We start from the raw sequence: 115,343 nt of genomic DNA on the forward strand, positions 1-115,343 counted from the left end.
ATTGCTCTCTTTGAGTATGCTCTATGACCCAGAGACGTCAATCGCGACGCTTGCAGAACAAGGCATTGAAGGCCTTGAACAGTTTGAAGAAATATTCAACGCGATTCCAACTATGCTGTGCGGCCTAGCAATGCGCGGTTCCATGTTGGCGGAAGCGGAGTAAAAATAAAGCCGGCTCTGAGCCGGCTTTTTAATTACTTACGAATCGCCTCACCAATCGGGTTATTGACCGAGATCCGCTTACCTTTTTCGAATTGGCAAGTTGTAGGAATACTCGCCACTTTTACTACTAAGCCTGATGTCCTGAGTTCGGCATACTTTGCCAATCAATGCGGTCTACGCGCTCATCGGCAATGTAAAAAAGCTTCGCCCCTGCAGGAATCGCTGTGTCTAAATCTGGGTTAAGCTCTATGCCGCTTCCTGTATCAATGGCGATCAATGTGGCTTGATAAGCGCGTTTAATATAGACAAAAATAGACTGCACATCCGTAGGCGTTGCACTCTCTGGATAAATGGTGGAATACTGAGTCATCCCTCGCGTTGATGCGAGTAGCTCCTGATGGAGTGCACTAGATCCTGGGTCTACTGCGGCTTTGGCCAACATTTCTGCACCAACAGCAGGAATACATTCTGCGTTCGGGCAATGTTGATTTAACAATCGGCTCAACGCTTCATCTTTGAAATAAGCTAGTAAGTGCGCATTTGGGTTGACGTTGGCTGAGTAAAGCGCCGCTGACAAGGTAATATCATCTTCCAAGTTATCCACCACAATACAACTTGCCTGTGTGATCGATGCCTTTTCCATCTCCTGCTCGTCAGTATAACTGGTGACTTTGACAAAACCGATTTCTCCGGGCAAAGGGTTCTCAATGTCTGAACGACTACACAATACGATAGGCCGTTTACCCTCTTCCTCGTGCTGAAGCATGCGAATGAGATGCATGGTTCGCTGACCATTCCAACCTAAAAGCAGAATATGATTTTCCACACCAACTCTCCGTTTTCCTAATATTCCTGCGCGCCAGTAATCCACTGACGCTGACGCTAATCGGCCAATTAAAGCGGCAAATAAGGTTAAGCCACCCGGTATGACAAACAAAATCACTACCCATTTTCCAACTTGGGTCACGGGGGAATAGTCGCCATAACCGACGGTCGAAGCTGTCACCATGAGGTAGTAAATAAAGGTCGATACATCTTGAGTCAGCTCGCTTTCACCACTGGCTGCCAACGCTAGCCAAGACAAGGCAATGTATACGAAAAGCAATACGATCAAGTTTCGATTGCTTAGCTGGAACAAACGCACACCCAGCCACTTTTTGAAAACCAACCAAATTGACATATTTCTACTTACTCGACTGATTACTATCAATATTCTTCCAAGACTAACTCACTCAGGACCGATGAGCCAACTCTGTCACTCAAAGTAATGCTCGGCCTGAATGACTTATCGCCATAATGTTCATAAAATCAGAATCATAGAACAAAACCTAAGCCCATCAGATTTTAAAGTATGTCTTATTGCAATCTTAGGTTTTGCGTTTATCTATCGAATCTAACCGCACTCAGGTCTATCTTAACGATAGACGAGTACTAAACTCGCCATAATCAAGATAAGAAAGTAAGGGTTTTCACATGATGTCTTTCATTTTTTTGGTGCTTTTTGCCGCGATGCTGTTGGCATTCTGCGGCAAAAAATCACTTGGCTATATCCTGTTTGCCACTTCGGTAATACTCGGTTTGTATTGGTTTAACCACCATGCGAACGATGCTCTTTCAATATTGTTGTAAGGAGGCAGCACGATGAACCAAAATCAAATCATTAGACTCAATATTCTCGGCCTTTTTGGTATGACATTAGTCTTGCTGATCGGCTTTGTTCTTCAGTTTGCTCTCAATGAACTCCCCTGCCCACTTTGCTTGCTCCAGCGCATTGGCTTTGCCATGGTCATGTTTGGCTTTATGCTCAACATTAAGTACGGTGTTCAACAGCGCCACTATGGTGTGGTTCTGATAGGTGCTTTGTTTGGGGCTGCAACCGCGTTGCGACAAGTCTCACTACATGTCATTCCCGGTACTCCAGGATATGGCAGTGCGATTTTCGGCATGCACTATTACACTTGGGCGTTTGTTTTGTTCGCTGCAACGATTCTGGCGGTGGCGGTCTTGATGATGCTTTGGAATCAAGCATGGAACAACGAGTCATATGAAATGAGCAAGCTGGGGCGTCTGGTTTGCCTACTGGCCTTGTCAGTGGTCGCCCTGAACGTGATTTCTACGTTTTTCGAATGCGGACCTTACCAATGTCCAGATGATCCAGTGAGTTACTGGCTATTCAGTTAAGACAATGCAAAGACAAAAAAGCCAGCTTAGTTAAGCTGGCTCTTTGGGAAAAGCGTTAAGCGTTGCCTTTCACTTTGATGTTGAGCTGTTCAGCAAAATCTAGCATGCGGTTGAGGGGGATTAAAGACTTAACACGAAGCGCTTCATCAACAAAAATCTCATGCTGCTCACCACCATCTCGCAGTGCGCTCTCGATAGCTTTAAGCCCATTCATCGCCATCCACGGACAATGAGCACAGCTTCGACAAGTTGCACCGGCACCAGCCGTGGGCGCTTCAATTAGCTCTTTCTCTGGCACTAATTGCTGCATCTTGAAAAAGATGCCTTTGTCGGTCGCAACAATCATTTTTTTCTGCGGCAGTTCTTTGGCTGCTTTGATCAGTTGGCTGGTGGAACCCACAGCATCTGCCAATTCGACAACACTGGCTGGTGATTCAGGGTGGACCAAAATCGCGGCTTCAGGATAGAGACCTTTCATCTTACGAAGTGCATCAGCTGAGAACTCGTCATGAACAACACACTCTCCCTGCCACAGCAACATATCTGCGCCTGTTTGGTTAGCAATGTACGAGCCTAGATGGCGGTCAGGTCCCCAAATAATCGGTTTGTCTTCTGCATCTAAATGCTCGACGATGTCCAATGCGATACTTGAAGTCACGACCCAATCTGCACGTGCTTTAACTGCTGCCGAAGTATTGGCGTAAACTACCACGGTATGATCAGGATGCGCATCGCAGAATTCTGTGAATTTGTCCGCGGGACAACCCAAATCTAGCGAGCACTCAGCTTCAAGTGTGGGCATCAGAATGCGTTTTTCAGGCGTTAAAATCTTGGCAGACTCACCCATAAAACGTACACCACCTATGATGAGTGTACTCGCAGGGTGTCGGTTACCAAACTTAGCCATTTCAAGTGAATCACCAACAAATCCCCCCGTTTCTTCAGCTAGGGCCTGAATTTCAGGGTCAGTGTAGTAATGGGCGATCAATACCGCGTCTTTCTCTTTTAACAGCGCTTTAATATTTTTAATGTGCGCTTGTTTTTGTTCGTCTGTCAGCGGTGTTGGTTTTGGAGGGAATGGGTAAACGGTTTCGATTGTATCTAAAATGTGGCTCATTGCTCTTGCTCTACGCAACTTCCAGTAATCCGGGTATTGTAACCTCAACCTAGTTCAAGATGCCAGTTTCCGTCACAATTACTTATCGCTTATGCACTGAAAGCAAGAGTGATAAAAAAAGGAGTGGCAATGCACTCCCTTAACTATTATTTGAGACGTTCTGCTGCCAGTTTTGCAGAAGCACTATCAGGATAGTCATCAATGACCTGCTGATAGTATTTCTTAGCCTGTGCTGCATTGTTGTTACGTTGCGAAATGTCACCAAGTTTCACTAACGCGTCAGCACGTTTGTTGGAATCTTGGTAAGACACGACAGCGGCAAAACTTTTCACAGCCTCTTTGTCTTGCTTGTCAGCAAAATAGAGTTGCCCCAACCAATAGTGGGCGTTTGGCGCAAATATTGAATCAGGAAAATCTTTCTGGAACTGCTGGAAAGCGGCGATTGCCCCCGCGTAATCTCTCTTTTTAAGGATCAGATCTACGGCGTCCTGATAAGCGGTTTGTTCATCAGCGTTGGTACTGAACTTGCCTGCTGACTTGGCCTTATCATCCGTTGGCGTCGCAGTCACGACTGGCGTGCTGTTGACTTGGCTGCGAAGTTTATCAAGTTCGATAAACAATTCGCGCTGACGCTGCAGCATCTGCTGCATGTCGTAATTATTCTTTTCTAGCTGACCACGAAGATCACTAATTTCCAACGCCATTTCGTCGAGCTGTTGCTGCATCTGCAACTGAACACGATTGCGATTTTGTAGCAAACGCTCAAGACGTTGAACTTCGGTTTCATTAGCCGGAGCGGAGGAGGAGGACGGCACAGGGTTGCTGCCACTGATATCAGATACTGGAGCTGGTGCAGCGAACACAAAGTTCGCTGCACTTGCCAGTAACGTAAGCGTAACTACGCGCTTAAGGTTACTGAACATAAGGTTTTCCTTGATTAGTATACTAGAACCGCACGACGGTTCTTAGCGTATACTTCTTCAGATTGACCTAACAGTAGAGGTTTTTCTTCACCGTAGCTCACGATTGAGATTTGATCCGCTTGAACACCTAGTGCTTGCAGGTACTTAGCAACTGCAGCTGCACGACGCTCGCCAAGCGCGATGTTGTACTCTGGAGTACCACGCTCATCAGCGTGACCTTCAATCGTCACTTTAAGTGCTGGGTTCTTGCTTAGGTAAGCCGCGTGTGCAGCAAGTATTTTTTCGTAGTCACTAGCGATGGTTGCGTTGTCAAACGCGAAGTAAATTGTTTGAGACTCACGAAGTGCCTGCTCTTTAAGCTCTTGCTCAGAAAGTTGGCCGTTCTCACCGATTGGTGAAACTACAGTGGTATCAACGCCGTTAGCAGAACCAGACGTTGATTGGTTAGTTTCAGAACCAGAAGCGTTCGCTGCATCATCGCTTGAACTACATGCTGTAACTGCTAGAACTGGTAGCGCAATCAATAGCCCTTTAAGAACTTTGTTTAGTTGCATTGTTATATTTTCCTTACTTTTTGATACTTATTACTTGCTACAAAAACGGGGACCATGCCGGAGCACGAACTCGTCCATTTGTTGCCGGTAATCGAGCTTTAAAGCGTCCATCTATTGAAACCATTGATAATACATTGGCTTTGTTATAGATCGAGCTATAAATAACCATACCGCCATTTGGCGCGATACTCGGTGACTCATCTAACAAAGTTTTTGTAAGAACCTGAACGGCACCCGTTTCAAGATCTTGCTTCGCCAGATTGAAACCCGAGTTAGTACGATTGACCATTACTAGGAATCGTCCATCAGGCGTGATCTGCCCACCTAAGTTCTGACGACCCTGCCAGGTCAGGCGGTTGGTAGAACCACTTGCCAAATCTACTTGATAAATTTGAGGTTTACCACCCCGATCCGAGGTAAAGATTAATGATTTACCATCAGGATGCCAGAATGGTTCCGTATTATTTGATCTACCGCGTGTTATTTGCGTCAACTTACGGGTTTTGAGATCTAATGTATAAACTTGTAGGCTACCTGTTTTCGATAACACTAAGGCAAGTTTATTACCATCAGGAGAGAATCGTGGCGCACCATTATGACGAGGGTATGACGTTAGTTTTTCACGCTCACCCGTGTAGATGTTCATAATGTAGATTTCGGCTTGCCCATTTTGGAAACTCACATACGCCAACTTCTTACCGTCTGGTGACCAAGCAGGAGACATCAGGGGCTGTTTAGATCGCAAGACCAAACGTTCATTGTAACCATCGTAATCGGCTACACGCAGCTGATATGGATAACTGTCTTCGTCATTCACCACAACGTAAGCAATACGAGTCAAAAAGGCACCACGCTCGCCAGTAAGCTCTTTGTATACTAAATCTGAAATTCGGTGAGCATATTCACGCATACGCTCCCCAGGAACGGTTGCACGTTTACTAAAAAGTACGTGGTCTTTAGACAACACAAGTTGGCCATCAGTACTTAATGCTTTGCTTTGTCCTTGAGTCAGCTGACCTCGAATCACATCCACCAACTGGTAGTTGATGACATAATTCCCTTCCGCATTTTGCGAAATGGTCCCTGTAAGTAGCGCATCAACACCTAACCCCGTCCAAGCATCAAAGTCGATTTCACTTTCACTGTAAGGCGTTTGCGGCATTTTACTGGTCGCAACTGGGCTGAATTTACCACTACGCTGTAAGTCCGAGGCGATAATGGCTGACACATCATGAGGTAACTGGGTTGAACCTTCCCATTTAAATGGGACGATAGCGATTGGACGTGCAGAGTCAATGCCGTCTGTAATCACAAGCTCCAGCGCCGCATTGGCTACCTGAAACGTGCTCATCACTGTGAGCAAACATCCTAATACTAGTCGCTTTAACACAAGCTTTTCCTTATGGCTTAGGTTCTACGGTTAAATTGATATTCTTTAACTGATTGATGACGTCTTGTTCTTTAGGTAAAGGGAAGCTTCCTACCTGTGCGACCGCTCGTCGCGTCGCCGAACATAGTCGATTATCACCATCAAGCACGCTTAGGTTACCAACAATGGCGCCAGCACCTGTGGGAATCAGGCGCAGGTTAACCCGGCATGACTTTCCCCTGAAACTGTCCTCCAGTAGCAGGTTCTGCTGGATCAATTGGATATAAATAGCGCCGAATCGATCAGCTTCACTATTCACATGTTGCTGTCTCGCAGAGCTATTTTGCGCCGCTTCTGTTTCCAATCCAGAGAAAATATTATCCAAAGCGGCTTCTTGCTCTTTACGTTCGCGCTTTAAGCGCTCTAAACGCTCTTTTTCTTTGCGGGCTTTTTCAGCCGCTTCTTTCGCGGCTTTCTCTTTCGCTATACGTTGCTTCTCGGCTTTTTCAGCCGCCTCACGTTGACGACGAGCCTTTTCTTCCGCTTCTTTTGCTGCTTTTTCACGTGCAACACGTTCTTGCTCTGCTTTAGCGATGGCCGCTTCTTTCGCTTTACGCTCTGCTTCCAGTTTAGCCGCTCGTTCGCGCTCTTTCTGAGCTTGCTCTTCGGCCGCTTGGCGTTCTTTTTCTTTCTGTTTTCTTGCTTTCTCTGCTTCGCGCGCTGCTTTCGCTTCCCGAGCCTGCTGTTCTTTCAGCTGACGAATACGCTCTTCTTCTGCTTTGCGGTTTTTCTCAAGCTGCTCACTTTCGCGACGTAGCTTATCCAAACGATCTTGCTCTTTCTTAGCAGCTTCTTCTCGTTGACTACGAATTTTCTGAGCTTGTTGGCGCACCAAATTGGGGTCAATCACAACCGCTTGAACCATCTGACCAGAAGGCTCTGGCTTTGACATAGTAAAGTCGGTTCCCCAAATAAGTGCCACCGCCAACAACGCATGCAAAGCCGCAGATATTGCAATCGGCTTGGTGTAATCACTCTTTTTCTTTGGTTTTGTCTCTTTCATAACCTGAGAGCGCTTATTCCTTTATGTCCGTAAGAAGCCCCACTTTAGGGATCCCAGCACGACTCAATTCATCCAGCACTAAAACGACGTCTGCATAAGGCGTCGCCGCGTCGCCACCAACTGCAACAGGCGACTCTGGCTTTAAAGACAGTTCTGCTTTGACACGTACAATCACGTCTTGCAACGAAATACCGCGTATAACCTCTTCATCGTTGACACTTAGGCCCAAATTGCCTTCACGGTCAATTTCAACAATGATGAAGCTTGAATCACTATCGCCGGCAAGCTCTGATGCTGGTTTCGCCGTGGCTGTTTTAGGTAACTCAACATCCACGCCCTGTGTTACAAAAGGCGACGTCACCATAAAGATGATTAACAGCACAAGCATAACGTCGATGTAAGGCACAACGTTAATCTCTGCTGTCATCTTGCGTTTTTTAGGTTGATAGCCTGCCATATCCGTTAATCTCTGTTAGCGGAATCACGTCCAGCCATCGCTTGGCGATGCAGGATGCTGTGGAATTCTTCTGAGAATGTGGCGTAGTTGTGTTCCAACTTACCCACTTTATTGCTTAATCGGTTGTAAGCCATAACCGCAGGAATCGCAGCAAACAGCCCCATCGCGGTCGCAACCAGTGCTTCAGCGATCCCTGGGGCAACCATAGCGAGGGTAGCCTGCTTGACTTCACCCAGTGCAATAAAGGCATGCATTATACCCCACACCGTACCAAATAGGCCGATATAAGGACTGATTGAACCAACGGTCGCAAGGAACGGCAGGTTAGTTTCAAGCTCATCAACCTCACGTGCAACAGCAACACGCATGGCACGACCTGTGCCTTCCATGATGAAGTCTGGTGAATCAGCGTTGGATTTTCTTAGGCGAGCAAACTCGGTGAAACCTGAATAGAAAATTTCTTCGGTTCCTGCCAGTTCGTCTTTGCGCTTTTTGGCGTTTTGATAAAGAACGGAAAGATCAGTGCCTGACCAAAACTTATCCTCGAAGGTTTCAGCGCCTTTCGCCGCTTGGGATAGCACTTTACTGCGTTTAATGATCATTGCCCATGAAACGATCGACATACCTAACAAGGTCAACATCACCATTTTTACGAGCAGGCTTGCTTGCAAAAACAGGTCAAGCATTGAAATATCAGCGGTCACTGTGAGTAAACTCCATAACTATTGATTGAGGGATCGCTTTTGGCCTCATTTTGTTATTATCGATGCATGCTACCTTAACCATTGCTTTACACAATGTTTTACCTGCAGGATTTACGATCTCCTGACAGAAAATAAGGGTGGCTTTCTTAATCTCTGCAACCGATGTCTTAACCGTTAGACGGTCTTCAAGACGCGCGCCTTGCAGAAAATCGATGTCCATATGTCGGACTACGAAACCAATGTTTTGTTCCAAAAGAGTCGATTGAGAAACGCCAATACTGGTCAGACACTCCGAACGACCACGCTCAAAATATTTAAGGTAGTTGGCGTGATAAACCACTCCTCCCACATCAGTATCTTCATAATAAACAGTGACAGGAAGCTCAAATACAGCATGTTCGTTTTGCAAAGCAAACCCTTTCTAACAATTGAGGTGCTTTACTATAACGCAACTCGTTGTCCTTTATGCAAGGGTTAATGTAGGTTTTCAAAGATTGAAACAAAAAAATAGCGCCGACTATCAAATAGTGGCGCTATTGTGACTAATTAGTGGATGATTTTCAGTCAGTTCAAATTATAAAACTCGTATTAGAGCTAAATAAATTAGAATCATTAAAGAAAAATAGGGACTGAATAATACCTGCCAATACCAATTTTTTGGTTGGAAGCTCAAGCCAAAGATCATGCTGGAACAAATAGCCCAAATCATTAGCGGTGAGATTAGGGCATTAAAACCACCAATCGATGCAGAGTATTGCTCAGGGTCCCACATCACCATAGCGACATGATAAAAACCAAGGATCAGGGATAAGGCTCGAAACAGAGCCTTATCCATTGGCGCATGTAGCTTAGCGACCTGCTCAGTGAGTTTACTCACTATCTTTATCCATCATTTCTGAATGCTCTAACCAAAGCGCGTTGATGATACCGAATGCACAAGCAAGTAGTACACCTAGAATCCATGCGAAATACCACATAGTAATTGCTCCTTAGTAAAGTGAGTTTTTGTTGTCTTCAATGAACTTATTGTCCAGACGGCCAAACATTTTATAGTAAGTCCAAATGGTGTAAGCCAAGATAATTGGCACCATAATGAAGGCGACGCCTGTCATCAGGTTCAAGGTCAGCTCAGATGACGTTGCATCCCACATGGTCAAGCTGTGATTAGGCATCAAATCAGAAGGCATGATGAATGGGAACATCGCCAGACCCGCTGTGAAAATAATACCCGCATTACCGAGGCTTGAAGCAAAGAAGGCGATGCCACCACGCTCCAGACGTGATGCCAGTACAGCCACAAGAGACATCGCAACACCCAATACTGGAGCAATCCACATCAATGGGTATTGTTCAAAGTTGTTCATCCAAGCACCCGCTTCACGAACCACTTCTTTGGCAAGCGGGTTTGACGCTCCGTTATGGTCAATCGCACTGGTAATCACATAACCGTCAATGCTCTGGATCCAGAAACCGGCAGCAACGAAAGTCGCCACGGTTAATAAGCCCATGATTTGTGCAACACTGCGTGAGCGATCGTGCACTTCGTCAGTAGTCTTCATCTGAAGCCAAGTAGCCCCTTGCATAAGAATCATGAACAAGCTGACTAGGCCACATAACAATGCGAACGGGTTTAACAAACCAAAGAATGAACCGTGATACGTTGGCATCAAAAATTCAGTCAACTGGAAGGGCACACCTTGCAGTAGGTTACCAAACGCCACACCAAAGATGATAGGTGGAACAAAGCCACTGATAGAAATACAGATATCCCAAGTTTGACGCCACTTCGTATCTTCAATCTTTGAGCGATAAGAGAGGCCTAGGGGTCTCAACCATAACGCCGCTAGCGTCAAAATCATCGCCAGATAAAACCCTGAAAAAGACGTCGCGTAAACTAAAGGCCATGCAGCAAATAGAGCACCACCCGCTGTCACCAACCAAACTTGGTTGCCTTCCCAGTGTGGGGCGATCGAGTTGATCATTACACGACGTTCCGTGTCATTTTTTCCGATGACAGGTACTAGCGCGCCAACACCCATATCAAAGCCATCAGTCACTGCGAAGCCTACCAGGAGAACACCGATTAGAACCCACCAGATAAGTCGCAAGATTTCGTATTCAAACATAAGTTTCTCCTTGCTTTACGCGTCTACTTGACGACTAACTTTGTCTTCAACAGAGTCAGCGTTTTGCTCAAAGTGGTAACGACCTGTCTTCAGGCTGCTAGGACCTTTGCGAGCAAATTTCACCATCAAGTACACTTCTGCAATCAGGAAGACGGTGTATAGCGCCAAGATTGCAAACAGTGATGTCCAAATTTCTCCCGCGGTGAGTGCCGATGCGGCCACATTGACAGGTAGAATTTCACCGACTGCCCATGGCTGGCGACCAAATTCAGCCACAAACCAACCCGCTTCGATAGCAATCCAAGGCAGTGGAATACTCAGCAACGCGGCTTTTAATACCCATGGTTTTTGTTCAATTTTCTGACGACAAGTCTGGATAAATGCAGCACCGAATACAAACAGCATGATAAAGCCACACGCCACCATGATTCGGAACGAGAAGAACAAAGGCCAAACCGTCGGGATAGAATCATCCGCCGCCGCTTGGATTTGATCTTCGGTCGCATCAACAACCTTGTTTGTGTAACGCTTCAGAAGTAGGCCGTACCCTAGGTCACCCTTCACTTCATCAAACGCCGCCATGTTTTCTTCTGACTTATCACCTGAACGAAGTTTTTCAAGCAGTTCATAGGCATACATGCCCGTGCGGATGCGTTCAACGTGCTCGTCTCGAAGATCACGTAAACCTGTTACCTGCTCATCCAGCGAACGCGTAGCAATGATACCCATAACATACGGGATCTTGATCGCGTAATCGGTATGCATGGTTTCCTGATTTGGGATACCAAATAGAGTGAACGCCGCAGGTGCTGGCTCGGTATGCCATTCGGCTTCTACTGCTGCAAGTTTTACTTTCTGCACTTCACCGAGTTCATAACCAGATTCATCACCGAGCACGATTACAGACAGAATTGCCGCCATACCAAAAGAGGCAGCGATGGCGAATGAACGACGAGCGAAAGCGATGTCACGACCTTTTAGTAGGTAGTAAGAACTGATGCCAAGAATAAACATCGCGCCTGTCGTATAACCAGAAGCTACCGTGTGTACGAATTTCACCTGAGCAACCGGGTTAAGTACTACCTCGGCAAAGCTCACCATTTCCATTCGCATGGTTTCAAAGTTGAATTCTGCGCCAACTGGATTTTGCATCCAACCATTCGCCACCAAAATCCACAGTGCCGAGAAGTTAGAACCCAAGGCAACCAACCATGTTACGACCAAGTGCTGTCGTTTAGTCAGTCGGTCCCAGCCGAAGAAGAAAAGACCAACAAAAGTGGACTCAAGGAAGAAGGCAACCAGTGCTTCGATGGCCAACGGCGCACCGAATATGTCCCCAACATAATGAGAATAGTAAGACCAGTTAGTACCAAATTGGAACTCCATGGTCAGGCCGGTGGCTACACCAAGTACGAAGTTAATACCGAAAAGCTTACCCCAGAACTTTGTCATGTCCTTGTAGATTTGCTTGTCCGTCATTACGTACAGAGATTCCATGATGGCGAGAAGGAAAGCCATACCCAGAGTCAATGGTACGAAGAGGAAGTGATACATCGCAGTGAGCGCAAACTGCAACCGCGACAGATCGACTACATCAATCATGTTTACTCCTATGTGTCGGCTGAAGACACTTTCTACATTTATGCATCGTAAATAGGCATTAAGCCAACTTAGATAATGTTGCTAAAGAACAGTATGTTGTTGCAAAAATGTACCGTAACGGTTAGTTAATTGTTAAGCATCAGCTAATATAGCTAGCGCTAATGCTACTCCTAAAAACAGTCCGTTTCAAAAAGTTTATATTTAGGCTTCGCTTTGATTTAAATCAAATTTTACGCGGCCTTTTTGGCCAAAAAAGCATCACATTGATCTCCATCAACAGTTTAAGCGAGCTTTTGTTAATTTGGCGTTATTTGCGAGGTTCAACAAGGTATTTATGCAAAACAAGCGCTTAACAACTCACGTATTTTAGTTACCTATTTGGCACTATCGAGATCTCATTATTGTGATCAAGATCACCCATAATAAAAGACCAGCTCGTTTGAGCTGGTCCTGAAAACTTATTTTTCAATTCCGAAATGAAGATAGGCCCTATCGGTCGCAATCCGGCCTCTCGGTGTCCGTTGCAGATAGCCTTGTTGTATCAGATACGGCTCAAGGACATCTTCAATGGTGTCCTTCTCCTCGCCAATGGCAGCGGCCATATTGTCCAATCCAACCGGCCCTCCTCCGAACTTCTCCATGATCGCTAACAGCAACTTACGGTCCATGTAATCGAAGCCCTGTGCGTCGACATCCAACATATTGAGGGCTTTATCTGCAATATCGGCACATATGTGACCATTGCCTTTTACTTCTGCGTAATCACGCACTCGACGCAGTAAACGGTTGGCAATACGCGGTGTGCCACGAGCACGCCTTGCAACTTCAAGTGCGCCTTCACTTTCCATCGACAAGCCAAGGCAATCAGCACTACGCTGAACAATATGTTGCAGATCAGCAATTTTGTAGTACTCGAGACGCTGAGTAATACCAAAACGATCACGAAGTGGTGAGGTCAATGAGCCCGCTCGTGTGGTAGCGCCGATTAAAGTAAAGGGGGGTAAATCAATTTTGATAGAACGCGCAGCAGGACCTTCACCAATCATAATATCGAGTTGGTAATCTTCCATCGCCGGATACAACACCTCTTCAACCATCGGGCTCAGACGGTGAATTTCATCAATGAACAATACGTCGTTTTCTTCGAGGTTGGTCAGAAGCGCGGCCAAGTCTCCCGCTTTTTCCAACACAGGACCCGATGTCGTGCGAATGTTTACGCCCATTTCATTAGCAACAATATTCGCCAATGTGGTCTTGCCCAAACCAGGAGGACCAAATATCAACAAGTGGTCCAATGCTTCTTCACGTAAGTTAGCCGCCTTGATGAAAATCTCCATCTGATCACGAACGTGATCTTGTCCTTGATAATCCGCCAGTTTTTTCGGGCGGATTGCCCTGTCGATAATGTCTTCTTCTTTATAAACCGCATTTTCTGGCGCGATTAGACGATCCGCTTCTATCATTTACCGTTCCTAGTCGTCACTTAAACCATGGACTTCAGTGCTTCGCGGATCAGCTCTTCGCTGCTCATATCCGCGGTTTTGACCTGAGACACTACTTTAGAAGCTTGCGTCGGTTTATAGCCAAGTGCAAGTAATGCGCTGATTGCTTCTTCTTCGGCGTTCGCTTGATTTGCCTGAGGCGCTGAATCGACGGGCGCCGCATCGGTATGTGGTGTGAACAAATCACCCGCTCCCCAACCTTTAAGACGGTCTTTCATCTCAACGACTAGACGTTCTGCAGTTTTCTTACCTACGCCCGGCAATTTGACCAGTGTAGAAATGTCTTCACGTTCAACACAAGAAACAAACTGACTGGCTGTCATACCTGATAATATGCCTAGACCCAGTTTCGGGCCGACACCGTTGGCTTTAATCACTTCGCGAAACAGAGCGCGTTCTTTAACGGTATTGAAGCCATACAGCAACTGAGCATCTTCGCGAACAACAAAATGCGTGTAGATGATTGCTTCTTCACCAATATTAGGCAATTCGTAAAAACAGCTCATCGGCATCTGAACTTCATAGCCAATACCATTTACTTCAATCAACAATTCAGGGGGTTGCTTTTCAAGCAGAATGCCACGCAAACGTCCAATCACACTCAATACTCTTTGGAAATGAATTTGCGACAGGATAATAAAGAACTGGATAGACATCCAGTTCTTTATAATGTGTGACTAGATTTTTGAGACCATCAGATCAAGCTGAGATGTGAGAGTAGGTACTGTTTCGACCTGTTCGTTTAACTGGCATTATTCAGTGCCAGTGGTGGGTCTGTTCCGCGACCGACGTGCGAATGAGCCTCTTTATTACTTTGCTCCTGCAATCAGCGATAACGCCCTCGCCTTGCACTGGTTGCTTTGCCAGCGAGCGCCACTAACGTTTTATTAGTGTTTGCATGACAGATTGCCACACCTAGGGCATCAGCCGCGTCCGCCTGTGGCTTGGCAGGGAGTTTGAGCATTGACTGCACCATATGCTGGACCTGCTCTTTATCTGCCCCACCTGTGCCAACCACCGCCTGTTTGATTAATCGAGCTGCGTATTCGTATACAGGGAGATCAGCATTGACCGCGGCGACAATTGCGCTGCCGCGAGCTTGACCAAGTTTTAGGGCTGAGTCTGCATTGCGCGCCATAAACACTTGCTCAATGGCAAACACATCCGGTTGAAACTGAGTAATGATTTCGGTTACACCAGCGTAGATTTGCTTCAGGCGACCGGGTAGTTCTTTTTCTGATGTTCGAATACAGCCACTGCCCAAATAGTGAAGGTGGCGTCCGGTCTGACGGATCACGCCATACCCAGTGATGCGGGAGCCTGGGTCAATACCCAAGATGATTGACATAGTGCTTCGGAAACCTATTCGTTGAGATTGCGCGTATCTTAGCTTACCCCAAAGCCTTTAGCGAGGTTTCAACGCGGTCACTACCGCTCGGCTTGACAATCCTGCGTCCAAAGTGACTTCGATCACCGCTGTACGCTCATGACTGAGCTTGTCACCGCTCCAGTAATCATACCAATACACTGGACAGTGCGACGTCAGAGTGACTTCTCGTGCTGGTTGGTGAAAGTTAAATAAGCAATGTAATTCGTTTTGTTCCGTCATAGGCAAGTAAGCATGATGCAGACTGAGTGACGTGAATTGAGCGGCATCTTGGTTATGTTTATGACGGACAAACAAGCGCGAAAGGGTACGCTGTGCAAAGGGAGTCATCTCTGGCAGCGGGTCTCCAGATAACAACATTCCTCCTATGGCCAGTAACACATCACGATGAAATTCATAGTAACGTCGTTCTGTCGCCTGATTGGGTAATGAGACTAATGTGGCACAATCCGGGTCAACCATCCACAGCCTTCGATGCTGCCAACTGCGATAAAAGCTTTCTTTTGCAATCTGCTCAAAGCGCCGCTCGTCTCGCTCCACATCGTCTGACACTCGCATGGCATCAACAAGTCCTAGCGATGGCCACATTGGCGCATTGCAACCGAGAATTAAGGCTTCACCAGCTCCTTCAGCAATTGCTTCCATACCGAGTCGATACGCTTCTACCCCGGTGATACCACTTTGAGCTCGACGTCCTTTTAGTGTCCCCCAGTAATTGGCATCGAGCTTAAATAGCTCAATGCCCCATTCTTCACGCATTGTTCTGACGACGTTTGTCAGATGCTCCTGAACATCGACGTTTGACGTATCTAAAATGTACCACGGTGTACAACGCCAGCCTGCATAAGTGACGTCTTCGGCCTTGAGTAACGATCCATCTTCGTGAGTCACGAACCAGTCTTGATGCTGCTTAAACAGGTTCGATTCTGGCTGAGCAATGAAGGGGGCTAGCCATATCGCCGGCTTTTTACCTTGAAGGGTGATTTCTTTGATCAGTGCTTTCACACCGGAAGGGAATTTGTCTGAAGGCGTCAACCAGTCTCCCATGAAAGCTTGATAGCCATCATCCAACAACACATAGTCGAGCGACTCCAGCTCACCCTTCATGTGCTTAATATTGTCGAGGACATGACTTTGCGTGACCTCAGCATAGTAAGCGTACCAAGAACACCAGCCAATTGGCGCCGTTTTATTTACGCCAGCTCTTGGTGGATGATGATGCGAAATCAATTGGGCATATTCAGAAAAGAGGTTTGATAGGTTTTCCCCCTGCAGTACCACAACAGATTCAAGCTGATTAGAGGCCCACTCTAGTGGATAGGTGTCTTCACCATCGATGCAGATCTTCAACCAATTATGGTTTTCCAGATCTACGACTTCGAAATAGCCTGCAAAACGATGGCAAGAGGTAAAACCAAATAAGGTGTAGCCCAAGGCATCCTCAACTACTAGATAGTTATAATACCGCTTTGAGCCTGTCGAAGAATAAATGCGATAACTTGCAGAGTTGTCTGGGCAACGACCAATGTCGATAGGGTTATCGACTGTGCCTGTCGTTTGGGCAAGCATCTGAAAGCCATCTCCTAATAGAACGGCACTTTCTTCGAAAGCAAATTCAGTAATTGCCAGAACATAGCGACCACGGATACGATCATTGTTCAAACCTTGATAGCTGAACGTGATCTCATTGTGCTGGAGATCAGCATGCAAATTGATGTCTCTAACCCTCAGAGTACGACCATTTTCCAGCCTGACTGAAAACGACATAAAGAACTCCCCAGATCGATGAAATTTGCTTTGCCCATGATCAAATTAGAGCACTAGGTTTTTTTATTGTCCAATCACTAACTTAGGTATTATTGGCCTGGGTCACGAATTGCTTGCGTCCCATTTAGAATAATTATATGCAATGGCGTTTGAATGCCTGCTTGTACAAAGCAGAATCAGTATGAAATCAGAGGTAGATCTTCTAAAAGCAACAACGAACGAAATAGTATTAAACGATCAGATTAAGCTTGGTCTGCCAACAATACAGCGTCTAACTTCAGAGGGAGAAAAGACCATGGACCATTGCGAGCCTCTCCTACTTTCATCCAACTTACATGAGAGCTTCATTTGAAAATGGTCAGCTAATTAACTCGCCAATCAAACTTTAACCGCTCTCTATTGATGTCTTTTCTTCATTACCAACGTAAGATTGCTGATAGAGACTACTTGCCGTCAGGAATGATAAAAAAATGACTAAACAAAAAGGGATGAAAGGCCCAGTAGAGATTGATAACTTGACCCAGCTTGCTCAGGCCTGTGACTATTCTTTGCTCGACACGCTGATTTGCGACCCAGATGCGACGAATGATGGTGAAGACCACCTCCCAAGGCAGGTGTTTTCAGGCCATTTTGTACCAGTAAAACCGACGCCCATTTCTGACCCGATTTATGTCAGCCATAGTCACCGTTTTTTTAAACAATTGGGGTTACATAACGACCTTGCACTGACCGAAGAGTTTAAACAGCTATTTTCTGGCGATGTGAGCCAGGTACCCACTCCCATGCGCAGCACGGGCTGGGCGACAGGTTACGCGTTGTCTATCTTTGGCAATGAATATACAGAGCAGTGCCCATTCAGAACGGGCAATGGCTACGGTGATGGACGTGCTATCTCTGTCTTTGAAGGCGTGCTCAACCACCAGCGTTGGGAAATGCAGTTAAAAGGCGGAGGCCCAACTCCATACTGCCGCGGTGCCGATGGCAGAGCGGTTTTGCGTTCAAGCGTCCGCGAGTTCCTTGCTCAAGAACACATGCATGCACTTGGTATTGCTTCATCACGATCATTGAGCTTGTTTGTATCACTATCTGAAACGGTTGATCGTCCATGGTATCGTGAAGGCTCTCGCTCTCAGGATCCGGATATCATGGTCTCAAACCCTGTCGCGATCTCAACTCGCGTCGCACCGTCTTTCTTACGTGTCGGTCAACTCGAACTATTTGGACGCCGTGCACGTAGTCAGGAGCATCCTAATGCTATCGCTGAGCTGGAGATGATGGCTTTACACATGATTGATCGAGAGTATGGCGATACTATCGAAGCTCATCTTCCTTTAACTGACAAAGCGCTCCGGTTAGCCATCGAGTTTCGCGAACGGCTCACAACATTAGTGACACACTGGCTACGTGTCGGTTACTGTCAGGGCAACTTTAACAGTGACAACTGTGCAGTAGGTGGATTCACCTTAGATTATGGTCCTTTCGGCTTTTGTGAACGCTTTGAACCCTATTTTCAACCTTGGACAGGTGGTGGCCGCCATTTTGCTTTCTTTAACCAACCATTGGCGGCCGAAAAGAACTTTGACTCTTTCTGCTCCGCGTTAGAAATTCTTCTGCACTCTTCGCCGGAGCTCATCAAGCAATTGGATGAGATTCGCGATGGTTTCTCTTCTCTTATGCAAGAAAAAGTTACTCAGATGTGGGCGGACAAATTGGGGCTCGATACCTTTGACGCTCCGCTGTTTAATTCGCTACTCACTTTGATGATGAAGACCCATGTCGATTACACCATGTTCTTCCGCGAGCTCTGCAACATTCCAGAGGACGTCTCTGGCATTGCCAAAAGCTTTTACGCAGAGCCTGATGAATCATTGGTAAACGAGTGGCATCAGTGGTTAACCTCATGGCGTGAGTCATTGAATGTTGCAAAAGGTATCGAGGTTATTCGTCGTGAGATGAGGCAAGTCAATCCCAAATACACTTGGCGCGAGTGGCTTGTTGTCCCGGCCTATGAACAAGCTAGACTCGGAGATTTTGGCTTGATCCATGAGTTGCAAACGATTTTAGCGGATCCATATGGCGAGCAATCCATAGAGGTCGAGGAGAAATACTACAGGCTCAGACCATTGGAGTATTTCTCTGCAGGCGGTGTTTCTCATTACAGCTGCTCTTCTTAGCGACCACTTCACCCCTTGAGCTACTCAAACCACTAAAGACTAAAAAACCAGCCCGAAGGCTGGTTTTTCTACTGTCGTTGTTTACGCTACCTCGATGGGACCACCAAATGAGGTCACAGGGGGAACCTTGCCAGTGAACTTCTCAAAATTAACGATACAGGTATTCGCAGAGGTCGCCTGGGCTAGCTCTGAAGAACCGATATCCATTGTTAAGGTATTCGGATCGCCGTAGGTACAAATCGCCCCTTCTTTTTCGTTCAGAGGACCATACCAAGCACCCTCTTCGATACGAATAACGCCACGAGCATAGCTATCCGTAAGAACGGCCCCTGCAAGTAATTGACCGCGGTCGTTGAACACGCGAACTAAGTCACCATCTTTGATGCCTTTCTCTTTCGCATCCTGAGGGTTGATGTAAACCGGTTCACGACCTTGCACCGCGTAGGTTGCACGGAACTCTTCCGACTCGCACATCTGCGAGTGCAGGCGTTTGTCAGGGTGACACGATTGTAACCAGAATGGGAACTTGTCTGAACCCGGTCCACCATGTGAACGTTCTGTCTTTTCAAACCACATCGGGTGTTCTTGACAGTGCTCATAGCCGTAACGACCAATCTTACGAGACGTAATTTCAATAAAGCCAGAAGGCGTACCCAGCGCGTTGATTTCGGGGTCTTCTCGGAAGTCAGCGTGGCGAACCCAAGGTTTACCTTCTCCGAAATCCAGAACGCTCTGTTCCCAGAAATCATCGAACGATGGCATGTCGAACTTACCTTTATTCGCGGCACGACAGTCATCATACAATGAGCGAACCCACTGCATTTCATCCATACCACGTGTGTACTCGTTGTGGCGACCAAATCGGCGGCTTAGCTCGGTAAAGATATCGAAGTCCGTCTTAGACTGGAACAATGGGTCCACTAGGCGATGCATCGCAATCAAACCTTTACCAGAATATGAGCCGTAGACGTCAATGTCATTACGTTCAAACTGGGTACAAGCTGGTAGTACAATATCAGAGAATCGACACGTTGCCGTCCAAGCGAATTCCACCGTCACTACAGTCTGAAGCTGCTTGAAGGCTTTCTTCATACGGTTACGATCTTGGTGGTGATGCCATGGGTTATTACCTGAAATCACCATCATTTTATACCCCGGTAACTTCACTTTACTGCCGTTATAACGAATTTCTTTACCCGGTTCTAACAGACAGTCAATCCAACGAGCAACAGGAATGGTTTTGCTATAACCGTTGTAGTCGTTATTGTCCCATTTTGGCTTCATTCCTTGGTCGAGGTTGCGTGGAAAACCACCCGGTGCAGCGAAGCCAGTTGAAGGTACGCCGATACCAGAATAGTGGTGACCATATGAAATACCGCCACCAGGAAGACCAATTTGACCAACCATTGCTGCAACGACGGCTGCAGCCCAGTATGGTTGTTCACCGTGTTCCTGACGTTGGATACACCAACCCATCAAGATTTGTGTGCGACCATTAACCAGCATACGAGCGAATTCACGGATCTTATCGGCTTTTACACCACAGATTTCAGCCGCCCACTCCGGTGTTTTTTCAAGTTTGTCTTTTGTTTCACCTTGAACGTACTTAATAAACTCATCGAAACCAAGACAGTAGGTATCAATGAATTTCTGATCGTGAAGCTTTTCGTTATACAACACATGCGCTACGGCCAACATGAACGCGACATCGGTCATTGGGTTGATATACAAATGCTCATTTTGCAGGAAGCGCTGCGTTTTGTTCTTCACAGGGTCGACAGAAAGTACGTTTATCTCACCTTTAGCTACTTTCTCTTTCAGTTGCTCTAAATAAGGGAACGACTGGTGAGTTTCACAGTTCCAACCTACTTGCAGGTTCTTTACTGGGTCATTAGCCCATAAGATGATGTTGTCTGAGTTTTTAAGAATCTCAGACCACGATGTACCTTGTGCGTAAACTTCCGTCGAGCCCAAAACGTAAGGCAGAATCGTTTGTCCTGCACCTGTTGAATAGTCGCCCACTTTAGTAATAAAGTTACCATGCATACCTACTGCACGTTGCATGTGGCTGGTACAGCTATGGAATTGACCTGTCTGGCGCCAACCCGTTTGGCCTGCGTGCAGTGCCCAGGGTCCATAGTCTTTCTGAACACGCTCTAATTCACGGTAGAACAAATCTAAAGCTTCATCCCAAGTGACACGAATAAAACGGTTATCACCACGAGTTTCCGCGCTGTACTTATGCTTTTTCAACCAGTCTAGGCGCACCATTGGGTAACGAACACGAGATGGATTGTAGAGAACACCCTTGATGCCGTTGATCATATCGGTCGGATTGGTATCGGTTTCTAGCGGTTTGATCTCTTGAACTTTACCCGCATAGATATGGGCGCGGAATGCGCCCCAGTGAGAACCAGAGACTTTCCAAGTTCCTGTTGTTTCAGCTGCGCTTGCAGAAGCGGACGCCAATAAGCTTGGACCGATTACTGACGCTGCACTAGTCGTTGCTACCCCTTTAAGAAAACTTCTTCGTGTAATAGCCATTTCAATTACTCCATCCGACGCTTATTAGTGGTGACCTTCAGCAAAATCTGAAGAGTGCTTCTGTAGGTACTTCAATACGAGAGCTTCACTGTCTGTGTCAAAGTTGACAAACGCTAGCATTCCATTGAACATCCCTGGCCAAGTGTTGGCATCGAAGTGCGCTTCATCAGGCTGAGTGTGACAAACTGAACAGTTGGTCTTGTACGCTTCGCTCGCTTTTTCCCAGATCGGGGTAACGTCGTTGAGCATAGCTTCTTTCTTCATCCACACTGTTGCTGCCACTTTCTCCCAAGGAAGACCCGTTAGCTCATCGACCTTTTTCTCGCCTTTTGTCACAATATCATCACTGGTTGCCGCTTCTTTAAGTAGTGAACCCACCGCGATATTCATACCGAAGTCTTCTTGAATAACCCGGCCAAAGCCTTTTGCCTTGCGCCAGCCGTCAATCTCGACTTTCATCATGTCCCCTTTGTCTTCAAGCACAGTAACCGTCGATGCTGGGTTGAGTAGACCCGCTTCCTCCGCCCCCATTTGGTCGAAGTAGACAGGTAAATGACGAACACTGACTAAAGCATTACCCACCGAGTAATCTGTGCTTGAAGTGAGTTGCTCCAGTTCACCAACAATTCCACCAATACTATCCATACCGGCTGGTAGTTTGTGGGCAATACCTTTGTGACAATCAACACAGCTCTGATCTTTTTCCGCGGCTTGCTTCATTTGGATGCGCGCTGTTGGGGACATTTGTTCGAAGTCCATTGACGCATAATTGTGGCAGTTTTTGCACTCTAACGATTTGTTAGCAGAGAAACGATCCCACTCGTGCTTAGCGAGTTCGATGCGTCGCTCTTCGAATACACCAGGTTCATCGTAGTTACCAAACACCTGAGCGAAAACTTCTTTGGACGCCTGCATTTTGCGCGCGATCTTATCTGTCCAATTGTGAGGAACATGACAATCTGGGCAGGTCGCACGTACGCCAGAATGGTTTTTCCAGTGAACGGTTTCTTGAAGTTCAACGTATACATTATCACGCATGGTGTGGCAGCTGATGCAGAACTTTTCTGTGTTAGTGGCTTCAAGGGCTGTATTGAAACCGCCCCAAAAGACCACACCCGCGATAAAGCCGCCCATTGTCAACACACCGAGACTGATGTGCACTGCTGGGCGAGTCATGGTACGCCACAGTTTTACAATCAATGATTTCATGGTTTGCTCTCTTAAAATCTTTTCAAAAATAGGGGAACGAGATCAGGGGTCTACATGCCATGCGCACCAGGAGGACCAAGAAAGAACACCTGTAGCATCCAAATAATGAATCCGTATCCACCCACGAAAGCCACACTCAGAACTGGGAAGAGCACCACTGCGATGAAAAGGAAAGACTTCCACTCCAACGAGCGTTTTTCACCACTCTCTATTTTGTTAACATCACTCATACATTTGCCTATTTTGTATTTAGTGTTATCGGATAGCTCTTGTCGCTGAGCTAACGTTTTTACAATCTCTAGTAAAAATATTAGACCATACTAATTGTAGGGTTCAATCAGATCAGCCCAAGCAGAGCGTGTTATTCGACACTTTTTTGAGCTCATCCAGAGATGTGTTTGATTAATAACTCATATGTCAACATGCATAGTTTTGTGAAAGTTTGTGAATAGAGCAGAATTGTTAACTTGTTAGCAATTCAATTACAATAAAGCAAAGTATCGCGTGTATTTTTCGCCTTGTAGCACGTCCCACCCCCACAAAAAAACGAACCTAAATGTTAAATATTTGTGCCAGAACATGACTCAAAGTAGAGCTATTAGGAGTGCTGAGAGGGACAGACTAGAATCAGCAAGTTGACAATGACATCCACTATGCAGAAAAGATTAGGTATCCAATACATATTGCGTTGTAGGGAGGACCCATGAGCGGGGTTATCGATATTTCCTGGCTTCTACTGGCTTTGTTTTTCTGTACATTGACGATCCCACTTTTGATCAGCCGCTGCTACAAGCTGCACATTGAAACAGAAGTATTGATTAGTGTAGCAAGAATGACCATCCAACTACTGCTGGTGGGGGTATACCTTGAGTACCTCCTTAACATTAACAGCTTAACTATCAACATATTGTGGCTAATAGCCATGACTCTTATTGGGGCTAGTTCTATTGTTAGTAAGGCGAAGCTTCCTAAGCAACGGTTGATGTACCCAGTCACTAGTGGCCTAATTGTTGGCTTGTGTCCTCTACTACTTATCATCTGTATTGTGATCGTGCAGCCAGAGCCACTATTCAATGCCCAGTATCTTATCCCATTGGCTGGCATGCTGCTGGGCAACTCTCTCAGTGGCAATATCGTGGCTCTACAAAATCTTTTCACTTCAATGGAAACACGTCGCAGCGAATATGAAGCCGCCATCGCTTTAGGCGCTTCACCAAACTTTGCCACTCTACCGTTCGTTCGGGAATCGATCCTCAAGTCTCTCGCCCCCACCTTAGCGTCGATGACAACCACTGGTTTGGTGACACTGCCTGGAATGATGACGGGGCAAATACTGGGAGGAGCGAGCCCAATCGTAGCGATCAAATATCAATTGATGATCATGATCGCGATCTTCGTCATGCTGTCAGTTTCGATCAGCCTAACTCTATCACTCACTATTCGACACTGCTTCACTAAAGATGGAAAAATCTTAGTCGACTTCAACCACGAGCGATCTGGACGCTAACAACGTTGAAGAGAAAAGATCTTATCCACAGAATCTGTGGATAACCGTGTCATCGCTTTCAGGATAAGTCTGCTTTTCGTAATCAGACACGGTATACAAACCAAAAACACCTAGTATTCATATGCATACAAACACGTTCTTCCTATGTCATCAAAGCGTCAAATATGAGCTTTAATCTCCAAGGTACTGCTTTTGTAAGGACACAGAAAATGCAACTTGGTACCGTTTCTCATGCTGAAGAGACTTCGCAATTGGATAAGGACGAGGAACGAAACTGGCTCGTTTCCCAACCAAAAGAACTGCTCGATCTGGATGACTTTATTCAAGAGTCATGGCGACAATGGCACTAAGACCCGTCAAGATCAAAAAGGGCTCGTTTCTAAACGAGCCCTCATAATATCATTCTAATCTCTTAAGTATATCATCCAGTACCACATTCCAACAAAGACGCCACCACCGATGATGTTACCTAGAGTCACAGGAATAAGGTTATTGGTAAGAAAACTGAGTAAATTCAGGTCCGCATAATCAGAAATATTCGCTCCCGTCATTTGCCAAAATTCTGCTGGCGCGAAAAACTTAATCGCGATAGCCATCGGAACCTGAAACATATTGGCGATACAGTGCTCAAATCCAGCGGATACGAACATCGCGACAGGCAAAATCATAACAGCGATTTTGTCAGTGAGAGTGCGCCCACTGAATGTCATCCAAACCGCTATACACACCAATACATTACACATGATACCTAGCGCCACCGCTGAGATAAAACTATGGTGAAGTTTATGCTGAGAAATCGCCATCGCATTTAAGCCAACTTGACCGCTATCGAACATATACTGCTTGGTCAGCAACATACAAACCACTAGTAGTAACGCACCGATAAGATTGCCACCATAAACCACAGCCCAGTTTTTCATCAGCATCTTCCAGGTGATTTTACCACTTGCTCTCGCCACCAGAGTCAACACCGAACTAGTAAACAACTCACCACCTGTGACAACAACCAGAATTAACCCAAGACTGAAAGCCAAACCACCAAGCAATCGAGTGACACCCCAAGGCAAGTCACCTGCACCTGTGGTAACTACTGTGTAGAAGACAAACGCAATTCCAATATGAATCCCTGCAGAAATCGCTAATAAAAACGACTTCATTGGGTCTTTAGTTACCTTACCAACACCGATTTCAGCGGCACGTTCCGCCATCTGCGGCGGTAATAAAGAGTCAAACTGGTTTAAATTCATCATGGAAAGACATTTCTGTTAATGTGGATTTTCGGCGCGGATAATTACTCTTATTGTGGTCAATTTCAAGCCTTATTTGTTAGTTTTATCTCAAGCTCCGTTTACACAAAGAAAACTGCACCGAGCAAGCCAAACTAGACTGAGAAAACAATACAAACATGGACAACGAAAACTAGAGAATCTTAATTATTATCTTATAGTTAACATTCATTACGTTAAAGAGTTAGTAACTAAGATAGCGATGAATTCATATTTGCATATCAATCTCTGTTGTTATGCAGTTTAAGCATTAAAAACTGCGCTAAACCCAGCCTATCTATCGCTCACTATCTAGTCAGTTAAAAGAGATTTTTCTTCAAATTCAGCGGTAGGTAACATTTCTATTGGCATCTAATTGCTGAATACCAATATCAGGAATATGGTTGTTCCAGTACTTGCTTTAAGGAAATCACTATGAAATATACCTCTGACAAAATCGACGAGTTAAACCTTTTATTGCAATTTGACATTAGCAGCGCTGCGACTGGCATTAAAGTTCATCATGATGCATCACAAAACATGCAATCGGCGATTCAAAGGCTGTTCGACAAAGGGCTATGTACTCAGCCTGACGGTGGTTATCTCACAGATGAAGGTATCGAAGTTGCTGAACATGCAGATAAAATTCTTAGAGTTTTGTCTAGTTAGTTTTCTTGATCACTGGCGTATTGCTCAGAACGAGCTGCTCATTGTCAGTTAGCTGCATAAGCCGACTGACAATCCGTTCGATATCAATTTTCTTTAGCCCTTGATTAAATACTTCTCGGATATCTCTGCCCTCGGGTTGATCTTTGAACGCTATATATAACTGCTTAGTTTCTAATAATTTAGCATTCATCCTGAGACGCTTTCTAAGTAGATCTTCTCTCACATCAATACTGATGAGATACTCTAGAACATTTGGGTCTATTACAGCGATATCCAATCGACCCTTTGCTACCTTGTGTATGTTTCTAGCATCATTGGTCGAGGCCTCAACTTGAAGCTCGCCCGTTTCGACCATATCATCAAACTCTGTCGTATTAACGTAGCCCTGCACCACCCCAATTTTGAAAAATGTCAAATCAGACAGTGTTTCCCATTGAATAGGGAAACGAGTGTTCTCTACAAAGCCCAAAGGCCCACTGCCTATGGAATCTGAGAAAACAAATTCGGTGGTGTCAAAATAGTACTCTGGGAAGTATCCCACATATTTCTCAGACTTGGTCGCTAGAGCGACAGCACGAACCCATGGTTGAAAGTCCACGACTAACTCGTACCCCATCACTGAAAACGCTTCGCGCGCGACAGCAACAGAATAGCCATTCTCTGGTAGATCCGCACCCGAATACGGTGGCCATTCTAATGACGTCATATACACTTTTTGATTGGCCGTTGAGATGGATGAAAACAAGACGGCCCATATCCACAGATACCATTTCATGAGCTTTCCTAAAAGTTAAGATGGCATAACACCTCACTAGTAATAATAGACTCATTTTAGAGAGATTTGAGTCTCTTCCGTATTACTCGTTCACCCACATACAAACAACAAACAAACCATTGATTAATCCTTGTTTCTTTAGGATAGTTAACGTTATCAACCTCTTCAAACAGGGACTTAGTGTGAAAACAATATTGATTATTGGCGGTGGCTGGCTTGGAAAACCACTCGCACATTACCTCGAAACTATCGGTCATAAAGTCTTTGTCAGCCGCACCACTGACGCAGGTGTAGAAGAGCTCGAAGCTCAGCATCTCACAGGGCTTAAAATCGACTTACAGAGTAATCCGGATATTGTCGCTCAAGCCATTAGTAACACTAAGGCAGACATTGTGATTGGCTGCTTCCCTCCCGGTTTTAGAAAAGGGATGGGACAACAGTACGCTCAGCACTGGAATATGCTCTGTCAGGTTTGTCTGGTTGCTAAGGTTAAGAAAATCATCATGGTCAGCTCGACCACCGTATACCCAAATCTAGCTGACGCCTTCGACGAAGATGCTGCCTCTCTCAATAGAGCGCACAACAGCAACTTATTCTCAGACAAAGCAGCTACGATGTTGCAAGCAGAGCAGTATGTAATTGATTCAGGCCTTGATTACGGCGTTGTCCGCTGTAGTGGACTCGTTGGACCTGATCGTCACCCTTCTCGCTTTGTCGATAAATTGAAACAAGTCAGTGAACTTGCTCCAGCCAATATGCTTCATCTGACCGATGCGATAGGTGCAACAAGCTTCGTGGCACTCAATTGCAAGAACGTTGTTATCAATGCGACGACACCCAATACGGTTAGCAAGGCTGAGTTTTATCAAGCAGCACTCAACAGTGTCGGCTCTGATGTCCGCCTACCACCTGTTGTACAACAAGCAGACAAACGAATTCTAGCAGATCGCTTGCAAAGATTGGGTTATCGCTTTCATTACCAGCACACTTTAGAACTGGTATAACTCTGGGAATCTGATATGAATACCAAGCTTTTCCAACACATAGAAAACCTGTGGGATTACATGCAGCTCGATCAGCCATTACATAAAGCTGACTGCCTATTTGTACTTGGTAGCAACGACGTTAGGGTTGCAGAGCATGCCGCTAAACTTTATCACGATGGTTGGGCAACAAAGGTTGTATTTTCTGGTGGTGTTGGACGATTAACAGACGGTATTTTTGATCAAACCGAGGCACATACTTTTGCTGCTATAGCTAGAGATCTCGGTGTACCCTCAGCTGATATCATCCTCGAAGATCAAGCTACCAATACCGGTGAAAATATACAGTTAACGGCCAAACTCCTCACCGAACTTTACTACGATTTTCGTTCGTTTATATTGGTTCAAAAACCCTATATGGAGAGGCGAGCTTACGCTACTTTCATGAAACAATGGCCAAATGAAGTCAACCATGTTTGCGTAACGTCCCCTAAAACTGCTTTTATTGATTACTTTAGTGAAGAAATATCTCTTGATGTTACCGTTGAAGCTTTGTTGGGTGATTTTGAGCGAATCAAAGAATACCCCAAAAAAGGATTTCAGATAAAACAGGAAATACCGCCACACATTGAGACATCCTATCTAGCATTAAGATCCGTTTTCAACTGATACAAAAAAGCCAGAGCTTCACACGCTCTGGCTTTTTCTTAAACACACGACTTAGTGTACAGCCGCCTCTTTTTCACTTAAGTACTTAAACTTAAGCTCATCTTTCTTCAGATTGACCTTCACGGTGCCGCCGTCGACCAACGTACCGAACAGCAACTCATTAGCAAGAGGTTTCTTAAGTTGCTCTTGAATGACACGTCCCATTGGGCGCGCACCCATAGCTTTATCGTAGCCTTTAAGTGCTAGCCAATGCCTAGCATCATCTGAGACCTCCAGTGATACACCACGTGCATCTAGCTGCGCCTGTAGCTCAACAATGAACTTATCAACCACTTGATGGATAACATGTTCGTCAAGGCTGTTAAACCAGATGATGTTATCCAGACGGTTACGGAATTCAGGCGTAAAGACTTTCTTGATTTCCGACATCGCATCGTGGCTGTGATCTTGCTGGATAAGACCGATGGACTTCTTGACCGTTTCCTGAACACCAGCGTTGGTCGTCATCACAAGAATGACATTGCGGAAGTCCGCTTTGCGACCATTGTTATCAGTAAGCGTTCCGTTATCCATAACTTGAAGAAGCAGGTTAAAGATATCTGGATGCGCTTTTTCTATCTCATCCAAAAGCACAACAGAGTGTGGATGTTTAATCACAGCATCCGTCAACAGACCGCCCTGATCGTATCCAACGTAACCTGGAGGTGCACCAATCAAACGGCTCACAGAGTGACGTTCACCATATTCAGACATATCAAAACGCAGTAGCTCAATACCCATCAATTTCGACAGCTGAACGGTAACTTCCGTTTTACCTACCCCAGTTGGGCCTGCAAATAAGAATGAACCGACAGGTTTATTGTCCGCGCCAAGACCAGCTCGAGTTAGCTTGATGGCTTCGCTTAGTACATCAATGGCGTCATCCTGACCAAACACCAGCATCTTCATCTTCTCATCCAAATTCTGAAGAATCTCTTTATCAGAAGAAGACACTGATTTTTCAGGAATACGAGCCATTTTAGCGACCATAGCCTCAATATCAGCTACACCGACGGTTTTCTTGCGACGGCTCGCTGGCGCTAAACGGTGACGAGCACCAGCCTCATCAATCACGTCAATAGCTTTGTCTGGCAAATGACGCTCATTGATGTATTTAGCCGAAAGCTCTACCGCAGCACGTAATGCTTTGTTGGTGTAGCGCACTTCATGGTGAGCTTCGTATTTAGGTTTGAGCCCCATCAGAATTTTAGTGGTATCATCAAGTGACGGCTCAACGATGTCTATCTTTTGGAAACGACGGGACAGCGCACGCTCTTTTTCAAAAATATTACTGTATTCCTGATAGGTGGTAGAACCGATACAACGCAATTTACCGCTGCTTAGTAGAGGCTTAATCAGATTCGCTGCGTCGACCTGGCCGCCAGATGCTGCGCCAGCACCAATAATGGTATGGATCTCGTCAATGAAAAGAATCGCGTCGTCTTCTTTCTCTAGTTGCTTAAGAATAGCCTTGAAACGTTTTTCAAAATCACCACGATACTTGGTGCCAGCGAGTAGCGACCCGATATCTAGAGAATAAATTACACTATTCTTAATAATTTCAGGAACTTGCCCTTCAACAATTCTCCACGCCAAACCTTCTGCTATCGCTGTTTTACCCACGCCCGCTTCACCCACTAGCAGTGGATTGTTTTTGCGGCGGCGACACAATACTTGGATCGTTCTTTCCAGCTCTTTATCTCGACCGATCAGTGGATCAATTTGACCTTGCTTAGCCAACTGATTCAAGTTCGAGGCAAAACTCTCTAGGCGCTCTTCCGAACCCGCTTCTTCACTACTGTCACTGCTACTGAAAGAGTCGGATGAAGAAGAGTCATCACCTGAGCTTGATGCTTTGGTAATACCGTGTGAAATAAAGTTAACGATATCCAGACGGCTAATATCGTTCTTCTTCAGAAGATAAGCCGCGTGAGATTCTTGTTCACTGAAGATAGCAACCAACACATTGGCGCCTGTTACTTCACTGCGTCCTGAAGACTGCACGTGGAAAACCGCACGCTGCAGAACACGTTGGAAACTTAATGTAGGTTGGGTTTCGCGAGTTTCATCATTTTCAGGGATAAGAGGAGTTGTCTGATCAATAAAGATATCTAACTCGCCTCTTAATGCATCGATATCTGCCTGACAGGCAAGAAGGGCTTCCCTTGCAGCATCGTTTTCTAACAATGCTAGCAGGAGGTGCTCGACAGTCATGAACTCATGTCGTTTGTCTCTAGCACGGGAGAATGCGCCGTTTAGACTCGACTCTAACTCTTTATTCAGCATAAGTACCTCCTTTGGCAGCAACTTAGGTTGCTTGATTCAGCTTTACGCTTGCTCCATTGTACAAAGCAAAGGATGCTCGTTTTCTTGAGAATACATTGTGACTTGCGCTACTTTAGTTTCGGCGACTTCGGCAGTAAATGTGCCACATATCGCTTTGCCTTCGTAATGCACTTTGAGCATCACTTGTGTTGCCTTGTCTATATCCATAGAGAAAAAACGCTCTAGGATTTCAATCACAAAGTCCATTGGTGTGTAATCGTCGTTATTCAAAACAACGTTATACATGGACGGCGGCTTTACTTTTGTTTTTTCTAGCTCCAGTAAATCAGAGTCTGGAGTGACCCATTCAAATTGCTTGCTCATGACTCATCGTGTTTAGAAAGTTGCTTAAGATAATTTTACCACTTCACTACGCGGAAGTTATCGATTTAGCTCTTATAAGTAAGAACAAATTGAGCCAAGCAAATTTGTGCCCTTACTTAGAGACTAATGCAGCAATTGTATCGCTGCAAATAAAAGATTTCTATCAAACCGCATTCTCTATCTAATTGATTAAAAAGACACCAAAAACCATTCAGAGCTTAAATACAACAGACCGGATCAAGCTGAAATTCGTTACAAAAATGTAAATCTTAAAAGTGATTTGTTTGCAAATATGTTGAGTGTGATACATTTTTCCTATTGACTGTACTCAACCATTGGCTACATTGGTCAAATAGTGACTCAAAATTTGGCAGCGGCTGAATGGATATTCACTTTTTGTTTACACACGGGATAAACGTGTAATCACACAACTTCAGTAACAATATGCATGAGGGATGTATAGCATGGCTACAGGTACAGTAAAATGGTTTAACAACGCCAAAGGATTTGGTTTTATCTGTCCGGAAGGTGAAGACGGTGATGTTTTTGCGCATTACTCCACAATCAAAATGGATGGGTATCGTACTCTGAAAGCAGGCCAACAAGTCACATTTGAAGTGGAACAAGGTCCGAAAGGGTATCACGCAAGCTCTGTCATACCAGTAGAAGCTCAAGCCATTAAATAATACGCTGCCAAAACCTATCTCGACACCTTAGGTGTCGTAACAGAAAAATAAAAAACCCGCCATTTGGCGGGTTTTTTCAATTTCAAAATGACTAATTAGTCATTAATGATAGCGTTCAATGTTGCGCTTGGGCGCATCAGAGGGGCAGCTTTGTCAAACTCAGGTGCGTAGTAACCACCTAGTTCACCTGCCACGCCCTGCGCGCCGTTAAGCTCAGCAACGATAGCGTCTTCTTTTGAAGATAGCGCTTCAGCAACAGGGGTAAACTCTGCGGCTAGGTCTGCATCAGCAGTTTGAGCTGCTAGCGCTTGCGCCCAGTAGGTTGCTAGATAGTAATGGCTACCACGGTTGTCTAACTCGCCGACTTTACGCGAAGGTGACTTGTTGTTATCCAAGAATTCACCTGTTGCTTTATCTAGTGCATCAGCCAATACCTGAGCTTTAGCATTACCAGTCACTGTGCTTAGGTGCTCTAGAGAGGCCGCTAGTGCAAGGAATTCGCCCAGAGAGTCCCAACGTAGGTGGTTCTCTTTCTCAACCTGTTGAACGTGCTTAGGTGCCGAACCACCTGCTCCAGTTTCAAACAGACCACCGCCATTCATTAGTGGTACAATTGAAAGCATTTTAGCTGACGTACCAAGCTCTAGAATCGGGAATAAATCCGTTAGGTAATCACGCAGTACGTTACCTGTTACAGAAATAGTATCCTTACCTTCTTTGATACGCTCTAGAGAGAACTTACATGCATCTAGGGGTGCTAGGATCTTGATTTCTAGACCTGATGTATCGTGGTTAGGTAGGTAAGCGTTCACCTTCTTGATCAGCTGAGCGTCGTGTGCACGATTCTCATCTAACCAGAACACTGCTGGTACACCTGTTGCGCGAGCACGTGTTACCGCCAGTTTCACCCAGTCTTGAATAGGAGCGTCTTTCACCTGGCACATACGGAAGATATCGCCTTCCTCAACCGCTTGCTCTAGTAGCACTGCACCTGCAGCGTCAACAACACGGATTGTGCCCGCTTGGTCAAGAATGAACGTTTTGTCGTGAGAACCGTACTCTTCCGCTTTCTGAGCCATTAGGCCTACGTTTGGCACGCTACCCATTGTCGTTGGGTCAAACGCACCGTTTTCTTTACAGAAATCGATAACCGCTTGATAGATGCTTGCGTAGCTACGATCAGGAATCATCGCTTTGGTGTCTTTCTGCTTACCATCTGGACCCCACATTTGGCCAGAAGAACGCAGCATTGCAGGCATAGAAGCATCAACGATGATGTCGCTTGGCACGTGAAGGTTAGTGATACCACGATCTGAATCAACCATAGCTAGCGGTGGTTGAGTTTCGTAAACCGCTTGCAGCGCAGCTTCGATTTCTTCTTTTTGAGCAGATGGTAGAGAGGCAATCTTAGCGTAAACATCGCCAATACCGTTGTTCACATCTACGCCCAGTTGATCAAATACGTCACCGTATTTCGCGAACACATCTTTGTAGTAAACTTTAACTGCGTGACCGAAGATCACTGGGTCAGACACTTTCATCATTGTCGCTTTCATGTGAAGCGATAGAAGAACATCTTGCTGTTTCGCATCAGCAATTTCTTTTTCAAAGAATTCTACTAATGCTTTTTTGTTCATTACTGAACAATCTATGATTTCTTGGTCTTGAAGAGCGAATGGTGCTTTAAGCTCTTTCACCGCACCGTCAGCCGCAGTGAATTCGATCTTAACTTCGGTCGCACTCTCTACCGTGTGAGACTTTTCGCTACCAAAGAAATCGTTACCAGACATGCTTGATACATGAGACTTAGAATCTTTTGACCACGCACCCATTGAATGAGGGTTTTTCTTCGCGTAGTTCTTAACCGATAGTGGCGCACGACGGTCTGAGTTACCTTCACGTAGTACAGGGTTTACTGCACTACCTTTGATTTTGTCGTAAGTCGCTTTAATAGCTTCTTCTTCATACGTGCTTGGCTCTTCAGGGTAGTTAGGCAGATTGTAGCCCTTGTCCTGAAGTTCTTTGATTGCTGCTTTAAGTTGTGGGATAGAAGCAGAAATGTTTGGAAGTTTGATGATGTTAGCTTCAGGTGTTTTTGCTAGCTCACCTAGCTCAGCCAGTGCGTCACCAATGCGTTGTTCTTCAGTCAAATGCTCTGGGAAGTTTGCAATAATACGCCCAGCAAGAGAGATATCACGAGTATCAACATCAATACCAGATGAAGCTGTGAACGACTGAATGATTGGTAGCAGTGAATACGTTGCTAGTGCAGGAGCTTCATCAGTGATGGTATAAATAATGGTAGGTTTTTCTGTAGGCATGAAATTTCCCTATTGTTCTAACAAAGCCCGTCGGATGAACGGCTTTGGGTTGTGTGTCCGCCAACAAGTTGAATTGTCATCCCCTCACTTGTTTGCGATTTATGTCTCTTTTGTTTTTTCCTTACGTTTGCTTAAGCGTAAGATCCGTGAGAACTGTACTTTTATAATTAAACAAAATCGGAAGAATAGTCTATTATCTTGTGCACCAATCCTGTTTTCGGGCGCGCACATCATAGCCTAAAACGGATGATTTTGAAAATTTTCGCCCACACTTCGTTTACATTTTTGCAAGGTAGTTAACATGTCACCACGCTCACACCGTGAGTCTTCTTCGCCCTCTTCACGTAGACGTCAATCTGGTTTTAAACACTCCTCAGCAGCGCATAAAACCAAACCACATTCGTCAAGAAACCGAAAAAAGCCAACGAGTAATAAGCCTAGATTAGCGCCTGAAGATCGCAAAGTTATCGTGTTCAATAAACCCTTTGATACATTGAGCCAATTCACAGATGGTGAAGGCCGAAAAACACTGGCTGATTTTATCCCAGTGAAAGATGTCTATGCGGCCGGGAGATTAGACAGAGATAGCGAAGGGCTAATGGTACTGACTAATGATGGCATATTGCAGGCTAAGTTGACTCAGCCAAAATCTAAGTCACCGAAAACGTATTGGGTGCAAGTTGACGGAGCACCGTCAGAGTCGGATCTCGATAAGTTGAGGACGGGTGTTGAGCTTAAAGATGGCATGACTCTACCCGCAAAAGTTGAAGTGATGGCAGAGCCCAGAGTATGGGAACGCAGCCCTCCTGTTCGCTTTAGAGCCAATATTCCAACCACTTGGCTGGCGATCACCATTATCGAAGGAAGAAACCGTCAGGTTCGTCGTATGACGGCTAATATTGGCTTCCCAACCCTACGTCTCATTCGATATTCAATGGGCGATATTAAGCTGGGTGAATTACAGCCAGGTGAGTGGAAAGAGATTGAGTTTTAGAAACGCTTTGAAGGGGTGGCAGTTAGTCAGCCCTTTTTATTGCTGTCATCCTCTAGAGTGAGGGACGAACGAGTTGGGGATCTCTTACAGCAAGTCGAAAATCGTTGGAGATTCCCTACTCGCTCCTACGTCACTCTATGGAATGACGAATGACGCTGTACAATGTGGACTTCCAGACACAAAAAAGCCGCTTCAATTGAAGCGGCTTTTGCTATTCAGTTGGAAAGGTAAGATTACTCTTCTTCTTTCTTCTCTGCAGCTTTAACAGCAATCGCTAATTCTTCAAGCGCAGCTGGGTTAGCAACACTTGGTGCGTCTGTTAGTAGACACGCAGCCGCTGTTGTTTTAGGGAACGCGATTACATCACGGATGTTCTCTGTACCACATAGCAGCATCACTAGGCGGTCAAGACCGAATGCTAGACCTGCGTGAGGAGGCGTACCAAACTTAAGTGCATCCAATAGGAAACCAAACTTAAGCTGCTGCTCTTCCGCATCGATACCTAAGATATCAAATACAGCTGCTTGCATCTCTGCGTTGTGGATACGAACTGAACCACCACCAACTTCATAGCCGTTTAGGACCATGTCGTATGCGTTTGAGTTAGCTGCCGCTGGGTTTGCTTTTAGCTCTTCTGCATTCACGCCTAGAGGTGATGTGAATGGGTGGTGCATTGCATGCAGGTTGCCTTCGTCATCTTCTTCGAACATTGGGAAGTCAACAACCCATAGCGGTGCCCATGCGTTTTCGTCTGTTAGCTCTAGATCTTTACCTAGTTTCAGACGTAGCGCACCCATTGCTTCTGCAACTGTGTTCGCTTTGTCTGCGCCGAACAAGATGATGTCGCCTGATTCAGCTTGAGTGCGGTCTAGAATGCCATTGATAACGTCTTCACTCAGGAATTTAGCCACTGGAGACTGGATACCTTCCATGCCAGCTGCACGGTCATTAACCTTCATCCACGCAAGGCCTTTCGCACCGTAGATGCCAACGAACTCACCGTAACCATCAATCTGCTTGCGAGTTAGAGAAGCGCCACCTGGTACGCGAATCACTGCAACACGACCTTTCTCATCGTTTGCAGGACCTGAGAAGACTTTGAACTCAACGTCTTTCACTAGATCAGCAACGTCTACTAGCTCTAGTGGATTACGTAGGTCTGGCTTATCGCTACCGAAACGACGAATCGCTTCGGAGAAAGGCATCACTGGGAATTGCCCTAGGTCTACATTGAGTAGCTCTTGCCACATATCGCGAACCATTTTCTCGGTCGTTGCGCGAACTTCATCAGCCGTCATGAAAGACGTTTCGATATCGATCTGAGTGAACTCTGGTTGACGGTCAGCACGTAAGTCTTCATCACGGAAACACTTAACGATTTGGTAGTAACGGTCAAAACCAGACATCATTAGCAGCTGTTTGAATAGCTGTGGAGACTGAGGAAGCGCGTAGAACGAACCTTTGTGAACGCGGCTTGGTACTAAGTAGTCACGTGCGCCTTCTGGCGTCGCTTTAGTGAGTACTGGCGTTTCAATGTCTAGGAAACCATTGTCATCTAAGAAACGACGAACAAAACTAGACGCCTTAGCACGTAGCTTAATGCGGTCACTCATTTCAGGGCGACGAAGATCTAGATAACGATACTTTAGACGCTGCTCCTCAGAGTTCTTCTGGTTGAAGTCGAGTGGCAGAACGTCTGCACGATTGATGATTTCAAGACCTTTGGCGATGATCTCCACTTCACCCGTTGCCATATCTTTGTTTACTTGGCTGTCTGGACGAACACGAACTTCACCCGTTAGTTTGATACAGAATTCATTACGAAGTGTGTTAGCTACTTCATACGCATCTGCCATATCTGGATCAACAACTACCTGAACGACGCCTTCACGATCTCGCATATCGATAAAAATAAGACCGCCTAAATCACGACGACGGTTAACCCAGCCGCAAAGTTCTACAGTTTGTCCTGCAAGGGACTTGTTCAGGTGACCACAGTAATGGGTACGCATAATGAATTTCCCAATCTCTCTAAATTTGTTAATTACTTGATATCAGCGTTTTCTTAGCTGATAGCGCAAAGATCCATTTATACGCTGAAAGTCATTCAAAATCGACTATTCAGAATACAATTTATTGCTGTTTATCTGGTTTTGATGCTTTTTAGCACAATAAAACAGCAAAACCACATCAATCAGAAAAAATTGGCGCTGATTATAGATCGAAAGTATCACTCTCTTCAAAACTCTCGTAAAGTATCTGGCAAGATAGGCAAAGACTGTTAGACATGAACGAATTACCTCTCCGACTTGGCCTCACCATGTGGTCTCACAACAACTGGCAACAAAGCTTTTATGGCAGTGGTACTAAACCCGCCGAAAGGTTACAAAAGTACGCGCAGGTTTTTCATACCGTCGAGGGAAATACGACATTTTACGCCACACCAAGTGTGTCAACCGTACAGAACTGGCGTTCTGCAACGCACGATGATTTCAGGTTTACTTTTAAGCTGCCCAAAGCGATAACCCATCAACAAATGTTGAGAGGCAGTCAAGGGCCACTCAATGAGTTCATGCAAATCATGGCACCTTTGCATGATCGCATAGGGCAGTGGACTATTCAGTTACCAGCCGCTTTTGGCCCTGAGCACTTAAATGATCTGCAAAGATTCTGCGACTTGTTCCCGCCCAACTTTCCTATTGGTGTTGAAGTTCGACACCAGGCTTTTTTCGCCAAAGGTGAGGAAGAGCGTCAATTGAATCAGTGGTTGCATGAGAAAGGCTACGACCGGATCATCATGGATAGCCGGCCTGTGTTTGCTGCGAAGCCAGACAATGAAGCCATCGTAGACGCACAGCAAAAAAAGCCAAAAGTGCCAGTACATGCTATCGCCACAGCGTCACACCCGATGATTCGCTTTATCGGCCATCCAACAGAGTCTGAAAACTATGCTTTTTTCACCCCTTGGCTGAAAAAACTGCCAGAGTGGATAGCAGAAGGGAAACAACCTTACGTAATGATTCATACTGCCGACAATATTATTGCGCCAGAACTTGCGAGCAATTTGTATAAAATGCTGCAAAACCGAGCTCAATTGCCTGACTTATCAGCATTTCCAGCAAACGATGGCAATTCCCAGTTACAAATGTTCTGAGTAGAGTAGCCTCAACACATGACACGGGCGCGATTTTCTCATAAAATACGCGCCTTTTTGATACCAATGCGAAACTGGTCAGAGAATCGATTATGAACCCTAAGAGCAATCCAGATACGATGTTTTCCGCTCCTATCGATAAAATAGGGGATTTCACGTTTGATGAACGTGTCGCAGAAGTTTTTCCTGATATGATTCAGCGTTCTGTTCCTGGATACAGCAATATCATCTCTGCCATCGGCATGTTGGCCGAAAGGTTCGTTAAACCACATTCAAACATTTACGATCTTGGTTGTTCGCTCGGTGCCGCAACGTTGTCCATGCGTCGTCATATTCAGCAGGAAGGCTGCAAAATCATTGCCGTCGATAACTCATCTGCCATGGTTGAGCGTTGCAAACTGCACGTTAATGCTTACCGCAGCGACACACCTGTAGAAGTCGTTGAAGCAGACATTCGTAATATTGAAATCCAAAACGCCTCTGTCGTAGTACTCAATTTCACACTGCAATTTTTGTCACCTCAAGATAGATACACTTTGCTAGAGAGAATCTATGCGGGTCTCCGTCCCGGTGGCATTTTAATCCTTTCAGAAAAATATGTGTTCGAAGATCAAGTGTCTAATGAATTGCTCATTGACCTTCATCATGACTTTAAGCGTGCCAACGGTTATAGCGAATTAGAAATCAGTCAAAAACGCAGCGCGATAGAAAATGTAATGCGCCCAGATTCAAAAAAAGAGCACAAAGAGCGCTTTGCTGAAATTGGCTTCAGTAGTTTTGACGTTTGGTTCCAATGCTTTAACTTCGGCTCGATGTTCGCAATCAAGTAAAGACCAACCAATCAGCGCTGTTCCCAACAAATGGGTTCCATTGTTTATTATTTAATTTCAGTGAAAAACTATGTTTAACTTTGCCAATTTTTATCAGTTAATTGCCACAGATACACGCCTTCAACCGTGGCTGAATGTTTTGCCTCAACAACTAACCGAGTGGCAAAATGCAGAACATGGTGATTTTGGTCGCTGGCTAAAAGCGCTGAATAAAATCCCCGAAGGTTCACCTGATCAGGTTGATCTAAAAAACTCTGTCACTATTGCGAACGATACACCATTTCATACTGGTGAGCTTAAAAAGCTAGAAAACCTGCTTCGTACATTCCATCCTTGGCGTAAAGGCCCATACCATCTACACGGTATCCATATTGATACAGAGTGGCGCAGCGATTGGAAGTGGGATCGTGTTCTACCACATATATCACCTCTGAAAAATCGCAGTGTACTAGATGTAGGTTGTGGCAACGGCTACCACATGTGGCGCATGCTGGGTGAAGGCGCGCGATTGTGTGTTGGTATAGACCCATCCCATTTGTTCCTAATTCAGTTTGAAGCAGTACGCAAACTAATGGGCGACAACCAACGCGCACATCTGTTACCTCTGGGTATTGAGCAACTGCCGAAGCTTGAAGCCTTCGATACGGTGTTTAGCATGGGCGTGCTTTACCATCGACGTTCTCCACTCGATCATCTCATTCAACTTAAAGACCAGCTTGTCGCGGGTGGCGAGCTTGTATTGGAAACATTGGTCATTGAGGGTGATGAAACCTCCGTTCTGGTTCCTGTAGATCGATACGCCCAGATGCGTAATGTGTACTTTTTTCCTTCAGCCAAAGCCCTCAAAGTGTGGCTCGAGCAAGTTGGCTTCGAGGACGTACGCATTGTTGATGAGAATATCACCTCTATCGGTGAACAGCGCACAACCGAATGGATGACTCACAATTCTCTGCCTGATTATCTCGATCCGAATGACCCAAGTAAAACGATTGAAGGGCACCCTGCCCCACGTCGTGCGGTTCTCGTCGCGAAAAAACCTAATTAAGACTAATTATTGACAGACTCTTAACTTTTTAGGTCCTTCAAATACTTAATCTGAACCTTAAAAGACTCTAAAATCTAGGATGCTCCGTGCATCCTAGATTTTGCGGTGCATCACTAATCATGACTCAATAAGTCTTAGACAGGTAATGTGTCTTGTGAGCAAAGTGAGGGATGATTTAAACTCTCAATGTATAAACAACTTAATCTAATTCAGGATTTTCAATGTTTACCAAATTGACTCCGGTCATTTCGATTGCCCTACTCTCTGGCTGCACCCTCACCAACAGTGAGCAGTATCATCAAGAAACCCTTGCAGCTATCCAATCTTCAGAAACCAACCTCACTCAAAAACTTTCCTTTTTGGAGCAAAAAGTCAGCAATCAAGCCGAACACATTGAAAGCCTACAAACTAAAGTCGATTTGTTAGACAAAGAACTGTTCAAATTTAAAACGGAAGCCATGGCAGAAGTGAAAAGAAACCGTGAGCCTATCGTCACGCCCGCTCCTGTAAAGCTTGCTTCTACACCTTCACAAGAGTTGGTATTGGGTGAAATAGAGAGAGTCAGTATTGATTCCATCAAGCAGACATTTGACAGTCGCATTGATACTGGAGCCGCCACTTCCTCACTCAATGCTGTTGACATTGAACAATTTGAACGTAACGGCAAAAACTGGGTGCGCTTCCATTTGTCCGATGGCGTCACGCCATTGGATGATACAAATTGGATTGAAGCTCCGATTATACGTTTTGTAAAAATACGCCAATCGACAAATGATGAGACGGAACGCAGAGCTGTAGTCGAATTATGGGTAAGATTAGGCACGATTCACGAAAAAACACAGTTCACTTTGGCAGATCGCTCACAGATGACCCATCCTGTGTTACTAGGTCGTGAATTTATCCGTGATATCGCAGTGGTGGATGTAAGCAAGAAGTACGTCCAAAAGGAAGTTGAACAAAAACAATAAGGTAGCTTATGACGTCTAAAGTCCCTTTTTACATATCGGTCGTCCTGCTGATTATTGCAGGCATCGCTTTAAGCCTGTTTAGACATCAGACTTACGGCGTTCCATGGACTCCAGGGGAAACCCGTCAGGTTTGGGATATTGAAGCTCGTATTGAGTTCAATGCCCAAGCCAAACCTGTTAAGGCGTCATTGGCCGCCCCTCAAACTCAAAATGGATTCACACGGATCAGTGAGTCATCATCGTCACCAGGCTACGGAGTGTCATACGTCAAGACTGACACTGGTCGTCGTGCTGAGTGGTCTGTTCGCCACGCTGTCGGTCCGCAAACCATCTACTATAAAGCCCAATTCCTCGTTGACCCACAAGCAAAAGTAGAATCGAAAGCGCCGAATAAAGACATCACACCGCCTACTTTTGACGGTCCGACAGAAGCCGCGGCAGTTTCGTTAATTGAACGCGCTAACAAACGCTCTGCTGATGACATCACATTTGCTCGCGAACTGATTAAAATCCTCAACGACTCGGACAGTCAGAACGCAGCACTCATTCTGAACAAGATGTCAAAAGTGGAGGCGGTTGATAAGATCCTCGCATATGCCGAAATACCGAGTAAAGTTGTCGGTGTTGTTGAGTTAGAGGATGGTCGTCGACGTCAGACTATCCAGCAAATGAATCAGGTCTGGGACGGCAAAGCGTGGAAACTATTCAACCCTGAGAATACGAATAAAGTGATCGCTGATAACATCCTAATTTGGGACGAGTCTAATGTATCACTGCTTGATATCATCGGCGGTCAAAACAGCCAAGTTCACTTCTCGATGATCGCTCAGGAAGTCTCACCAAAACAGGCCACACTGGACAAAGTCGAAGCAGATCGTCTGCTTAACTTCTCTATTCATAGTTTGCCACTTGAAGAGCAAGCGATGTTTAAAACCATCATGCTAATCCCAATCGGTGCACTTATCGTGGTTTTCCTGCGTGTCATCATTGGTTTGAAAACCTCAGGTACATTCATGCCAGTTTTGATTGCCGTTGCGTTTGTTCAAACTCAACTCCTAACAGGTATCGTCGGCTTCTTGCTGATTGTTGGTACAGGGCTGGTAATTCGAAGCTATCTGTCGAGGCTCAACTTACTTCTGGTTGCTAGAATTTCTGCCGTGATTATCACGGTCATTATGATCATCTCCGTTTTCACTGTTGTGGCGTTTAAGATTGGTTTGACCGAAGGTCTATCAATTACCTTCTTCCCAATGATCATCCTTTCTTGGACCATCGAACGGATGTCGATTCTATGGGAGGAAGAAGGCGCTAAAGAGGTGGTATTACAGGGTGGTGGCTCATTGGCGACTGCCGTGCTGGTTTACCTAGCAATGACCAGCACTTACATTCAACATCTGACCTTCAACTTTATTGGCCTTCAGTTGATTGTTCTCGCCGGCATACTACTCCTTGGGACTTATACCGGTTATCGCCTAACCGAATTACGTCGCTTTAAGCCACTAGCGGAGGACTAAACGATGCTCACACGTTTTACTTCGCAATTTACATCGCCAGATAAGCTTCGTCATAAAGGCATTATGGGGATGAATCAACGTAACCACAGCTACATTGGCCGTTACAATGATCGCTCTAAATATCCACTGGTGGATGACAAGCTCAAAACCAAGATTATTGCTCAGCAACATGGAGCAACTACACCGAAACTCATTGGTGTGATCAGTAGCCAGGTTGAAGTCAAAACCATTCATAAAATGGTGAAAGAGTGGCCTGGTTTCGTTATTAAACCTGCCCAAGGCAGTGGTGGTAAAGGTATTTTGGTTATCACTTCTCACAAGGATGGTACCTATACCAAGCCCTCAGGCACGACGATCAACCAAGAAGATGTCGAACGCCACATTAGTAACGCACTAGCGGGTCTTTTTTCACTCGGGGGGAAGAACGATGTCGCGGTTGTTGAAAATCTGATCAAGTTTGATAGCTGCTTCGACGGATTCAGTTATGAAGGTGTACCAGATGTACGTATTATTGTTTTCAAAGGCTACCCTGTTATGGCAATGATGCGTTGCTCCACAGCCGCCTCTGATGGTAAAGCAAATTTACACCAAGGTGCAGTCGGTGTCGGTATTGATATCGCGACAGGTCGCGCAGTAAGAGCTGTCCAATTCGACCAACCTATTACACACCACCCCGATACGGGGAAAGAACTCGCTACGTTACAAGTACCCCACTGGAAGCGATTACTCACATTGGCTTCAAGTGCATGGGAAATGACAGGTCTGGGTTATATGGGTACTGACATGGTACTCGACAAAGAAGAAGGGCCAATGGTCCTAGAGCTCAATGCTCGTCCGGGATTAGCCATCCAAATAGCGAATGGAGCAGGCTTGTTACCTAGGCTTCATCACATCGAAGGCTTGGGCTTAGGGATGGAGTACCCCAAACCTGCCGAACGTGTCGCTTATGCCGCCAAGCAGTTTGGTATATTCGCCAAAGAGGTGACAGACTGAGCTTTCGATGATTCAGAAACCACGACATGACGCAGATACTGAAAGCATGACCGGTGACGCATCAGACACTGACGCTAAACAAAAAAATACCCGCTAACTCAGCGGGTATTTTCTATCAGCTTGTCTTTATAGCTCTTCAATCAGTTCTTGAGCTTCCGACTTATCTTGATCCGCTTGTCCAAAGCCTCTTAGACCAACCACATGAACATGCTCATGGTCTTTAAATACTTTACGTACGAGCTTGTAAGTGGTGCCCTTCTCTGGGCTGATGTTTTCTGGTGCCGCAATCAACAACTGCATGTCCAGACGGTCACATAGCTCAAACAGAGTCGAAATCGACTTAGCATCCAAACGCGCAGCCTCATCTAGGAATAGCAGTCGACAAGGAACAATGTCTTTACTGCGTAGACGACGAGATTCTTCTTCCCAGCTCTGAACCACCATCAGAAGAATCGACTGACCAGTACCGATCGCTTCACCCGTAGACAACGCACCAGATTCAGCTTGGAGCCAACCATCTGAGCCACGGCAGACTTCAACACTCAGCTCTAGGTAGTTGCGGTAGTCCAGCAGCTCCTCACCCAGGACTTGAGGACTACGTTGTCCCATATCAATATGTGGGTTAACGCGCTGGAACAATTTCGCCATCGCTTCTGAGAAGGTGTAGCGAGAGGTCTCAAACAAGTCTTTGTGCTGCTCTTGCTGCGAAGCTAGACCATGAAGCAAAATGTCGTGGCTTTCACGAATCTTCACATTCAAGCGAACACCTTTTACCTGACCAAAGGCAATGTTCGACAAGCCTTGGTTGAGCATGCGGATGCGGTTTTGCTCACGCTGAATTGTTTTCTTGATGATGCTAGCAACAGATTCAGAACTGATCGCAAGACGATTTTCACGTTGCGTCAGCTCTTCGGTCAATCGCGCCAGCTCCACTTCCATCTCTTCAATGGCCTCAACTGGGTCATCAGTATGGATGATATCTTGACGAATGCGTTCACGCAGATGCTGGTACACTGCAATATAGAATAGGACTTTACGCTCAGGACGTGCATTGTCTTCTGACAAACGTAGGGCATCACGTAAGTCATCATTGTCTGCCACCGCCAGACGCAACGCTCCCAACGATTTATCCGACATCGAACGCAGTTCATCCGCTGACATATAGGCCAGTTCACGTTTATGCAAACGGCGTTCGACATCGTTTTCACGTGCTAACCGCAGTACGGAACACCAGCCAGCTTTGGCTGCAACCACAAAGGTGCGCAGTTCAATGTACTCTTTCTGAACCTTCTTAAGACGCTTTGCTAGGCCTTTCATTTCTAGCTCAGTCGAGGTGATGGTACGCTCGTATTCACTCTTACGACTGCGTGACGTATGCAGACGTTCCTGCAGTTCATCTCGACGACGCATGGCTCGCTCTTGTGCGCCTTCATCAGCCGTTACACCAAACTCTTGCAGCTCTTGCTTGAATTCTTGAACCGTTTCCTGCTTAGCCTGATGAGAACTCTTCAGCGATGCCAAGACCTGGTTGTACTGGTTCATCTGACCTTGAGATTGCTTCAGCTCGTCACGCGAACGCGTACGCTGCCTCTCTGCTTCAACAAGCTTGCCTTTAAGCTGCTCACTCAGTTCGCTACTCTTGTTGAGTAAATCAACGGAGTCAGAGTAAGCAAAGTAATGGCGACGCTCCACTAAGTCAGACAACGCAAAGATCTGTTTCTTCAGTTCTTGTAACTGAACATCCGCTGCCTGATATTCGGCTTCTAGTGCATCAAATTGCTCCGGGTCGGCTTCAAGCGCTGAGGCGATTTTTTCCAGTTCAACGACTGTTTTCCCGTGGCTGCTCAAAAATGCTTTCGCTTCAGACAGCTGAGCGATTTTCGCTTCAAGCTCTTCGAAGCGCAATGTCAATGAGTCATCTTCAATCAGCGCCATCATTGGTGCTAATTTATCCAGCGAGGACAACGCCTGCTTACTCGCTAACAATTGAGAACGTTGCTGCTGCTCTTTGGCATCCAAATCTGCCAATACTCTTGACACTTGATTACGCTTCTCGCGAGCAACTGTCAGTGATTGCTCTGGATCTGCTTCAAAGGCAACTTGTATGTGCTTCGCCACGAAGTTATTGAATGCCTGATATAAACGCTGCAGTTTTTGTGAATCAAACGCCGCTTTCGCATGCTGTTCAACGACTTCTTCACGTTCATCACGTAGCAGCTCTAAACGTTGTTCACGCGCGGCACGACCAAACAGAGGAATTTCTGGGAAACGTGAGTAACGCATCTGGCGATCGTTCATGCGAACACAAACCGCCCCTTCTAACTCTTCGGCATCAAATGAGCTGTCATCAAAGGCGTCAATATCACCTTCAATGATGTAAAGGTCTTCAGGGCAATCGTCAAGCTCAACCAGTTTTTCTTCAATACCCGTTAAGTCAGACACCACAATCGCATGACGAGATGGACCGTACATCGCACTGAAATAAGGCGCATCGCCAATGGTGATATCGTCATAAATCTCTGACAACAACACACCACCTAATGTGTCAGCTAAGCCTTTCAAACGAGGATCATTGGAGCCACCCGGTGACGCTAACCGCTCAATTTCATTCTCTAAGTGAGCACGGCGCTCAGCGAGCTTTTCTTTCGCCAGTGACTGTTGCTTTTCCTGCTCAAGTACTGCTTGCATGTGAGACATAACCGCTTGGCTGTCATACAGATCAGCACCGCTTTGCTCTTTGAGCATTTCCAGTGCGTCGTGAGCGGCAATCCAAGTTGGCGCAATGGCTTCAAGCTTTTTGATTTCGCTAGCAGAATCCTGCTCTAAGCGACGCTGTTCGCTGCGTTGCTCGCGTACCTCCTCCTGAGCTATCTCAAGCGATTCGACCAGCATAGCGTGGCGTTCACGTTCCTGCTCAAAGGTTAACTCATCAACGAGCTCAGCACGATGTTGCTTCTGATACGCGTCGACTAATTCACGAGCCTGACGCTGTTGATTGAGATTACGCTCTAGATCTCTGTGCTGTGCTCGCCATTGTTGTTCATTTTGTGCAATTTGCTCGGCATCTCGCGTTTGACGAATCGACTGCTTTGCAACTTCAGCGGCATTTTTACGCTCCACTGAATCGCCAGCAATCTTACGAACCAAAGTAAGCGCCGTCTCAAACTGCTCAACGGCGGCTGAAGACATATCCAGTTTGTGTTTCACCGACAGCAAAGCCGCCGTGCTTTCTGATTCCTGAGTTTTCAGCTCAGACACCAAATCCTGCGCACGCTCAGCAGTAAGATCTGCATCACCCAACAAGTTTTTGGCTTTCTCTAGCGCTTGAACTGCCTGTTGGTATTGAAGTGCGCGGGTTTGCTGAACGTCCAACGCTTGCTGATAATCCGCTAACTGAGTCTTTAAGCTGTCTACCTCTTCTTCCGCAACTGTCGCTTGCTCCTCCATCATCAGAACACGCTCTTGCGCTTCTTCAACGACCATCATCTGTTCTTCAAGTCGTTCACTCAGCTCTTCAAGGTCTTCTTGATAGCGCTCGATCTTTTCCTGCTGACGCAGTGCATTCTGTACAAGCTGTAAGTGGTCGGAAGCCGCTTGGTAGTCCTGTTCTAGAGCCGATTCGGATTCCACCAGCAATTCAAGCTCTTCCTGAACACGATTAAGTAAGCTATTTTGCTCAACCAGTGTTTCGCGAGAGCCAAACAATTCAGAGCGCAGAGACAGAGTCTGCTCAAGCATATTACGACGATCATTGGCATGACGCATATAGTCAGCCGCCACGTAATTGGTCGATTCAGTGATCAGATGTTTAAACAGATCTCGATCTGCTTGAGTGGTTTTAATCGCTTCAAGCGTCATGCGGTTTTCGCGCAGCGCCGACTCCATGTCCTGAAAGGCTTTCTTAACACCACCATTTTGAGGCAGTAGATAATCGCGCAATGAGCGGGTAATCGCACTCGAAATACCACCGTACAGAGACGCTTCAATTAAGCGATAGAACTTAGAACGGTCACTGGAGTTACGCAATTTCTTAGGAATCACGCCAAACTCAAACATTTGCGCGTGGTAATCGACGATGGAATTAAAAGTCTTAAGTTGCACACCTTCATGTTGCGCGACTGACTCTTTGATTTCGTTGATCTGACGAACACGCGCTTGAGTAGCAGAAACACTTTCAATCAGGATATCGGTCGGCTTCACACTGCTTGGCAGCCCTTGAATCACGAACGGTTTGATATCCACTTTCTTATCACGACCCGCGACTTGCTGCAGCTTCACCGCAAACAGTAAGCGTTGATTGCGTGAGTTCACCACATCCAGTGCCGCATAACAGGCACCTGGTTGCAATTTACCGTAAAGGCCTTTGTCACGTGAAGACTGGCTACTGCCCGCTTCAGTCGTATTTCGGAAATGCAGCAGTGTTTGGTCAGGTATCAAGGCTGTAATAAATGCCGCCATTGTTGTTGATTTACCTGCCCCATTACCTCCTGATAACGTGGTAACTAAGCCATCAATGTCAAAAGTACGCGCAAAGAAGCCGTTCCAGTTGACCATGGTCAGCGATTGATATTTACCTCTTTCAATCATGCTTCACCTTCTTCTAATTTTTCTGATTGAGATGACTCATCACCTTGTTCTGATTCTGTCAGCAAGCTGCCTTGGCTTGGTTCTTTGGTATGCACCACAGCTTCACCATCACGGATCAAGCGCAACTGCGCTTCGCGCATGTCGTCTCCGACACGAACATCAGCACCAAAGCGGAATACTGATTCACTGATACTGAATTTACCGGTTTCACCAATATTGATGATCATGCCCAGGCGGCGTAAACGGCGCAGAGAAGTGCGGACCTTTTCAAACAGTTTTTCTTTATCTAAATCTGAACCAGTCGCGCGGTTAGTCACCAGCTTCATCAGCTTTTTCTCATCGGATAAAGCCAACAGCTCTTCATACAGTTCTTGATTGGTAAAGATTCCCTCATGCGCTAAACGCTCTGGGCTTAGGTAAAGGAAACACAACACCTTGCCCACCAGCATATCGAGCTCAGACAGCACACTGCGATTAATCAAGGAAGTAGAACGAGGGCGAAGGTAAAAGAAGCCTTCTGGTGCTTTCACCAGTTCAGTGTTGTAGCGTTGGTAAAATGAAGACAGCTCAACTTCAAAGTCAGACAGTAGCGCATGATTGTCGAGGTCTTCGGTAGAAATATGGCGTCCAGCACGAAGCATACTGTCTAACGCCGGGAAAAGTGGGTTTGAAATCGCTTTTGCCAGATTCTCTGACATGTAATCATTAGTATCGGTCGATGACATTTGCTTGTACCTTTGCTCCGTATTCGTTAATTGCCTGCCAATCTGGTTGAATCGCTTGATAATCCGATTCGGAGTAACCCAGACGTACGGCTTGATCTATGACGATACGGGCTAAATCGAAATGATGTGTGCGCGGATGCTGTGATAAATAGTCGCGTAATACGGTTCCAAGATGGATAGCGGTACCCTGCTCTTTATGCACTTTGAGCATGTCACCTATGCGCTCAGAAAGCTCATCATTCACTTGTTGGAATTCTTCATACTCCACTTCCAATGGCACTTGACCAGTCACTTCATCATCTCGAAGCACCAGCGCTTCATCGCGGAGATCGACTAACCTTTCTGCATCGGCATAAGTCAGATACCAAGGTGTGTCGAAGTAATCTTTGACTGACTGACGCAAACGCGTGCTGAAGGCACGGTTCTTATCCATGTCAATGGCGGTGCGGATAAATTTATGGACGTGCCTGTCGTAACCAATCCATAAATCAATCGCTTGTTGGCCCCAGCTTGTGATGCGATCCAATTTCATCTGCAAGCCAAACAAGGCCTCCTCAATAAACTCTAGGTCATCTTGTCCGTAAACAGTTTCTTGAATATCAAGGATTTGAGTTTGTAGCTCATCACTGGCTGCTTGTAATGTATCTTGCAGCTCGCGCAAGGTGCTAGACGTTTCAGATAACAACTCTTCACAGTTGTTGATCGCTTCACGCCAATCTTTATTCAGGAGCTCGGCAATCTGCACTTTAACGGATTGTTGCTGCTCATCCATCACACGTTGGTTGAGATCAATTTGATCGAATATCTCACCAACGGAATATTTGAGCACACCATAAACGTTCTTTTTCCAGTGGCCCGGCGTCCCGCCTTGCCGAGCAGATTCAATCGCTTTCGCCATTTCATCCGCCACCATCGACAACTGGATTGAGAGGCGTAACTTAGAAAACTCACGATGGCGAACATAATAGTCCGTAATCCCAATCGCAAGCGGCGACAAACGATAAATACTTGCTCCATCGTTCACTTCACTGGTGAAGCGGCTAATCAGCCTCTGCTTCACCATCTCATTAATTGCATTGTTGGCCCGAAAAGCAGACGCTTCTCCGGTATCCTCAAATAATCGAGTGACGATAGTAAATGCGTCATGCAATTCACCTTCACCCAACTCTTCATCAAACCTCTCATTGCTAAGCACTGCAATAGCGATGAGAAATGCGAGACGTTCAGTCGGCAGGTTTAATGAGAAATCGTGCTGCTTAACCCAGCCAACCAATTCATCGATTGGTTGCTCAGCAGCGTTGAGAGTCATCTCACTCATTATTATTCCTGTTCTTCTTTCTTTTTGGCCCATACATGTATGTAACGGCCTAGCGAGAGGTAAGGCTCTTGTCGACACAACTGTCGCTCAAGCGCCACTACATCTTCTGTCTTATAGTCGCCCATGTATTCCCTGTTGCCGATGTAATCACTGAAACAGCGAATACCAGCTTTGCCACCGATCTCAAAACCAGCGTCTTCGATCCACTTGTAGACTTCTTCTGGTTTAAGCCCTTTTTGCGGCTGCAACTTAAATCGTTTTCGATGTGGCATGCCATCTAACACATGAGGAATATTGCCACAAACCACATTCTTGTATACCAGACCATGATGGTTGTAGAACATAACGGACGCAGCACCCCCTGGTTTAACCTGCTCAAGTAATGTTTCAAGAGCGGATTTGGGGTCCACCAACCATTCCATGACAGCATGAAACATCACAACATCGACGGGCTGTTCCAGATGCTCTGCAATCTTCTGTACTGGCGAATGAATCAGCCGATACTGCTCAAGCAAACCGTTTTTTTCAATATCCTGCTTGGCTAGTTGCAGCATTTCCAAAGATAGATCACATAAAGCAATGCGATGTCCGAGTTTAGCCAGCTTTTGCGACATTTGTGCTAAACCGCCACCAGCATCCAGCACGTTAAGGCTTTTCCTGCTACCATTAATCGCACCAAGTAGTTGTTCAAGTTCTTCCCAAACAATAACTTGGCGTATCTCTCCTTTGTCGGAGCCGTAGATGTTTTTTGCAAATTTGTGGGCAATATCGTCGAAATTGCGGTCTTCAGTCACGGCAGCTTAGGTTATCATGTCGAGTCGTGCTGCTATTCTGTCATAAGAAAGGCAGATATAAAGAGGGATTCTCTTAAATTAAAATCAATTGGTGTTTTTTCGGACTATTTATGTATGTTTGAGCTGAAAAAAGTAGTTTCATCCCTTTTAATGCCCTTGCCAGCATTGCTGATCATCGGTTTTTTAGGCCTGATGCTGATTATGTTTACAAGGAAGCAAAAAACAGGCTGTTTTGTTGTTCTATTCTCTTTCATTGGCATTTTTCTCATTTCGTTCCAACCCGTTTCGTCTCGTCTTCTGATGCCGCTTGAAAGGCAGTATTCAGCCTTTTTCCCAATCGATGGGAAGATCGATTACGTAATGGTGTTAGGAAGTGGCCATGTAGTAGATGATAAAATCCCACCAACCTCTGAGCTCAGCCGTACTGGCTTGATGCGCCTAGCGGAGGGCATTCGTATTATGCGCATGTACCCTGGTTCTAAACTGATTCTATCTGGATACTCTGGAGGTTCTGAAGTGAGTAACGCTCGCATGATGGCAAAAGTTGCCCTAGCGCTTGGCGTTTCAAAACCAGATATTTTGTTGCTGGAGTCAGCCAAAGATACTTGGGAGGAAGCAAGACAAGCGGTGCCAGTGGTTAAACGTGACAATCTGGTCGTCGTCACGTCCGCCAGTCATATGAAACGCGCTCTGCACGAATTTCATTCTGCTGGTCTTAAACCTTACCCAGCTCCAACCAACTATCTGGCTCACAACAAGGTAACCCAAGCTTGGGCAAAATACGCACCTAAAGCCGTGTATCTCGAGCAAACTGAACGCTATTGGCATGAGACGCTGGGACGGATCTGGCAGTCACTTCGCGACTGGGCAACAAATTACGAAGAGCCATCCGATAACGATGTATAATAAAAAAATACCGAGGATATACCTCGGTATTTTTTAGTTGTCTGTTTAACTCAGTCACCCGCAAACATATACCCTTCACCATGAACAGTCACAAAAATTTGTGGATTTTTAGGATCAAACTCCATCTTAGCGCGCATCCGGCGAATTAACACATCGATCGTGCGATCATTAGGTGCATCAACTCTATGACTGATCATATTGAGTATACGTTCTCGGCTGAGTACTTGGTTCGGATAAGAGGAAAGAGCGACTAACAGCTCATATTCGGCTTTGGTCAGTTTTACTGGTTCGCCATTTTTGCTTAGAGCGCGACGAGGAACATCAAAGGTCCATTCAGCAAAACGTATCACATTGCCTGTATTTTTTTGCTGTTCATCGACATCAATGCCACGACGAGTTGCGGCAATGCGCCACAATAGGTTCTTAACACGAACAAGCAATTCACGCAGTTCAAACGGCTTGGTGACATAATCATCTGCGCCCATTTCTAGGCCTACGATTTTATCAATGCTATCCGTGCGACCCGTTACGAGAATAATTCCAATGTCTGATTGACTGCGAAGTTCACGTGTGAGCATTAACCCATCTTCACCGGGAAGGTTGATATCCAGCATCACCAAATCAACTTCATCACTTTGTAGCGTGTCGCGCATTTGCTCGCCGCTTTCAGCTTCACTGACTTGGTAACCCTCGTTTTGAAAGTAGCCAACCAACTTGCTGCGAGTCACTGTGTCGTCTTCAACTACTAATACGTGATAGCTCATTTACACCACTTACTTACATTTGGAATTGTCTTCGTTTGTATTCTATTCATAATCAGTAACAATTCTAGTGTTTGTCGTCCTATCAAGGGGAAACCTGAGTGTTTATTGATTCAAAACAAAACTAGTCTCAGGCATTAATAACTTTGCACTTTTGCACTCAATCTGAAACAACACCCATTATCGCTATTCATTTTTATTGGTTAAACTGGAAAGCAGAATTTTCAGGAGTCTGAACTCATGCAAGAACTTAAAGCATTCAACGAAAAACGCGCTGAAATATACTGGTGGTTGTCCAGCTTATTTGCTAAAGAGCTAACAGAAGAGGATCTTCAGCAGTATCAATCTGTAGAGATCCGTTCTTTTCTAACAGGGCTGGGGGAAAACTCTCACCTGAAACCAGCCATAGATAAACTAGTCATTGCGCTCAATCGTCTTATCGATCGTGAAGATGCTCAGCTTGAACTGGCCGCAGACTTTTGCGATTTGTTTCTCAAATCAAACAAGGACTCAGCACTGCCTTACGCTTCGATATATATCGGCAACTCTGGCCTTCTCAATGACCAACCAGCCGCAGACATGGCGGAGTTGATGGCTAAACATGGCATTGAGGTAGACAAAGGGCTGAATGAGCCCGCAGACCACCTAGCGATTGAGCTCGATTTTTTGGGCAACCTGATTATCCAAGCTAACGAGCTAGATCAAGAACGCCACATGGAAGATTCATTTGCCGAACAGGAAGGATTTATTCAACAACATCTCCTGAGTTGGGTGCCACAATTTAGTAAGCATTGCGAAACATTGGACAAATTTGGCTTTTACTCTGCGGCTGCTTTGCTACTGGTTACGTTTCTTGAACTCGACTGCGCCTACTTAAGAGGTGAGTAACCTTGTTATGAATGTGTGATACAAAACTTATTACACCTTCTTTTTGTTTGCTCTTCTTTTGTTTGCGGTCTAGAATCGTGACCGCAAACGATAAAAATGAATGAACTAGAGACAAACCGCTGAATTAAGCGGTTTTTGTGTTTCTGATACTTTCTGCCAATTTATTCTACAATCTGAATATACCTCCTGGCAGTCATCGACAGGACAGAACCTTATGGCCACTATTAAAGATGTGGCACGCCTAGCTGGTGTGTCAACTACAACAGTTTCTCACGTAATTAATAAGACACGCTTTGTTGCCGAGGCGACACAAGAAAAGGTAATGGAAGCGGTCACGGAATTGAATTACGCACCAAGCGCCGTCGCACGCAGCCTGAAGTGTAATACTACTCGTACTATCGGCATGCTTGTTACTCAATCGACCAACCTATTCTTCTCTGAAGTCATTGATGGTGTAGAAAGCTATTGTTATCGTCAAGGCTACACGTTGATCTTATGTAACACTGGTGGCATCTACGAGAAACAACGCGACTATATCCGTATGCTCGCGGAAAAACGTGTCGATGGCATTCTAGTTATGTGTTCTGACCTAACAGAAGAACTCAGTGAGATGCTAGACCGTCAGAAAGACATTCCTAAAGTAATCATGGATTGGGGGCCTGAAAGCTCTCAAGCCGACAAGATCATTGATAACTCAGAAGAGGGGGGTTATCTTGCGACCAAATACCTAATAGACAACGGGCATAAAGATATTGCTTGTCTAAGCGGTCACTTCGAAAAAGCGGCCTGTCAGGAACGTATCTTAGGCTTCCGTCGTGCAATGACCGAAGCCAATCTTTCCGTCAACGAAGATTGGATTCTAGAAGGTAACTTCGAGTGCGATACAGCGGTGTTGGCAGCCGATAAAATCGTCGCCATGGACAAAAAACCATCAGCAGTGTTCTGTTTCAACGACACCATGGCACTAGGTTTAATGAGCAGACTGCAGCAAAAAGGTGTTCGTATTCCAGAAGATGTTTCTGTGATTGGCTATGACAACATCGAACTCGCCGAGTATTTCTCACCACCACTCACAACGGTCCACCAACCTAAACGACGCGTTGGTAAAAATGCGTTTGAAATTCTTCTCGAACGCATCAAAGACAAAGAGCATGAAAAGCGTGTATTTGAAATGCACCCAGAAATTGTAGTACGCGATACTGTGTGCAAATTCAACAAATAGCAGTGTGAAACGCCCGATTAATAACTCAATCTATTAGTCGGGCCTATCATTCAGGCGCAATTTAATTGAACCAAGATCACATTTGATCAATAGAGATGTGATACTTGCCTCAAATTTTATTTATCCTTAAGATGTTCGACTAATGCCACGAACAGGGCAAACCACTCGAAAGAGTGGGACGCAAAGCTTCCGGCCTGACTCAGGAAACTGAAAGGTAGCGGGGTTGCCGATGGGCAAAGATGCAAACGATTCGTATCGTTTAAAACACAACACTACAATTCTCACTTTTGAGCGAACATTGTAAATGTATGAGTTTTAATCTGGTATGACACCTTATTGACACTTTATCTGCATTATTTTGCTAATCTCTCGGACCTGAATTTGGTGGCGTATAATAATATACACCGAGATAACACAGCATGGATAAACCAATACTTAAAGACTCGATGCGACTTTTTGACCCACTTGGTCGTATAAAATCGCGTTCGATGTTCGGCGGATTCGGAATCTTCGCAGACGACACAATGTTCGCATTGGTAGTTAACGATATGCTCCATATCCGCGCCGACGACAAACTGGCTAGTCAATTTAAATCTGAAGGCTTAGAGCCCTATGTTTACAAAAAACGAGGCTTCCCGGTCGTAACCAAATATTTCGCTTTAACCAACGATGTCGCCTCCTGCCCCACCCGCGCGATAGAGCTAGCGCAGAGCGCACTCGAAGTCGCTAAAAAAGAAAAGACATCTCAAGCGAAAACTCGACCTAACCGCCTTAAAGACCTCCCTAACCTCCGTCTTGCAACTGAACGTATGCTAAAGAAAGCGGGCATCGATAGCGTTGAAAATTTAGAGGAAACAGGTTCAGTTAAGGCATTTAAGGCGATTCAAGCCACTCATACCGCAGACGTGTCCTTAGAATTGCTCTGGGCGTTGGAAGGCGCAATCAATGGTAAGCATTGGTCCGTCATTCCACCTGAACGTCGACAGGAGCTGGTCAACATACTCAACAGCTAATCAAGAATCGATGAAAAGCCAACCAGACGGTTGGCTTTTTTATTGGCTGTGAAATTTAATCTTTGCCAAACAGTTCTTATTTGTTAACAATTTAAATGAGCGCAATGTGTCTGCTGCTCGAAATAGAGGAAGTCGTTATGAATAAGAAACTTGTGTTGGGTATCCTGTTGGTCGGCCTGATCATTTTTCTCGGAGTCAATTTCGGTCAATACCTAACGTTAGAAAATGCCAAATCACAACAAGTTGCATTATCTGCATACATCAACAGTAATTTTACCTTAGCTGCGGCTATCTACTTCCTGGCTTACATCGCTATCACTGCGTTTTCCATTCCAGGGGCAGCAGTAGTCACACTACTTGGCGCCGCTCTATTTGGGTTTTGGACAAGTTTGTTACTCGTTTCATTTGCCAGCACCATAGGAGCAACATTAGCCTTCTTGAGTAGCCGCTTCCTGCTACGTGATTGGGTACAAAGTAAGTTTGGCGACAAACTGAATGCCATCAACCAAGGTGTCGATCGAGATGGGGCTTTTTACCTGTTCTCGTTGCGCCTCATACCTGTGTTTCCATTTTTTCTCATCAACTTACTCATGGGTCTGACACCTATTTCAACGGCTCGATTTTATCTCGTTAGTCAGCTAGGCATGCTACCTGGTACAGCGGTATACCTGAATGCAGGTACACAATTGGCACAGATAGATAGCTTATCAGGTATTGTCTCTCCATCAGTATTGGCCTCATTCGCTCTTCTAGGACTCTTCCCTGTGATTACCAAATGGGTGATGGGAAAAATTAAAGGGTCACCACAGACACGAGATGGGAGCCCGTCTTGAAAATATTCACCGCTAACAACCCTCCTGAAGCTCACATCATTTGTGAGCTTCTTAAGTCCAACCGAATACATTGCGAAGTGAGAGGAGAAGGTATCTTCAGCCTGCAAGGAGAGATCCCATTCGGAGAACATTCGCAGCCTTATGTATGGTTAATAGACCTTCAAATGAAAAAGCGCGCAATCGCAATCATTGAACAGTTTCATCAACAAACCTGCGCGGGCAATGAATGGTGCTGTGGAGAGTGTGGGGAAGCTAACGAAGCTCAATTTGGTGTATGTTGGCAGTGCGGAGCTGCAAGCCCTACTTAAGTAGCCTGACTCTTGATAAACTCGATCGAGTACTGGTTAAATGCTTCAGGGCGCTCGACATTACATACGTGACCGCAATCTGGGATCTCCAACAATGTACTCGTTTTATGCGCAGCAACCATTTCTTTAACTGGTCGAATGAACATATAATCTCTTTCCCCCATTAAGTAGAGCGTTGGGATAGGCAACTCACGTTCTTTAAAATAGCGCATGAGAGGATTCACGTCTGCTGTAAGAATAAACCAGCGCTTGAACTCTTTTTGGCAAAGCTTCTTAGCCTCACGAATAAATAGATGGCGAGATTCTTTCTGAGTGCGTTGTGGCATGACGATATAAGCAAATAGGCTGTACAGCCACATGTAAGGCACAATATGCTTACACATATTCCCTAACCTCACCAAAACTTGAGAGCGTGTATTAAGGCGTGTTACTGCACCTCCCAGAACCATTGACTTAACTCTTCCCGTCGACATTTCTGCTAAATTTCGCACGATGATGGTCCCTAAAGACATGCCCACAAAATGAGCCGACGTTATCTTTAGATGATCGAGTACTTTGAGAATATCGGCCGTGACAGCTTTAAATGTATAGCGATTGGAAATCAGTTCTTTCAAAAAAGGGCTAGATTTTCCGTGTCCTCGCAAATCAACAAGTAGCAGATTGAAATGCTGCCGGTAGGCTTTGATCTGTTTGAACCAGATCGATGAACTCCCCCCAGCACCATGCACAAAAACAACCCACTCATGACTGGTTGGGTGCAAATATGTTTTATGGAAAAGAAGCGTTTCACTCATAGAGTATTCAGTCAACGGGTTCGAAATTCATGTGTCGGCAGAGTACCACAAACTCAATTTATTTTACGTCAGTTTATGTCAATTGAGCTCAGAATTACCAGAAATCACGCTTAGAATTGAACAAAAAGAGCGTCTAATAGACGCCCTTTTTCATAATATAGAGATTATTTGAGGGCACTAAGATACAAGCTTAAATACTCATCAGCCGACTTATCCCAACAAAAATCCTGCTGCATAGCATGCAACTGAACGCGTTTTAATTCATTCGGTTGCTGGGCAAAGAGTAGTAAAGAACGTTGTAGAGTGAGCAATAATTCTTTGGGTTCTGGTAAGCGGAACACAAAGCCAGTCGCGGTATCAGGATCAGCATCATAATCATTAACACTGTCTTTCAAGCCGCCTACTCCACGTACGATAGGCAACGTGCCATAAGCCATGCTGTATATCTGATTTAAACCACAAGGTTCAAATTCCGATGGCATAAGGAAGAAGTCAGACCCAGCTTCCACCAGATGAGCCAATTCGTTATCGTAGGCCTCTATAAACTTGAACTTATCACTGTGTAAGGCTTCGATATCTTTAAGCTTAGATGCCAGAACTGGGTCACCTGTACCGACAATGACTAGCTGAACCTCATAACGCAAAAACTGGTCGAGTATTGGCAGTAAGTAATGGACGCCTTTCTGGTTCGTCAGGCGGCATACCATGCCATACACTGCACCGTCATTTTTCGCTAAACCAACGCGCTCCTGAAGAGCTCGCTTACATGCCTTCTTTCCTCTCACCATACTCTGACGATTGGGTTTGTAGTTAACTGGTAGATACTGGTCGGTTTCGGGGTTCCAAGCTGAGTAGTCACAACCATTCAATATACCCACTAAGTCACTCTCTCGATGTTTGAACTCAGCAGCCATACCATGGCTACCTAGTTCTGTTTTGAGCTCTTGCGCATAGGTGGGGCTGACCGCATTGATCTTATCTGCATTCATCACGCCCGCTTTCAGCATAGTAACATGTGTTGAACTCACTGCGGCATCTGGTGCGTAACGAGTATGCATTTCAGGCAAAATCTGAAGCTCCTCATAACTGAACACACCTTTAAATACTGCATTATGAACTGATAAAATACTTTTTGTTTGTTCAAAAAAAGCTGTGCAACCATATCGGTGTTTAAGCAGATAAGGAACCAATCCCGTATGCCAGTCATTTGCGTGTATAATATTGGGTTGAAAACTAAGCTTAGGCAGCATATCTAGACACGCTGCACTGAAAAAGGCAAAGCGTTCGCCATTATCGCTATACGCTTGATTATTTTCCGCGTACATCTCCGGGCGTTCAAAGTATCGCGGGCAGTCAATGGCGTATACGGTAAGCTCAGCAAGGTTCAATGCTTTGACGCTGTATTCTGTATGTGGCCAGTGATCCAGATTCGTCTCAAGCACGGTAGGTGCCAAGTCGATATGAGGGATTTTTTGATAAGCTGGTAGGGTTACTCGTACATCTTGTTTAAGTCTAAGAAGAGCCTCAGGCAGTGCCTTGGCAACATCAGCCAAGCCACCACTTTTAATCAGTCCTTCAACTTCCGATGCTACAAACAGAATAGATAAATTCTCAGTAGCCAACTCGCGCTCCTTTTGGTATGACGACAATTCCATCGTTAGACACGTGGAAGTGCTTTTTATCTTCCATTAGGTTTACACCAATTTGTGTTCCCGGTGCAATATCCGCGTCTTTATCAATGATGACACGACGCAATATACAGCCTTCGCCTACTTTCACGTCGCCTAAAAGGATACTTTCGCTAATATCGCACGTAGATGCAATGTTACTGCGGAACCCAAGTATAGATTTTTCAATTCGAGAGCCACGAATATAACTTCCATTGCACACTAAACTGTCGATGATCTGCACACGGCCATTATCTGAGTCAGAAAAGGTCGCTGGTGGAAGGGCTGGGTAGAAGGTATGCAAAGGCCACTTGCGATTGTATAGAGAGAATGGCGCATCTTTCTCAAGGAGATCCATATGCGCTTGCCAATATGCGTCAATCGTACCGACATCACGCCAGTACACTTCTTCTTTTTCGCCAGTAATACGGTTGGTGCTGAAATCATAAACAAACACATCACCGCGTGGAAACATCTTAGGAATAATGTCTTTGCCAAAATCATGGGACGAATCCGGATTGTCTGCATCTTCAATCAATTCTGCAAACAGTGGCTGAGCTTCGAATACGTAGTTACCCATGGACACTAAAGCGTACTGAGGATCACCAGGAATCGGCTTGGGCTGTGCTGGCTTTTCCTCAAAACCAATCATTCGCCCCTCTTCGTCAACCTCTATCACTCCAAATTCAGACGCTTCAGATAAACGCATACGCAGCGCAGAAACTGTCAGTGAGGCTTGTTTTTCTTTATGGAAATCTAGCATCTGCTTGATATCCATCTTGTAAATATGGTCCGAGCCAAAAATGCAAACTTGCTCAGGTTCAGCCAGTTCCATGAAACGTAGGTTTTGATAAATCGCATCAGCCGTACCTTCATACCAACGTTTCCCTGTACGCATTTGAGCAGGAATTGGGTCTATAAATCGATCGGTGATACCGCTGATATTCCAACCTTTCTTAAGGTGGTGAAACAAGGATTGAGATTTGAACTGAGTGAGTACATAGATGCGCATTAAATCTGCATTTACGAAGTTGTTTAAAGCGAAATCAATCAGGCGATAACTACCGCCAAAAGGAACCGAAGGCTTGCTGCGAGACTCTGTCAACGGACGCAGGCGAGAGCCTTCTCCCCCAGCTAAAATCATTCCTAAAACACCAGCCATTATTTATTCTCCATAATAATTTTTTAATTCTAGATAAGTTGTTATTTCGGGGACTTATCTTTGTCTTCCTAGCTACTAGCCTGATCTCAAAAAACACACGATATGGGATATTTAACTAGCCATTCATACATAAATTAACTTTATAATTCATCTGTTATTTATTCTTTAAGTGTGCACAAGGTTTACTATAAATTACCGTATTTCATTAATTTTACAATTTAAAAGATGCCATACCTTGAACGCGACAAAGTTTGCTTTTTGCTGCCCTGAAGTAAGTCACAGAATCGAGCCCAGATAATACAAGCCTTTAACACTAAGCTTACACAGTAGTCACTAAGACCTCTTTTTTACTTTCAAGATGATATGAAGGTGAGATGGCAGTTTAGTGAATCTCATACATGACGATTTAATCGGCAACATTTACCTACACGACCGTCGACCACATACACCAAACAATAAAAAAGCAGCCCAGAGGGCTGCTTTCGAATTTAATTTATATGGGAAACTTTATTTCGCGGCTTTTTTACGCTTGTCGGTCACTTCCCACTTGCCGTCAATGTAAAGCGCAGTATAACCCGATGGCTTACCATCAACCTCAGAACGAACATAGTTCTCTTTCGATTTACGGCTGAAACGCACTACCATAGGAAGACCATCTGGATCTTTTTCAGGCGCCGTCGTGAGATAGTGGAATTTCGAAGAAATACGGTCTTTAAAACGAACTAATTCTTCGACAAGAGGAGCACGTGTCTCACGTGATTTAGGGAAAGTACTTGCGGCTAAGAACAGACCTGAAGCACCATCACGCAATACAAAGTAGGCGTCTGAGTTTTCACATGGTAACTCAGGAAGATGAACGGGATCTTCTTTAGGCGGCGCGACTTCGCCGTTTTTCAAGATCTTACGCGTGTTCTTACATGTCTCGCTGGTACAATCCATGTATTTACCGAAGCGACCGTTCTTTAGAACCATGTCACTGCCACACTTGTCACACTCAACAACAGGGCCGTCATACCCTTTCACCTTATACTCGCCATGCTCAACGATATAGCCATCGCAGTTAGGGTTGTTACCACACACGTGAAGCTTACGCTTATCATCGATCAGGTAGGCATCCATCGCGGTCTCACAAATCGGACAACGCTTTTTCGCACGAAGTGCTGCTGTTTCAACGTCTTCTTCTAAAACGTTGATGATACCTTCTTCATCACCCAAATTAATTGTGGTCTTACAACGCTCTTTTGGCGAAAGTGCATAACCCGAACAGCCAAGGAATACACCTGTCGATGCTGTACGGATACCCATTTCACGAGAGCAAGTCGGACACTCGATGTCGGTGTAGACAATATGGTTTGGCTTCATGCCACCAAGGTCTTCATCTTGCTCCGCTTTTTCCAGATCACCGGTAAAATCACCAAAGAAGTTATCTAGCACCTTCTTCCAATTCGCTTCACCTTCAGCAATTTGGTCAAGCTTTTCTTCCATGCGAGACGTAAACTCATAGTTCATCAACTCATGGAAACTGTCATCTAAGCGATCTGTTACAATTTCACCCATTTTTTCAGCGTAAAATCGACGCTGATCAACTTTGACGTACCCACGGTCCTGAATCGTTGAGATAATCGATGCATAGGTTGAAGGACGACCGATGCCTTTTTTCTCAAGCTCTTTAACTAACGCCGCTTCCGTAAAGCGCGCCGGTGGCTTAGTAAAGTGCTGTTTAGGGTCTAAGTGTATCAAATCGACCTTGTCACCTACCTGAACAGCGGGCAGGATCTGGTCTTCATTCTTGCCCAATGGACGCTGAACACGAGTCCAACCATCGAACTTAAGAATGCGACCTTTAGCTTTAAGGGTGTACTCAGCAGCTTTAACACTCACGGTTGTGGAGTCATACTTAGCTGGTGTCATCTGACACGCGACAAACTGATTCCAGATCAGCGCATACAATTTGTGCGCATCCGCTTCCATTCCTTTCAGATCGTCAGCTTTAACCGCTACATCTGAAGGTCGGATTGCTTCGTGCGCTTCCTGTGCCCCTTCTTTACTACCATACACATTAGGTTTAGCCGGAAGGTAAGCGTCACCGTACTCATCACTAATGAATCCACGAACGGTTTCTACAGCTTCTGCGCTGAGGTTCGTCGAATCGGTACGCATATAGGTGATGTAACCCGCTTCATATAGACGCTGAGCTAACATCATTGTTTTCTTGACGCCATAACCTAAACGAGTACTGGCTGCTTGCTGAAGTGTCGAAGTAATGAAAGGAGCGGAAGGTTTGCTCGACGTTGGGCGGTCCTCACGTTTGCATACTTCGTACGCGGCATTTTCCAGTACAGCAATCGCTGACTGCGTTTCAGCTTCATTAGACGGCTTAAACGATACACCATCTTTCTGAGCAACCTGCAGACGGAAATCGGTCTTGTCAGCGGTTTTGGTGTCCGCGTGAATGTCCCAAAACTCTTCTGGTACAAACGCTTTGATTTCGCGCTCGCGCTCAACCAATAGTTTTACCGCAACAGATTGTACACGGCCAGCAGACAGACCACGCGCGACCTTTTTCCACAACAGTGGTGAGACCATAAAGCCCACAACACGATCCATAAAACGGCGTGCCTGTTGAGCGTTAACGCCATCCATACTGAGCTCTCCCGGTTTCTGGAAAGCCTGTTGAATCGCATTCTTAGTAATTTCGTTAAAGACAACTCGTTTGTATCGCTCTTCATCGCCACCGATGATCTCACGAAGGTGCCATGCGATAGCTTCTCCCTCGCGATCCAAATCGGTTGCGAGGTAGACACGGTCTGCATCTTTCGCAAGCTTCTGTAGCTCAGCAACAACTTTTTCTTTACCTGGTAAGACCTGATAGTTAGCTTCCCACCCGTTAAACGGGTCGATACCCATTTTTTTGATCAGTGCTTTACGGTCTTTTTCTTTTTTGATTCGAGCTTTTTCTTCAACACTCAAACCTTTCGTAGAGACAGCCGCGGCTTTCTGGCCAGTACTCTGACCTGCAGTAGGCAGATCGCGCACGTGACCCACACTGGACTTAACGATAAAGTCCTTACCTAAATACTTATTGATGGTTTTAGCCTTGGCTGGCGACTCCACAATAACGAGTGACTTACCCATATTGACTCAAGTGTCCTTAATATGATTTCGGCGATTTAACGCACGACATACTTTAATATAATGCTTCTTTTTTACTATTGAGCGAGAAACTCAGAAGATCAATATCTTTTTTCAAATTCAACATTGACTGGTCGACAATTCGACGAATGGTCTTTACTCTATGTTTAGAAAGTGCCACATACTAAACGTGGAAAAGAGGCTTTCGCTAGTACAACAAAAAAAATTTTGCCTCCGGTCACAAAACCTATCCTCTTCCCTACCCAACATTGGCTCAAACTAAATTGATCTGACGCATTTGCTTTCGTGTCCAACCCACTTAAAATCCCCCTGTGTAAAGGTAAACATTAATAAGCGAGTGATACATATGGCTCACAAAAAAGTCATTTCCAAATTCGAATTGTTACTGATCGCCAACCACATCATTCAGGAACATGAAGACTATACGGAAGGAATCCGAGCAGACAGTGTCGAAGAGATAGATGACGTGTTAGTGTTCAAAGGCAATTACTTTTTGAATGATGAAGGTCTGCCGACAGCAAGCACTACCGCTGTTTTTAACATCTTCAAATATTTAGCACACCACTTATCGAAAGAATTTACTTTAGAAGATTAGACCGCTCAATCAAACCCTGATGACGTGCATCAGGGTTCATTGCACTTAGCAGCTCAGCGAGTCCAGTTTGTCAAAATAGTCCGGGAAGGTCTTTGACGTACATTTCGGATCATTGATCGTTACAGGTGTATCACTTAAAGCAACCAAAGAGAAACACATTGCCATACGATGATCATCATAGGTGTCAATCGCAGCATGGGTTAGTTGAGTAGGTGGCGTGACAACAATGTAATCTTCGCCCTCTTCCACCTTTGCACCGACTTTACGCAACTCTGTTGCCATTGCCGCTAAGCGATCGGTTTCTTTCACTCGCCAGTTGTAGACATTACGGATAGCCGTTGTGCCTTTAGCAAACAATGCGGTCGTTGCAATTGTCATTGCCGCATCAGGAATATGGTTGAAGTCCATATCGACAGCGTTCAGCTGACCAACACGAGAGATGACGTAATCGTCACCCCATTCGATTTCGGCCCCCATTTTTTCTAGCGCATCAGCAAACTGGATATCGCCTTGAATGCTTTTTTTACCGATACCTGTCACTTTGATTTCACCACCCTTAATGGCGGCAGCAGCAAGGAAGTAAGACGCAGAAGAAGCGTCACCTTCAACTAAAAAATCACCAGGAGCAACATAAGATTGACCTTTACGGATAACAAACTCTTGATAATCGTTGTTCTCTACCTCAACACCAAACTGCGACATAATGTGTAGAGTGATGTCAATGTAAGGTTTGGAAACCAGCTCTCCAACAATTCTGATGGTCACATCGTCTTGTGCTAGCGGAGCCGACATCAAGAAGGCCGTAAGGAATTGACTGGAAATCGAACCATCAATTTCAACCGTGCCACCTTTCAAGCCCGTGCCTTTAATTTTTAGAGGTGGGAAGTTTTCATTTTCCAAATAGTCTACATTTGCACCAGCCTGACGAAGTGCTTCAACGAGGTGGCCTATCGGACGCTCTTTCATACGCGGTTCGCCAGTCAATACATACTCTCCGCTTCCCAAACATAAGGCAGCGGCGAGCGGTCGCATCGCCGTGCCTGCATTGCCCAAGAAAAGCTCCAAGGCTTCCGGTGTATCAAAAGCTCGACCTAATCCTTCTACTTCGCACACCGTTTTGTCTTGCGACAAGGTATAGTTAACACCAAGTTGTGTTAGCGCATTCAACATATGGCGAATGTCGTCGCTGTCTAGAAGGTTGGTTAGGCGAGTCGTTCCCTTTGCCAGTGCCGCGAGCAATAGTGCACGGTTAGAAACACTCTTAGAACCGGGTAAGTTGACCTCACCATTGACTTTATTGATAGGTTGTAACGTAAGGCTTTCCATTAAATTCAGTTATTCCTTGATCACTTTGCCTTCCTAAGCAAGCGATGAACAATTCTTCGTACTTGCAGCCTATCTAAAATCGACATCTAAAACTAGACCAAAATCACAATTAGTCGCGATCTTTTATCTGGTATCTACATTAACAGCACGCGGGGTGCATCAATACTCTTTGTCAACCCTAACGCCGTTGTCAAAATACAGTATTCGTACCTTGTCCCCACGCTCAAACAGCATTGTGTTATCGACATCCTGAATCACATCAATCAACTTATTTTGGTCTGTGCTAATCAGCACCTCGACCAGCTTGTACTCCACTTTATATTCCTGATTGGCACGCTTATGAGCGATGCCCGCCCCTGCCACCGCGCCAACACCAGTGGCGACTTGTTTACCTGTTCCACCACCAAATTGATTGCCGATAACACCGCCGACGACAGCGCCAAGCAAGGTTTCCCATCCTGAAGATTCGGCTTTAACAATATCTTGTTGTGTAAGATAACGAACTGAGTCCACTTCACCAAATACGACCTGATTTACGGGTCTGGCCTGATTTCTCTCATATGCTGCATTGGCAACAAGCGGAAAAATGAATAAGATCCAAAGCCACTTTTTCATCATGGTTCTCCTGTTTCATGGCGATTTACTTAACAGAGCTCGACGAAAACAAACTTTGGTTCCCGTCTCCTTACGAAGCATTGAGCGATCCTAATGGTTTGCTTGCCTTTGGCGGTGATCTTTCACCGGATCGCCTTTTGCTTGCTTACCAAAATGGGATTTTTCCTTGGTATGGACCTGGTGAACCTCTTTTGTGGTGGAGCCCATCTCCAAGAGCTGTATTTGATCCTAAGACATTCAAACCGGCTAAAAGTCTTAAAAAGTTTCAACGTAAGCACAAATATCGGATCAGCATCAACCTAGCGACCGAGTCAGTCATTGAGCGCTGTGCTTCGATGCGGCCAGAACATGAAACTTGGTTGAACCATGAAATGCGTTCCGCCTATAAACGAATGGCATCTCTTGGCCACTGCCACTCTGTCGAGGTTTGGAGCAATAATGAACTGATTGGCGGACTGTATGGCCTATCGATTGGTCAAGTTTTTTGCGGAGAATCTATGTTTAGTCAGCAAACCAACGCGTCTAAAATAGCTTTGTGGTATTTCTGTGAACATTTCAAAGCGATGGGCGGCAAACTGATCGATTGTCAGGTCATGAACCCACATCTCAAGTCTTTGGGGGCTCTAGAGCTTGAACGCGATGAATTTATGCAAAGCCTGCTATCCTTAAGACAGGAAGAGCTTGTCGATAACAGTTTTAAAGCTCAATGGCTTACGCTGCCCTCAGAGGAGAATCAATGAGTTCCGATCTGCAACAAATCCGTATTGGATTAACCGACTGCCACCCTTGTAGCTATCTAAAAGATAAGCAAGAACGGGTTGCTGTAGCCTTAGATCCAACAATGCATACCGCTTCCAGCTATGAAGTGTTGCTGGCAAACGGATTTCGACGCAGCGGTGATACTATTTACAAGCCACATTGTGACCAATGCCAAGCTTGCCAAGCAATCAGAGTCTCAGTACCTGATATTGAACTGTCCAAAAGCCAAAAGCGTTTACTCAATAAAGCAAAAGATTTAAGTTGGGAACTGCGCGACGAGATGATTCCGGGCTGGTTTGATTTGTATTCTCACTATATCAACGTCCGCCATAGCAACGGTACCATGTACCCGCCTAAGCAGAACGAGTTTGCGCAGTTTTCCCAATGCCACTGGCTGAACACTCAGTATTTACATATCTATGACCAAGACCGCCTGATCGCTATCGCTGTCACTGATATTCTTTCCAATTCTGCCAGTGCGTTTTACACCTTTTTCGATCCAGATTACCCATTATCTTTGGGTACTCTCGGCGTAATGTATCAGCTTGAATACTGTCAACAGCAAGGAAAACAGTGGCTCTATTTGGGTTATCAGATTGATGAATGCCCTGCAATGAGTTACAAAGTCCGCTTTCAACGCCATCAAAGGCTAGTAAATCAGCGTTGGCAAGGGTAGAATACGCCCCAACTTTACTTATTTCATTTTTATCGGCGAAACCAGCCGGTTGAAATTATCCATTTTTAAAAGAGGATTAAATGGCTAAAGAAGACGTAATTGAGATGCAAGGCACTGTCCTTGATACTCTTCCAAACACAATGTTCCGTGTTGAGCTAGAAAACGGTCACGTAGTTACTGCTCACATCTCTGGTAAAATGCGTAAGAACTACATCCGTATTCTTACTGGTGACAAAGTAACTGTAGAGATGACTCCATACGATCTATCCAAAGGTCGCATCGTCTTCCGTGCTCGTTAATCTCTGATTGCCTCGCGCAATCCGAATTAGCCGAATACAACAAAAAACGGAGCTTCAGGCTCCGTTTTTTGTTGTATTGCATTGGCGTTCTTACTTACCGAGCGCCTCTTTGTAATGCTGACGGCATACAGACACGTATCGATCGTTACCCCCAATCGCAACCTGATCACCTTCAGCAATCGCATTTCCGTGCTCATCCGTACGAATGACCATATTCGCCTTGCGTCCACAATGACAGATGGTTTTCAGCTCTACCAATTTATCCGCCCAAGACAGAAGGTATTTACTGCCTTCAAACAACTCTCCCAAAAAATCGGTACGTAGGCCATAACACAAAACTGGGATACGAAGTTTATCCACCACCTCGGTCAACTGGTATACCTGTTCTTTAGTGAGGAACTGACACTCATCAACTAAGATACAATGACGCTTTTCTTCCTCATGTAACGCGATAATTTCTTGGTACAGGTCAGTATCCGCGCGAAACAATTGCGCATCTGATTGAAGACCGATACGAGAGCTCACTTTACCAACCCCATATCTGTCATCCAATGCAGCGGTGAAAATCACGGGCGTCATGCCACGTTCTTGGTAGTTAAAAGAGGATTGAAGAAGAGTGGTGGATTTCCCCGCATTCATTGCAGAGTAATAGAAGTACATCTGAGCCACTGGTTGCTACCCGTATAAATATTATAAAAAAGAAAAGGGCTGAATAATCAGCCCTAGAAAGATCTGTTATTTGCGACGCCAAGTAGTCCCTTCCGGACCATCTTCGAGAATGATTCCTTTCTCATTTAACTTGTCGCGAGCTATATCAGCATTGGCCCAATCTTTTGCTGCACGTGAATCATTGCGCAGCTTGATTAGCGCTTCGATTTCAGCCACTTCATCGTCATCGCTCGCATCACCTTTCAGAAAAGCTTCAGGATCTTGGTACAAAATACCAATGACATCGGCCATCTCACGCATCAGTGAACCTAATGCGCTAGCCTGTTCGAGATTATCGGCTTTGATGCGATTAATTTCCCGAGCGATATCAAACAACACCGAGTAAGCTTCAGGCGTGTTGAAATCATCGTTCATCGCTTCAGTAAAGCGTGCAACGTACTCTTCACCACCAGCCGCAGGTACGGTGATATCTAAGCCACGAAGTGAAGTATATAGACGCTCAAGAGAGGCGCGAGCCTGATTCAGGTTTTCTTCACTGTAATTCAACTGGCTACGGTAATGTCCTGACATTAAGAAATAACGAACCGTTTCAGCGTCATAATGACCAAGGACATCGCGAATGGTAAAGAAGTTACCCAGCGACTTCGACATTTTCTCTCTATCGACCATCACCATGCCACTGTGCATCCAAGTATTCACGTATTGAGTGTCGTGTGCACAACATGACTGAGCGATTTCATTTTCGTGATGCGGGAATTGAAGATCCGAGCCACCACCATGAATATCGAAATGATTACCTAAAATTGACGAGTTCATCGCTGAACATTCAATATGCCACCCCGGACGCCCTGGTCCCCATGGTGATTCCCACGTTGGTTCTCCGGGTTTAGACATTTTCCAAAGAACAAAGTCTAGCGAGCTGCGTTTAGCACTTTCGATCTCAACGCGAGCACCAGCTTGTAGCTGATCTAAGTCTTGGCGTGACAGCTTGCCGTAATCGCCATATTTAGCGATCTCAAACATAACATCACCATTGTCAGCAACATAGGCAAACCCACGCTCGATCAATTTTTGAACGAGTTCAATAATCTCAGTAATGTATTCCGTTGCACGAGGCTCAACATCTGGGCGCTTCATATTCAATGCGTCAAAGTCAGCGTGCATTTCACCAATAAGGCGCTCCGTTAAAGAGTCACAGCTCTCGCCGTTTTCATTTGCACGTTTGATGATCTTGTCATCGATATCAGTGATATTACGAACGAAAGTCAGATCATAGCCAAGATAGCGCAGGTAGCGAGACACTACGTCAAAAGAAACAAACGTACGACCATGACCAATGTGACAGAGATCGTAGATGGTGACTCCACAGACATACATGCCAACTTTGCCAGCATTGATTGGTTTGAATTCCTCTTTCTGTCTTGTGAGTGTGTTATAAATCTTTAACATGATCTCTATCTAATTATTTGGGTGAAAAAATAGTGCCTCAGTATATCAAGATGCTTGGCATCAGGTCATCCCTGAAATGTTGAAAAAGCCGTCAATAAGTGGATTATTCACCGAGATGGAGCAACTTTTCACGTATAAAAGTGGTGAAAGTTCATATAGAATTCAGACTTTCAGTCAAAGTCATAAATAAAGGACATCATCATGATCACCCTTCACACTAATTTTGGTGACATCAAAGTTAAACTAAACGAAGAAAAAGCACCAGAAACATGCGCGAACTTCCTGCAGTACTGCCGTGATGGTTTCTACGACAACACGCTATTCCACCGTGTTATCGATGGTTTCATGATCCAAGGTGGCGGCATGGAATCAGGTCTGCGTGAAAAAGCAACTCGCGCATCTATCAAGAATGAAGCAAACAACGGCTTGAGCAACAAAGTAGGTACACTTGCAATGGCACGTACCATGGAACCACACTCAGCAAGTTCACAGTTCTTCATCAACGTGAGCAACAACACTTTCCTAGATTTCCGCAGCGAAAGTCTAGACGGTTGGGGTTACTGTGTGTTCGCGGAAGTGGTCGAAGGCATGGATATCGTCAACCAAATTAAAGGGGTAAGCACAGGCTCACAAGGCATGCATCAAGATGTTCCTTTAGAAGACGTTGTCATCACAGGCACCACAATCGAAGATTAATGATTGTTAGGGAGAGCATTTGGCTCTCCCTAGTTGTTCCTTCAGGTTCACGCACTATGACCACATTATTTATATCAGACCTCCACCTCTCTCCCACTACTCCAGATATCACGGATTGCTTCATTCGCTTTATGCGTGAAGAAGCCATTCATGCTGACGCCTTATATGTTCTCGGCGATCTGTTCGAGTTTTGGATTGGCGACGATGACCGCTCAAACTTTGCTAAGCAGGTCCGACACGAATTCAAGCAGTTGACGTCTCTTGGAGTACCTTGCTATTTCACCCAGGGCAATCGAGATTTCTTGGTTGGTAAACGCTTCGCTAAACAAACTGGCATTACCTTACTAGGTGACGAAACAGTGATTGATCTCTACGGTAAAAAAGCGGTTGTTTTGCATGGAGATACATTGTGTACTGCGGATGTAAAGTATCTCCAGTATCGAGAAAAAGTGCATAAACCTTGGCTACAATGGTTGTTTAACCGCATCCCAATGTTCATTAAAAAGAAAATTGTCTCGAAAGTTCAATCTGATATTCATACCGACAAACAAACCAAATCGCTCGATATAATGGACGTGACACAAACGGAAGTGGAAGCGGTCATGGCAGACCATAATGTCGATTTGATGATTCACGGACATACACATCGCCCTAATGTACATGTGTTCAAAACGTACAATTCAGAAAAAACCCGTATTGTTTTAGGGGATTGGTACACTCAAGGTTCCGTTCTGGTCTATGCTAAAGATAGCTTCAAGTTGGAAGCTAGGCCGTTTCAGACTTCCATGTAAGAAGCTGACTAAACTCTTGATTATTCATTGGAATCTGGCCAATTCCATAACAAATAATAAGACGTTGGAACTAGGTTTTGAAAAACTCTTACATTGCCAGACAACCCATACTGGGTAGAGATAAACACACGGTCGGGTACGAACTCTTGTTCAGGGATGGGCCCAAGAACACCTTTCCTGAAGTTGATCCAGACCACGCGACCAGTCGTTTGCTTTCTGATCACTTCCTCAACACGCACTACGACACTCTGGGTGACAAACTTGGGTTCGTTAATTTCCCTTACCAAAGTTTAGTTAACAAAGTCCCAACTTTGTTTCCCAAAGACAACATGGTTGTTGAAATTCTCGAAGATTGCGCACCAACGCAAGAACTATTGCAAGCCATTAAAGAGATGGCTGAAGAAGGATATAAAATCGCTTTAGATGACTTTGTTCCGAGTAAAGAGTGGAAAGCCTTTCTCCCCTATATCTCAATTATCAAATTTGATATCCGACTAGTTCCGATAGCAAAAGCTAAAATTTTCATGATGAGTCTCGAAGGTTCAAATATTGAGTTCTTAGCAGAAAAAGTAGAAAACTATGAAGAGTTTGAGCAAGCCAAAAGAGCAGGATTTGAATATTTCCAAGGCTACTTTTTCAGCAAGCCTGAGATAATTAGCAAAAAAGCGTTGGAACCCGCTTTCATGACGATCATCCAACTTTTAACAGAAATTTCGAAAGATGATATTGACTACAACACCATTGAGTCACTCATCAGCAAAGATGTGTCGTTATCTTACAAGCTACTGACTTTTGTCAATTCGTCCGCCATAGTACAAACACAAATTCAGTCTTTCCGTCAGGCTTTGGTTTATCTTGGTGAGGATAAATTGCGCAAATTCATTTCTCTAGTCTCGCTGGCATCGAGCCAAGATAGCAAACCCGACTATCTGTACGGGTTGTCTATTCAACGTGCACGCTTCTGCGAGCTGATCGGAGAAAAGCTTCAAGTAGAACTGGGGGCAGGACAAGCTTTTCTTACTGGTATGTTCTCGTTGCTCGATAGTCTTCTAGACAAGCCATTGGATCTTATCGTGAACGAGATTCCTATCGAAGAGGCCGTAAAGCTGGCATTAACAAAGAATGCAGGCATACTAGGCAGCATTCTCATGTTAACCGAAGCGTATGAGTTAGCTGAATGGGAAGAAGTATCCAACCATAGCGAGTCTCTTGGTTTAAATCCAAAAGACATAATTTCTAGCTATAACGCTTCCGTTAAATGGACCGCAGATCTTCTCTCAGTATCGACAAAATAGCGTTTCATTGGAGCCATCATGCAATATTGCCCTTGTGGGACAGCAAAGCGCTACAGCGATTGCTGTGAGCCGATTCATCTCGACCATTCTAAAGCCACGACGCCTGAAGAATTAATGCGTTCTCGCTATAGCGCACACGTTAAGCAATTGGTCGATTATGTGGTAGAAACTTATCACCCAAGTTGTCATGCCAATGAACAACGCGAAGGAATTAAACAATCGATAGAAAGTGATTGGTGCAAGTTGGAAGTCATCAATACAGAAGTAGGTAAAGATGCGAACGAAGGTTTCGTCACTTTTAAAGCTTATTTTAACGACGACAAAACACAACATTGCCTAGAAGAGCGCTCGCGTTTTGTAAGAGAGAATGGCTTGTGGTACTACATTGATGGCACGTTTCCAGAGCCCGATATTGATCCACGGCTCAATCAAACCATAAAACAACTCAAAGTCGGCCGAAATGATCCTTGTATCTGTGGCAGCGGCAAAAAGTTTAAGAAATGCTGCGGCTAAACCGCCAGGCAACAAAAAAGCAGGATGAATTTCCTGCTTTTGCGTATCAGAGCTTAGTCGGATACTAAGCGTCCTTATTTGGGTTGATTCGAACAATATCTTGTTGATCTTGCTTGAACTGCTTTTTCAGTTCCGCTTTTGACTTAAAACTGATCTCGCCCCCTTGAGCCACCGTCATATGTTGCGCCTCTGCGTTATGCTTAGATTGATACAACATCACAGCTTGCATACACGAATCTCGCTGCTCATGAGAAAGTGGTGTACCCTCAGGCCACTTACCCGTTTCTACAGCATAGAGTAGACGCTCATATGCCTCTGGTGTAATGGCATTAATTAACTGCTCTGCGTCCATGGTCTATCCTTAAGTTGTAACTGAGATGGAAAGAACATAACTGGATGGCATTCTTAGTCAAGATTGCACCCAAGAATAAGTGTAACGGATCACAAGCAAATCAAATTATGAATCATATAAGAGCGCTACTAATCTTAAGTCTGGCTATTGCATTATCAGGGTGTTTCGAAAATCGTCAGAACACTGACAAACTATGCGCCGATAATCCCAGATTACAATGTGAACGGCTTAATATGAACGATGGTCAGTGCCGTGTACCCAGAACCGACTTGATTTGGCATCGTAATGATGTGCTTAAACAACCGACCGACAGCAATCTTATTGCCGAATACCACTATCTGGCGGCCTATAAGAAGTGCCTTGAATTAGCCTCACAGATACAGCCTATTGAACAGCCTGGGCTAAAAGAGCGTCGATTCAATGCATTAATCAACTCAGGGGAGGACTTAGAACAATTAGTCGAGCGAATTCGTCAGTCTTCTTCTCCAGAATCCCTCTATTTCCTTTGGAGCCAAACGGGTGATGACGAAGCACAAAGAAGCTTCCTGCAACTCGAAGGCACTCCGGCTCTGGACACTCCTGAGATGCAGTATGCACTTGCTACCTTTTATACCAGCCGTGATCTGGAGAAAACAATAAGCTTACTCAACAAATCGCTCGAACTGAGTAAAGGCAAGAACCTTAATACGGACATTTTTAAGACACTGGCTAGTATTACCTATCAACAGAATCGTAAAGAACAAGCTTACATTTGGGCGATGGTGGCGAGTCGCTTCGACGTTCCCATTATCGGCTCAGCGCAGGAAATGAAAATTCTTTATGGATTCAGTCAAGACAAGTACAAACAGCTCGATGATATTGCCGACAATATTGAAAACGCGCTCGATAGCGGCCGTTACCAAAGAGACATGGTTCCTAGCTTCAATTAGCGTCGACAACATGAAAGGATTAAACAATGAGCGGTGATTTAATCACCGCTTTTTTAAGAATTGTTGAAAATTAACGACACAGAATTCACACAAAATCTTTCACCCGTTGTCTTTGGCCCATCAGGAAAAACGTGACCAAGATGGCTATCACAAGCTGCACACCTAATCTCTGTTCTCACCATTCCGTGACTTAGATCTTCTAAATAACGAATAGCCTGATCGTTAATAGGGGCATCAAAACTTGGCCAACCACAACCGGAATCATACTTGTTATCTGATTCAAATAGAGGGGCCTGACAGCAAGTACAAGAATATACCCCAGTTCCCTTGTTGTGCAGTAACTTACCTGTGAACGGCGCTTCTGTTCCCTGCTCTCGACATACTCGATATTCTTCTTCAGAAAGCGTTTCACGCCAGTATTCATTTGGTTTGATGACTTTTTTATTATCCTGTTCCACTTTGTCTTTCTCTCCGAATTAATCACTATTACTGTGACTTTTTTTCTCAAAAACTTGCGCAATTTATTGTTTGTAGCACATACTTTGAATCCATAAAAGGACGCTTAAACTTTGGTCAAAAGTGAAAGCGTTTGATCTATTTTACGTCAACTGGTTAGACAAGAAACCTATAATCCGTTCAAAAGATAGTCAATTACGACTGATTGTGAAAAAAAGCGACGCTTTTTTTTGACTTTAAACAAGTTAAGTCCGATTATCTGTTGCAGATTTTGACTGGATTCTGTAATTTTACTACCAGTTATCTTTAATCAGAAATTAAGTTGTGGAGCAACTATAATGACTATCAAAGTAGGTATTAACGGTTTTGGCCGTATCGGTCGTTTCGTATTCCGTGCAGCACAAGAGCGTAGCGACATCGAAGTTGTAGGTATCAACGACCTGATCGATGTAGAGTACATGGCATACATGCTTAAGTACGATTCAACTCACGGCCGTTTCAACGGTACTGTTGAAGTTGAAGGTGGTAACCTAATCGTTAACGGTAAGACTGTACGTGTTACTGCTGAGCGTAATCCAACTGACCTTAAGTGGGACGAAATCGGTGTTGACGTTGTAGCTGAAGCAACTGGTATCTTCCTAACTGACGAAACTGCACGTCAGCACATCACTGCTGGTGCTAAGAAAGTTGTTCTAACTGGTCCTTCAAAAGACGCAACTCCAATGTTCGTAATGGGTGTTAACGACAGCACTTACGCTGGTCAAGACATCGTTTCTAACGCTTCTTGTACAACTAACTGTCTAGCTCCTATTGCTAAAGTTCTTAACGACAAGTTCGGTATCGAATCTGGTCTTATGACTACAGTTCACGCTACTACAGCAACTCAAAAAACTGTAGATGGTCCTTCTGCTAAAGACTGGCGCGGTGGTCGTGGTGCTTCTCAGAACATCATCCCATCTTCAACTGGTGCAGCTAAAGCGGTAGGCGTTGTTCTTCCAGAACTAAACGGCAAACTAACTGGTATGGCTTTCCGTGTACCAACTGCTAACGTTTCTGTAGTTGACCTAACCGTTAACCTAAAAGAAGGTGCATCTTACGAAGCTATCTGTGCAGCGATGAAAGAAGCTTCTGAAGGCGAGCTTAAAGGTGTTCTAGGTTACACTGAAGACCAAGTTGTTTCTCAAGACTTCATCGGCGAAGTTCAAACTTCAGTATTCGATGCTAAAGCTGGTATCGCTCTAACTGATAACTTCGTTAAAGTTGTATCTTGGTACGACAACGAAATCGGTTACTCAAACAAAGTTCTAGACCTAATCGCTCACATCTCTAAGTAATTAGATAGTTAGCAATTAGCGAATAACTTCGTTAAAGAAAAGGCGGCTCTAGAGTCGCCTTTTTTGTATCTAGATTTTGAGTAATACAAACTCGACATTGCATATAATGTGCGAAATATGTCGAAAAGCTCTCCCCAGCGATAGGAAACTACACATGGATTTAAAAACTCTCCCAGCCCTGACCGTGTTATCTGACAACATCACTATCGTTGAAGTTGATCAGGTAAAAGTCGTCCGCGTGATTCATGAAAAAGCAACGGCAGGCATCGCGCTGCACGGTGGACATATCGTATCGTTCACGCCAGTAGGCCAAGAAGATCTGATTTGGATGAGCGACAGCGCCATTTTCGATGGTAAGGCAGCGCTTCGTGGTGGCATTCCAATTTGCTGGCCTTGGTTTGGCCGCATTGCTGCGCCTGCACATGGCTTTGCTCGTACCAGTGAGTGGTCACTGCTACAACATCGTGAAAATGAACAAGGCGTTGTGATTGAGCTCGGACTGAAACCTTCAGAGCAAACGCTATCAATCTGGCCGCATAAATTTGATGCGCGTTTAATAGTAGAAGTCAGCAACGAGCTTAAAGTAACGCTCGACGTCACCAATACTGATACGAAACCTTGGGCATTTTCAGGGGCATTGCACACGTATCTTAACGTAGGCAACATCAAACAAGCACAAACTACTGGGATGGGCCCTGAATACATCGATAGCCTAAAAGCAGGTGAAATCTGCCAAGGGGACAAGGTTCTTCAACTTACTGATACTATAGACCGTGTTTACACTCAGCCAGAAGCACAAATTTTAGTTAAAGATCCAGTGTTGGATCGCATACTAAGCGTGGAGAACCAAGGCCACAACTCGGCTGTATTATGGAATCCATGGGCACAAGGTGCTGAATCTATGTCGGATATGTCCGATGACGGCTACCTTACTATGCTGTGTGTGGAATCGACACTACATGCACCCAATATCGACCTTGGGAAAACACTTCAACCTAGTGAATCATACCAACTGATCACTACAATCTCAGCTCGATAACTCGGTTCACTGCAGGCCATGAGGCCTGCAATGCACGACCTCGCTCGAAATTATTTCTCTCGCCATCAGGTCTTTTAGTCTACACACGCTGTACAACGCACATTCTTTAACCTTCTAATTACTTAAATAGTTAATAAGAATCAATTATCACCTTTAAACAAGTTGTTATCATCACGATTGAATGACAACTGGATCACTATTGTCAGCGATAAGACACGTCTCCAAAGAGAGGATAATGAAACAATGTTCGAAAAATTCAAAAACCAAAGTGTTGGCTTTCAGTTGAAGTTGGTCATACTGCTTTGCTTGCTCGTTTCCTTCGTAGGTACCGCGACGCTTGTTTATCGAAATGCATCCAAAGTACTGCTTGATAACACACTCAAAGGTCATCAAACTGAAGTCGAAGCCATGGCAATGACTATTGCTGGACAATTTAATGCCTACCTGCATACCGCAAAAGTTTTGGAGTCTACCTTTAGGAATGGTTATCTTGCAGGCGTTTACGTAGAAGACTACACCGTCGACTTTAACGGTCAACAAGTTGTGAATGTCACTCAGTACGGTGAAAGCTTGATCAATGATGCAAAACTGGTGGACAGCTTTACCCGTGATACGGGGGCAGTGGCCACTCTATTTGCTCCTTTTGATGGCGACTTTATTCGTATATCCACTTCACTCAAGGACCCGTCAGGCAATCGTGTCGTGGGCAGTACATTAGGTATAGACCACCCTGGTTACAACCAGCTCATTAGCGGTCAACCCTATTATGCTCAGGTCAAACTATTCGGTGAGAACTACATTACCTACTATGCACCATTGAAGAATGCAGAGAATAAGGTGGCAGGTATTACATTTATCGGTCTGCCTGTTGAGCAAGCAACACAAGATCTCTTTAACTCGTTGCGCTCTATCAAATGGGGCGATACGGGTTACACTGTCGTGGTAGATAATAGAGAGGACAATTTAGGTCATTACCTGCTGCATCCTGTTCATGACGAAAACACGGCGCCGATCATGGAGATAGCCGACTATGATGGCAACAAACCTTTCCATCAAATTTTCGAACAGAAAAGTGGCCTGATCCGCTACCCATATGAATATCAGGGCAATGTTGGAGAGAAATACCTCGTCTACACAGAAGTTCCTGGTTGGAACTGGAAGTTATTAGGCGGAACATTCATCAAAGAAGTCACCAAAGGCAGTGACACTTTACTCAAGCTGATCATCACGATCGCAACCGTAGTCGCTCTGGGAACCTTCGTCATTTTAACCGTTTTTCTTAACCGTAACCTCAAGCCACTGACGATACTAAACGGATACATGACTCGTCTCGCGAAAGGTGAGGTCAGCCTAGATATCCCTGCGACAGGTAAAACATCCAACAATGAAATCATCAACCTAAATAATGGCGTCGCCCATATGGCGGGACAATTGAATTCCTTGGTTAGCGAAATCCATTCTACAAGTGATGCCGTTCAAGACGCGTCTCGAAGCGTATCTCAGGACGCCAACCAAAACCTCGGCCAATCTGACATCCAACAACAACAGGTTGAGCAAGTTGCAACCGCTATTGAGGAAATGGCTTCGTCAGCACAGTCGGTAGCACAGCAAGTCGAAGCGATTGCCGAGAATGTCCGCCTCACCAACGAAGACAGTCAGTCAGGGTTGGAAAAAGTTGAAGGGGTATGCATTGATGTCGCGCAGCTTAACGATCAACTGGACAATTCCGCACAAGCCATAGAGCAGGTCAATAAAGACAGTGAAGCTATCCAAACCGTTACCAAGATGATTGATGAAATCGCTGAACAAACCAACTTACTCGCTTTAAATGCAGCAATTGAAGCAGCACGAGCTGGGGAGCAAGGTCGAGGCTTTGCCGTTGTCGCCGATGAGGTACGTACTTTAGCGCACCGGACACAAACGTCTGTTCAGGATGTAGTCACCATTATCGAAAAATTAAAGTCCTCTACAGTCAACGCGGTCAATTTGATGGGTCAAAGCCAAAGTAATGCAAATCAAGTGCTCGATAAGGCTCAAGAAGCAGGGTCAGCATTAGAGGCCATTGCATCGCAAGTACAATCTATTGCCATGCAGGCGGATACCATAGCCGCAACCTCTGAAGAACAGGCAAACGTATCGCAAGAAATTGCCGCCAACGCCAATTCTATCAGTGAATTGAACCGAGAAAGTCGAGCCACTAGCGCTAAAACGGCTCAAAGTGCCGAAGAGCTGCAGAAGCAAGCCAGCTCATTGAAACAGCAAGTCGACTTCTTCCATTAATAACAAAGGGGCAGATATATTCTGCCCCTTTTTCCGCAGTGTTATCTTTGCCATGCTAGTCTCAAAACTCGGTTCCTGTTAGAATTCGCGCTCTTTTTGTCATCCTGAGATCCTTATGTCTTATACCTGTCCTTTATGTCATCAAAGCCTGTCGCTCATTGGCCACACCTTTCGCTGTGAGAACAATCATGCTTTTGACTTAGCCAAAGAAGGCTATGTCAACTTGATGCCTGTTCAGCATAAGCGTTCCAAAGATCCAGGCGACAATAAAGAGATGATGCAAGCACGCCGTCGTTTTTTGGAGAAAGACTACTATCGCCCGCTGAAAGACAAAGTGGCTCAAGTCTGTGCTCAATACCTTGAGGGCACTCAGCACCAGTTACTTGATATTGGTTGTGGTGAGGGTTATTACACCACAGAGGTCGCGAGACAACTTTCATTACAACACCCAGAAGCAGTGACTTATGGCATCGATATATCTAAGGTAGCGATTCGCTATGCGTCTAAGCGCTACACCAACTGTTCTTTCAGCGTAGCATCGAGTACACGCCTTCCTTTTTCAGACGGCAGTCTAGATGCCGTATTGCGTATCTACGCCCCTTGCAAACCACAAGAGTTAGCAAGAGTCGTCAATCACAACGGTGTCGTGATGACAGTCACACCTGCGGCTCGTCACCTTTACCAACTTCGAGAGCACCTCTACCAAGACGTCAGACTGCATAGTGAAGAGCCAGAAAATATCGATGGGTTTGTCCTCCAAGACTCTCTCAAGCTGTCCTATACTATGCCGTTGCAGGATGGTGATGCGGACGACTTGCTTCAGATGACCCCTTTTGCCTGGAAAGCGAGTGAGGAACTGCGTAATTCTCTAAAATCAGCTAAGTTATTTGAATGCGAGGCAGATTTTATGATTCGTATCTATCGCAAACAGCCAAACTAAGCATTTAGATAATAATTCTCATTTAGATTGAGTTATCTTGCTGCCTCCATTAGTATCCTCGCATCATATTTAGGAGGCCTGTTATGCGCAAACTTCTCACTGTACCTTTGGCTTGCCTGACCTTGTCAGCTTGTTCAACGGCAACTCATCAAGAAGTGACCAGTTTCTACGATTACCAACTCTTCACCCCTGACGCTCAAGCCGTATCTTTAAGTCGTTTTGGTAAAGGCATTCAAAACGCAGACATCATTTTGGTGGGAGAATGGCATACCCATTCAGGTGTTCATCGCTTTCAAACCGACCTAGTCAAAGCTCTTATTTCACAAGGCCATGATGTCGCAGTCTCTATGGAGCAATTCTCACGCGACAGCCAAAGTATTATCAATCAGTACCTAGCGGGTGAAATTGGTGAACAAATGCTGATTAAGAGCGCTAGCGCCTGGCCAAATTATGAAAGTGACTATCGCCCATTGGTTGAGCTGGCTAAAGCCAATCAGATCGACGTTATCGCCGCCAATGCCCCCAAGCCAATAGTACGTTGCATTGGGCGGCAAGGACTTGATTACCTTGAAAAGCTTGCCCCTGAACAGCGCGCTTATGTGGCCGAGACCATCGATGTCGCTCCCAGCCCATACAAAGATAAATTTATGGCCTCGATGCACCACGGCGAACCTGAACAAACAGAAAAACAGTTTTCCGCTCAAGTGACATGGGATGAAACTATGGCTGAAAGTATGATTCATTATCTTGAACAGAACCCTTCCAAGCAGATCATCCATCTTGCCGGTAAATTTCACATCGAAGACGGGTTAGGCACAAAGGCCTCAATTCTCTCTAGAAAGCCGGATTTGAATGTTGTCGTGATCACTCCGACAGAGGACGTCATATCTGATAGCCGAGATTACCAGCTAAAGGTCCTCGCTCCTCCTGTACGATATGTACAAATGGAGAATCAAATCAAGGCTTACCACAGTCTAACAAAAAGAAACCAAGACTTATCTTGTCTCTAAGGCGGCATTGATTTTGCTGGCTATGATACGATAATTTGAATCCACATCATAAATATCCAACCAATAGCACTGTTTTGATATGCAATGAATAAATCAGGCACACTTTGTGCTTGAATGTATTTCATACAAAATCGACATATTTTGCACAAGTTTTTCACTCATTGGTCGATATATTCCATGAGGATGATGTAAGGAGATCGCTATGACACCAGTAGGAATGGAGCCAGCAAAGCTGACCCCAGCCCAGCAGGTCAAACCTCAAGCGAATCAAAGTGAGCCAAATAATGGCTCTGCGCCGCTTAAAGTGGAGCAAAATAAAGTCACGCTTTCTGATGAAGGAAGAGCGTTGCTTGCCGCTTTGCAGGAAATTGATAAAGAAGCGAAAGCTGCTGAAAAAGCCAATAAGACGGTTGGCGAGCAGGTAGAATCTTTCACCCATGGGGCGTTAGGCATTGATAAACCTGATGAAATCAAAGAAGAAGACGATGGCGCTTACTCTGCGGGGCAATACCTTTCCGCCGCGGCAACAGTGGGCGGAATACTTCTGGCGCTAATATAGAGCGAACCCGCTCGATGGCTTTTCCCCTTCCGCCGAAACGACTCAGTGACGGCGGGGAAAGGCTGTGCTCGTTATGTTCCCACTCTGCTCTGCTCAGTAGTCAACACAGATTACATTTATTAATCGCACTGAGGGCCCCCTCACTCCTCAATGAAGGCGTAACACAACAGTAGCGTTCGGTCCAACTGCAACCCCTTTACATTGTGTGTCTTACCTTGTTGCAAAACATCGAATACCGCTGATGTACGGGTACCCTGCTATTAAAAAACCTATTTTATTCTACTTTTTTCGTGTCAGTGGACACAGAAACCGACAATGAAATCAATTTTATAAATCAATACATTGATGAAATAAATATGAAATGTAACAGTGATTTAATCGGGACGCTTTTATAAATAAGGACAATTCGATGAAGCACTTAACCAAACCTCTTGTCGCGGCAGTCGCGACTTCTGCGCTCTCTTTTAATGCACTTTCTGCCGACATTAAGAACGTTATTCTAATGATTGGTGACGGAATGGGCCCACAGCAGGTTGGCCTGCTAGAAACTTATGCAAATCAAGCCCCGAATTCCATTTACCAAGGTCAACCGACGGCACTGTTTAAACTTGCTCAAGAAGGGGTAATCGGTTCCTCACTGACCCACCCTGAAGATGCCATCGTGGTTGACTCTGCTTGTTCGGCAACCATGCTTTCAACAGGTATTTATACTGGCTCAGAGGTCATTGGTATCGACTCTCAAGGTAACCATGTTCAGACTGTTTTAGAAAAAGCTAAAAGCATGGGCAAAGCAACCGGGTTGGTTTCTGATACTCGCCTTACTCACGCAACCCCAGCCTCATTTGCCGCACACCAACCTCATCGCTCTCTTGAGAATGACATTGCATCTGACATGTTGGAAACAGGAGCAGATGTCATGCTATCCGGCGGCCTTCGTCACTGGATTCCAAAGTCCACCAACGACAAAGGCCAGACATACAACCAGTTAAAAACACTGACTCGGGGTGATGTTTACCTTAAGTCTAAGCGTAAAGATGACCGCAACCTGCTCACTGAAGCACAGCAAGACGGTTACTCACTTGCCTTTAACCGTGACATGATGACAAAAGCGCAAGGTGATAAGTTGCTTGGCCTGTTCTCCTACTCTGGTATGAACGACGGCATTGCTTATAGCGTAAGTAAAAATGATCCAGAGCGCACTCAACCAAGCCTCAAAGAAATGACGGATAAAGCGCTGGATATTCTTTCGAAAGACGAAGACGGCTTCTTCCTCATGGTCGAAGGCGGCCAAATTGACTGGGCGGGACACAGTAATGATGCTGGCACCATGTTACATGAGATGATCAAATTTGATGAAGCTGTGAATACCGTTTATCAATGGGCACAAGGCCGTGAAGATACGATTGTCATCGTCACCGCTGACCATGAAACGGGCTCTTTTGGCTTTAGCTATTCTTCTCAGGATCTGCCAAAACCAGAGCAACGTGATGGCGAAGCTTTTGCCGAGCGTAGTTACGCTCCTAACTTTAACTTTGGTGCATTTCAGATCTTAGATGGATTATACAACCAGAAGAAGAGCTATTACGGCATCGTGAGTGAGTTCCAAAAGCTGGATAAAAATCAGCAAACTGCAGCTAAATTTGCAGAAATGGTGAACAAGAATACGGACTTCCCGATAACGTCCGGCCAAGCAGCGAACGTCCTTGCCAGTAAACCCAACCCATACCGTTTGGCCGGTCATAAGTATTTGTCCGCTGAGGAAATCCCGGCAATTAACGACTTTGATGCTTTCTTCCCATATAACGACCGCGGCAACCTGCTAGCACGTGAGCAGGCCACTGGCCAAAACATTGTATGGGGCACGGGTACACACACACATACCCCAGTAAACGTATTTGCTTGGGGGCCGGCAGAAGCCATTATTCCTGTGTCTAAAATCATGCATCACTCAGAACTGGGGGAATACATTAAGACGCAGGTTAAATAAACACACCTTGAACTATCAACAAAACAAAACGCCCTACGGGGCGTTTTTAGTGGTGCCACTTTATGTTGACTCGCTTTGAGGGGCAGGTTAGAAATAATGGTTTATCATCGATCAGCATCGTAATATGTGTGAAATATTTTCTAATCAACCTCAAGAAAACTACCAGATTATTGCCCGCTCGCTCCGCATTGATGGCCACGCCACCAGTATTAAGCTCGAAGCCAGTTTCTGGCAGATCTTAGAGGAAATCGCGCAGCAACAATCCATGACACTGCCCCGCTTTATCAGCGTAATTTACTCAGAAGCGTTGAAATACAATCGAGAAATCAAGAACTTCACCTCACTACTGCGTTGTGCTTGCCTCATCTACCTTCGCCAGCCCGACGATGTAATGGCAGCGGTCAAGCAGCAGCTCATAACCCATCAGTAAAATCTTTTCATTGTCGTACCCCGGTACTACCTTCTGCTCAAATTTACCCCTTATTCTTCCAGCCTACAGAGCAGGAGGTAACAATGACAAGGCTCATTCACACTATGGTAAGGGTAAAAGACCTAGCCACTTCAATAGCATTTTATTGCAGCGCATTAGAATTAGAGGTGATAGACCAATTTGTTTTTGACAATTTTACTCTGACCTATCTTGCCAACCGCGAAACTGAGTTTGAACTGGAGCTGACCTACAATCATGATACAGAAGAAGCTTATCATCATGGGAACGGCTACGGGCATATTGCTGTATCAGTCGATGATATTCATCAGACGCATCATAAACTCAATGCACTTGGGCTGGATCCCTCTGAAATGAAAACCATACAGCATCAAAATATTGATCTCGCTACTCTCTTTTTCATTACCGATCCCGATGGATACGAAATCGAATTCCTGCAACGTCAGGGAAGATACCAGTAAATAACAACGAAAAATCGAAAATTACAGAGCAAACATGATGATAAACTTAACCGCGACTTTTCACGCCAAAGCTGGCCAAGAAAGCGTACTGCAGTCCTTGTTAGTTGCTATGCTAGAACCTACCCAAAATGAACCAGGATGCCTACGCTATAACCTGTTAAAGGACAGCAAAAACCCTGCAATCTTTATGTTTCAAGAGCAGTTCACTGACAAGCAGGCTTTTGATGAGCATTGCCAACAGGCGCACTTTCTCAACCTTTTAGACCGCTTGGAAGGTTTGCTAGAGCAAGAACCAACCATCACCTTTTATGACCAGCTATAAACGACAAAGAGCGCCATTGGCGCTCCTAAATTAATCTGAGTGATATCACTTAACTTTATGCGGGTGGACACAAAGAGCTATAAGCTAAGTTCTATCTGGATGGTTTAAGATATGGTCTTCCCAATCCACCACATCAATCTCATACACGATTTTATTGCGTACGCTTTCGCCAGCGGCATGCATCGCAGATTTAGAGCCTGTGATCAAAGGGTGCCATTGAGGAAGAGGCTGATTTTCCGCCAATAAGCGGTAAGCACAAGTATGTGGCAACCAAGTGAAATCATCAATATCATCACGGGTCAACTTGGTACACTCCTCACCAGAAGTGAATCGGTTGGGATAGTCTTTGCACGAGCAAGTTTTGCTGTTTAACCAACTGCAAGCCACATTGGTGTAGTAGATTTCTTCTGTGTCTTCATCCATGAGTTTATGTAGACAGCACTTACCACAACCATCACAGAGTGCTTCCCACTCTGGTTCGGTCATTTGTTCTAGTGATTTACTTTCCCAAAATGGCTGGCTCATAACATTACTTCGGTCTCGGACAGGGGAGCGTTTTATACCGTTTAGACGCATAAAGTTCAAGGACAATATTTGTACTCGACAGAGATATCAAAGCGATACAATCACGACTTTGAATCACTCACGCAATTACGCCACAAACTAGCGAGCTCAACGACCTCTAGCACGATTGCCGAAAGCGTAACTTCTTGTTGTTTGTTTGAGGTATTTCGCTTTGTAGCTACCGTTAAGGTGCACTAAGGTTCCTCTGAGCCTATCGAGGTGATAACGCTGTTGGTTATTACCCAAATTAAATTCAAGAGTTTCGCCGTCAAAAGCAAAGTGGGTACTGATTAAGTCTTCGTTCCAGTAAATCCCCTCTTCCGCGACATGAAGCGTATTGGCGGCGTAGGTCGCAACATTCGCTTCTTCCCAAACACCAAGCAATTCTTGTCTCGCTTTCTGGTGTTCATGTTCCATTACAAAATAGATGCCGATACCGATCATGATGGCACCACAAACACCGATAAATGAGGCTATTTTACTGGAATGTTTTGCCCAAAAACTTTTATCGCTCATCTGACACGACACTCCCAATTGTACCCGACATTACAAAGCACCAAAACGCGTTGACCCTTTATTGTTAAGTTTAGTGGAACACGGATGAAACTGACAAAAATATAAATTATAGTAAAAAATACACCCGCATTATCGTCATTTAGGCGACCAAGTAATGAATGCCATTAAGTAAACAATTGATACGAGGGAAGCGTTTTATACTGCTAGGGGCCATCTTTTTTGCTAACATCGCGCCCCGATTATCAATAAGGTCATCATTATGGAATGCCGATTAGGCTGCGGAGCGTGTTGTATCGCGCCAAGTATTTCTTCGCCGATCCCGGGTATGCCGAAAGGCAAACCTGCAGGCACAAGATGCGTTCAGCTCAATGAAGAGAATTTGTGTAAGTTGTTTGGTAAACCGGAACGACCAAAAGTGTGCCACGAATTTAAGCCCTGCCCTGTGGTCTGCGGTACTACAAACCAGCAAGCCATCGACAATATTACTGAACTCGAAAATGTGACATAAAAAAGCCGCTTTATCACAAAGCGGCTTTTCGTTTTAGAGACTGAGTATCACACCAACAATGGCGGCACTCATTAAATTGGCCATGACACCGGCCGCAATGGCGCGGAATCCATATTTTGAAATAAAGCTTCGACGCTCAGGCACCAAACTACCCAAACCACCAATCAGCATAGCCATTGTTGAAATGTTCGCAAAGCCACACAGAGCAAATGTCACAATCGCTTGTGAATGATCACTGAGCTGAGACTTCACTTCCATCAGTTGAATAAAGGCAACAAACTCGTTGACCACAACCTTATTACCTATAAGCGAACCTGCCGTAATCGCTTCATTCCAAGGTACACCCAGTAGCCATGCAACAGGGGCAAACAAGTAACCTAGGATAAGCTCAAAGCTTAATTCTATGCCTACCAGGCTGCCAGCCCAGCCCAACATACCGTTAAGCATGGCAATGACACTGATAAACGCTAATAAGGTTGCCCCTACAGCGACAGCAATTCGTAAGCCGGACATCGCGCCATCCGCCATCGCCTCAACAACATTTGTCGCTCGGGGCATGTCAACATTGTCTATTTCAACCTGAGCGTCAATTTTTTCGGTTTCAGGCACTAGCAGTTTTGCCATCAACAATCCCGCAGGCGCAGACATAAACGCTGCAGCGATAAGGAAATTGAGATCAACACCTAATGACGCATACCCCACTAACGTGCCACCAGCAACTGACGCCAGGCCGCCTGTCATCACAGCAAATAATTGTGAATCGGTCATTTGGCGCAAGTATGGCTTGACCACAAGTGGCGCTTCAATCATACCGACAAAAATGTTTGCCGTCGCAGACAAAGATTCAGCCCGACCTATCCCGAGTAGTTTTTGCAATCCGCCGCCAATCACATTGATCACTTTAGGCATGATCCCAATATGGTACAGGCCAGAAATCAGTGCTGAGAAGAAGACAATAATACCCAATACATTGATAGCAAATGTAAAACCGCCCGTTGCCAAGCCACCAAATAAAAAGGCTATCCCTTCTTGGCCATAGTTAATCAGATTGGATACGGCTGCTGTGACACTGTTTAGCGCTTCCTTACCAGCGGGTACATAGAGGACTAACAGCGCAAAAGTCACCTGCAGAGCAAAGGCTAAGGACACAGTTTTCAGGTTAATATTTTTTCTGTTGGTAGAAAGTAGCCATGCAAGAGCAAAAATGGCTATGATTCCGAGGATTGAGTTCATGGAAATATCCGACTAAAAGGGCCATAAATAATGGCGTCGGATAATATTCCGTTCCAAAAGAGATGCAAATCTAAGTTGTTAAAATCCGGTTTAATTTGAACAACTCAAACTTTAATCAAGTCGATAAGCGGCTGTTTTAAATCAAGATAAACGTTTGCTTTTCGTTATTATTTCCATATAAAAAGAATGTTTCTAAAAACAGAAAAAATCTAAAGCAACCAATCAGGCTTGAGGTCGGTGAATATAGGGAGACAATCGTTTGTCCCAGTAGCAGGGTGAACCAATTTTACTCTTGATGAACTCAATCACCGCGGTTGTCTTGGTCGACAGGTAACGACGGCTAGGATAAACGGCATAAAAAGGCATATTCTGACTGGGTAACCACTGAGGCAAAAGCTGAATCAACTGACCTTGCTTAAACTCATCACGAATGAGATAAGTGGCAAGGTAGGCAACACCCCATCCAGCAACGGCAGCATCTCGCACTGCTTCTGCCAAATCGACCGAGTAATTTCCAGATACTTTCACATTCAGCTGATCATCATGGCTGGAAAATGCCCAATGGGTGTAGTCACGCTCCCAGCTTCGATAAATCAAGCAATTGTGGTCAACCAAATCGTTCGGGTGATGAGGCGTATCGTGTTTCATCAAATACTCTGGCGAAGCGGCTACCACGAACTGGCTGTCCGCTAAACGCTGAGCGACATATCCTTCAGGTAGCGTCTCGTTATTGGTGATCCAAAGATCCAATCCCTCTTGTAACATGTCGACTTTATAATCAAACAAATGCATCTCAACTTTCAGATTGGGGTATTGCTCTCGCAGCTCATCGATCGCAGGGAGAATGTGCAAAGTCCCAAAAGACTGCGATAAACCGATTCGAATCAAACCCGCCACTTCATCTTTCTGACTTTCCACTTCGAGGTGCGCTTCTTCAACGCTTCGCACCACTTTCTGGCAATGATAAAAAAACTGTTCCCCTGCCTCAGTAGGAGTAAAAGTTCTGGTCGTTCGTTGAACCAGTTTAACGCCTAGCGATTCTTCTAGCAGCGCCAGTTGCTTACTAACATGTGAAACCGAGACCCCTAAGCTCTTCGCAGCCTGAGTAAAGTTTTTATGAGTGAGTAAGGCGGCGAACACCACCATTTGAGATGCACGATCAGATAGCACAGGGACTCCACAAACTAAAAGGAGCTCCAAAGAGCTCCTAATCAAAACAATTAAAGCGTTATTCTGTCGGCCAAATGGCTCACGGCTAAAGCAAAGTAGTATGAGCGATTCCACTTCATCAAAACATTGTAGTTGTTATAAACCAGATAGACTCGCCCATTGGCATTGTCTGGCGCAGTTAACCATGCATCCACGTTCACTTGTGGCAATGGGCTCCCATCGTAACGAGTGATACCAAGTTGATTCCATTGAGCGAGCGTTTTCTCTTTACCTTCAACACGCCCTTCAAGGTTCATGTCGAAACCTTGCGGCAATTTAACCTGACGCCCCCAAGTGAACTTGTCGTTCCAACCATATTGATTCAGGTAATTGGCAGCTGACGCGAACACGTCCGACTCGGTATTCCAAATATCTTTCTTACCATCACCACTTCCATCCGCGGCATAAGCAAGGAACGAGCTAGGCATAAACTGACATTGCCCCATGGCTCCTGCCCAAGAGCCTTTAAAATCGCTGAATGGAATATGTCCTTCTTGCAATATTTTCAGTGCGGCCATGGTTTCTTTGCGGAAGAAAGCTTCTCGACGGCCGTCGTAGGCGAGCGTCGATAATGCATCGATCACAGGATAGTTACCCGTGAATTTACCGAAGTTACTTTCCACGCCCCACAATGCAACAATAAAACGTGGTTGTACGCCATATTCTTCACCAATTCGGCTTAACTCTGCATAGTGCTCTTTGTACAACGCTTTAGCCTGCTTTACTTTCCAATCTGGGACTGCACGAGGAATATACTCATCCAGTGTCAATTTCTTTTCCGGTTGGTTCTTATCCGCTTTTACAGCTCGAGGCTTATGAGTCACATTGCCGAAAGCCTGATTGATAATTTGCTCCGAAATACCATTGATACGCGCTTCTTGTTTTAAGCCTTCAACGTATTGCTCAAAACTGATCTCATTCGCATAAACAGAAGTAGAGAGTGTTAATCCTAGAACGACTGACAGTAGTTTTTTCACATTGCCCTCCTTGAGCAATAAAAACAACAATCCAATGATTATTTACTCTTCAGATTGCTGACGAGCTTGTTTTTGCTCTTTATATTCATCGAGTAGGTTTTTGGGCGGCGGCGGCAATTGCAAGAAAAAACCATCATCGATTAGAGATTGTTTTACTTTATCGACATCAACTTGTGCCAGAGTACGCCCTTCCAGTTTGACCACCATAACCATAATAGGTTTGCCAAACATTTGCATCAAAGTGTCAGGAACTTGTGAAAAATCATCCTTTTTCGGGATATATAGGTAAGCGCCTTCTTTTTTAGAACTTTTATAAATTGCACAAAGCATGGTAAGCCTTTTGTCTGTTTAGATTCAGAGAACGTCAATGTTTCGCTATTTTTTACAGCAAAACACTCAATTGAGCGCAAGATAACTTGCTGTGCTTATTATGGGAATATAACATGACAACCCTAGTCTCAGGCAACGTCCTTACGAGGTTCCTAAAAAAAGATGTCAAATTTACCGGACCTGAAAGGTAGTAGTTTTACTTTGTCCGTTTTACACCTTTCAAACAACGATGTTGAAAACACACTGCAATTTCTCAGTGAAAAAGTCGAACAAGCGCCAGCTTTCTTCGCTCACGCCCCTGTTGTCATCAATATTTCAAAAGTTGATGGTGATATTGACTTTGCGAGACTAAAACAAGGGATTTCACATGCCGGAATGATTCCGGTTGGTGTGACAGGGTGCCGCGATAAACGCACTCAGAATCTGGCTTCAGAGGCTGATTTTGCTGTTATGTCAGCTAGCAAATCCCCTTCTCAAGCTCCGGCGAAAATGGCACCAACTAAAATCATTCGTACTCCGGTACGATCTGGTCAGCAGATCTATGCCAAGGACTGTGATTTAGTAGTGTTGAGCCACGTCAGTGAAGGTGCCGAGGTTATTGCAGATGGTTCTATTCACATTCACGGAACACTTCGTGGTCGCGCGATTGCTGGCGCCAGTGGCAACACGGGTGCAGTGATCATCTGCAATAAGCTTAATGCCGAATTAATGTCAATTGCCGGCCACTATTGGCTCACAGAACAGTTTGCTGATGAATACTGGCAGAAAAAAGTTATGTTCAGTTTGGACAATGACTCGCTCAAGTTCGAGTTGTTAACCGTTTAAAGATTAATAAGGAACACATAATGGCACGCATTATTGTTGTCACGTCAGGTAAAGGTGGTGTAGGTAAAACCACATCAAGTGCCGCTATTGCTTCAGGTCTGGCACTGAAAGGAAAGAAAACCGCAGTGATCGATTTTGATATTGGTCTACGCAACCTCGATTTGATCATGGGCTGTGAACGCCGCGTTGTTTATGACTTCGTCAACGTTATCAATGGCGAAGCAACGCTCAATCAAGCCATGATCAAAGACAAACGCACAGATAATCTCTTCATTCTACCCGCCTCTCAGACTCGTGATAAAGACGCACTGACTCGCGATGGTGTTCGCCGTGTTTTAGACGAACTGGATGAAATGGGCTTCGATTTCATTATCTGTGACTCTCCAGCAGGTATCGAGCAAGGCGCATTAATGGCGCTATACTTTGCAGATGAAGCGATTGTGACAACGAACCCTGAAGTTTCTTCGGTTCGTGACTCAGACCGTATCTTGGGCATTTTGGATTCAAAATCTCGCCGTGCTGAAGAAGGATTAGAGCCCGTTAAACAACACTTACTGCTGACCCGTTACAATCCAGCACGCGTGACGCAAGGTGAAATGCTGAGCGTAGAAGATGTCGAAGAAATTCTGCATATCTCACTGCTTGGCGTCATCCCTGAAAGTCAGGCAGTACTGAATGCGTCAAACAAAGGTGTCCCTGTGATCTTCGATAACGAGACAGACGCGGGTATGGCTTACAACGACACTGTCGAGCGCTTATTAGGATCACAAGTGGATTTCCGCTTCCTAACCGAGCAGAAGAAAGGGATCTTCAAACGACTATTCGGAGGCTAAATGTCATTACTTGAATTTTTCCGCCCGCAGAAGAAAACGTCTGCCAATTTAGCCAAAGAGCGTCTGCAAATCATCGTTGCAGAGCGCCGCAGTCAGGGTGATCCATCACCTTCGTACCTGCCACAGCTAAAAGAAGACATTCTCAAGGTCATTGGTAAATACGTCGCTGTGGATCCTTCTATGGTTGATCTCTCTTTTGAACACAAAGACGATGATATCTCGGTGCTGGAGCTGAATATCAAACTTCCAGAAGACGAGAAGTAGAAAGCTAGAGAACTAGAGAACTAGAGAACGTTTAGAGGGTTGGCGTGAGAGCGTCAACCCTTTTTATTTGGAGTGCTGGATTATTATCTCTTCCTGGGGAAAAAGTACTGTCCACACCTTTGTACTAAAGGTTCTTTCACCGTTCTACCAACCCCAACCTCTCGGAGGACGAAGTCCGATCCAGTTCTCAAGCAGCGAAGTGCTCCAGCAGCGAAGCGTTCTCTAAGGGCTCCGCCCGAAAAAAAAGCCCCAACCTTTCGGTTGGGGCTTGTTCTTATCCCGATAATTAGGTTTCGTGCTAGCGAAAACCTATCTCAACACTGACCCGCTTACTTATGCGTTAGCTTTTGCTTTTTTTGATTTTGGTGCTGCTTTAGCGGCTACCTGATCTGCTTTCTTCTTGATAACAGTCGTACCTTCGAAAGTCTCACCTTCAACGAACGCTTTACCGTAGAAAGATGCGAGTAAAACTTCCTTCAGCTCTGTGATTAGAGGGTAACGAGGGTTAGCACCGGTACACTGGTCATCGAACGCTTCTACCGCCAGTTCGTCTAGTTTAGCAACGAAGTCTGCTTCAGAAACGCCAGCAGCTTGGATAGACATCGGGATGTCTAGGTTAGCTTTCAGCTCGTCAAGCCATGCTAGTAGACGTTCAATCTTCTGAGCAGTACGGTCACCTTCTTGGCTAAGGCCTAGGTGGTCAGCTACTTCAGCATAACGACGACGGGCTTGTGGACGGTCGTACTGAGAGAATGCAGTCTGCTTAGTTGGGTTGTCGTTCGCGTTGTAACGTACCACGTTAGAGATGAGCAGTGCGTTCGCCAGACCGTGTGGTAGGTGGAACTCAGCACCAATCTTGTGCGCCATAGAGTGACAAACACCCAGGAATGCGTTAGCAAACGCGATACCAGCGATAGTTGCTGCGTTGTGCACCTTCTCACGAGCGATTGGGTCTGCTGCACCATTTGCGTAGCTTGATGGTAGGTACTCTTTTAGCATCTTGAGTGCTTGTAGAGCCTGACCGTCAGAGTATTCATTTGCTAGAACAGAGACATAAGCTTCTAGAGCGTGAGTGACTGCATCGTAACCACCAAATGCTGTAAGAGACTTAGGCATGTTCATGACTAGGTTAGCATCTACGATAGCCATGTTTGGCGTGATTTCGTAGTCAGCTAGTGGGTACTTAGCACCAGTTTTGTCGTCAGTCACCACCGCGAATGGCGTAACTTCTGAACCCGTACCTGAAGTTGTCGTGATACAAACAAGCTCTGCTTTCTGGCCCATTTTAGGGAACTTGTAGATACGTTTACGGATGTCCATAAAGCGCATTGCTAGTTCTTCGAAGTGCGTATCTGGGTGTTCGTACATTACCCACATGATTTTCGCTGCATCCATCGGAGAACCGCCACCTAGCGCGATGATAGTGTCTGGTTGGAAGCTCTTCATCGCTTCAGCACCTTTCTCTACTACAGACAGAGTTGGATCGGCTTCTACGTCGAAGAAGGTTTGAACTTCCATGCCTTGAGCTTTCAGCAGGTTAACTACGTCATCAGCGTAACCGTTGTTGAATAGGAAACGGTCAGTGACTAGGAATGCGCGTTTCTTACCTTCTAGGTCGCTAAGTGCGATTGGAAGGCTACCACGACGGAAGTAGATAGACTTAGGTAGTTTGTGCCACAACATGTTTTCAGCTCGCTTCGCTACAGTTTTCTTGTTGATTAGGTGCTTAGGACCCACGTTCTCAGAGATAGAGTTACCACCCCATGAACCACAACCTAGAGTGAGAGAAGGTGCAACGTTGAAGTTGTACAGGTCACCGATACCACCGTGAGTGGTCGGGATGTTGATTAGGATACGAGCGGTCTTCATCTTGTCACCGAAGTAACGGATGCGGTCTGCGTTAACGTCTTGGTTAGTGTATAGACCCGATGTATGGCCGATACCGCCAATCTCAACCATAGTCACAGCCTGTGCCACAGCATCTTCGAAGTTGTCAGCACGGAACAGACCTAATGTTGGAGACAATTTCTCGTGAGCAAATGCGTCGTCGTAAGATACTTTACCCAGACCTTCACCAACTAGAACTTTCGTGTCTGCTGGAACAGTAACACCTGCCATTTCAGCAATGGCCGGCGCTGGTTGACCAACGATTTTCGCGTTAAGCGCGCCGTCGATAAGAAGAACCTTACGAACCTTCTCTGCTTCAGCTTTGCTTAGTACGTAAGCTTTGTGAGAAGCGAAACGCTCTTTAACTTCGTCATATACTTCGTCAACTACGATTGCAGCCTGCTCAGAAGCACATACTACGCCGTTATCGAACGTCTTAGACATTAGGATAGAAGCGACAGCACGTTTGATGTCAGCGGTTTCGTCGATAACGACAGGAACGTTACCTGCACCGACACCGATTGCTGGCTTACCAGAAGAGTAAGCTGCTTTCACCATGCCTGGACCACCAGTTGCAAGGATAAGAGCGATGTCATCGTGCTTCATTAGAGCGTTTGAAAGCTCTACAGATGGCTGGTCAATCCAACCGATGATGTCTTTTGGCGCACCGGCTGCAACCGCTGCATCTAGAACAAGTTTAGCTGCGTCGTTAGTAGAGTTCTTCGCACGAGGGTGTGGCGAGAAGATGATACCGTTACGAGTCTTCAGAGAGATTAGAGATTTGAAGATTGCAGTAGAAGTCGGGTTAGTCGTTGGTACGATACCACAGATGATACCTACTGGCTCTGCGATAGTCATAGTACCTAGGTTGTCATCCTCTTCTAGGATGCCACAAGTCTGCTCGTCTTTGTATTTATTGTAGATAAACTCAGAAGCGAAGTGGTTCTTAATTACTTTATCTTCAACAATACCCATACCAGATTCTTCTACCGCTTGTTGAGCGAGCGGGATACGAGCTTGGTTAGCGGCAAGAGACGCTGCACGGAAGATTTTGTCCACCTGCTCTTGAGAGTAAGTAGCGAACTCTTCTTGCGCTTTTTTAACGCGAGCAATCATTGCATCTAGTTCAGCCATATTAGTTACAGGCATAGGGAATCTCCTAAAATTAACAAATATTAAAAACTTTTTAGTAAGTAAGCTGTAGACGCATTGAGCATTGATTTCACAGTCTTTCTTAGTAAATTGCTTTCAGGGCTGATTATATTATTTCAAGTTATGAAAAAAATTGACCCAGATCAGTTCTGAAATACTATTTACCTATTAAGTCGTAGCCGGCATCAAATAAAAATCATAAGAACTTGAATTTAAAGCAATAAAAGCAAATTTTAAAACACAACAAATTTATCAATCATGCGCCTTTCAACTTTCCAACTGAACACAAACTGTAAAAAAGTTTCATTTTATGACCACAGAATTACATGTACTCCACGAACATTGTGCTACTAAGCTTATATCTAATCGAGGATAAGGCGCTAACATCCAACTCATTTTTTATTAAAAATGTGCAAATGTTAACGTTTGTGTAAATCAATAGACACCTCGAAAATGTTACTGTGCAGCCAGCAATTAGACCTTCCTATTCTTCCATTCAGATAAGCGTTAGATTTTTTCATTCGTTACGCCGCCAATTTTAGACTATATTCCGCATGTCACTCTGGTGGCTCTGTTCTGGTCTTTACTTTGTGTAGGCACACGCAATGCAAACGTTCGAAATCGCAATTTTTTTACAATTTTTTCTTGGGTTAGTCGCCGCTGTAAATCCTGTCGGGATAATGCCAGTGTTTGTTTCTTTAACTGGGCATATGACGCTGGAAGAAAAGCATAAAACGGCCGCAACTGCTAATCTCGCGGTTGCAGTGATTCTTATCATTTCTCTACTGGCGGGTCAGATGCTGCTAGATATGTTCAGCATTTCACTCGATTCATTTCGCGTCGCTGGTGGTCTGCTACTGCTTAGCATCGCTTTTTCGATGATGAGTGGTAAGTTAGGTGAAGATAAGCAGAACAAACAAGAAAAGTCTGAATATGTTAGCCGCGAACAAATTGGCGTGGTGCCTCTCGCCATGCCTTTGATGGCAGGCCCCGGTGCGATCAGTTCAACGATTGTATATGGTGCCCGTTATCCAACCATGCTGGATACCCTTGGTATCATTATTACCGTCAGCTTATTCTGCCTTTGCTCTTGGTTCTTATTCCGCTCAGCACCACTAATAGTCCGCTTTCTTGGCCAAACGGGTATCAACGTGATCACGCGGATAATGGGGTTAATTCTAGGAGCACTTGGCATTGAATTTATTGCTAATGGCTTGCGTAACTTGTTTCCTGGATTGGCCTGACATGGATGATGAAGGTATGATTAACGCTATCGTTTAAAAGTTAGTATCGTCATGCCACGCAATTCTCTCAAACATCACCTCTACATCATCATTTTTGGCACGCATACCAAAGCCGGGCGTGCCTTTGATATCGCTCTCATCATTGCGATTCTTTCTTCGTTACTGGTGCTGGTTCTCGAATCCATTCCAGCCGTCGCGTCTCAGTGGCGAACGGAGCTACGGTATTGTGAATATACATTTACCGCTCTCTTCACTATTGAATATTTGTTGCGTCTTTATTGTTCACCCAAACCAGTCGCTTATGCCAAAAGCTTCTACGGCGTTGTCGATCTGTTGGCCATTTTGCCGACTTACTTAGCGTTTTTCTTTCCGTCCGCAACATTCATGGGGGTCGTCAGGCTGTTACGTGTGATGCGGATATTCCGCGTACTTAAGCTGGTTCGCTACTTACAAGACTCCAACATTCTGTTGCGTTCATTGTTGATGGCAAGAAGAAAAATCTTCATATTTTTCAGTACTGTCGCCATTCTCGTCACCATTTTTGGTGCGCTGATCTTTGTTATTGAAGGGCCCCAAAACGGTTTTACGAGCATCCCTAAAAGTATCTACTGGGCAATCGTGACCATCACAACCGTCGGGTACGGCGATCTTGTCCCACAAACCAATTTGGGCAAGGCCATCGCTTCTATCACTATGTTGCTTGGTTACTCTATCTTAGCCGTCCCAACGGGTATCATCACCGCCGAACTCAACCAAGAAATGAACTCGCACAAATCTCTGGTCAAATGCCCCAATTGTTCTAAGTCGGGCCACGAATCTGATGCGATGCATTGCAAATACTGTGGGAGCGAGCTGGCGGACCCTGATCAACGGATCGTCACCGTAGAGGACTAAAAGCGGGCTAGCCGGAAAATGAAAGGGTTGACGTAAAACGTCAACCCTTTTTGATCTTTTGAGGCTAGGAATTCAAAGATAAGGTGTTTGTATCGCGTTGAGATTTACGCTTTTTCAGCCAAAATAATACGTAGCGTACGACGTAACGGTTCTGCTGCACCCCATAGTAGCTGGTCACCCACAGTAAACGCATTGAGGAAGTCATCACCCATCGCCATTTTACGCAGTCGACCGACTGGAATCGATAGCGTACCCGTGACTTTCGCCGGCGTCAGTTCTTGCGCCGTAATATCGCGGTCATTAGGAATCACTTTAACCCAATCGTTGTGGGTGGCGATCATCTCTTCGATTTCATCCATTGGGACATTTTGTTTGAGCTTAATCGTCAGCGCTTGAGAATGACAACGCATAGCGCCGATACGCACACAAGTACCATCAATGGGTACAGGAGCATCTTGGAAGCCGAGAATCTTGTTCGCTTCAACACCCGCTTTCCATTCTTCTTTACTCTGACCATTATCGCGTTTCACATCGATCCATGGAATCAAAGAACCCGCCAGTGGCACACCAAACTTGTCCGTTGGGAATGAACCGCTGCGCATGGTGTCAGCCACTTTTTTATCGATATCAAGAATAGAGCTTGATGGGTTGGCTAATTCTGAGCTTACTGAGTCGTTGATAACGCCCATTTGAGAAATCAGCTCACGCATATTCTGTGCACCCGCACCAGATGCGGCTTGGTAAGTCATCGCACTGGTCCATTCAACCAAGCCTTTTTCAAACAGACCACCCAAGCCCATCAGCATCAAGCTCACTGTACAGTTACCACCAACAAAGGTATTGGTGCCACCGTGGATACCTTGCTGAATCTGTGCCATGTTAACTGGATCAAGCGCGATGATAGAATCTTGTGCCATACGCAGCGTGGATGCCGCATCAATCCAGTAACCTTTCCATCCTGCCTGACGAAGTGCTGGGTAAACTTTTTCTGTATAGCTACCACCTTGACAGGTAACGACTGCATCAAGCTGCTTTAAACTTTCGATGTCAAATGCATCTTGTAGAAGACCTGCTTCTTCGCCCACCTTACGGTTTCCAAATGAGGGCGCAGGAATACCTACCTGAGAAGTGCTGTAAAATACCGGCTCAATAAGGTCGAAATCTTTTTCTTCAACCATGCGCTGCATAAGCACTGAACCTACCATGCCACGCCAACCGACTAAACCTACTCTCATTCTCAACTCTCCGTGTGCAATATTTAAAAAAGGGATGCCTCAATACTTCAATTTTCCCAACAAAATCTCAAGGAAAAATTCACTTATTTCTGTCACTTTTGCTTCCTTTTTTTAAATATTGCCTTCAAATCGCTTTTTGTATGTTCTTTGTTCATCCACAATCAATGAAAACTGCGCATGCGGATTCATCTACACAAGAGAAATCTTCGTGCTACATGCCATTTACAAAAAAACTCATTTCAAACCATTAAATTTAACCAAATTTAATATATTTAACTAGCAATAAATACATCAATAGACTTAAATCACATCGGAGTTGTATTTGTTCGAAATATTATTCTGAGTCATGTAAAGTGCATCCGGTACCCAAATGAGTAAACACTCTCTATATGTCCCTTCCCAGTACACAAAGGCGCATATGGCATATAACACATATAAGAGGCTCTGCATGACGCAACTCACCCCCCGTTTACCAAGTTTGATGCAAGTTATCGTTGCACTTGGTTTATTTTTGCTAATGGCTTTCTCTTTTACAGCCCAGTTAGATTTGCCTATTCAGCTAGCACTCTACATAGGCTGGTTTGTCATCATGGTTCTTGGTGTTCGTCTCGGTCACCAATACAAAGATTTAGAAAAAGCAGCACTTAATGGCATTTCCAATGGTCTGGGCGCTGTTTTAATTCTTCTTGCCGTCGGAGCTTTAGTTGGTACCTGGATCTCAGGTGGCATTGTTCCAACCATCATCTATTACGGTCTGAAAGCGATTCATCCGTCAATCTTTCTACTCGCAACCATGATTATCTGTTCCCTAACCGCGCTAGCAACAGGAACATCATGGGGTGCTGCAGGTACTGCTGGTATTGCCATGATGGGTATCGGTCAAGGTCTAGGTGTTCCAGCACCAATCACGGCCGGTGCGGTTTTGTCGGGTTGTTATTTTGGTGACAAAATGTCCCCTCTCTCCGACTCTGTAATCCTTGCCTCTTCAATGTCTAACGTCGAAGTGGTTGAACACATCAAAGGAATGCTACCCATTGCGCTGATCAGCTACATCATCACAGGCGTTATGTTCACTGCGTTTGGTTTCCATTATGCAGGCAACGTAGATATGACACAGGTTCAATCTGTGATAGACGCAATGGAGAACCAGTTCTACATCACGCCGTATTCGTTTGTGCCTGTTATGATCGTACTTGGCCTGTTAGCCATGCGCATGCCTTCTTTCCCAGTGATCAGCTTCGGCTCTCTATTGGGTATCATCTGGGCTGTGATGATTCAAGATGTTGATTTCCTTCAAGCATTTAACACCGCATGGGCTCCGTTCCATATCGAATCTGGTGTCGGTTTCATTGACTCAATTCTCAACCGTGGTGGTATGTCCTCTATGTTAGGCTCAGTTGCCGTGATCGTCTTTGGCCTCGGCTTTGGTGGTCTATTGGATAAAGTCGGCGTACTGGAAACCATCGCCAAACTGTTTGAACGTCGTGTACAGAGCCCTGGCTCGCTAGCAACCAGTACTATCGGTACTGCTTTCCTAGGCAACGTATTTGGCTCCGCCATGTATGTGTCCCTTATCCTCACACCGAAGATCTGTGCGAAAAACTACGATCGCCTTGGCTACAAGCGTAAGAATCTGTCACGAAATGCTGAATTCGGCGGAACACTAACATCAGGTATGGTTCCGTGGAGTGATAATGGTATCTACATGGCAAGTATCTTAGGTGTTGCCACATTGTCATACGCACCTTTTATGTGGCTAAGTTTTGTGTGTATTTTGGTAACGATTATTACCTCGTACATGGGTTGGTTTGTTGATAAGTGCGAACCCACGGGCCCAAACAATACGGAAGAGACGCCAGAGTTAAGCAAGCAAACCGCTTAATATACAACTAACAAAAAAGCGCCATACCGGCGCTTTTTTCACTCTATAACGAGTAATCATTCTTCTGTTCGGGTTGCTGCGAGAAGTACTCAATAAACTCAAACTGGAGGTTATGATCATCGATGTAATAAGCGTTCTTTCGATAAGGATGTTCATCACCTCGATGATCGACAAAGTAGCCTTGCTTAGCCAATCTTGCTTCCATCGCTTCAAGATCTGTCACCACAATTCCAACATGCTTTACCCCTGTATATCGCGTTTGCCAGTCCGGTGCTTCCCCCTTCCCCGTCGATGAAAGTGCAATATAGGAGTTTTCATCGCCAACGTGACACCACTGAATCCTTTCACCTTGGCCGTTGATGTATTCTCCTTCCCCACGGATCCGCCACCCAGGTAAAGCTGTGGTCAAAAATTCCACTGTTTTATTTGGATCAACAACACCAATGTTTGCATGCTCAACATAGCCTTTCATAATACAGTCCTTTTGAGTAGGTAATAAGTATAAAGATCAGCGTATTACGGCTTAATCTTATCTTCACTCGTGCCACTCTAATTCCTCAAGTTAGCTTGAGGTAAAGTGCTTTTTAGATTTAATTTTATTCAGTGGGAAGAAAAGCAGGAGAAATACTCCCTTGTGCCTACAGTGAAATTAGCTAGTCTGAGGCTATCACTCTTTGTTTGAGAACCACTATGCATTTAGTCGACCGCTTGAAAATCTATCTGTTCCACAAAGAAAAAGTACGACGCTGGAAAGGGTTGAATCATAAGGTACAAGGCTGGTCCAGCCATGAAGAGCAACAAGTGCGCTTTAAAGCCATAGCCAATAATGTAGAGTTCCAGGGTAAGAGAGTATTGGATCTCGGTTGCGGGCTGGGCGAGTTGTATGACTACCTGTCAGACAATCAATGTCCTGGCTTCTATCTCGGTCTCGATCAACACTGGCCTTTTCTTCGCCAAGCCAGAAAACGGATAGGCTCCTCACAATGCCGATTCAAATTTACCGATATCAGCCAAGCAAACTTACCGAAAATGGACATCGTCGTCGCCAGTGGTTCATTGAGTTACCGGACGAAAAACCCAGAATATCTAACAGAAATGATCATGCGTATGTTTTCTGCATGCAGAGAGGTCACTGTATTCAACCTGCTTAATATCGAAGTTTTTTCTGATCAAACGATATTGCAAGCATACAACAAACAAGAAGTTTTAGCGTTTTGCCAGACAGTGACACCTAACGTCACTTTGATTGACGATTACTCTGACGCTGACTTTACTCTGGTGCTAAAAAAAACATAAAAGAGAGCACTATGTGCTCTCTTTTAAATATTGGCTAATTTGGTCTTTGAATAAATCAGCCATCGGGTTCTTGTTCATTAAGAAACGTTTGTGCCTCAAGAATAGCTTTATCTAAGCGAGCTTTAAGCTCTTCCAACAAACCTGAAACCGAACCAATATCATCTTTAATTGCCTGCTCGACCTTGCCTGCTGACTCACGAAGTTTTAAGGCCCCTAGATTTCCACCGACCCCTTTAAGGCTGTGAGCTTTGCGCAACGCTTCTTCAGGAGCATCGTTGAGCAATTGAGCAATTCGCTCAGCATCTCCCGTATGGTCGTCGACAAATACCTGTAGCAACATACACACAGATTCGTAGTCATTACCCAACGAATCAAGCATGCCGTCTAAGTCAATTTCTGGACCATCATCCAATGTAGCGGCAGCAGTCACTATAGAAGTGGACTCTTGGGGTGTTTCAACGATTGATGTTTCAACGATTGATGTTTCAACGATTGATTGAACCTCTTTCTGAGAGTTATTTTCCACTTTTTCTGAACGTTCAACCATACGTTGGCCTCCTGTAAATCGAGAAATAATCAGTATCATCGCCAGCAAGCATATCCCACTATATACAACACCGCTAATGGCCAGGTTACGCTGCTGTAAATGGTATTGCGTCTCTACGACATTGATTTGCTTATGAATGGAATGTGTCATCATTTTTTCGATGACATAACTCCCTTGTGCATAGCTACCCAATACCGCTGATGTTCTCGACAACAATTGCTGAAGGTCTTGCTTTTGCAACGCGGGCAGAGATTCAGACTCCACGTACAATTGGTCAAGCTCACGGAACACCTGAGGGTTGGATTTATTCGAGCTAAACAAAGCCTCCAAAACATTCGCACTCAAATGGTAATAGTGAGTTCTCAAGTCAGTGTCATCTTGATATTTCGCGCGAATAAACTGCGCTTGATCCACTAATGAAATCAAAGCAAGTTCGTTATCGAGAAAGATTTTGGTCTGCTCTATAAATCGATCGGTGGTATAGAGAAGTTGGTTAACATCTGGCGTTAGCCAACTCTGCTCATAAGTCGCTTCAATCTGTAGCCGAAGCGCGTAGATTAGTTGCAAGTTGAGAGACTGACCATCCGTCAACTCGGCCCGGTAGGCAGGTTCCTTAAATAAGGAATACTTAAGTTCATCTATGCTATTGCTCAGTTCTCCAACCTGGCTCATTGTCATTACGTTTGAGCGATAACTGAAGGACAGTACGGTCATCCCTATCACCCAGACAACAACAATCAGCCAACCCAGCTTGAGCGCTTTGCGATCCATGTCATGCCGTCTTTGAATAAATGCCATGATTACAAGCATATACGCAAAGCTTGAGAAAAGTAGGACTAAGTGCATATTTCTTCGACTTAGTCCTGATTTAATGAGGAATTAGCGGTTACGGGTCAGTTGGTCACGCAGGTTTGGTGGGGTGCCTTTGATGGTCAATGTATCGGTTTCTGGATCATAAAAAATACGCTCACCAAGCAGCAAACTATCAAAGTTAATCGTTAGACCACCACCTGCACCTACATATTTGGTCAGCTTACGTACAGCCGTTCTGTCGCCGGGGAAGCTTTCTTCCAGTTGGTAACCTTGCTCATGAGTGTAATCAAAGAAGCTGGTACCATCATGAGAAGGAGGTAACTCTCCCGACAGCTCACGAATCTGAACTTCATCACCGCTTTTGATTTGTTCGTTGCAGTAGTCCGCCACCTGTTTTTTATAACTGATCGCTTCGTCTTTCTCTAACTTGGAGTCTGCACAAAAATCTTCAACCGCCTGCATCAAAACTTGGTTCTGTTGCTTGGTATCCAACCCGACCTCAGCCTGCAAAAAATCAAGGAAAAAGTCTGCCACTTTACGCCCTACTCGACCTTTGATGTATGCGAGGTAGCGATTTGACTCTTTATCTGTCTCATAACTGGTCAGATCAATACGCGCAGCAATATCCATTTTACTCAGGTCAAGATAATCAGTCGCACTAATTTCGAGACCTTCTGTCACTTTTAGACTTTCATTTGATGGAATGATGGCAACAAAAAGGTAATCTGTCGCCAGAGACTGATATTCTGCAATCACCAGAATACCTTCATCAGCAAAGGGGTACTTACTCAACTCATCTTTCAGACGATTTGCACTTTTTTGTGAGAAATCATAGAAGTTTCTCTCACCTTTACGAAGTTCATGCAACCAGTTTTGGAATTCACTGTCAGACTTGAAACAACCAAACCCTTTGCCTGCTTTGGAATTAAAAACACGGTGCAGCTCTGCGACTAGGTTTTCCGTCGATGCATCATTTTCAAGGGAATCGGCTCGAAAGTTAACAACAAGTTCGTCAGAATCGTTTTTACGCAGTTGATGTAATATAACGTTTGAAAGATGAAGACTCATGATGAATTTTTATCGTCGTGTAGGTTTCAGTTGCGGGGCATTGTAGGTTATCATAAGCCGCTTTACTATCACCATTAGAGTCTTTATGCCGATAACATCTAAATACAGCGACGACAAAGTTGAAGCGATTCTATCAGAAGTAGCTGCAGTGTTAGACAAACACGGTGCGGGTCCGGAATTGTCTTTGATGATTGCAGGAAATATCGCTACCAATGTCTTAAATCAAAACGTTAATGCTTCACAACGCAAAGCACTTGCTGAAAAATTTGCACAGGCACTGTTGTCTTCTATTGAAGAAAACACTCACTAGAAAAATAAACGGACAATAGAACAGTACATGGTAGATAACGGAAATACATACGGCGAGCGCGTATCGCGTTTAGTGGGTTGGGGGCACTGGTTTGCCTTTTTCAACATCATAGCGGCCATGTTAATTGGCACCCGTTATATCACTCAGTCCCCTTGGCCCGACACCCTTTTAGGACAATTCTATCTGGCCATTTCTTGGGTGGGGCATTTCGGTTTCCTCGTTTTTGCACTTTATTTACTGGTTCTGTTTCCGCTTACCTTCCTGATACCGTCGCGTAAGCTGTTTCGCTTAGTGGCGGTTTGTTTTGCTACCGTCGGTTTGACGGTGCTACTGATTGATACTCAAGCCTATCAGAAGATTAACCTTCACCTTACTCCCGTCGTCTGGGAGGTGCTATTTAATGATGAAGGCAGTACGATCAGTATTGATTTGCAACATTTATTTGTCGTTCTACCATTAATTTTTTTGCTACAGCTTGCTTTATCTGAATGGGTATGGCGCAAACAACGTCGGCTTTCGCACAAACATGTCGGCCGCCCAATTGCGGCATTATTCTTTATCAGTTTTATTACCAGTCATCTAGTTTACGTCTGGGCTGATGCCTATTTCTATAATCCAATTACTGCTCAGAAGGCCAACTTCCCGCTTTCCTATCCTATGACCGCGAAGTCCTTTATGGAGCGTCACGGTTTGCTTGACAGAGAAGAGTATCTTCAGCGCCTAAAAGAAAGTGAGGCTAGCGCACATTTGGTCCGCTACCCGCTTGAAAAGCTTGAGTTTAACCGTCGTGCCAATCCACTGAATATATTGGTAGTCAGTGTTAATAACCTACGCGGCGATGTGCTGACAAATGAGCTTATGCCAAACACATCAGAGTTTGCCTCACAGAACCTGAACTTTGTTAACCACTACAGCTCAAGCAACGATACCTTCGGTGTCTTTGGCCTGTTTTACGGTTTGCCAAGTAGTTATGTCAGTAGCATTAAAACCCAAGGTTCTCGACCTATTTTGCTTGATACTCTATTGGATAAGGATTACAACTTTGGTTTGTTCAGTGGGGACAACTTTGACGATAACCTATACGGTGAGACCGTATTCCGTGGTTTGAATTTTACTGGTATTGCTTTCAATGACAGTACCTCGCCCGATACTCAAGCTATTAATGCTTGGGCAACATGGGTCTCTCAACAAAAACAGCAACCTTGGTTTAGTTTTATTGAGCTGACGACGGTTGATAACTTTAGTGCCTATGACGACTCAGGGAACAACAAGTCCACATTGCAAACCTTGATACAAGGCTACCACACGTCGGTTAACAACGCCGATGAAGAATTGGGTGTGCTTTATGAGAAGATTAAAGAACTAGGCATTAGTGACTCAACCGTTGTTGTTATCACATCCAATCACGGCACCGAATTCAACGAAACTAAGACCAATAGCTGGGGTTCAAACAGTAATTACAGCCAGTACCAACTTGCAGTGCCGATGATCATACATTGGCCAGGCAAAGTGGCTGGTCAATACGATCACCGTACCAGTCACCTCGATTTATCGGTCACACTGCTTCAGGACCTACTGGGAGTCTCCTCTAACCCATCAGATTTCAGCAGCGGTCAGAACTTGTTTGATGAACGCTCGAGAAAGTGGATTCTTGCCGGTGGTACAAGAGAATTGGCGCTTATCACCAACAAGAACACCACAGTGATCGATAAGTTTGGTAACTATAAATTGTATGACAGTAGCTACCAACGCCTACACGACGAAAACCCAACATTACCAGTTTTAATGCAGGGTCTAACAGAGCTGCAACGTTTTTATGTAAAAAGTAACTAAATCATACTCTTAGTGATTGACCTGCTCGTAAATTAAGGGTAGATTATCGGCATCGGACTGTAGCGCAGCTTGGTAGCGCACCGTCATGGGGTGTCGGGGGTCGCAAGTTCAAATCTTGTCAGTCCGACCATTACACCTAAAAAAAGAGAGCTCCGGCTCTCTTTTTTGCTTTTCTCGTACTACAAACCGTTACTGGCTCCACTTCTCAGCAGTTCAATAGTCAAAGCAGTGCCTACAAATGATTTATATTGCCATTGGAAGAGTCGTAAAGGTAACGATAGGAGCCTTGTATTCAATAAGGTCATTGAACTGCGACGGTATTGCTCCTTTAACTGCAAGATAGCTAACTCAACAGGTTTGATATCAATACTATCAATTAGCCAGATTTTCGTAAAACCAGCGTAAATGTCATCCCACGTCTTACATTATTTACTCCTGACAGCCTTCCCTGCATGTCGCGAACATTGTTCGCCGCAATGGCTAATCCAAGCCCTAGCCCTTCACCGATTTTTTTGCTGGTGTAGAAAGGCTCAAACATACGGCCAAGATTAGCTTGTTCTACACCACAACCGTTGTCTATGATCCTCACTTCTATTTCATCTGATACAGATTCCACCTCAATTTGTAACCGCGGAAAGTCGGTCTCTGTCATCGAGTCCAAGGCATTCCCAACCAAGTTGCCAAGCACATGGCGAAGCCTAGCCTCTTCACCATAAACAAACAGCTCCCGAGTCTCTAATTGAAGTTCCAAATCCACCTTGTCCAAACGCATTTGATGAACTTGTAGGACTTCATCCAAAGCTTCATTGAGTGACACCGGCTGAGGAGATTCAAGTCGTTGAAAGGCGAAAGACTTGAGTTGACGCGTCATCGACGCCATACGCTCAAACAACGTCATTGCCAACGACATGTTATCTTTAAGTAGCTGTGTTTGCCCCCTCTCGAGCAATAATTGGTTACTTGAGAATAGCGTCCTAAGCCCAGTAAGAGGCTGATTGAGTTCATGTACAATAGCGCTGGACATTCTCCCAAGCGCCACCATTTTGCTCGACTCGATCAATTCTTGTTGAGCATTGTCGAGTGCTTTCGTCCTTTCTTCAACGCGCGCCTGCAACCTCTGGTTTGACTGCTTTAACGCCATTTCAGCACGTTTTCGTTTACTAATATCAATCACAGTGCACAGGTAGTAACCTCTTTCATGCCAAGGTAAGGCACTCAGAGAGATCATCACGGGAAAGCAGCTTCCATCACTGCGCTGCCCAAGAATCTCAACTTCCGTCATTTCAGCCAAATACGCGTGCTGATCAAAGTTTTTCAGTAGTTCTAACGCCGGCGAATCGGAACCACTGCTTGTAAAAAGCTGCCAGAGTTTGATTTGGCGCGTCATCGACTCTGAAAGGCTAAAATACTTCTTCGCCATTGGGTTAATGTCTTGGATATCACCACTTTCATCGATCAGTATTAACCCAACATGGGTTTTGCTCAGCATCACATTCAACCTTTTCTCAGAGGCTTCCACCAGCTTTTGCATGCGCTGCTGGCTACGCACTTTCTGATGTCGCTGATACCTTATTACCATGAGCAACGTGATGATTACTCCCCCCACTATTATGCTCGCGCTTATCCAATGCGCACTACGTAACATCGATTGCAAGGGAGTGAGATACACCAATCTCCAGTTGAGATCATCTAAGACAACAGACTGGACTAAATACTTTTGCTCCTTTACCTGCCAGGTTTCGATGCGCGTACCGTCATATAGTCGGTGGTACTCGATCATCGCCCCACTGTCGAAGTGCTGATAAAACCAAGTAGATGAAAAAAGAGGGTTGCTGGAGAGAAAAAACTGACTATTAGGGTGGTGTGCTAAAATTGCTTCACCCTGTGAAAACCATTGGTCGATAAGAAGAGTCAGGTCGACTTGAACGGCGACAATACCGATGATTGTCACACCATCGTAGAGAGGTGAAGCAATAAAATAATCTGAGCTCTCTGGGCTGGTGGTCACATGAGACACAACCCCACGATGCTGCTGAATTTTTGCTGCAATCGCTTTGGCGCTGTGTGACGACATTCGCCGAGATCGAACACTAGAAATCTTTAGTCCCCCCCTATCAGTAAGCACATACCAACCTTTGGTATTAGCCGCTTTGTCCAATTGAATCAGTTGCTGCTGAATCTGTTGGTAATACTGATGCTCACCGCGTAAAAAACGCACACTCGCTTGATCTTTGGTGATCAAAAAAGGCAAGTAGTCAAAACGGCGCAATGTTCGGCGAACTTCTTCGATGTAGCCGAGAAAACGCTCTTCCGCATGACGCTGTTTACTCTCAAGTTTCCACTGTTTAACCACTTCTTGACTCACGATCTGAATCAACCCTATCAGCAACAGTGTAACGGCAAACAAGCCATATCGTTGTGGGACTGCCATTGCAGTGTCATCCTTTATCACTTATTGGGGCCACACATATTAGATTTTGATGACTTGTACTGCTTGGTTTTAAAAGGGATATACTAGTTGCATAAAGTGAGAGCTAGCTCATGCTAACTTGAGGTCACTTTTAAAAACGTGATGGAAAAAGACAACGGCGTAGATATGCAACAAACAACTAAACACCCTATCGTGCTGATCGAGGACGATCCCATCGTTCGTCAGACGACAGCACAATGGCTTCAACTGGCTGGCTTTGAACTCACCACCTTTGACAATGGTACGGCGGCACTCGCCGCCATTACTCAACACGAATTCATGGCAATCATCAGTGATGTTCGCTTACCTGGCATCGACGGCTTAGAGTTGCTACAGCAAGTGAAGCAGCAAGCTCCTGATATTCCAGTGATCCTGATCACTGGACATGGTGATGTCGACATGGCAGTCAACGCTCTGCAACAGGGCGCTTACGATTTTATCGAAAAACCGTTCGAACCTGAGCGCTTAGCACAGACCGTCAACCAAGCCATCCAACCCTATATCGAATCCCAAAAGTGGCGGTCACGGCAGACCTACCTACAAAGCCTTGAAGGCATAGAACAGATATTGATAGGACGTAGTCAGGTAATGTGTGAACTGCGTGAACAGGTGCAGAAAATCGCCAGCATTGATACCAACGTCATTATTTATGGTGATACAGGGTGCGGAAAAGAATTGGTCGCTTACTGTCTGCATCATTTCAGCCCCCGACAACCGCACCCATTCGTCCCACTTAATTGCGGTGCAATACCGGATACCCTATTTGAAAGTGAGTTGTTTGGTCACGAAGCTGGTGCTTTTACCGGGGCTGCCAAGCGGCGCATCGGCAAGATAGAGTTTGCTGACAAAGGCACTTTATTTCTGGATGAAATTGAAAGCTTACCTTTGGCAATGCAAGTTAAGCTGTTGCGCGCGCTGCAAGAAAATACCGTCGAACGCGTGGGCAGTAACCATGCTAAAGCGGTTAACTTACGCGTGATCTCCGCTGCTAAATGTGACTTGCTAAACCACTCTGAATTTCGCCCAGATCTGTTTTACCGTTTGAATATCGCCCAGCTTTATTTACCCGCTTTGAAAGACCGCGAGGAAGACGCTTTACTGCTGTTTGAACATTTTACTCAGGAAGCTAATACCAACACCCGACGTCCCAGCCCTGCTGACCAACAAATGTTGCTCAGCTACCCTTGGCCAGGCAATGTTCGTCAGCTACGCAATGTCGCGATTCGTTTTGCACTGGATGATTCTCTAACCGTTGGAGACATTCTCTCATGCCGTCCACAAACGACCACAGCTGGCATCAAGCAAGGTTTACCGCTCGCCGTTCAGATGCAAAGCTTCGAAAGAAAAATTCTCCACGAAGCGTTAAAGCGCCATCAGGGACGCATCAATGATGTGCTGGAAGAGCTCGATTTACCCAGACGAACTCTCAACCAAAAGATGGTCAAATATGCCCTAAACCGAAGTGACTATACGCCCTCATAGTGTGTTCGCAGCCGATAGGCAAAAATTGGCTTATCTCAATGTGCTGCATATCAGCGGCTAAGTAACCGTGGGCTGGTTGTTTAGCCACTGACATCTCATTGGTTACCCTCTCCCGTTGATAGGCAATTTTTTGCTTATGGCAATCCCCCTTAATAAGCAATTAAATGCTTATAATTCACTAAATTTAACAAAAAAACCTTTAATAACAATTAGTTAAATTTTGGCATTTTGCTTGCTCTAGGTAAGTTTTCCGCTTTAAGTACACCACATGATACGGAGCATCATCATGACGTTAAAAAACATCTTCACCACCACTGTACTCACACTAAGTGCATTGGCGTTTACCCAATCAACGCTTGCTAGCGAGCGCAGTTACATCCTTGCTACCGCTTCAACCGGTGGCACTTTCTACCCAGTAGGCGTAGCACTGGCAACACTAAGTAAGGTGAAACTCGCTCCCAAACAACACTTTTCATTGGCTGCTATCAGTTCAGCAGGCTCGGGAGAAAACATTAAGCTTCTTAATGACAATCAGGCACAGTTTGCGATTTTGCAAGGGTTGTATGGCGCTTGGGCTTGGCAGGGCGCAGGACCATATAAAAGCAGCCAGACTCAACTGCGGTCAGTGTCCATGCTATGGCAAAACGTAGAGCATTTTATTGTCCGTTCAGATATCGCGCAGACAGGGACCATAAGCGATCTTGAAAAACTACAAGGCAAAAAGTTTTCTATCGGTAAAAAAAGCTCAGGGACAGAGAATTCAGGGCGTCAGATCATGCAAAGTCTGGCCATCAATCCAGAAGAGTTCAAACTTGCCTTTATGGGTTATGGCGGTAGCGCCAGCGCACTGCAAAACGGCACCATTGATGGTATGAATACACCCGCGGGTGTACCTGTCGGCGCAGTCACTCAAGCATTTGCAGCGCTTGGCAATGACATTCAAATCCTGTCTTTCACTGATGAACAAATTAAACAAGCAAACCGAGAATATGACATCTGGACCAAGTATGAGATACCAGCCAACACCTATCCGAGCTTAGATAAACCCATCACGACAATTGCACAACCAAACTTTCTCGCCGTGCGTGACGATATCCCTGAAGAAGACGTTTATCAACTAACGAAAACAATCTACGAGAATTTGCCTTTCCTGCAGGGTATTCACAAGGCAACTAAGGCGATGGCGTTAGAAAAGAGCACCTCCGGACTGCCTGTTCCCCTACACCCTGGAGCGGCCCGTTACTACCGAGAAATGGGTATTGAGATCCCTGCGGAATTGATCGCGCGTTAAGCCGCCCCAACCTGCACCAATGGAGTTTGTTATGAAGGATCCACTTCAACAAGAACTGCAAAAGTTTGCCCTGCCGACACGTGATGATTTTCCATTAGTTGGCAAAGTCATCACTACACTCGGTGCGATTCTCTCTTTATTGCACGTCTGGTTTAATACCGTCGCAACTCTACCAGAATTATGGATTTCAGCCATTCACTTTGCTGGTTTCGCCATCATATGTGCACTCTGGTATCCAGCGCATGGGCGCTTTAAGCGAAGTCGCGCAGCTCTTGGCGTCGATATTGGGCTTGTCATCGCCATCCTCGCTTGTGTGATTTATCTCCCGTTTGCTGAAGATGCCCTCTATGAACGTGGCATGAGCTTTACTGCCAGCGACTGGTTGTTTTCCATCCTAGCTATCGCTATCGTCATAGAGCTCATACGCCGCACCATGGGCTGGTTCATTCCGCTACTCATCCTTGTCTGTCTTAGTTATGTCGTACTGTGGGGGAAATGGACAACGGGTTTATTCCACTTCCCTGGATTGAGTTTTGAGACCCTGCTTTTTCGCAGCTTTTATTCATCAGAGGGGATGTTCGGCCCCATTTCTCGCATAAGCTGGACATTTGTCTTCATGTTCATTTTATTTGGTGCCTTTCTGGTCCGATCGGGCGTGGGCGACTACATCCTTGCCGTAGCGAAAGCGGCGGCTGGAAAAGTGATCGGTGGACCAGGGTTTATTGCCGTCATTGGCTCAGGTTTAATGGGTTCAGTATCGGGGTCAAGTGTCGCCAATACCGTTTCCACGGGCGTTATCAGCATCCCTCTGATGCAAAAAGCAGGCTTTCCGCCGCGATTCGCCGCTGGTGTTGAGGCCGCCGCATCAACCGGAGGACAGCTGATGCCACCGGTAATGGGGGCCGGTGCATTTATCATGGCCTCTTACACACAAATCCCCTATGTCGACATCATATTGGTCTCCCTCCTACCAGCATTGATCTATTTTCTGTCTGTCGCTTTCTTTGTGCGGATTGAAGCCAAACGCAGCGGCGTACAAAAGGAATCGGCAGGTGGCGAATCATTACTCCGCGTCTTGGCCTCTGGTTGGCACAACCTGATTCCGTTAGCAGTATTGGTGACGCTACTGGTACAAGGATTCACGCCAACTTATGCCGCTGGATTATCCATTTTGTCTGTTGTTGCCGCGTCGTGGTTTTCAAAACATCACAAAGTGGGTCCTAGTGCTATTTACGAGGCATTAGCGCAAGGGGCAAAAAACATGGCAACGACAGCGGTGCTTTTAGTCGGCATTGGGTTAGTGGTGAATGTCATCAGTACTACAGGCATTGGCAACACCTTCTCACTGATGATCCATCACTGGGCTAACGGACAACTGCTGCTGATGCTGCTGTTTGTTGCTCTGGCCTCTTTGATTCTGGGTATGGGTTTGCCTGTCACTGCTTCCTACATTGTGCTCGGCACACTTTCTGCCCCAGCGCTATACGAATTACTGGCCGAAAAACAACTACTCGACCTGATGATGGCAGGCCAACTGCCCCAAGAAGCCAACTCTATCTTTATGCTCATCACACCTGATCAACTCAACACACTAGCCGCCCCTATGTCACTGGAAACGGCTCAACAACTGCTCTCCCAAGTTCCAGCTGATTTTATGCAGACACTACTTGAGCAAAGCTTGGGGCTCGAAACCGTCAGTTTAGCTTTACTGTCCGCTCATCTGATCATTTTCTGGTTATCGCAAGATAGCAATGTCACGCCACCGGTATGTTTAACCGCCTTTGCCGCTGCAACCATTGCCCGCACGCCACCAATGCGAACCGGCTTTACAGCGTGGAAAATCGCCAAGGGCTTATATTTGGTCCCTCTGCTTATTGCCTACAGTGGCATCATCAGTTGGGATACGATGTCAGTACTTGAGGCCGGGTTGTTCGCCATTTTAGGCACTTATGCATTTGTTGGAGCCATGGAAGGCTATCTGGAAGGAAAAGTCCATCTGCTCATGCGGCTTTTACTCATCGTGATAGGCTGTGCTCTGGTTTGGCCTGAAATTCCGATGAGTGTGCGCTTAGCTTGTTGTGGGATATTGATTGGTTTCGTGTGGTACAGCAGAAAGCATGATCAGTCTATGCCGAACCAACAACCTATTTCCTCTAGCTGACAGTACGGCTAACTAAACAGGGCTTAACTTCTTTGCGCTGTGGTGATCACAGCGCTTTGTTACTCTCGGCGAACCACTTTTCTACCATTCTCAACCGAATAACTCTCTGTTTATTCATTAGATTTGGTCTAAAAACACGCACTTGGTCTAGTTTTCCGCTTCAAACGCTCACAATTAAAGCAATCAGTAAAATTAGGGGTTTACAAGAAAAACCAACCTCTATATTATTCGCCTCAACAACGGAGAGATGGCTGAGTGGTTGAAAGCACCGGTCTTGAAAACCGGCATACGTTAATAGCGTATCTAGGGTTCAAATCCCTATCTCTCCGCCACATTCAGTAAAAAAGCCGCTAAGCAATTAGCGGCTTTTTTCATATCTGGGTGCACTTGATCAAGTAAGATTGACTGAAACAACGCACTGCTCCCAACCAGCCCTTACTGCCCCACCTTTGTTTGACCAAACACCTTAAATTTCGACCTTCGTTTTGCGCCAAAACCTCCCTGTGAGCTAGGAACTTCATACAAACCACTGTCGCAATACGCTAACAGTTAGCCAATCGTAATCTCATCCATTCTTGCCCTGAAGTTTGCTCGTTACAATACTCAAACAAAACACATCGACACCTGCTCTGGTGTGGTGATTTCAGTACGTATTAAGCTCAAGTGGCTGGAGGCAACACAGATTG

General features: G+C 45.2%; 108 protein-coding genes, 2 tRNA genes and 1 riboswitch (1 of these 111 running past the window's edge). Of the genes, 57 read left to right on the plus strand and 53 right to left on the minus strand.

The window, feature by feature from the left end:
* Window positions 1-163: the end of a UPF0149 family protein gene (locus tag OH455_RS02695; RefSeq protein WP_269980257.1), read on the plus strand. 407 nt of this gene lie to the left of the window's left edge; the window shows 163 of its 570 coding nt (coding positions 408-570); its start codon lies off the left edge, out of view; it ends in the stop codon at window positions 161-163.
* A 126-nt stretch (window positions 164-289) separates the two neighbouring features.
* Here OH455_RS02695 and OH455_RS02700 read toward each other — a convergent pair whose 3' ends face one another.
* The gene (locus tag OH455_RS02700) at window positions 290-1,342 is read right to left on the minus strand and encodes a potassium channel protein (protein WP_269980258.1); all 1,053 of its coding nucleotides are present in this window, start codon (window positions 1,340-1,342) and stop codon (window positions 290-292) included.
* Window positions 1,343-1,635: 293 nt separating this feature from the next.
* Here OH455_RS02700 and OH455_RS02705 point away from each other — a divergent pair, with 293 nt between their 5' ends.
* Together OH455_RS02705 and OH455_RS02710 are read left to right on the plus strand one after the other, a co-directional pair.
* Window positions 1,636-1,791, plus strand: coding sequence for a DUF5993 family protein (locus OH455_RS02705; RefSeq protein ID WP_045976801.1), 156 nt, complete (start codon window positions 1,636-1,638; stop codon window positions 1,789-1,791).
* 12 nt (window positions 1,792-1,803) lie between these two features.
* Window positions 1,804-2,343: a disulfide bond formation protein B gene (locus OH455_RS02710; RefSeq protein WP_045976800.1), complete on the plus strand. Its 540-nt coding sequence runs from the start codon at window positions 1,804-1,806 to the stop codon at window positions 2,341-2,343.
* 55 nt (window positions 2,344-2,398) lie between these two features.
* On the opposite strand, the gene nadA is transcribed toward OH455_RS02710, so the two are convergent.
* The 16 genes from nadA to OH455_RS02790 all read right to left on the minus strand — a co-directional run bounded on the left by nadA (window position 2,399) and on the right by OH455_RS02790 (window position 16,914).
* Entirely contained in the window at window positions 2,399-3,460 is a 1,062-nt protein-coding gene (gene nadA / locus OH455_RS02715; protein WP_045976799.1) for a quinolinate synthase NadA, read from the minus strand.
* Between the two features lie 146 nt (window positions 3,461-3,606).
* Window positions 3,607-4,383 carry a tol-pal system protein YbgF gene (ybgF, locus tag OH455_RS02720; RefSeq protein WP_269980259.1) on the minus strand — a complete coding sequence of 259 codons (777 nt, stop codon included), beginning with the start codon at window positions 4,381-4,383 and terminating at the stop codon, window positions 3,607-3,609.
* A gap of 14 nt (window positions 4,384-4,397) precedes the next feature.
* Window positions 4,398-4,937 carry a peptidoglycan-associated lipoprotein Pal gene (pal, locus tag OH455_RS02725; RefSeq protein ID WP_269980260.1) on the minus strand — a complete coding sequence of 180 codons (540 nt, stop codon included), beginning with the start codon at window positions 4,935-4,937 and terminating at the stop codon, window positions 4,398-4,400.
* Between the two features lie 37 nt (window positions 4,938-4,974).
* Window positions 4,975-6,288: a Tol-Pal system beta propeller repeat protein TolB gene (tolB, locus tag OH455_RS02730; protein ID WP_443088578.1), complete on the minus strand. Its 1,314-nt coding sequence runs from the start codon at window positions 6,286-6,288 to the stop codon at window positions 4,975-4,977.
* 49 nt (window positions 6,289-6,337) lie between these two features.
* Window positions 6,338-7,369 (minus strand): cell envelope integrity protein TolA, encoded by a 1,032-nt coding sequence (tolA, locus tag OH455_RS02735; protein ID WP_269980262.1) that lies wholly within the window; start codon window positions 7,367-7,369, stop codon window positions 6,338-6,340.
* 13 nt (window positions 7,370-7,382) lie between these two features.
* Entirely contained in the window at window positions 7,383-7,826 is a 444-nt protein-coding gene (locus tag OH455_RS02740; protein WP_206374269.1) for an ExbD/TolR family protein, read from the minus strand.
* Window positions 7,827-7,831: 5 nt separating this feature from the next.
* A complete protein-coding gene (gene tolQ, locus OH455_RS02745) occupies window positions 7,832-8,530 on the minus strand; it encodes a protein TolQ (RefSeq protein ID WP_019275754.1) in 699 nt (232 codons plus the stop codon).
* Window positions 8,520-8,939 carry a tol-pal system-associated acyl-CoA thioesterase gene (ybgC, locus tag OH455_RS02750; RefSeq protein ID WP_269980263.1) on the minus strand — a complete coding sequence of 140 codons (420 nt, stop codon included), beginning with the start codon at window positions 8,937-8,939 and terminating at the stop codon, window positions 8,520-8,522. Before ybgC ends, tolQ begins: the two co-directional genes overlap by 11 nt.
* Window positions 8,940-9,104: 165 nt before the next feature.
* The gene (gene ybgE, locus OH455_RS02755) at window positions 9,105-9,407 is read right to left on the minus strand and encodes a cyd operon protein YbgE (RefSeq protein WP_269980264.1); all 303 of its coding nucleotides are present in this window, start codon (window positions 9,405-9,407) and stop codon (window positions 9,105-9,107) included.
* The gene (gene cydX / locus OH455_RS02760) at window positions 9,400-9,507 is read right to left on the minus strand and encodes a cytochrome bd-I oxidase subunit CydX (RefSeq protein WP_000270284.1); all 108 of its coding nucleotides are present in this window, start codon (window positions 9,505-9,507) and stop codon (window positions 9,400-9,402) included. Before cydX ends, ybgE begins: the two co-directional genes overlap by 8 nt.
* Before the next feature lie 12 nt (window positions 9,508-9,519).
* Window positions 9,520-10,656: a cytochrome d ubiquinol oxidase subunit II gene (gene cydB / locus OH455_RS02765; protein WP_269980265.1), complete on the minus strand. Its 1,137-nt coding sequence runs from the start codon at window positions 10,654-10,656 to the stop codon at window positions 9,520-9,522.
* 15 nt (window positions 10,657-10,671) lie between these two features.
* Window positions 10,672-12,258 (minus strand): cytochrome ubiquinol oxidase subunit I, encoded by a 1,587-nt coding sequence (gene cydA / locus OH455_RS02770; protein WP_269980266.1) that lies wholly within the window; start codon window positions 12,256-12,258, stop codon window positions 10,672-10,674.
* A gap of 458 nt (window positions 12,259-12,716) precedes the next feature.
* On the minus strand, window positions 12,717-13,721 hold the full coding sequence (ruvB, locus tag OH455_RS02775; protein ID WP_269980267.1) for a Holliday junction branch migration DNA helicase RuvB: 1,005 nt from the start codon (window positions 13,719-13,721) through the stop codon (window positions 12,717-12,719).
* A gap of 20 nt (window positions 13,722-13,741) precedes the next feature.
* Window positions 13,742-14,359, minus strand: a complete 618-nt coding sequence (gene ruvA / locus OH455_RS02780) for a Holliday junction branch migration protein RuvA (RefSeq protein WP_045976839.1) — start codon at window positions 14,357-14,359, stop codon at window positions 13,742-13,744.
* A gap of 227 nt (window positions 14,360-14,586) precedes the next feature.
* Window positions 14,587-15,108 carry a crossover junction endodeoxyribonuclease RuvC gene (gene ruvC / locus OH455_RS02785; protein WP_006962853.1) on the minus strand — a complete coding sequence of 174 codons (522 nt, stop codon included), beginning with the start codon at window positions 15,106-15,108 and terminating at the stop codon, window positions 14,587-14,589.
* A 57-nt stretch (window positions 15,109-15,165) separates the two neighbouring features.
* Window positions 15,166-16,914, minus strand: a complete 1,749-nt coding sequence (locus tag OH455_RS02790; RefSeq protein ID WP_269980268.1) for a glycoside hydrolase family 36 protein — start codon at window positions 16,912-16,914, stop codon at window positions 15,166-15,168.
* 470 nt (window positions 16,915-17,384) lie between these two features.
* Here OH455_RS02790 and OH455_RS02795 point away from each other — a divergent pair, with 470 nt between their 5' ends.
* A complete protein-coding gene (locus tag OH455_RS02795; protein ID WP_269980269.1) occupies window positions 17,385-19,088 on the plus strand; it encodes a protein adenylyltransferase SelO family protein in 1,704 nt (567 codons plus the stop codon).
* A gap of 81 nt (window positions 19,089-19,169) precedes the next feature.
* On the opposite strand, the gene torA is transcribed toward OH455_RS02795, so the two are convergent.
* Genes torA through torE form a run of 3 tightly spaced genes read right to left on the minus strand, consistent with a single transcriptional unit; the run spans window position 19,170 to window position 23,071 of the window.
* Window positions 19,170-21,632, minus strand: a complete 2,463-nt coding sequence (torA, locus tag OH455_RS02800) for a trimethylamine-N-oxide reductase TorA (protein ID WP_269980270.1) — start codon at window positions 21,630-21,632, stop codon at window positions 19,170-19,172.
* 24 nt (window positions 21,633-21,656) lie between these two features.
* On the minus strand, window positions 21,657-22,841 hold the full coding sequence (gene torC / locus OH455_RS02805) for a pentaheme c-type cytochrome TorC (RefSeq protein ID WP_269980271.1): 1,185 nt from the start codon (window positions 22,839-22,841) through the stop codon (window positions 21,657-21,659).
* A 50-nt stretch (window positions 22,842-22,891) separates the two neighbouring features.
* A complete protein-coding gene (gene torE / locus OH455_RS02810) occupies window positions 22,892-23,071 on the minus strand; it encodes a trimethylamine N-oxide reductase system protein TorE (RefSeq protein ID WP_045976783.1) in 180 nt (59 codons plus the stop codon).
* Between the two features lie 473 nt (window positions 23,072-23,544).
* Here torE and OH455_RS02815 point away from each other — a divergent pair, with 473 nt between their 5' ends.
* A complete protein-coding gene (locus OH455_RS02815) occupies window positions 23,545-24,348 on the plus strand; it encodes an ABC transporter permease (protein WP_269980272.1) in 804 nt (267 codons plus the stop codon).
* A gap of 164 nt (window positions 24,349-24,512) precedes the next feature.
* Window positions 24,513-24,698, plus strand: coding sequence for a hypothetical protein (locus OH455_RS02820; protein ID WP_269980273.1), 186 nt, complete (start codon window positions 24,513-24,515; stop codon window positions 24,696-24,698).
* A gap of 54 nt (window positions 24,699-24,752) precedes the next feature.
* Here the strand turns inward: OH455_RS02820 and focA are convergent, their stop codons facing one another.
* Window positions 24,753-25,595, minus strand: a complete 843-nt coding sequence (focA, locus tag OH455_RS02825) for a formate transporter FocA (RefSeq protein ID WP_045976838.1) — start codon at window positions 25,593-25,595, stop codon at window positions 24,753-24,755.
* A gap of 453 nt (window positions 25,596-26,048) precedes the next feature.
* Here focA and OH455_RS02830 point away from each other — a divergent pair, with 453 nt between their 5' ends.
* Window positions 26,049-26,282 carry a TIGR02647 family protein gene (locus OH455_RS02830; protein WP_206368942.1) on the plus strand — a complete coding sequence of 78 codons (234 nt, stop codon included), beginning with the start codon at window positions 26,049-26,051 and terminating at the stop codon, window positions 26,280-26,282.
* Here OH455_RS02830 and OH455_RS02835 read toward each other — a convergent pair.
* Complete coding sequence (locus OH455_RS02835) at window positions 26,275-27,057, minus strand: substrate-binding periplasmic protein (RefSeq protein ID WP_206374250.1); 783 nt, start codon at window positions 27,055-27,057, stop codon at window positions 26,275-26,277. The genes OH455_RS02830 and OH455_RS02835 overlap by 8 nt on opposite strands.
* Window positions 27,058-27,239: 182 nt before the next feature.
* Between OH455_RS02835 and OH455_RS02840 the strand changes: the two genes are divergently transcribed.
* Window positions 27,240-28,061, plus strand: coding sequence for an NAD-dependent epimerase/dehydratase family protein (locus OH455_RS02840; protein WP_269980274.1), 822 nt, complete (start codon window positions 27,240-27,242; stop codon window positions 28,059-28,061).
* A gap of 15 nt (window positions 28,062-28,076) precedes the next feature.
* Window positions 28,077-28,709, plus strand: coding sequence for a YdcF family protein (locus OH455_RS02845; protein WP_269980275.1), 633 nt, complete (start codon window positions 28,077-28,079; stop codon window positions 28,707-28,709).
* 51 nt (window positions 28,710-28,760) lie between these two features.
* Here the strand turns inward: OH455_RS02845 and clpA are convergent, their stop codons facing one another.
* Together clpA and clpS are read right to left on the minus strand one after the other, a co-directional pair.
* A complete protein-coding gene (clpA, locus tag OH455_RS02850; protein ID WP_269980276.1) occupies window positions 28,761-31,034 on the minus strand; it encodes an ATP-dependent Clp protease ATP-binding subunit ClpA in 2,274 nt (757 codons plus the stop codon).
* A gap of 42 nt (window positions 31,035-31,076) precedes the next feature.
* Window positions 31,077-31,397, minus strand: coding sequence for an ATP-dependent Clp protease adapter ClpS (gene clpS / locus OH455_RS02855; RefSeq protein ID WP_006962880.1), 321 nt, complete (start codon window positions 31,395-31,397; stop codon window positions 31,077-31,079).
* A 464-nt stretch (window positions 31,398-31,861) separates the two neighbouring features.
* Between clpS and cspD the strand changes: the two genes are divergently transcribed.
* Entirely contained in the window at window positions 31,862-32,083 is a 222-nt protein-coding gene (gene cspD / locus OH455_RS02860) for a cold shock domain-containing protein CspD (RefSeq protein ID WP_045976776.1), read from the plus strand.
* A 95-nt stretch (window positions 32,084-32,178) separates the two neighbouring features.
* On the opposite strand, the gene OH455_RS02865 is transcribed toward cspD, so the two are convergent.
* Complete coding sequence (locus OH455_RS02865; protein WP_269980277.1) at window positions 32,179-34,404, minus strand: NADP-dependent isocitrate dehydrogenase; 2,226 nt, start codon at window positions 34,402-34,404, stop codon at window positions 32,179-32,181.
* Between the two features lie 301 nt (window positions 34,405-34,705).
* Between OH455_RS02865 and OH455_RS02870 the strand changes: the two genes are divergently transcribed.
* Entirely contained in the window at window positions 34,706-35,398 is a 693-nt protein-coding gene (locus OH455_RS02870; RefSeq protein ID WP_269980278.1) for a pseudouridine synthase, read from the plus strand.
* A 233-nt stretch (window positions 35,399-35,631) separates the two neighbouring features.
* Here the strand turns inward: OH455_RS02870 and aspS are convergent, their stop codons facing one another.
* Complete coding sequence (gene aspS, locus OH455_RS02875; protein WP_269980279.1) at window positions 35,632-37,410, minus strand: aspartate--tRNA ligase; 1,779 nt, start codon at window positions 37,408-37,410, stop codon at window positions 35,632-35,634.
* 275 nt (window positions 37,411-37,685) lie between these two features.
* On the opposite strand from aspS, the gene OH455_RS02880 reads away from it, so the two are divergent.
* The 6 genes from OH455_RS02880 to OH455_RS02905 all read left to right on the plus strand — a co-directional run bounded on the left by OH455_RS02880 (window position 37,686) and on the right by OH455_RS02905 (window position 43,902).
* Window positions 37,686-38,552 carry a DUF72 domain-containing protein gene (locus OH455_RS02880; protein ID WP_269980280.1) on the plus strand — a complete coding sequence of 289 codons (867 nt, stop codon included), beginning with the start codon at window positions 37,686-37,688 and terminating at the stop codon, window positions 38,550-38,552.
* Window positions 38,553-38,644: 92 nt separating this feature from the next.
* Window positions 38,645-39,382: a carboxy-S-adenosyl-L-methionine synthase CmoA gene (gene cmoA, locus OH455_RS02885; protein ID WP_206368934.1), complete on the plus strand. Its 738-nt coding sequence runs from the start codon at window positions 38,645-38,647 to the stop codon at window positions 39,380-39,382.
* 70 nt (window positions 39,383-39,452) lie between these two features.
* Window positions 39,453-40,427: a tRNA 5-methoxyuridine(34)/uridine 5-oxyacetic acid(34) synthase CmoB gene (cmoB, locus tag OH455_RS02890; RefSeq protein WP_206368933.1), complete on the plus strand. Its 975-nt coding sequence runs from the start codon at window positions 39,453-39,455 to the stop codon at window positions 40,425-40,427.
* Window positions 40,428-40,648: 221 nt separating this feature from the next.
* Entirely contained in the window at window positions 40,649-41,395 is a 747-nt protein-coding gene (locus OH455_RS02895) for an ATP-dependent zinc protease family protein (protein ID WP_269980281.1), read from the plus strand.
* Window positions 41,396-41,403: 8 nt separating this feature from the next.
* Window positions 41,404-42,909, plus strand: a complete 1,506-nt coding sequence (locus OH455_RS02900; protein WP_269980282.1) for an inactive transglutaminase family protein — start codon at window positions 41,404-41,406, stop codon at window positions 42,907-42,909.
* Between the two features lie 3 nt (window positions 42,910-42,912).
* Entirely contained in the window at window positions 42,913-43,902 is a 990-nt protein-coding gene (locus tag OH455_RS02905) for an alpha-L-glutamate ligase-like protein (protein WP_269980283.1), read from the plus strand.
* Between the two features lie 126 nt (window positions 43,903-44,028).
* Here the strand turns inward: OH455_RS02905 and mukB are convergent, their stop codons facing one another.
* From mukB to cmoM, 4 genes are read right to left on the minus strand one after another with little or no spacing between them, the layout of a single operon-like run.
* On the minus strand, window positions 44,029-48,489 hold the full coding sequence (gene mukB / locus OH455_RS02910) for a chromosome partition protein MukB (RefSeq protein ID WP_269980284.1): 4,461 nt from the start codon (window positions 48,487-48,489) through the stop codon (window positions 44,029-44,031).
* The gene (mukE, locus tag OH455_RS02915) at window positions 48,486-49,214 is read right to left on the minus strand and encodes a chromosome partition protein MukE (protein ID WP_269980285.1); all 729 of its coding nucleotides are present in this window, start codon (window positions 49,212-49,214) and stop codon (window positions 48,486-48,488) included. Before mukE ends, mukB begins: the two co-directional genes overlap by 4 nt.
* Window positions 49,195-50,532: a chromosome partition protein MukF gene (mukF, locus tag OH455_RS02920; protein ID WP_269980286.1), complete on the minus strand. Its 1,338-nt coding sequence runs from the start codon at window positions 50,530-50,532 to the stop codon at window positions 49,195-49,197. Before mukF ends, mukE begins: the two co-directional genes overlap by 20 nt.
* Window positions 50,533-50,534: 2 nt before the next feature.
* Entirely contained in the window at window positions 50,535-51,326 is a 792-nt protein-coding gene (gene cmoM, locus OH455_RS02925) for a tRNA uridine 5-oxyacetic acid(34) methyltransferase CmoM (protein WP_269980287.1), read from the minus strand.
* 114 nt (window positions 51,327-51,440) lie between these two features.
* On the opposite strand from cmoM, the gene elyC reads away from it, so the two are divergent.
* Window positions 51,441-52,232: an envelope biogenesis factor ElyC gene (elyC, locus tag OH455_RS02930; RefSeq protein WP_045976762.1), complete on the plus strand. Its 792-nt coding sequence runs from the start codon at window positions 51,441-51,443 to the stop codon at window positions 52,230-52,232.
* 50 nt (window positions 52,233-52,282) lie between these two features.
* Here the strand turns inward: elyC and torR are convergent, their stop codons facing one another.
* A complete protein-coding gene (gene torR / locus OH455_RS02935) occupies window positions 52,283-52,996 on the minus strand; it encodes a two-component system response regulator TorR (RefSeq protein ID WP_269980288.1) in 714 nt (237 codons plus the stop codon).
* A 237-nt stretch (window positions 52,997-53,233) separates the two neighbouring features.
* Between torR and torD the strand changes: the two genes are divergently transcribed.
* The 5 genes from torD to OH455_RS02960 all read left to right on the plus strand — a co-directional run bounded on the left by torD (window position 53,234) and on the right by OH455_RS02960 (window position 57,257).
* Complete coding sequence (gene torD, locus OH455_RS02940) at window positions 53,234-53,881, plus strand: molecular chaperone TorD (protein ID WP_269980289.1); 648 nt, start codon at window positions 53,234-53,236, stop codon at window positions 53,879-53,881.
* A 214-nt stretch (window positions 53,882-54,095) separates the two neighbouring features.
* Window positions 54,096-55,103 carry an HTH-type transcriptional repressor PurR gene (gene purR / locus OH455_RS02945; protein ID WP_269980290.1) on the plus strand — a complete coding sequence of 336 codons (1,008 nt, stop codon included), beginning with the start codon at window positions 54,096-54,098 and terminating at the stop codon, window positions 55,101-55,103.
* Between the two features lie 145 nt (window positions 55,104-55,248).
* Window positions 55,249-55,334: riboswitch (cyclic di-GMP riboswitch) on the plus strand.
* A gap of 188 nt (window positions 55,335-55,522) precedes the next feature.
* Complete coding sequence (locus OH455_RS02950) at window positions 55,523-56,116, plus strand: TfoX/Sxy family DNA transformation protein (RefSeq protein ID WP_045976758.1); 594 nt, start codon at window positions 55,523-55,525, stop codon at window positions 56,114-56,116.
* Window positions 56,117-56,253: 137 nt separating this feature from the next.
* Entirely contained in the window at window positions 56,254-56,949 is a 696-nt protein-coding gene (locus OH455_RS02955; protein WP_045976837.1) for a TVP38/TMEM64 family protein, read from the plus strand.
* Complete coding sequence (locus OH455_RS02960; RefSeq protein WP_269980291.1) at window positions 56,946-57,257, plus strand: putative signal transducing protein; 312 nt, start codon at window positions 56,946-56,948, stop codon at window positions 57,255-57,257. Before OH455_RS02955 ends, OH455_RS02960 begins: the two co-directional genes overlap by 4 nt.
* On the opposite strand, the gene OH455_RS02965 is transcribed toward OH455_RS02960, so the two are convergent.
* The 4 genes from OH455_RS02965 to topA all read right to left on the minus strand — a co-directional run bounded on the left by OH455_RS02965 (window position 57,254) and on the right by topA (window position 64,015).
* The gene (locus OH455_RS02965; RefSeq protein WP_269980292.1) at window positions 57,254-58,051 is read right to left on the minus strand and encodes an alpha/beta fold hydrolase; all 798 of its coding nucleotides are present in this window, start codon (window positions 58,049-58,051) and stop codon (window positions 57,254-57,256) included. The two genes, OH455_RS02960 and OH455_RS02965, sit on opposite strands and share 4 nt — an antisense overlap.
* Before the next feature lie 164 nt (window positions 58,052-58,215).
* Window positions 58,216-59,673, minus strand: a complete 1,458-nt coding sequence (gene glgA, locus OH455_RS02970) for a glycogen synthase GlgA (protein WP_269980293.1) — start codon at window positions 59,671-59,673, stop codon at window positions 58,216-58,218.
* A complete protein-coding gene (gene glgC / locus OH455_RS02975) occupies window positions 59,663-60,880 on the minus strand; it encodes a glucose-1-phosphate adenylyltransferase (RefSeq protein WP_045976754.1) in 1,218 nt (405 codons plus the stop codon). The genes glgA and glgC overlap by 11 nt, the downstream gene beginning before the upstream one ends.
* A gap of 507 nt (window positions 60,881-61,387) precedes the next feature.
* A complete protein-coding gene (gene topA, locus OH455_RS02980; protein ID WP_269980294.1) occupies window positions 61,388-64,015 on the minus strand; it encodes a type I DNA topoisomerase in 2,628 nt (875 codons plus the stop codon).
* A gap of 364 nt (window positions 64,016-64,379) precedes the next feature.
* Between topA and OH455_RS02985 the strand changes: the two genes are divergently transcribed.
* Window positions 64,380-64,628: a DUF2498 family protein gene (locus OH455_RS02985; protein ID WP_206368922.1), complete on the plus strand. Its 249-nt coding sequence runs from the start codon at window positions 64,380-64,382 to the stop codon at window positions 64,626-64,628.
* 45 nt (window positions 64,629-64,673) lie between these two features.
* Here OH455_RS02985 and aroA read toward each other — a convergent pair whose 3' ends face one another.
* Window positions 64,674-65,954: a 3-phosphoshikimate 1-carboxyvinyltransferase gene (gene aroA, locus OH455_RS02990; RefSeq protein WP_206368921.1), complete on the minus strand. Its 1,281-nt coding sequence runs from the start codon at window positions 65,952-65,954 to the stop codon at window positions 64,674-64,676.
* Between the two features lie 159 nt (window positions 65,955-66,113).
* Window positions 66,114-66,569 (minus strand): glycine zipper 2TM domain-containing protein, encoded by a 456-nt coding sequence (locus OH455_RS02995; protein ID WP_045976750.1) that lies wholly within the window; start codon window positions 66,567-66,569, stop codon window positions 66,114-66,116.
* A 17-nt stretch (window positions 66,570-66,586) separates the two neighbouring features.
* Between OH455_RS02995 and aat the strand changes: the two genes are divergently transcribed.
* The 3 genes from aat (at window position 66,587) to infA (ending at window position 68,303) form a co-directional block, all read left to right on the plus strand.
* On the plus strand, window positions 66,587-67,309 hold the full coding sequence (gene aat / locus OH455_RS03000; RefSeq protein WP_269980295.1) for a leucyl/phenylalanyl-tRNA--protein transferase: 723 nt from the start codon (window positions 66,587-66,589) through the stop codon (window positions 67,307-67,309).
* A complete protein-coding gene (locus OH455_RS03005; protein WP_045976748.1) occupies window positions 67,306-68,004 on the plus strand; it encodes an arginyltransferase in 699 nt (232 codons plus the stop codon). The genes aat and OH455_RS03005 overlap by 4 nt, the downstream gene beginning before the upstream one ends.
* Window positions 68,005-68,084: 80 nt before the next feature.
* Entirely contained in the window at window positions 68,085-68,303 is a 219-nt protein-coding gene (gene infA / locus OH455_RS03010) for a translation initiation factor IF-1 (protein ID WP_001040192.1), read from the plus strand.
* Window positions 68,304-68,393: 90 nt separating this feature from the next.
* On the opposite strand, the gene OH455_RS03015 is transcribed toward infA, so the two are convergent.
* Entirely contained in the window at window positions 68,394-68,972 is a 579-nt protein-coding gene (locus tag OH455_RS03015) for a thymidine kinase (RefSeq protein ID WP_045976747.1), read from the minus strand.
* Window positions 68,973-69,038: 66 nt separating this feature from the next.
* The gene (gene cysS / locus OH455_RS03020; protein WP_269980296.1) at window positions 69,039-70,421 is read right to left on the minus strand and encodes a cysteine--tRNA ligase; all 1,383 of its coding nucleotides are present in this window, start codon (window positions 70,419-70,421) and stop codon (window positions 69,039-69,041) included.
* Window positions 70,422-70,622: 201 nt separating this feature from the next.
* Here cysS and OH455_RS03025 point away from each other — a divergent pair, with 201 nt between their 5' ends.
* The 4 genes from OH455_RS03025 (at window position 70,623) to OH455_RS03040 (ending at window position 73,716) form a co-directional block, all read left to right on the plus strand.
* A complete protein-coding gene (locus OH455_RS03025; protein WP_045976745.1) occupies window positions 70,623-71,117 on the plus strand; it encodes a peptidylprolyl isomerase in 495 nt (164 codons plus the stop codon).
* A 56-nt stretch (window positions 71,118-71,173) separates the two neighbouring features.
* Window positions 71,174-71,908: a UDP-2,3-diacylglucosamine diphosphatase gene (gene lpxH, locus OH455_RS03030; protein WP_269980297.1), complete on the plus strand. Its 735-nt coding sequence runs from the start codon at window positions 71,174-71,176 to the stop codon at window positions 71,906-71,908.
* Window positions 71,909-71,985: 77 nt separating this feature from the next.
* The gene (locus tag OH455_RS03035) at window positions 71,986-73,203 is read left to right on the plus strand and encodes an EAL and HDOD domain-containing protein (protein WP_269980298.1); all 1,218 of its coding nucleotides are present in this window, start codon (window positions 71,986-71,988) and stop codon (window positions 73,201-73,203) included.
* Window positions 73,204-73,218: 15 nt separating this feature from the next.
* Window positions 73,219-73,716, plus strand: a complete 498-nt coding sequence (locus OH455_RS03040) for a YchJ family protein (RefSeq protein ID WP_269980337.1) — start codon at window positions 73,219-73,221, stop codon at window positions 73,714-73,716.
* Window positions 73,717-73,780: 64 nt separating this feature from the next.
* On the opposite strand, the gene OH455_RS03045 is transcribed toward OH455_RS03040, so the two are convergent.
* Entirely contained in the window at window positions 73,781-74,068 is a 288-nt protein-coding gene (locus OH455_RS03045) for a YeaC family protein (protein ID WP_045976741.1), read from the minus strand.
* 107 nt (window positions 74,069-74,175) lie between these two features.
* Here OH455_RS03045 and OH455_RS03050 point away from each other — a divergent pair, with 107 nt between their 5' ends.
* Window positions 74,176-74,997, plus strand: a complete 822-nt coding sequence (locus OH455_RS03050; RefSeq protein WP_269980299.1) for a DUF2989 domain-containing protein — start codon at window positions 74,176-74,178, stop codon at window positions 74,995-74,997.
* A 53-nt stretch (window positions 74,998-75,050) separates the two neighbouring features.
* On the opposite strand, the gene msrB is transcribed toward OH455_RS03050, so the two are convergent.
* Complete coding sequence (msrB, locus tag OH455_RS03055) at window positions 75,051-75,455, minus strand: peptide-methionine (R)-S-oxide reductase MsrB (protein ID WP_269980300.1); 405 nt, start codon at window positions 75,453-75,455, stop codon at window positions 75,051-75,053.
* Between the two features lie 336 nt (window positions 75,456-75,791).
* On the opposite strand from msrB, the gene gap reads away from it, so the two are divergent.
* The 10 genes from gap (at window position 75,792) to OH455_RS03105 (ending at window position 85,833) form a co-directional block, all read left to right on the plus strand.
* Window positions 75,792-76,787: a type I glyceraldehyde-3-phosphate dehydrogenase gene (gap, locus tag OH455_RS03060; protein ID WP_006962931.1), complete on the plus strand. Its 996-nt coding sequence runs from the start codon at window positions 75,792-75,794 to the stop codon at window positions 76,785-76,787.
* Window positions 76,788-76,941: 154 nt separating this feature from the next.
* Window positions 76,942-77,826: a D-hexose-6-phosphate mutarotase gene (locus tag OH455_RS03065; RefSeq protein ID WP_269980301.1), complete on the plus strand. Its 885-nt coding sequence runs from the start codon at window positions 76,942-76,944 to the stop codon at window positions 77,824-77,826.
* Window positions 77,827-78,069: 243 nt separating this feature from the next.
* Entirely contained in the window at window positions 78,070-80,106 is a 2,037-nt protein-coding gene (locus OH455_RS03070) for a methyl-accepting chemotaxis protein (protein ID WP_269980302.1), read from the plus strand.
* 115 nt (window positions 80,107-80,221) lie between these two features.
* Window positions 80,222-81,046 carry a 23S rRNA (guanine(745)-N(1))-methyltransferase gene (gene rlmA / locus OH455_RS03075; protein WP_269980303.1) on the plus strand — a complete coding sequence of 275 codons (825 nt, stop codon included), beginning with the start codon at window positions 80,222-80,224 and terminating at the stop codon, window positions 81,044-81,046.
* An 83-nt stretch (window positions 81,047-81,129) separates the two neighbouring features.
* On the plus strand, window positions 81,130-82,056 hold the full coding sequence (locus OH455_RS03080; protein ID WP_269980304.1) for a ChaN family lipoprotein: 927 nt from the start codon (window positions 81,130-81,132) through the stop codon (window positions 82,054-82,056).
* A gap of 202 nt (window positions 82,057-82,258) precedes the next feature.
* Window positions 82,259-82,615, plus strand: coding sequence for a hypothetical protein (locus OH455_RS03085; protein WP_269980305.1), 357 nt, complete (start codon window positions 82,259-82,261; stop codon window positions 82,613-82,615).
* A 409-nt stretch (window positions 82,616-83,024) separates the two neighbouring features.
* Complete coding sequence (locus OH455_RS03090; protein WP_269980306.1) at window positions 83,025-84,602, plus strand: alkaline phosphatase; 1,578 nt, start codon at window positions 83,025-83,027, stop codon at window positions 84,600-84,602.
* 124 nt (window positions 84,603-84,726) lie between these two features.
* On the plus strand, window positions 84,727-85,032 hold the full coding sequence (locus OH455_RS03095; protein WP_269980307.1) for a ribbon-helix-helix domain-containing protein: 306 nt from the start codon (window positions 84,727-84,729) through the stop codon (window positions 85,030-85,032).
* 83 nt (window positions 85,033-85,115) lie between these two features.
* Window positions 85,116-85,511, plus strand: coding sequence for a VOC family protein (locus OH455_RS03100; protein WP_269980308.1), 396 nt, complete (start codon window positions 85,116-85,118; stop codon window positions 85,509-85,511).
* Window positions 85,512-85,548: 37 nt separating this feature from the next.
* Window positions 85,549-85,833, plus strand: coding sequence for a putative quinol monooxygenase (locus OH455_RS03105; RefSeq protein WP_269980338.1), 285 nt, complete (start codon window positions 85,549-85,551; stop codon window positions 85,831-85,833).
* Between the two features lie 84 nt (window positions 85,834-85,917).
* Here the strand turns inward: OH455_RS03105 and OH455_RS03110 are convergent, their stop codons facing one another.
* Both OH455_RS03110 and OH455_RS03115 read right to left on the minus strand, forming a co-directional pair.
* On the minus strand, window positions 85,918-86,358 hold the full coding sequence (locus tag OH455_RS03110; protein ID WP_045976730.1) for a YcgN family cysteine cluster protein: 441 nt from the start codon (window positions 86,356-86,358) through the stop codon (window positions 85,918-85,920).
* Between the two features lie 147 nt (window positions 86,359-86,505).
* Window positions 86,506-86,913 (minus strand): DUF2850 domain-containing protein, encoded by a 408-nt coding sequence (locus OH455_RS03115; RefSeq protein WP_269980309.1) that lies wholly within the window; start codon window positions 86,911-86,913, stop codon window positions 86,506-86,508.
* 259 nt (window positions 86,914-87,172) lie between these two features.
* Between OH455_RS03115 and OH455_RS03120 the strand changes: the two genes are divergently transcribed.
* Window positions 87,173-87,421, plus strand: coding sequence for a YkgJ family cysteine cluster protein (locus tag OH455_RS03120; protein WP_269980310.1), 249 nt, complete (start codon window positions 87,173-87,175; stop codon window positions 87,419-87,421).
* Between the two features lie 33 nt (window positions 87,422-87,454).
* Here OH455_RS03120 and OH455_RS03125 read toward each other — a convergent pair whose 3' ends face one another.
* The 4 genes from OH455_RS03125 to OH455_RS03140 form a co-directional block, all read right to left on the minus strand.
* Entirely contained in the window at window positions 87,455-88,654 is a 1,200-nt protein-coding gene (locus OH455_RS03125) for a NupC/NupG family nucleoside CNT transporter (protein WP_269980311.1), read from the minus strand.
* 222 nt (window positions 88,655-88,876) lie between these two features.
* The gene (locus OH455_RS03130; protein ID WP_206368870.1) at window positions 88,877-89,824 is read right to left on the minus strand and encodes a LysR family transcriptional regulator; all 948 of its coding nucleotides are present in this window, start codon (window positions 89,822-89,824) and stop codon (window positions 88,877-88,879) included.
* A 50-nt stretch (window positions 89,825-89,874) separates the two neighbouring features.
* Complete coding sequence (locus tag OH455_RS03135; protein ID WP_269980312.1) at window positions 89,875-90,840, minus strand: lytic murein transglycosylase; 966 nt, start codon at window positions 90,838-90,840, stop codon at window positions 89,875-89,877.
* Between the two features lie 42 nt (window positions 90,841-90,882).
* The gene (locus OH455_RS03140) at window positions 90,883-91,170 is read right to left on the minus strand and encodes a YcgL domain-containing protein (protein ID WP_045976724.1); all 288 of its coding nucleotides are present in this window, start codon (window positions 91,168-91,170) and stop codon (window positions 90,883-90,885) included.
* Between the two features lie 162 nt (window positions 91,171-91,332).
* On the opposite strand from OH455_RS03140, the gene minC reads away from it, so the two are divergent.
* The 3 genes from minC to minE are packed head-to-tail and all read left to right on the plus strand — an operon-like array spanning window position 91,333 to window position 93,092.
* A complete protein-coding gene (gene minC, locus OH455_RS03145) occupies window positions 91,333-91,995 on the plus strand; it encodes a septum site-determining protein MinC (RefSeq protein WP_206368867.1) in 663 nt (220 codons plus the stop codon).
* A 20-nt stretch (window positions 91,996-92,015) separates the two neighbouring features.
* Window positions 92,016-92,828 carry a septum site-determining protein MinD gene (minD, locus tag OH455_RS03150; protein ID WP_269980313.1) on the plus strand — a complete coding sequence of 271 codons (813 nt, stop codon included), beginning with the start codon at window positions 92,016-92,018 and terminating at the stop codon, window positions 92,826-92,828.
* Window positions 92,829-93,092, plus strand: a complete 264-nt coding sequence (gene minE / locus OH455_RS03155) for a cell division topological specificity factor MinE (protein ID WP_045976721.1) — start codon at window positions 92,829-92,831, stop codon at window positions 93,090-93,092.
* A 333-nt stretch (window positions 93,093-93,425) separates the two neighbouring features.
* Here minE and adhE read toward each other — a convergent pair whose 3' ends face one another.
* Window positions 93,426-96,128, minus strand: coding sequence for a bifunctional acetaldehyde-CoA/alcohol dehydrogenase (gene adhE, locus OH455_RS03160; protein ID WP_269980314.1), 2,703 nt, complete (start codon window positions 96,126-96,128; stop codon window positions 93,426-93,428).
* A 608-nt stretch (window positions 96,129-96,736) separates the two neighbouring features.
* Between adhE and OH455_RS03165 the strand changes: the two genes are divergently transcribed.
* Window positions 96,737-97,375 (plus strand): YchE family NAAT transporter, encoded by a 639-nt coding sequence (locus tag OH455_RS03165; RefSeq protein WP_045976719.1) that lies wholly within the window; start codon window positions 96,737-96,739, stop codon window positions 97,373-97,375.
* A gap of 51 nt (window positions 97,376-97,426) precedes the next feature.
* Window positions 97,427-98,269, plus strand: a complete 843-nt coding sequence (locus OH455_RS03170; RefSeq protein ID WP_206372064.1) for an ion transporter — start codon at window positions 97,427-97,429, stop codon at window positions 98,267-98,269.
* Window positions 98,270-98,373: 104 nt separating this feature from the next.
* Here OH455_RS03170 and asd read toward each other — a convergent pair whose 3' ends face one another.
* Window positions 98,374-99,504: an aspartate-semialdehyde dehydrogenase gene (gene asd, locus OH455_RS03175; protein ID WP_269980315.1), complete on the minus strand. Its 1,131-nt coding sequence runs from the start codon at window positions 99,502-99,504 to the stop codon at window positions 98,374-98,376.
* 448 nt (window positions 99,505-99,952) lie between these two features.
* Between asd and nhaC the strand changes: the two genes are divergently transcribed.
* On the plus strand, window positions 99,953-101,386 hold the full coding sequence (gene nhaC, locus OH455_RS03180; RefSeq protein ID WP_269980316.1) for a Na+/H+ antiporter NhaC: 1,434 nt from the start codon (window positions 99,953-99,955) through the stop codon (window positions 101,384-101,386).
* Window positions 101,387-101,429: 43 nt separating this feature from the next.
* On the opposite strand, the gene OH455_RS03185 is transcribed toward nhaC, so the two are convergent.
* Window positions 101,430-101,858 carry a VOC family protein gene (locus tag OH455_RS03185; RefSeq protein WP_269980317.1) on the minus strand — a complete coding sequence of 143 codons (429 nt, stop codon included), beginning with the start codon at window positions 101,856-101,858 and terminating at the stop codon, window positions 101,430-101,432.
* Window positions 101,859-102,076: 218 nt separating this feature from the next.
* On the opposite strand from OH455_RS03185, the gene OH455_RS03190 reads away from it, so the two are divergent.
* A complete protein-coding gene (locus tag OH455_RS03190) occupies window positions 102,077-102,682 on the plus strand; it encodes a class I SAM-dependent methyltransferase (RefSeq protein WP_269980318.1) in 606 nt (201 codons plus the stop codon).
* Window positions 102,683-102,737: 55 nt separating this feature from the next.
* On the opposite strand, the gene OH455_RS03195 is transcribed toward OH455_RS03190, so the two are convergent.
* Window positions 102,738-104,000 carry an Hpt domain-containing protein gene (locus tag OH455_RS03195; RefSeq protein WP_269980319.1) on the minus strand — a complete coding sequence of 421 codons (1,263 nt, stop codon included), beginning with the start codon at window positions 103,998-104,000 and terminating at the stop codon, window positions 102,738-102,740.
* 108 nt (window positions 104,001-104,108) lie between these two features.
* Window positions 104,109-105,110, minus strand: a complete 1,002-nt coding sequence (yejK, locus tag OH455_RS03200) for a nucleoid-associated protein YejK (protein ID WP_045976712.1) — start codon at window positions 105,108-105,110, stop codon at window positions 104,109-104,111.
* Between the two features lie 85 nt (window positions 105,111-105,195).
* Between yejK and OH455_RS03205 the strand changes: the two genes are divergently transcribed.
* The 3 genes from OH455_RS03205 to OH455_RS03215 all read left to right on the plus strand — a co-directional run bounded on the left by OH455_RS03205 (window position 105,196) and on the right by OH455_RS03215 (window position 107,383).
* A complete protein-coding gene (locus OH455_RS03205) occupies window positions 105,196-105,420 on the plus strand; it encodes a YejL family protein (protein WP_006962962.1) in 225 nt (74 codons plus the stop codon).
* Window positions 105,421-105,447: 27 nt separating this feature from the next.
* Window positions 105,448-107,253, plus strand: coding sequence for a DUF3413 domain-containing protein (locus OH455_RS03210; RefSeq protein WP_045976711.1), 1,806 nt, complete (start codon window positions 105,448-105,450; stop codon window positions 107,251-107,253).
* 53 nt (window positions 107,254-107,306) lie between these two features.
* A tRNA-Pro gene (locus tag OH455_RS03215) sits at window positions 107,307-107,383 on the plus strand.
* A gap of 246 nt (window positions 107,384-107,629) precedes the next feature.
* On the opposite strand, the gene OH455_RS03220 is transcribed toward OH455_RS03215, so the two are convergent.
* Complete coding sequence (locus OH455_RS03220) at window positions 107,630-109,684, minus strand: PAS domain-containing sensor histidine kinase (RefSeq protein ID WP_269980320.1); 2,055 nt, start codon at window positions 109,682-109,684, stop codon at window positions 107,630-107,632.
* A 165-nt stretch (window positions 109,685-109,849) separates the two neighbouring features.
* Here OH455_RS03220 and OH455_RS03225 point away from each other — a divergent pair, with 165 nt between their 5' ends.
* The 4 genes from OH455_RS03225 to OH455_RS03240 all read left to right on the plus strand — a co-directional run bounded on the left by OH455_RS03225 (window position 109,850) and on the right by OH455_RS03240 (window position 114,989).
* On the plus strand, window positions 109,850-111,205 hold the full coding sequence (locus tag OH455_RS03225; RefSeq protein WP_269980321.1) for a sigma-54-dependent transcriptional regulator: 1,356 nt from the start codon (window positions 109,850-109,852) through the stop codon (window positions 111,203-111,205).
* Window positions 111,206-111,491: 286 nt separating this feature from the next.
* Window positions 111,492-112,496 carry a TAXI family TRAP transporter solute-binding subunit gene (locus tag OH455_RS03230; protein WP_269980322.1) on the plus strand — a complete coding sequence of 335 codons (1,005 nt, stop codon included), beginning with the start codon at window positions 111,492-111,494 and terminating at the stop codon, window positions 112,494-112,496.
* 31 nt (window positions 112,497-112,527) lie between these two features.
* On the plus strand, window positions 112,528-114,657 hold the full coding sequence (locus OH455_RS03235; protein ID WP_269980323.1) for a TRAP transporter permease: 2,130 nt from the start codon (window positions 112,528-112,530) through the stop codon (window positions 114,655-114,657).
* 241 nt (window positions 114,658-114,898) lie between these two features.
* A tRNA-Ser gene (locus OH455_RS03240) sits at window positions 114,899-114,989 on the plus strand.
* Window positions 114,990-115,343: the final 354 nt, after the last annotated feature.

Source organism: Vibrio sp. T11.5 (assembly GCF_027587155.1).
GTDB classification, from domain to species: Bacteria; Pseudomonadota; Gammaproteobacteria; order Enterobacterales; family Vibrionaceae; genus Vibrio; species Vibrio neptunius.

Excerpts from the sequence above, each read along its gene's own strand:
- OH455_RS02700 (WP_269980258.1), bottom strand. The coding sequence starts at position 1,342 with ATGTCAATTTGGTTGGTTTTCAAAAAGTGGCTGGGTGTGCGTTTGTTC.
- OH455_RS02705 (WP_045976801.1), top strand. The coding sequence starts at position 1,636 with ATGATGTCTTTCATTTTTTTGGTGCTTTTTGCCGCGATGCTGTTGGCA.
- OH455_RS02710 (WP_045976800.1), top strand. The coding sequence starts at position 1,804 with ATGAACCAAAATCAAATCATTAGACTCAATATTCTCGGCCTTTTTGGT.
- nadA (WP_045976799.1), bottom strand. The coding sequence starts at position 3,460 with ATGAGCCACATTTTAGATACAATCGAAACCGTTTACCCATTCCCTCCA.
- ybgF (WP_269980259.1), bottom strand. The coding sequence starts at position 4,383 with ATGTTCAGTAACCTTAAGCGCGTAGTTACGCTTACGTTACTGGCAAGT.
- pal (WP_269980260.1), bottom strand. The coding sequence starts at position 4,937 with ATGCAACTAAACAAAGTTCTTAAAGGGCTATTGATTGCGCTACCAGTT.
- tolB (WP_443088578.1), bottom strand. The coding sequence starts at position 6,288 with ATGAGCACGTTTCAGGTAGCCAATGCGGCGCTGGAGCTTGTGATTACA.
- tolA (WP_269980262.1), bottom strand. The coding sequence starts at position 7,369 with ATGAAAGAGACAAAACCAAAGAAAAAGAGTGATTACACCAAGCCGATT.
- OH455_RS02740 (WP_206374269.1), bottom strand. The coding sequence starts at position 7,826 with ATGGCAGGCTATCAACCTAAAAAACGCAAGATGACAGCAGAGATTAAC.
- cydX (WP_000270284.1), bottom strand. The coding sequence starts at position 9,507 with ATGTGGTATTTCGCATGGATTCTAGGTGTACTACTTGCTTGTGCATTC.
- cydB (WP_269980265.1), bottom strand. The coding sequence starts at position 10,656 with ATGTTTGAATACGAAATCTTGCGACTTATCTGGTGGGTTCTAATCGGT.
- cydA (WP_269980266.1), bottom strand. The coding sequence starts at position 12,258 with ATGATTGATGTAGTCGATCTGTCGCGGTTGCAGTTTGCGCTCACTGCG.
- ruvB (WP_269980267.1), bottom strand. The coding sequence starts at position 13,721 with ATGATAGAAGCGGATCGTCTAATCGCGCCAGAAAATGCGGTTTATAAA.
- ruvC (WP_006962853.1), bottom strand. The coding sequence starts at position 15,108 with ATGTCAATCATCTTGGGTATTGACCCAGGCTCCCGCATCACTGGGTAT.
- OH455_RS02790 (WP_269980268.1), bottom strand. The coding sequence starts at position 16,914 with ATGTCGTTTTCAGTCAGGCTGGAAAATGGTCGTACTCTGAGGGTTAGA.
- OH455_RS02795 (WP_269980269.1), top strand. The coding sequence starts at position 17,385 with ATGACTAAACAAAAAGGGATGAAAGGCCCAGTAGAGATTGATAACTTG.
- torA (WP_269980270.1), bottom strand. The coding sequence starts at position 21,632 with ATGGCTATTACACGAAGAAGTTTTCTTAAAGGGGTAGCAACGACTAGT.
- torC (WP_269980271.1), bottom strand. The coding sequence starts at position 22,841 with ATGAAATCATTGATTGTAAAACTGTGGCGTACCATGACTCGCCCAGCA.
- torE (WP_045976783.1), bottom strand. The coding sequence starts at position 23,071 with ATGAGTGATGTTAACAAAATAGAGAGTGGTGAAAAACGCTCGTTGGAG.
- OH455_RS02815 (WP_269980272.1), top strand. The coding sequence starts at position 23,545 with ATGAGCGGGGTTATCGATATTTCCTGGCTTCTACTGGCTTTGTTTTTC.
- OH455_RS02820 (WP_269980273.1), top strand. The coding sequence starts at position 24,513 with ATGAGCTTTAATCTCCAAGGTACTGCTTTTGTAAGGACACAGAAAATG.
- focA (WP_045976838.1), bottom strand. The coding sequence starts at position 25,595 with ATGAATTTAAACCAGTTTGACTCTTTATTACCGCCGCAGATGGCGGAA.
- OH455_RS02830 (WP_206368942.1), top strand. The coding sequence starts at position 26,049 with ATGAAATATACCTCTGACAAAATCGACGAGTTAAACCTTTTATTGCAA.
- OH455_RS02835 (WP_206374250.1), bottom strand. The coding sequence starts at position 27,057 with ATGAAATGGTATCTGTGGATATGGGCCGTCTTGTTTTCATCCATCTCA.
- OH455_RS02845 (WP_269980275.1), top strand. The coding sequence starts at position 28,077 with ATGAATACCAAGCTTTTCCAACACATAGAAAACCTGTGGGATTACATG.
- clpA (WP_269980276.1), bottom strand. The coding sequence starts at position 31,034 with ATGCTGAATAAAGAGTTAGAGTCGAGTCTAAACGGCGCATTCTCCCGT.
- clpS (WP_006962880.1), bottom strand. The coding sequence starts at position 31,397 with ATGAGCAAGCAATTTGAATGGGTCACTCCAGACTCTGATTTACTGGAG.
- cspD (WP_045976776.1), top strand. The coding sequence starts at position 31,862 with ATGGCTACAGGTACAGTAAAATGGTTTAACAACGCCAAAGGATTTGGT.
- OH455_RS02865 (WP_269980277.1), bottom strand. The coding sequence starts at position 34,404 with ATGCCTACAGAAAAACCTACCATTATTTATACCATCACTGATGAAGCT.
- OH455_RS02870 (WP_269980278.1), top strand. The coding sequence starts at position 34,706 with ATGTCACCACGCTCACACCGTGAGTCTTCTTCGCCCTCTTCACGTAGA.
- aspS (WP_269980279.1), bottom strand. The coding sequence starts at position 37,410 with ATGCGTACCCATTACTGTGGTCACCTGAACAAGTCCCTTGCAGGACAA.
- OH455_RS02880 (WP_269980280.1), top strand. The coding sequence starts at position 37,686 with ATGAACGAATTACCTCTCCGACTTGGCCTCACCATGTGGTCTCACAAC.
- cmoA (WP_206368934.1), top strand. The coding sequence starts at position 38,645 with ATGAACCCTAAGAGCAATCCAGATACGATGTTTTCCGCTCCTATCGAT.
- cmoB (WP_206368933.1), top strand. The coding sequence starts at position 39,453 with ATGTTTAACTTTGCCAATTTTTATCAGTTAATTGCCACAGATACACGC.
- OH455_RS02895 (WP_269980281.1), top strand. The coding sequence starts at position 40,649 with ATGTTTACCAAATTGACTCCGGTCATTTCGATTGCCCTACTCTCTGGC.
- OH455_RS02900 (WP_269980282.1), top strand. The coding sequence starts at position 41,404 with ATGACGTCTAAAGTCCCTTTTTACATATCGGTCGTCCTGCTGATTATT.
- OH455_RS02905 (WP_269980283.1), top strand. The coding sequence starts at position 42,913 with ATGCTCACACGTTTTACTTCGCAATTTACATCGCCAGATAAGCTTCGT.
- mukB (WP_269980284.1), bottom strand. The coding sequence starts at position 48,489 with ATGATTGAAAGAGGTAAATATCAATCGCTGACCATGGTCAACTGGAAC.
- mukE (WP_269980285.1), bottom strand. The coding sequence starts at position 49,214 with ATGTCATCGACCGATACTAATGATTACATGTCAGAGAATCTGGCAAAA.
- mukF (WP_269980286.1), bottom strand. The coding sequence starts at position 50,532 with ATGAGTGAGATGACTCTCAACGCTGCTGAGCAACCAATCGATGAATTG.
- elyC (WP_045976762.1), top strand. The coding sequence starts at position 51,441 with ATGTTTGAGCTGAAAAAAGTAGTTTCATCCCTTTTAATGCCCTTGCCA.
- torR (WP_269980288.1), bottom strand. The coding sequence starts at position 52,996 with ATGAGCTATCACGTATTAGTAGTTGAAGACGACACAGTGACTCGCAGC.
- torD (WP_269980289.1), top strand. The coding sequence starts at position 53,234 with ATGCAAGAACTTAAAGCATTCAACGAAAAACGCGCTGAAATATACTGG.
- purR (WP_269980290.1), top strand. The coding sequence starts at position 54,096 with ATGGCCACTATTAAAGATGTGGCACGCCTAGCTGGTGTGTCAACTACA.
- OH455_RS02950 (WP_045976758.1), top strand. The coding sequence starts at position 55,523 with ATGGATAAACCAATACTTAAAGACTCGATGCGACTTTTTGACCCACTT.
- OH455_RS02955 (WP_045976837.1), top strand. The coding sequence starts at position 56,254 with ATGAATAAGAAACTTGTGTTGGGTATCCTGTTGGTCGGCCTGATCATT.
- OH455_RS02965 (WP_269980292.1), bottom strand. The coding sequence starts at position 58,051 with ATGAGTGAAACGCTTCTTTTCCATAAAACATATTTGCACCCAACCAGT.
- glgC (WP_045976754.1), bottom strand. The coding sequence starts at position 60,880 with ATGGCTGGTGTTTTAGGAATGATTTTAGCTGGGGGAGAAGGCTCTCGC.
- topA (WP_269980294.1), bottom strand. The coding sequence starts at position 64,015 with ATGGGTAAGTCACTCGTTATTGTGGAGTCGCCAGCCAAGGCTAAAACC.
- OH455_RS02985 (WP_206368922.1), top strand. The coding sequence starts at position 64,380 with ATGGCTCACAAAAAAGTCATTTCCAAATTCGAATTGTTACTGATCGCC.
- aroA (WP_206368921.1), bottom strand. The coding sequence starts at position 65,954 with ATGGAAAGCCTTACGTTACAACCTATCAATAAAGTCAATGGTGAGGTC.
- OH455_RS02995 (WP_045976750.1), bottom strand. The coding sequence starts at position 66,569 with ATGAAAAAGTGGCTTTGGATCTTATTCATTTTTCCGCTTGTTGCCAAT.
- aat (WP_269980295.1), top strand. The coding sequence starts at position 66,587 with ATGGCGATTTACTTAACAGAGCTCGACGAAAACAAACTTTGGTTCCCG.
- OH455_RS03005 (WP_045976748.1), top strand. The coding sequence starts at position 67,306 with ATGAGTTCCGATCTGCAACAAATCCGTATTGGATTAACCGACTGCCAC.
- infA (WP_001040192.1), top strand. The coding sequence starts at position 68,085 with ATGGCTAAAGAAGACGTAATTGAGATGCAAGGCACTGTCCTTGATACT.
- cysS (WP_269980296.1), bottom strand. The coding sequence starts at position 70,421 with ATGTTAAAGATTTATAACACACTCACAAGACAGAAAGAGGAATTCAAA.
- OH455_RS03025 (WP_045976745.1), top strand. The coding sequence starts at position 70,623 with ATGATCACCCTTCACACTAATTTTGGTGACATCAAAGTTAAACTAAAC.
- lpxH (WP_269980297.1), top strand. The coding sequence starts at position 71,174 with ATGACCACATTATTTATATCAGACCTCCACCTCTCTCCCACTACTCCA.
- OH455_RS03045 (WP_045976741.1), bottom strand. The coding sequence starts at position 74,068 with ATGGACGCAGAGCAGTTAATTAATGCCATTACACCAGAGGCATATGAG.
- OH455_RS03050 (WP_269980299.1), top strand. The coding sequence starts at position 74,176 with ATGAATCATATAAGAGCGCTACTAATCTTAAGTCTGGCTATTGCATTA.
- gap (WP_006962931.1), top strand. The coding sequence starts at position 75,792 with ATGACTATCAAAGTAGGTATTAACGGTTTTGGCCGTATCGGTCGTTTC.
- OH455_RS03065 (WP_269980301.1), top strand. The coding sequence starts at position 76,942 with ATGGATTTAAAAACTCTCCCAGCCCTGACCGTGTTATCTGACAACATC.
- OH455_RS03070 (WP_269980302.1), top strand. The coding sequence starts at position 78,070 with ATGTTCGAAAAATTCAAAAACCAAAGTGTTGGCTTTCAGTTGAAGTTG.
- rlmA (WP_269980303.1), top strand. The coding sequence starts at position 80,222 with ATGTCTTATACCTGTCCTTTATGTCATCAAAGCCTGTCGCTCATTGGC.
- OH455_RS03080 (WP_269980304.1), top strand. The coding sequence starts at position 81,130 with ATGCGCAAACTTCTCACTGTACCTTTGGCTTGCCTGACCTTGTCAGCT.
- OH455_RS03085 (WP_269980305.1), top strand. The coding sequence starts at position 82,259 with ATGACACCAGTAGGAATGGAGCCAGCAAAGCTGACCCCAGCCCAGCAG.
- OH455_RS03090 (WP_269980306.1), top strand. The coding sequence starts at position 83,025 with ATGAAGCACTTAACCAAACCTCTTGTCGCGGCAGTCGCGACTTCTGCG.
- OH455_RS03095 (WP_269980307.1), top strand. The coding sequence starts at position 84,727 with ATGTGTGAAATATTTTCTAATCAACCTCAAGAAAACTACCAGATTATT.
- OH455_RS03100 (WP_269980308.1), top strand. The coding sequence starts at position 85,116 with ATGACAAGGCTCATTCACACTATGGTAAGGGTAAAAGACCTAGCCACT.
- OH455_RS03105 (WP_269980338.1), top strand. The coding sequence starts at position 85,549 with ATGATAAACTTAACCGCGACTTTTCACGCCAAAGCTGGCCAAGAAAGC.
- OH455_RS03110 (WP_045976730.1), bottom strand. The coding sequence starts at position 86,358 with ATGAGCCAGCCATTTTGGGAAAGTAAATCACTAGAACAAATGACCGAA.
- OH455_RS03115 (WP_269980309.1), bottom strand. The coding sequence starts at position 86,913 with ATGAGCGATAAAAGTTTTTGGGCAAAACATTCCAGTAAAATAGCCTCA.
- OH455_RS03120 (WP_269980310.1), top strand. The coding sequence starts at position 87,173 with ATGGAATGCCGATTAGGCTGCGGAGCGTGTTGTATCGCGCCAAGTATT.
- OH455_RS03125 (WP_269980311.1), bottom strand. The coding sequence starts at position 88,654 with ATGAACTCAATCCTCGGAATCATAGCCATTTTTGCTCTTGCATGGCTA.
- OH455_RS03140 (WP_045976724.1), bottom strand. The coding sequence starts at position 91,170 with ATGCTTTGTGCAATTTATAAAAGTTCTAAAAAAGAAGGCGCTTACCTA.
- minC (WP_206368867.1), top strand. The coding sequence starts at position 91,333 with ATGTCAAATTTACCGGACCTGAAAGGTAGTAGTTTTACTTTGTCCGTT.
- minD (WP_269980313.1), top strand. The coding sequence starts at position 92,016 with ATGGCACGCATTATTGTTGTCACGTCAGGTAAAGGTGGTGTAGGTAAA.
- minE (WP_045976721.1), top strand. The coding sequence starts at position 92,829 with ATGTCATTACTTGAATTTTTCCGCCCGCAGAAGAAAACGTCTGCCAAT.
- adhE (WP_269980314.1), bottom strand. The coding sequence starts at position 96,128 with ATGCCTGTAACTAATATGGCTGAACTAGATGCAATGATTGCTCGCGTT.
- OH455_RS03165 (WP_045976719.1), top strand. The coding sequence starts at position 96,737 with ATGCAAACGTTCGAAATCGCAATTTTTTTACAATTTTTTCTTGGGTTA.
- OH455_RS03170 (WP_206372064.1), top strand. The coding sequence starts at position 97,427 with ATGCCACGCAATTCTCTCAAACATCACCTCTACATCATCATTTTTGGC.
- asd (WP_269980315.1), bottom strand. The coding sequence starts at position 99,504 with ATGAGAGTAGGTTTAGTCGGTTGGCGTGGCATGGTAGGTTCAGTGCTT.
- nhaC (WP_269980316.1), top strand. The coding sequence starts at position 99,953 with ATGACGCAACTCACCCCCCGTTTACCAAGTTTGATGCAAGTTATCGTT.
- OH455_RS03185 (WP_269980317.1), bottom strand. The coding sequence starts at position 101,858 with ATGAAAGGCTATGTTGAGCATGCAAACATTGGTGTTGTTGATCCAAAT.
- OH455_RS03190 (WP_269980318.1), top strand. The coding sequence starts at position 102,077 with ATGCATTTAGTCGACCGCTTGAAAATCTATCTGTTCCACAAAGAAAAA.
- OH455_RS03195 (WP_269980319.1), bottom strand. The coding sequence starts at position 104,000 with ATGGATCGCAAAGCGCTCAAGCTGGGTTGGCTGATTGTTGTTGTCTGG.
- yejK (WP_045976712.1), bottom strand. The coding sequence starts at position 105,110 with ATGAGTCTTCATCTTTCAAACGTTATATTACATCAACTGCGTAAAAAC.
- OH455_RS03205 (WP_006962962.1), top strand. The coding sequence starts at position 105,196 with ATGCCGATAACATCTAAATACAGCGACGACAAAGTTGAAGCGATTCTA.
- OH455_RS03210 (WP_045976711.1), top strand. The coding sequence starts at position 105,448 with ATGGTAGATAACGGAAATACATACGGCGAGCGCGTATCGCGTTTAGTG.
- OH455_RS03220 (WP_269980320.1), bottom strand. The coding sequence starts at position 109,684 with ATGGCAGTCCCACAACGATATGGCTTGTTTGCCGTTACACTGTTGCTG.
- OH455_RS03225 (WP_269980321.1), top strand. The coding sequence starts at position 109,850 with ATGCAACAAACAACTAAACACCCTATCGTGCTGATCGAGGACGATCCC.
- OH455_RS03230 (WP_269980322.1), top strand. The coding sequence starts at position 111,492 with ATGACGTTAAAAAACATCTTCACCACCACTGTACTCACACTAAGTGCA.
- OH455_RS03235 (WP_269980323.1), top strand. The coding sequence starts at position 112,528 with ATGAAGGATCCACTTCAACAAGAACTGCAAAAGTTTGCCCTGCCGACA.